The following is a 115,343-nucleotide window of genomic DNA, read 5'->3' as shown; positions in this document are numbered from 1 at the left end:
TGTTAATTCTATTGATTACTCCTCCAAGTATAGCACTATCACCTACATGTTCTCCACCATAAGCTCCAATAATTGTAGCGTATTCATAAGCTTCGGAAACGCTGATATTTTTATCTCTAAAAAAATATTTTAATTCAGACCAGAGATAAGATGAGGTTAAACCGAATAGTTTTTTTATTTTTTTTGTGTTTTGGAAGACTCTAGGGACTTTATGCTCTAAGATTTCGAGGGCAAGCTTGAATGGTGACCAAGCTCCGGATTGGTCATGCAAGCACTTTGGACAAGTATTTTGTAGTAGGCTTTGTCTAATACTTTTGCTCTTCTCGCTAAAGTATAATTTATGAGCGTCCTCGCTTAAAGCATTTCCAATTGAATTTTCGCTTATACTACAATGATACAATTCACCTGTTGCAGTAACCACTAAACCTTCGTTTTGGTAATAACAAGGAGCTTTTCTAGAGCTACCACGAGAAAGTCTTTTTGCTAAGTCTTTATAAAATAACCTCCTGGCGGGATTGGCTGTTAGAGACAATAATTTTGAGTTTAGAATAAAATCTGAGAATACTGAATTTAACCTATCGTAAGCACCCAATTCTTTGATTGTATTTTTGTTGTCCAATCTAGCAACCTCTACTGAACGTCTTAAAACGAAATCATTTGAAAGACCTTTAATTGACTTTAATGAACTATTTAGGCCATTAAAGTTTACTGGAGTAACCGTGTGTTGAATCTGAGCTTGAATCCCATTTTGTTTTAAAGTTTCAATAGTTTTTGTAGCTTTTTTGAAAGCACTTTTAGTTCCACGATTAATATTATGTAATGTTTTATCACCATCAATTGAAACATTTATTTTCAATTCTACAGAGTGCTGGTTTGTTAGGGATTTTAATTTACCAATTATTGAATTCCATATTTCGTTATGGTAACCATGCGAAGTAATACTTATTGTTTTTAGCTTAGGTAAGGTTTCTAGGAGAATATCTACTATTTCAACTAAGTCCTTTCTGAGAGTCGGTTCGCCTCCGCTTAAGCCTATATGTTTAACTTTTTTGAAAAGCTTGTTGTCAAAAATAGTTCTTATTTGAATAGGTGAAATGTCCTTGTCGGACTTCTCTTTCCAAACATCGCACATGACGCATTTGGAATTGCAGTTATCAGTTATTGGGAAATTAATGTTTACTGGATACCGTAGATCGTTTAGAAGTTTATTTCTAACGTATTTATTTGTATAGGAAATGATTTTGAGCATGTTAATTATTTTAAAAGTTTTCTTTTAAAGTTTGATATTCTTTCTTGCAGATATTTATTTGACATTAGTTTGTCAAACTTGCTCCCTGATTCTTCAATCAAATGAATTGGTTGAGTTAATTTTCCAAAAGGAACGGATTCGTTATTAGCACTATCTTTCGAATAGTTTGTTCCACCCTCCATTCCAATATTAGTTATTAAATTTGCTTCAGGTTGAATACACAATCCATTCCTAAATACGATGTTTAAGTGCCACTGATACCCCCAAGACCTTGCTTGAATTCCATTAGCTAAGCTTGTATAATACTTTTGCCAAATGATATACCGAATTATAGCCTCGATGAATCCAAATCTCTTTATAAGAGCAAGGGGTTTTTTCCTTAGGTCTTTCCAATTGTTCATTTGAAAATCATTAGTTATCCAAGAGCTTCTCCATGTGGCCCAGCCCCATACTCTTGGGTATTTTGTAAAGAAGTAGTCTCCAGACTCTTTGTGACCGCCAAACTGGTTGAAACCATTTATTTGAAAGACATCATCATTAAATTCATACTTTTCTAGACAAAATTTACAGAATAAGAAAAAATCCTCTGTTGGGTAACAATCATCTTCTAAAATTATTCCTGATGGAACACTAGAAAAAAACCAATCAATTGAACTGCTAACGGCTTTTCCGCATCCTAAATTCTCATCTCGAAAAAGAAGGGATAGCTCACAGTCCCAGTCAATTAGTTTTGCGATTGTTCTAGTTTCATCACACAATATTTTTTCGTTAGAATTTCTTGGACCATCCGCTGCTATAAATAATGTTTTAGGTTTTAGTTCTCGTATTTTATTGAAAACTTTAAAAGTATGCTCTGGTCTATTAAAAATGAGGAGGAGTATTGGTACATCAAAATTATTCATGGACTATGTTTTATAGGTTATAATCTGAATCTATGCTTTTATGGGAGGATTAAAACTGAAAGTGTTTCTAGACGTTCTATCTCGAATCTTTCAAAAGATTCGAGATACTGAAGGTATTTTTTAGTTTAAATAGCCAGTTTTAAAAGTTACGATTTTGTCATTTTATTGATAAAGTGACAAGATTTTGGAGTATAAATCTACATACCTTTGAGATATAGACTCAGAACTATATTTATCTAATACTTCATTCCTAAGTTTTGAAGCACTATAAATTTCTATATTTATAATTATATTTTTCATTGCGTTTGCTAGTTCTTCAACGGTTCTGTTAACAAGTGTACCTGTTACTTTATTAACAATATCTTCAGGACCTCCAGATCTAGTAGCAATTACAGGTATTCCGCAAGACAACGCTTCTATTAATACCACTCCAAATGTTTCAATATCACTAGATAATACAAAGCAATCCGATTCCTGCATTAAATTCCTTACATCTTCTCTTGAAGCTTGACCATGAAATAATATTTTATTCTCAAGTCGCAATTGACAAACACGGTTTCTTAAAGAATCAAATTGATCACCCATTCCCGCTATTTTTAATTCAATTTGCGGGAACTCATCAATGAGTTTGGAAAAGGCATCTATAACCCTGTCAACTCTCTTTTTTGAGACTAAATGGCATACAATGAGGAATTTAAAAGAACTTCTCTTCTTTTTGTAACTTGGTATAAAAAAGTCAGTATCAATAAAGTTAGGAATAACTTTAATGGTCTTTGGGGGTAGGTCTAGTTGTACTTCCAGAAGTTTTTTGAATGGTGAGCTAACAGCAATTGCTTGATCTGCATTTAAGAATATATTTCTTATGTTGTTTTTTAATTCTTTTTTGTAAATTCCTTTAGCGTAGCCAGTAGAATGCTCCGTTAGAACATATGGAATGTTATATTTTTCTTTTATTTTCATAGCTGCAGCCCCAGCTCCTAGTGCACAGTGAGCATGTATTAAATCGGGCTTGCCGTGTGATTTAATATAATTAACACACATTTGATAACATGCTTCTATCCAAAGTCTTTGACCTAACCCTAAATCGAATTTTGTTTTGAAAAAGTTAATCCTATGCTTTCTATACGTAATAATTCCCTCATCCTCACTAGAAGTATATTGAAACCGATAATCTAAAATATTCGACAAAGTAATATCTCTAATACTTCTCAATTCTGGAAATATAATGGATAGGGAGTTTACTCTTTTAGAAATTGCAATACTTTGTTCTCTAAAAAAACTTCCTCGCAAAGGATGGAGATCTGTTGGGTAGAATGATGGTAAGACAATTATCTTCACATTTTTACTATTTACTGTTTTCGGATTTTGCGATTCCTATACTAGAATTTAAGAATAAAAGAGATTCTTTTCTTAACTCATTTAATTTCAAATGAACTTTATTATAGTCTATTTCTTCTTTCCAATGTTCATCTAAATAAATGTCATTGATGCTGTTGTAATACCTGTTATCGAGATTCAAAATTTTTAAAATTGATCGCATCCTACTTATTCTTTTGGGGTTAGCTGGTAATGCTATAAACTGCTTTTTAAGAATAATTGAAAATAGCATACAATGATAAGAGTCTGTAATAATAAATGAAGCCTTATTTAGATGAGAGAGCCAATTCTTTACACTTGGCATTCTTACAGATTGAATTCCATTTATTTTTTTATTTTCATTTAATGAAAGAGCCTTAACTCCATATTGAGATGCTACATATTTAATACAATCATACCATTCTTTTCCTTTCTCAAACTTAAATCCCACAACTGCATCTTTGACACCTGTATTACTCTTTAGCAAATTAGTATAGTCGTTTAATAATAGTGTTGGGTCTAAAACCAGGTGGGAGTTGGAATTTAATTGTTCCTTTAAGATTTTTCCGCCCTCAATTTCTCGAACGCCTATCGATATAAATTTTTTAAGATATGATTGTATTTCTTCTCTCTTTGAGCCTACTTCCCATTTTTCTAATCCAAAGCTTGCTGCGTAGGCCATCCGTGGTGTTTCATTTCTTAAAAAATTAAAAAAAAATATTTCACTATGTTTACTTGTTATGTCATAGTTCCAAACTTGATCGCTGCCAACTATAAATAAATCGGCTTTAGGAGGTTTTTCAAGAAGGTCATTTAAACTAGAATATTTGATAGTAACCGCAGGAAGTTCCTCTTTTCTGAAATTATTTAATCTTCTTATGAATATTACTCTTTTAATAATAGACTTAATACTAGCCCCCGCAGCTTTTTTTGAAGGAATAAAGTTTAATAATTCGACGGTATGACCTTTTTCTTTTAATACTTTACTTAAAGCGTAGCATTGGAGAAGAGCTCCATAGTTATTTGCGTTATGGAAAGTTAAGATTGAAATTTTCATAGTGTATTTTATGAGATTTTAGTTCTGCTTATTAGGAAGAGCCCAAGTGCCTGTATTCCGAAAATTCCTGCTCTGTAAAGTTCGGCTGTAGTAAAGCAAGCAATAAAAATATAAAGGAAATATGCACTGAGGTAATAATACTCTCGGTCAGTTTTTATTCGAATAGCTTTTATAAGTATTAAGAGGAAGAATAATGTTGCGATTAAGCCATAAATAATGGCAAAACCAACGATTCCCAGGTCTGCGAAAATATAACCATACAGTTTTGAACCGCTATGAGTTATTTTACCATATTTACTATTTTCTTGAGGGAAACCATTTCCAAAAAGTAAACTTATCTCATCAATGTTTACTTTCTCCATGTAGAATTTGAAAGTTCTTTTTCTGATATAATCGTCACCAGAGTTTATTTGTTTTTCACTAATCTCTGTCATCTCAGTAATGTATGAGTTGACCTCGTCTACAAGTAATAAAGGGGAACTAAGAGCAATTGAAATAATTGTATTTCGAACTATCAGCGAAGGTTTTTTTGAGAGTTTAATAATGAGATAAAAAGAAGAGATTATTCCGGCTACAAGTAGTGTTCGGAATCCTAGCATAAAAAGAAAAACCATTCCGATTGTGTAAAAAATAAGAAACTTTATACTTCGTTTTTCTATAAATCTATTCAGTGCCAAAAATGTAGCTAGCATTAGAAATCCTGCACCTTCTATTCGAAAACGTAAAAGCCCTCTTTCCATTTCTGTTATACTACCATAATCCAAAATCTTAAATGGAAATAATATGTATTGAAGAGTAAAAGCAGACATATATAAAATTGCACCAATTATTATTCCCTTTTCAATCCAATCAATTGTGAGATGTACTTTCTGAAGTTGGAAGTATATCAAGAGGTAGATAAAGTACCTCATAGCGATTGTTGTTGAGATTATGTCTTGGTCATGATAAAAAAAGCATGAAACAGCACTTAACCCAATAGCTACAAAAAGGCCTATAAATAGAAATTTAAAAGGATCTTTATTGTGGTATTTTCTTTTTTTAGATATTAAATCTGCAAAAATCAAAGAAAAACCTAATGCGTCTAAAATAAAATAAAATGAGGGACCAAAGTTGTGGTGTAAGCCAAAAAGATGGATAGAGCAAATAAGGCTAATGAATATGAGATGTCTAGATTTCAATAATGATTTTATTTTTTAATGGAAGTGATAAGTTCGTTCAATTTTGACATTGCATTTATATTCATATATTTTTTGAAATAATAATTCATCCAGAGTAAGAGAGCTATCAGGGTTAGGACGCCGGCGAATAAATGCGGAAGACCAGTCAGTAAGAAGGAAATTATAAAGGACAGAACTAAGAAGCATGAGGAGATTGTGAAAATCTTAATAAGTAGCTTTGAAGGTTTAAAATTAACTAGTTTATAAGTTACGGTTCCTGCAAGTAACAAGTAAATAATATATGAGAAGAAATAGTTTAGACCTAAAAATTTAAAGCCGAGGGTATTAGATATTAGAACGAGTAGTAGGTAGTCACTTACCCAGAAAATAATTTGAACTGCTATATAGTGGTATGATTTTTTTTTGGCCATAATTGCGTAACTCAAAGGGAAACCGATTACTCTAAAGAATACGCCGAAAGCTTGCCATCGAATTATTTCTGTGGCTTCCTGAAATGCATCACTGTATAAAAGTGTTATTATTGTTTTAGAGAAAATTAGAATAAATGCGATACCAAAACTTGCCAGTAATGTACCAAACTCCATCTGTTCATTAATAAGTGACGATGCTTTATCTTTTTGAGTTATAGATTTGGTTAATCTTGGCATAAAATCAACGCCCATCGCTGATAAGATTATTCCGATGTATAAATTGGAGATATTCCAGCTTGCTTGGTAAATACCAAGACTTTCTAAGTTATACTCTTTTAATAAGAATGTTCTTGCTAGATAAGTTGATGCTGCAGCAACAATAGCAGCAATAAAAAAACCAAAACCCACTTTGAAGAATATTTGGTATTTTTTTTTGAAAACATCAAAAGGAATGTTTGGAGATATTTTATAATTTTTTCTTAAGAAGTAATAGGAAGTTAACCATTCAGAGATAGCAATCAGTAATAGAAAATATGGTATACCTGATAGTCCAACAGAATAAACAAGAGTAATTACTGAACAAGTGCCTATTGCAGCTCCTAATATCTGGCTGCTAGCTAATGGTTTTAATAATTGTAAACCATTTAATATTGTGGAGTTACACGTAGCGGCTCCTTTGAATAGAAAAACAACAGAAACAATCATGATACCTGAGCTATATTTATCACTTTGAAACAGTGATTGACTAATTGTCTTGGAAAAAAAAAGACAAGTAGCAAAAGTGACGATTGATAAAATCCAAATTAAAATTTGGAGGACTTGAGTAGTTTCATTTATTTCTTTTTTGTTTTTTGATTCAATTATTGCTATTTCACGAACCCCACTTTTATCTACACCTAATAGGCTGAAATTGTATATTATTTCGATTAAAGTTTGATATAGACCCCAAATTCCAAAGCCAAAAGTTCCTAGAGCAATGGCGATGACTTTATTACGAACCATTGAGAATGCCATCTTAAGGATTTGGGCTGAAGCAATAAGCCCACTAGATTTTGCTATTTTTTTATAGGAATTCAAGATTGATTGTTTTGGTAAAAGGGTATCAGTTTTTTTATAGAGTTTGCTTGACCTTTAATTTCAATCTCAATTAAAAGAGTATTTTCGGACAGATTGTATAATAAATTGAGATATTCTAGGAATATAGCCTCGGGCGTTTCTTTATCCCAACAGAATCGGTTAAGTGTGTCACAATGGGGGGCAAACTTTGACATTCCTAAGAAATAGAATTCTAGAGTTTTATTGGCTCTTTTTTTGTCTTTATAGTTTTTATGAAGAATGCTATAAAATTTGTAAAGTATTTTCTTAACAATGAGTCGAATAGCATGTTTTTTTCGGAAGTGTTTATAGGAGTCTGATATGAATATACTACCTAAACTATGCTTATCGCTGTCAATACTTGTTCGTCGTTTAAGGACAATGCTATCGGCAATAGTACGTAACTCGTTTAAATCTGCTTTTTTTGAAGTGTCAAAGGTTACTGATAGTATTATACTAGTATCTTTTTTAGTCTTAAAGATGCTATTCCGATGGCTGAATTCTAATTCAGAATTTGATAAAGTATGAATACCTTTTAAAGGAGTATAAACTGAAACGCTTTTTACGACTTTTTCCATAACTGACGTATATGCTCCGCTGTTATTTACAGTGGCTCCACCAACAGTGCCAGGAATTCCAAGGAAGCCTTCATAGCCTGAGATACCATTATTTACACAATATCTACTTAGTTTGTTGAGATTGTACCCACATGAACAGGTTACAGAGTCGTTAGTAATTTCTATTTGTTTTACACCTTTGGTAGAAATAATTACCTCAAAAAGGGAATTATCTAAAAGATAGACATTTGAACAATCACCTAGTATTAAGAACTTAGTGTTGGTAGAATCTAATAAACAAATGAGATGTTTAAGTTCCTCCTCGGTTTCTGGTTTAAAAAAGAACCTGCAAGAACCAGCTCTGTTTCGTTTCGTTATTTGTCTTAAGGAGACATTTGTTCTATAAGTAAAGTTGAAACTTTTAAGGCTTTCTTCAAAATTTGTTTTTTTTCTATCCATTTTGTGAAAAAATATGAATTAGTAATTCAAGTTTAAACACCTCATAGTCTATATTGAGGGTGGCCTGAAAGTGATATTGAGTGATATTGGCAATAATTTTTGAAGAAATTGTTAGAGTAGGATACTTTCTTTTTTATTAGAAATTCTGCTTGACGTTTATCCCAGATAATTTATTTAAGGCTAGGAAAATTGGACTAGCGGACTTTGATTCTACCTAATAATTGATTTAGACTTGGAAAATAGTTGACTAAAATTAGGTATGTGAAAACCTTTTTTCTTCTCTGTACTATTGCCATATCCATATCCATATCCGTACCCGTACCCATATTCTGAAGAGTTTTTGTAATTAACTGCATTGAAGATTAGGTTAAGCGACTTAAATGCTTTCTTTTCTTTGAGGTTTTTGATATGTGTTAAAAACACTTTTGGCGTTTTTTCATGCCTTATTATATAGAAACAAGCATCTGCGAGCGGTGCCATAAGTTCGGCATCGGTGACCATGGTAGTAGGTGGTGTATCTATCAGTATATAATCAAAAGAAGGTTTTAAAACTTCTATTAATTCTTCTAATCGGCCATTGGCTATTAGCTCTGATGGGTTAGGAGGAATAGGCCCTGACGGTATTATGTATACGTTCTCCATTTTCGTGGGTAGAATCAAATCCGCTTCATCAGCCTTTGAAATTAAGAAAGTAGATATTCCTTTGGCATTGGTGACTTCTAGGTATTCATTAATCTTAGGTTTTCTTAAGTCTAGACCTAGTATAACTATTTTCTTATTGAGTAAACCTAAGGAGGCAGCTACATTTGCTGTGACAAAGCTTTTACCTTCACCTCCAGTAGAAGAGGTGATTAGTATGGTTTTGCATTTTTCTGCTTCAGAGCCCGCAAAAAGGTATTGCATGTTGGAGCGTATCATGCGTACCTGTTCTGATACAAAAGAGCGGCTATGTACATCTAGTATTTCCCCTTTTTCATCAGCTGGTTTTTGACCTATCTCGCCAAAAATGGTGAGTCCTACCTTGTCTTCTATTTCCTTTTTACTCTGTACAGTATTGGTCAGGAGTTCTTTAATGTTTATGATACCTGCTGGAATTATTAAACCCAAGAGTAAACCTAAGAGGGCCACTATTTTCTTTTTAGGTTTTATAGGTTTGTTAGAAGTATAAGGGAAATCTACCACGCGGCTATCTGTCACGGTACTGGCATAGGAGAGTGCCGTTTCCTCTCTTTTCTTTAAAAGTAGTAGGTATAGATTTTCTTTAATGCTCGCCTGTCTTTTTATTTCTACATACTCCCTTTCTTTTCTTGGAATGCTGCTGATGGCTCCTTCTAGTCTAGCATTTAAAGCTTCTAAACTGCTTTGCGTTACTTGCAAGCCAGATTTTTGGTTGCGTAGGTTTTCTTTAATGGCCTGTTTTATATTGCTCATCTGGGTGTTTACCGTTTCCAAAAAGGGATTGGAGGCGGTGGTACTTCTAGCTAATTTTTCACGCTCTAATTCCAAACTAGATAGTTGGCTTATATAGCCCGTAAGCACAGGGTCGCTCACCATTAAGGTAGAAGGAGATATGTTTCCTATCTGGTTAGAGGCTAAGTATCTTTCTACACCTTCCATAACTCTTAACTGTATGTTTACCTCATTAAGCTTGGTGTCATTGTCTTTTACTTTTTCTAAGAAAAGATTGGCCTCCGTACTCAGGTCGGTAATGCCTGCTGAGCGGCGGTACTGCTCCACGTCTTGTTCTACATCACCCAGTTCGGAGGTGATTAGCTTAAGTCGATCCTCTATAAAGTTTAGCGTGCTGGTGGCTTCTCTATTTTTGTCTTCTAAAGAGGCGAAGGCATATTCATCTAGTAATTTATGCATGATCACCTTCCCTTTTTCTGGCAAGGCATTTTCGGCACTTAGTTTAATCACCGTGCTTTTCTGATTAATGAGCTCTATGCCTAAGCCAGTAATCATATTACTCACCAAGGCATCTTTATTAGCAAATTGCACTTTGATAAGTTCTTGCTTAAAGTCGATACTTGTTTGGGCTCTAGCATTAGAGTCTGCCTGAAATACGCGTAGAGAACCATAAGGACTATCTACCCTGTCGGAATATAAAAACTCACCCATATTCGCCTTGCTTTCATCCAGCATGGCATACCTAGAGCTGTCTAATAATTTAATATAGAGTGCGTTGCCATAAGCAAATGGTGTTAATTCCGTGGCGTTAATTTTAATAGGAGCGTTGCTGTGAAGTTCCACATCTCTTACGCTGCCCTCATGCCAATAGCTAACGGTAAGGTTAAGGTCATCCACCACTTTTTCAATGAGGGAGCGAGAACGTAAAATTTCTATTTCGTTTTCTACCAGTTTGCTGCCGCTCATGATGTCTAATTCCGCCATCATTTCCATGCCGGAGCTCATGCCTTTGTCTTCGTCTTTTACCAAAAGCGTAGCAGAAACCTCATATATGGGTGTGCTGTACCTTAAATAAAGGTAGGCAGCAGATAAACAAATGATTAATGATAATACAAACCAAAGCCAGTGGCGTAAGTATTTAAAGAGGAAGTTACGCAGGTCAAAATCGTCTTCTTGATCTTGCCAAATGTTAGTGTCGCTGTTCATGCTTTAAAATGTGGTTTTGTTGTGGTTTATTTAAGGAAGATGTTTAGCAATACGGCTATGGTGGTGGCTATACCCGTAAAAATAGGTACCAGCTGCACACGCTGCTCCGTACTGGTTACCTTTCCTTTAATAGGTTGTACGTATATCACGTCACCATTCTTAACATAAAAGTAGGGGCTATTGAAAATCTCTCTGTTAAGCAAATTTACCGTACCCACTTCTCTAATCCCATGCAAATCTCTAATGATGGTAATGCTGTCTCTTTTTCCGTAAATGGAGAGGTCTCCTGCCATGGCAAGGGCTTCAGGGAGGGTGGTTTTGTCGTCCAATAAGTTGTAAGTACCTACTTTGTTCACCTCACCCAAAACAGAAAATTTATGATTTAAAAACCTGACATTTACAGCGGGTTCTTTTAAGTAGACTTCTACCGCAGTTTTTATTTTGTCACTTGCCTGCATAAGCGTAAGGTCTTTTACAAATTGCTTCCCTATAAAGGGGATCACCACATTTCCTGTGGAGTCTACCCGATACCCTAAAGGCTGTCTAGCCCCCATGGCACCACCACTTTGGCCCGGGAAGGTTGACATTTGCAATGTATTAATGTTTTGAAAGTTCAAAATTTGGTTTGATTCCTCATTTAAGCTACTAACGGTAATGGCCAAAATGTCGCCCTGTGTTATTTTGGCTACAGGTGCGGGTGGTGTTTCCAAATAAGAAGGATTGGAAGCGGTATTGCCTCCTTGAAAATAAACGAACTCTTTGGTATTGACACAGCCGCTAATACAGGCTACTGCAATTAAAAGTAGGGGTAATATTTTTTTTCTATGGTACATGTTGTCTATCCGGTAAAATGGGGTCTATACTTTTATTGCGTAATGGTTTTTAGTTTGTTTTGACTCGTGTCTACGTAAATTTTCATTTGTAGGTCTTTTAAAAATACCTCACATTTTTTACCAGAGGTAGCGAGTACCTTCCCTTCGGCATGTATGAAAGGCCCAGACTCAAAAACCACGGTGGCATTCAAATCATAGTTTTGCATCTTTATCTTACTGTGGTCAAAATCATTAAGCATGTTTTTGATGCAGGTTATTTCTTCGTCTTTTACCACGGCTGGCCTCTTTAGCCAGTAGAGGTAGCGTACCACCCCTGGGCTTTTAAAGACGTCATGCATTCGTTTTTCTTCAATGTTCACAAACAGGTAAGACTTAAAAAGTGGCTCCAAAACTATTTTTTTTCTGTCGGACCATTGTTTCTCTTTTTTTAAAACTGGGCAGTACGCTTCTATGCCCCTTTCATTTAATCTTTCAGCCGTGATCTTTTCGTTTCGTGATTTCGTATAAAGTACATACCAAGGCATAGTTTCTAAGTTTTTTTGTTTTTCAAATCTTACGGCTTCGCCCTTTCAGTCCCATGTCTGGACCTAGCGAGCTTTTTTTTTAAAATGAGCTAAGGGGGAGCTCCTGTCTATTTTAAATTGTTGAGAAGTGAAATTAAAGTTTGTGTGCTTTTATTTGGTTTCTATTTCATGGCTATAAAATATCTTAATACATTTCTATTGGGTCACCCGTTCGCTTTTCATTAAAAAGCTTTACGTCTGCCCATACCATGTCTTTCACAAGAGCGGCTAGGTCATACTTAGGTTTCCAGTTTAGTTTTTCTTTACATTTTGTAGGGTCGCCTATTAAAAGGTCTACCTCGGTAGGTCTAAAGTATTTTGGGTCTATCGCTATTACTTTTTTTCCTAATTCTAATTGATAATCAGGATTAGCACAGCTTTCTACTAAGCCCACTTCGTTTATGCCTTCACCTTCAAACCTTAAGGTAATGCCAAGTTCTGCAAATGCCATGCGAATAAACTCTCTAATGGTGGTGGTAACGCCGGTGGCAATTACAAAATCTTCAGGTTTGTCTTGCTGAAGAATAAGCCACATAGCTTCAATATAGTCTTTGGCATGTCCCCAGTCTCTTTTAGAGTCTAGATTTCCCATGTAAAGGCAGTCAGAATATCCCAGTACCATTTGTGCCAGACCTCTTGTTATTTTTCTAGTCACAAAAGTTTCTCCTCTTAATGGAGATTCGTGATTAAAAAGTATACCATTACAGGCAAACATTTTATAGGCTTCGCGGTAGTTTACGGTAATCCAATAAGCATACATTTTGGCTACAGCATACGGCGAACGAGGGTAGAAAGGAGTGGTTTCAGACTGCGGTACTTGCTGTACCAGTCCATAAAGCTCAGAGGTAGAGGCTTGGTAGATTTTGGTTTTTTCAATTAAGCCCAATATTCTAACAGCCTCGAGTATACGTAAGGTGCCTATGCCATCTACGTTGGCTACATATTCTGGTTGGTCAAAACTCACTTTTACATGAGACATAGCCCCCAAGTTATAAATCTCATCGGGCTGTACTTCCTGTATGATTCGAATAAGATTGGTAGAGTCACTCAAGTCGCCATAATGAAGCTTAAATCTTACTTGAGCCTCATGTAAATCTTGGTAAAGATGGTCTATTCTTGCAGTGTTAAAAAGAGACGATCTTCTTTTAATACCATGTACTTCATAACCCTTATCTAAAAGGAACTCAGCTAGATACGCTCCATCTTGCCCCGTTATTCCGGTAATTAATGCTTTTTTCATTTGGCTTATTCTGAGAGATATTAAGTTTTTAGTTTTCATTGGTACCACTTCTGATACGCTTAGCAAAGATGTGTTTTTGATATGGTTTTCAAAAAAAAGAAAGCGTCTATTTATTATGCGGTCAATGATTCATTCAATAATTAAACTTAATATTAGATAAGTGTAATTAGACCTCTCGGCAAAATATTATTTGGTACGGGTTGTCACTTCCAAATTAACGGTTGGTTATTTAATGATTTGATAATCTTTATTTGTTAGTTCATGCTAGTATGAATTGCTTCTTTAAGCGTGCTAAAGCTCTTAGGTGACATATGAAAATGAGTAAATCTAAAGGCTGTAGAGGCTTAAGCTTTGAGCGTCAGTTTCTTAGGTGTTACCGTTGGTGCCTTTTTAGGGTATAGGTTTGTAGAATAGCTGTAAAATGGTACTGTATTACATTGTTTAACGGTTTTCAGTTTAGTCGCTTTTTTGCTATTTCTTGGTGTTTTTGGTTAAGCCTTATAGCGTGGGAATATTAGAAAAGTACAAAAAATAAATATGCTTCAGAGGCTAAAGATGGAGGTGTGATTTTTCAGTAAATTTTCGCGAACAAAAATATAGCAGACATAGCGGATTAATGAGCAGAACGAACTCCTTCAGGCTTATCAAAACTGCTATTATAAGATGGTTTGAAAAATGTAGTCTAACCTAGTAAAACAATAGTGTTCCATAAGTAAGACCGACTATACATTTGGATTGTATAGCTGAAAAATGGGATGCTGGAATTTCACCCTTTTAATGGGTGAAATAATGCTTAGACCTAAGTTTGTAGAAGGAGCTACTTAGTTTTCAAATTCAGAGGTTAACTTAATCAGTTCTGTGACTTTGTTTATCCTAAGTTTTTTGTAAATATTTTTCCTATGTGCTTCTATGGTGTGAAAGCTTAAACCCAACTGATCGGCAATAGACTTGGTGGTGTTGGCATCAGTTATAAGGGTTATGATTTCCATTTCTCTCCCGCTTAGTTTGTATCTTTTTTCTAAGCTTAGTTCGGTTTTGTTATTGCTTGAAGTAAAGTCTCTTGTGTCAAAGAAGTGACTTCCGTTTTGAATAATCTTAATGGCTGCTAGAAGTAACTCTAATGGCGATGACTTCAGAATAAAGCCAGAAGCTCCATTCTTTTTAGCAAACTCAATATAAATAGATTCGTTGCTATTTGCCAACATGATGATCTTAACATTTGGAAGCTTTTTGTGAATCTTGTTTAATGTCTCCCAGATGTCTTTTCCCATCCCATTTGCATCCATTAGGATAAGTTCAGGACTGAAGTTTCCTATGCTATTACAAAGGTCAGTGTTTGATGTTGGTATTCCATCTGCACTGAAAGTGTCTTGAGAGTTAAGTAAGCTTTTAAGGGCTTCAATATAGAGTAACTGGTTACTAAGCACCAGTATTTTAGTGGATAGGGCTGTTGTCATTATGTTTTCTTTTTTGGCTAGGGTTGGATAGTTAATTGTGTCTTTCGTATACAAGAAACTTATATTCATCCTCTTAGTCAAATTTCTACGCTCATATTTATTATTCGGTAGTTATAAGGGGCTTTTTGGAAGTTTACTTTAACTAAATGTTTGATGCATAGATAGGTGTATACCAATATTCAGGTACTACATACCGTCTTTACGATTCTAGATTACCCCTTAAAGGGAATTGCCCCATTTCGGTCTTTAGAGCACCTTTGTTTTCCGCATTTTCTACTAAAAACAAACGGAACCATGAACTACTATTTAAAGCGTAACGACTCTATTCAAACCGAAAAGGTAATGCTCTTAGAAGCTCTTGAAAATTACACACTATTTCATTTGAATGATGGTCGTAAAATTATCTCTTCACTTACTTTAAAAAGACATCAGGAGAAACTTGAAATCGAATTCTTCGTAAGGGTGAATCGGTCTACCATTATCAATAAGAATTTTGTTAAAAAAATATTACTTAAAGACCGCACCAATTTTATCCGCTTAAAAAACGGAAAGGAGATTAAAGTCTCCAGAAGAAGGCAAGACACCTTAAGTCAACTAGCCTCCTAAAATCATTAATCTATTCTACAATTATATAGCATTCTTCTAAACCTAACCTGTCAAATATGAATTTAACATTTACCTCAACCCGTTTATTTGGACCCTTTAATAGGGCCGCTAAGATTTATTCATCAGTCTTAAATTGTGTTGCCTATTTAGGCTTGGTAACACTTTTATTTATCTCAAATTCCTTAAAAGCTCAAGTGCCTTTAGTTAGTTGGGATGTAAATGGTATTGAAAATTATGGCGAAAGCCCTTTGGCTCCAGTTGCTAATGGAAATATTGAAAATATTGTAGGTTTTACACGAGGAACAGGCGTAAATGCTGGTTCTGGTGGTGTTACTGGTGGCTGGGGAGGAACCAATTGGGAAAGCACTTATGCAGGAGCTATAGCCGATGAGAGTGTAATCAATTTTGGTTTTAAACCTAAACCTGGCTTTGCAGTTTCACTTTTAAGTTTGGAGCCATTTTCTTATCGACGTTCGGGCACAGGTCCACAAGATGGAAGATTAGAGTATACTATAAATGGAGGTACAAGTTTCTCAGGGATTACGCAAGGTCCTTTTTTCTTTGGGAGTTCATCTGTTGGCGGTGCTGCTGTATCTCCTACACGTACTCTTACAGGGGATCTAGATTTACAAGAAACATCTGAAGAAATAGGCTTCAAGCTTATTCCTTATAATTCTACGAGTGCTAGTGGCTCATTCTATATATATGATGTGGCTTCAGGTTCAGATTTTTCCATAAATGGAAGGGTACTCGGAACTACTGAGACTGCATTAGCCTTAGATGCTTGTTTAGATTTTGATGGAACGGCTAAAACTTTTGAGGTTAAAGGAGATGGTCTTACAGTGGCCGATGTTACAATTACAGCTCCAGCTTCTTTTGAAATATCTCTTGACGGAATTACTTATGCTGCTAGTTTGACATTGTCTCCGGTAGGAGGGAGTGTATCGGAAACATATTTTGTACGATTAAAAAGTGGTTTAGCTCCTGGTACATATAATGAAAAAGTAACTGTAGCTGGTGGAGGTTTTAGTTTAGGAGCGAATTTAGGTGTTGATGTAAACGGAACGGTACATGCATTACCAACAGCTTTTGTGAATGCGGTATCCCCTATATGTATAGGTGATGATTTTCCAACAGTATCAATAGATTTAACAGGTAATGCCCCTTTTAATTTAACTTATTCTGATGGTACTAGTTCCACAGGTCCCATCACAACATCCGATAACCCTTATGAGGTTTTAAGTACAGCAGATGGTGAATCTTTTACAGCTACAGGTCTCACAGATGCAAAGGGATGTGTGGCTTTAGAAGCTGGGCTTACAGGAAGTGCTACGGTGGTAGTCAATAGTTTGCCAGAAGTTTCGGTAGTAGCTAGCACTGGTTCCACATCTGGTTTATCCGGAGTATATAACGAAGGAGAAAGTATAGTTTTAAATGCAACAATAGATGTAGGCTCTGGAGCATATAGCTGGGAAGGTCCTGATGGTTTCACCGCTGGCGATAATAATAGTCAAACTATTTTAAGCTCAAACTCTAGTAAGGCAGGCGTATATACTGTAACGGTAACAAATGGAAACTCATGTGAAGGAACAGCTACGGCTAATGTAATAGTTTATGATAATATATTATTTGTAGATGATTCAGGTGATAACAGTAATACAGGAAGTGGAAGTAGTCCTCTTGCAACTATTCAGAAGGCTGTGGATGTTTCAATTTCAGGAGGAATCATTCAAGTAGGGGCAGGTACTTATGCAGAAAATATAGTAGTTGATAAAGAACTGGATATTAGAGGCCCAAATTACGGAATATCTCCAAATACGGGGATTAGAGATGCTGAGGCTATCATTGTTCCTGCTACTTCGGGCTCTGACGCTTTGTTTACTATTAAAGCCAGCGATATCACTATTGATGGTTTTAAATTAGATGGAGACAATGTTAACCTTAGTTCTGGTTGGGCTGGTACTAACGGTGCAGATATAGATGTTTATGAAGGAATTGTATATTATGATGCAGGGAATTCTTTAGTTGTGAACGGTTTAAAGGTGGAAAATAATATTCTTCAAAATATTCAATATTTTGGTATTGACCTTTTTGGCTGGAAAAATTATAATAACCCGTCAACAACTGGTCATCTTATAAGCAATAACTTATTTAATGATTTAGGTACTTACAATGCTGGAAACGGTTATGATAAATGGGGTGGAGCAATTTTACTTTACAATGATAACTATGCTCATGTCACAGACAATGTGATGAACAATGTAAGAATGGGAGTTCAGACTGGTAATTTCCATGATGCAAATCCAGGAGATGTTATTTATCAGACGATTGAAAACAACAATATCCAAACACGAAGACTTGGCGTTTTCTTCAATTTACACACAGGACCAAATGTGGCTCCAATGACAGTTTCGAATAATACAATTACTGCGATAGCTAACAGTGGAGAACTTAAATGGAATGGTATGTTGCTTTCAAGTTTGAGTGATGCTGCCGGAACTGTTAGTGGTAACGTCATAGACGGAACAGGGACTGACGCGGCCACTGCTACCGTAAACGGAATTGAAGTTTGGAATGTAAAAAATGACGCTCCAGTGGCTATATCCGAAGGAACTATTTCAAATGTTAATACGGGTATTTTTCTTAACAATTTTGATGGTTATAGTACAGACGCTAGTAATGGTGCCCATGCTTCAATTTCAGATATTACTATTTCACCTAATACATCTGGTACAGGAATTCGATTATTAGATAGTCCTAAGAGTTCTCATGTGGCGGTTGAGGCCACTTTAGGTGCTGATATAATCATTAACGGCGGTGCTATTGGAATTGAGGTAGACAGTGCATCAGCTAAAGTTAATTCGCCGCTTGGTAATGTGAGTTTTACAGGACAAACTGGAGATTATATTAAAACAAGAGTTAACACTAATAATATGGATGCCACTGCGGCCTCTTTCGATGGTAAAACTGGTGCTACGGCATCAAAAGCTGAGAATTTTGCTATTGAAGATAAAATCACTCATAAGATTGACAATGCAGCACTTGGTTTAGTACGAGTGAAAGCTGCAGAATTATTTGTAACAACTAACTCTGGTAATATTCAAAGAGCGGTCGATGCCGCTTCGGTTTCCGATATTGTCAATGTTAATGAAGGAACATTTAATGAGCAGGTGATTGTGAACAAGTCGCTTACTATTTTGGGACCTAATGATGGAGTTTCGCCAAATACAGGTGATAGGGGTGATGAGGCGGTTTTAGTGAACAGTGCAGCAGGTAGAGCATTCTCTATATCAAACGGAAATACGGATGTAACCATTAGCGGATTTAAGTTTGACGGAGGGTCGCCTATTCACGACGGGAATGCTACCGGTAATCCAAACACGTCGGATGTAACATTCAGTAAAAATTTGATAGTAAATGGCAATGCCATATATGCAGCAAATGGTACATCATGGGCAGATCTCATAATTACTGATAATAAATTTGAAGATATTAATGCTACCGCAACATCAAGTGGAATGCAGGTATCTCATACGCTGACTACTACCATAACAGATAATACATTTATAAATATTAACTATGCGGCAATGGTTATTGATGCCACACCAACTGTTAATATTTCGGGTAATACAGTCGATGGTACGGGGTATCAGGGGATTCAGATTGCAGGTGCTGTAGGAGATGTAACTATTGAAAACAACAAAATAAGTAATGCCAATAATGTAGCTCAAGCTGTAGATAGAGGAGCTATTCGTTTATACGGTTCCGATTTTGTAGGTACCGTGTTGATTGCCAATAACGAAATCACAGGAGGATATAACGGTATAGCCATAAAGGATGGCCAAAACATAAGTGGTAAAAATATTACTATTTCGGAGAATAGCATAACTAACCTTACTGCCGGTAATGCTATTTATCACGGTGGTATAGGTGCGTTAAACGCTACTTGTAACTGGTTTGGTAGTACAGAAGCAGCAACTGTCAATATTCAAGTTACTGGTGATGTTAATTTCTTACCTTTTGGAACTAACGGGACAGATGATGATGTGAATACACTTGGTTTTCAGCCAGTATCTGGAAGCTGTGATGGCTATGGTCCAGTTATAGTTTACGAAGGTTCTACTACTAATGTAAGAAGTAGCCACATGACTATTCAAGGGGCGATTGATGCTGCTACAGCTAATGATGTTGTTGAAATAGGCGTAGCATCACATACGGAAGGTCAAATTATTGTAAACAAATCATTGACAATCCAAGGTAAAGGAAGTGCCAACACAACAGTTCATTCTAACTATAACACACTTACTTCAAATCATGCTAATGATGCTTCAGCATGGATTAGGACTACAGCAGGAACTACAGTTAATATAAAGAATTTAACCTTAGACGCTTTAGGAATGACTAGCCATGTAGCTGTTCGTTTTCAATCAGATGGTTCTGTTGAAGGTGTTGCATTTAACGAGATTAAAAGTGCCCCAGTAAATGGAACAGCTATTCAAATAGTAAATGGTAATGTTGATATCGAAAATTCGGTCTTTACCAATATTGGTCGAATTGGAGCACATTTTAGAAGTGGAGTGATTCCGGCAGCAATTATATCTGGTTCATTTAAGAATAATACTTACACAGGTAAAGGAGCAGGTAATTGGTTAGATTACGCCTTAGATATTTCCGGGGGAGTTGATCCTTTATTGGTTGAAGGAAATACTATAACAAACAATTTAGGTATTGCCGAATCTGATGGTTCTACATCAGCTGGTATTTTGGTAACTTCATATTTCCCGTTGCCGGCTAATAGTGTCGCTAATAATGTTACCATTCAAGGTAACACATTAAGCGGTAACTATGCAGGAGTTACGGCTGGTTATCTTGCAGGAGATATAAGCGTTCTGAAAATTGAAGGTAATGATATTGTTGGTAATACACATGGGGTTACTACAAATGGTCCCCTTGTAAATGCTGCTAAAAACTACTGGGGCTCTCCAGATGGTCCTTCCGGAAGTGGAAGCGGATCTGGTAACTCTATTGCTGATGGCATAGATGCTTGTCCTTTTTATAATGGTCCTGTAGCAACAGGAACTTTGGTTGATTGCCCAGTATTGAATACAAATACTTCCGAATCCTTTGTTTCCATTCAAGCAGCCTTAGATGACTCTGATACAGACAATGGCCATGTGATTACTGTGGCAGCAGGTACTTATAATGAGAATATAGTTGTAAACAAAGAGGTAGTAATTCTAGGAGCCAACGCCGACACAGACTGTAGCGGAACCAGAAACTTAGAGTCTATTATTTCGGTGTCATCAGGACTACCATTTAATATTACTGCAGATAATGTAGTTATTAATGGTTTTGAAATTACTGCACCATCGAGTTCTAATGCTATTAGAGTTGGAGATGCATCACATGTAGATGTTGTTTTTAATAATATACATGAAATAGGAACCACTTATACAGGAGGGAACATTCATTCAATTATTTATACAGTTCCAAGTACTAATAATAGCGATATTAATATCTCAGACAATTGCATAAATGATATAAGTAGTACAAACCTTACAGGTTATAGTTCTAGTGCCATTGGTATTTTACAATCTACCTCAACGGGTGTTTTAACGGGATTAAATATTGAGAGAAACATCATCAGCAATGTTACGGTTAATGATGGAGACTGGCCAACAGGAAAGATAGCCTACGGTATTCAAATAAATGTTGGTGGGAATTCTAATTATCTCAGCAATACTGGAAAAGTAGTGAACGCTTCAATAAGCAATAATGAAATATCTAATATTTCTGGTTTTGTAGCGACTGGTATTGGTTTGGAAGGAAACACAGAAGACGCGATTGTAACTGGAAATAAAGTTTCAAACCTTACTAGTTCAAAAAGCTCAGATAAAGCTGGTGGAGGTTATGATTTGAATGGCTTGAAGTTTGAAAACAATGCATTTGTATCAACAGTTACGGTAGAAAATAACAGTTTTGAAACAACTTCATTTACTAATAATGGTACTTCAAATCGTGGATACGGTGTTGTGAACTATGTTCCGGGTGCTACAGCCACATTGGGATGTAACTGGTTTGGAACTGCGGTTTATAATGAGATAGAGGATAATGGGATATCAGGAAAAGTCTTAAGCAAAGCTACCGCAAACATAGACTTTAGTCCTTACTTGACTGACGGTGGGGATGGAGCAGGAATAGGCTTCCAGCCAACAGGAGATTGCTCAGGTTCACCTCTAGTAATTACTAGTGCTATATCAAGCCCCGAATTATGTGAATCTAAAGGTTCAATTGAATTTACCTTCACCGGTGGGACTGCACCATTTGCCTTCTCATGGACAGGTGGTGGTTCTGCTAGTGAAGTAACCAGCCCTTATTTTATTACAGGATTAGATGCAGGTGCTTATACCGTTACTGTTTCAGATGATAATGGTTCTAGTGTAACAGCAACTGCAGAGGTCGTATTCTTACCAGTTTACAATAGCACGTCAAGTCAAGGATATGCCAATATTCAGGATGCTATTGATGCTGCTACTGCTGGCGATGTAATTGAAGTTTGTGAGGGAACATATAATGAAAGTTTAATTGTTCCGATTGCTGTTAGCCTAATAGGTCCAAATGCAGGAACATCTGGCTGTGATTCACGAGGAACCGAGGCTACAATTGATGGTTATATAAAAGTAACTTCTTCAGATGTCTCGATAAACGGTTTTAGATTACTAGATGGAGCTCAAGCACCAGCTGGGGAATTAGCGGCTGTGCATATTGTCAGTGCTTTAAGTAACGTTTCAATAACGAATAATTACGTAGAAAGGACCGGGGTGCTGGACTTTGATGTATCTAGAGGTATAGTAAATGAAATAGGCGGCACCACTAACTTAACGGTAAGTAATAACTATTTCACAGGCTGGCATACAGGTACTTATTTACAAAATGCAGACGCTGATGTTACCAATAACTGCTATGTTTTAAACCAAGTAGGGATTTCCTCAGATACGCCAATTGACGTTTTAGTTGATGGTAATGATATACATAATAATGCTTTTGAAGGTATAGGAATAGGAGGAACAGTAGGTCAAATGATAATTAGTAACAATAATATTACTGGTAATCTTGACGGCGTTCATAATTATTCCTCAACGGAGATAAATGCAGGATCAAATTGGTGGGGAGATGCATCAGGGCCTTCTGATTTTGGTCCTGGTACAGGAGATAAAGTGAGTGCTAATATTACCTTTTGCCCATTATTAAATGATGAAGTAGGAGTAGGGACTGCTGTGGATTGTAGAGTGTTGAATATATCAAATGGAGAATCATTTGTTAGCATTCAAGCGGCAATTAATGATGCGGAAACTTCAGCTGGAGATACATTAGTAGCAGAGGCAGGTACTTATAATGAGAATATAGTTGTTAACAAAGAAGTAGTAATTCTAGGAGCCAATGCCGACACCGACTGTGGGGGAACAAGAAACTTAGAGTCTATTATTTCGGTGTCATCAGGACTACCATTTAATATTACTGCAGATAATGTAGTTATTAATGGTTTTGAAATTACTGCACCATCGAGTTCTAATGCTATTAGAGTTGGAGATGCATCACATGTAGATGTTGTTTTTAATAATATACATGAAATAGGAACCACTTATACAGGAGGGAACATTCATTCAATTATTTATACAGTTCCAAGTACTAATAATAGCGATATTAATATCTCAGACAATTGCATAAATGATATAAGTAGTACAAACCTTACAGGTTATAGTTCTAGTGCCATTGGTATTTTACAATCTACCTCAACGGGTGTTTTAACGGGATTAAATATTGAGAGAAACATCATCAGCAATGTTACGGTTAATGATGGAGACTGGCCAACAGGAAAGATAGCCTACGGTATTCAAATAAATGTTGGTGGGAATTCTAATTATCTCAGCAATACTGGAAAAGTAGTGAACGCTTCAATAAGCAATAATGAAATATCTAATATTTCTGGTTTTGTAGCGACTGGTATTGGTTTGGAAGGAAACACAGAAGACGCGATTGTAACTGGAAATAAAGTTTCAAACCTTACTAGTTCAAAAAGCTCAGATAAAGCTGGTGGAGGTTATGATTTGAATGGCTTGAAGTTTGAAAACAATGCATTTGTATCAACAGTTACGGTAGAAAATAACAGTTTTGAAACAACTTCATTTACTAATAATGGTACTTCAAATCGTGGATACGGTGTTGTGAACTATGTTCCGGGTGCTACAGCCACATTGGGATGTAACTGGTTTGGAACTGCGGTTTATAATGAGATAGAGGATAATGGGATATCAGGAAAAGTCTTAAGCAAAGCTACCGCAAACATAGACTTTAGTCCTTACTTGACTGACGGTGGGGATGGAGCAGGAATAGGCTTCCAGCCAACAGGAGATTGCTCAGGTTCGCCCTTGGTAATTACTAGTGCTACTGCTGGGCCAACGGTATGTGCAACAAAGGGTTTAATAAATGTTACATTCTCGGGAGGGACTGCACCATTTGACTTCTCATGGACAGGTGATGGGTCTGCAAGTGATGTAACTAGTCCGTATTCAATTACAGAATTAGATGCAGGTGTATACACTGTTACTATTACTGATATCAATGGTTCCTCTGCCACTGCAACAGTAGAAGTGATACTATATCCAATTCCTGAAGTACCAACTATTGAAACAGATAATAGTGAACTATGTAAAGGAGAATCGGCAGTGTTAACAGGTACATGTTCTTCAAGTTCAGATATTTTCAGATGGACTACTCCTGGAGTTAACGAAGGAGATGGAGTGTCTGCATTGTCAAATACAGGAACATTGACTGTGCAAAAAGCAGGTACTTATAGCGGTTATTGTGAAACTCAAAACGGTTGTACAAGTGATATGACAAGTATGGTGATTAATGAGAAGAGTAACTGTGGAAGTAGTGCTTTCATAACTATTACTCCAGAGTTACCAGCAATTTGTCCAGGTGCGTCTATTGACCTAACCGCTACTGGGTGTACAGGTACAATAACTTGGTATGCTGATGGAGCAAGCCCAGTGACGGGTTATACTGCCACATTAAGTCCAGCAGTAACTACTTCTTATTTTGTAAGCTGTAGCTCGGGCGGTTCTAATACAGTGGATGTGAAAGTAGCAGAGCAAAACCTTATGGAAACTGGAAAAGTGACTACCGGTATGTTAAGAGTGAAGGCTTCTGAAACAATAGAGTCTACCAAGAAAATTGGAGATGCTAATTTTACGCCAGCTCCTAATGTGACTTATGAAGCAGGTAATGCTATAGTATTAATGCCAGGTTTTAGTACTGAGCATTCTACGGTGTTCAAAGCTGAAATAAAAGTCTGTGACTAAATGCTGGATTAGCTAATAATGCTTTTAAGGAAGGACTTGGGCCGCGAACTACTAATTTGGCCCAAGTCCTTTTTTGCATCTATACACAACAGAGTGGCGTAATGTTTAGATTAGTTTAAAAAGACTCTAAAGCTAAAGAATAACTTTTCCAGCTATTTCAAATGTCTTTTCAGTGCCAATGAAGAGCTCCTGATTCCCATTTATGTCGTAAGTAGAAAGGTGGCCATTTAAGAATTCTACCAAAACGTTTTTGGTAGATTTGTACAGGTAATTGTCTGTGGTATGTACCGAATTTATTTTTAATAGGTTTCCATTTTCATCTTTGAAAATTTCAAGAGATGAAACCGGTAACTTCTCACCTGCTTTTAGTTTGTAGGATATTTGGTTTAAACTATCCGTTTCATCATAACTTAGTTTATAGGCAGCCTTATTAAGGTCAGACTGAATAATTATTTCTAACTCCTTTTTCCAATCAATATCATTGGTGTTAAGTTCTTCGCTTTCATCATTTATACGTACCGATTTATGAACCGTTGGTTTATTTTCGGTAAGCCAGTCTATTTCATTCTGAATGACTGTTTCTAAATCGTAGAAGGTTTTTTCTTTGACACTGCTTTCTTCGGGGTTACAAGAAATAAGGCCGAGAATTAAAAGAAAGGAAAAGTTTTTCAAAATAGCTTTAGTCATATTACAAATATAAACCTAAAGTGGGGTTTAAATAGTTCACACAAAGGATAGCATACAAACGATAAAATAATAAATAACTTGTTTGCTTTAGATTCTATACCTTATATTGGAATTTAAGAGAAAGAGCTTGCAACTATGGGAAAAGAATCATCAAAGAAAATATTTGTACTAGATACTTCGGTACTATTATTTGACCACAACGCCATTCAAAATTTTGAAGATAACGATGTAGCCATACCTATTACGGTTTTGGAAGAGTTAGATAATTTCAAAATTGGTAACGATACCAATAATTTTGAAGCTAGAGCTGTTATTCGCTTTTTAGACAAGCTCCCTATGGCATCTGGTTTTGATAACTGGGTAGAGCTGGGCGAAGGCAAAGGAAAGCTTAAGATATTGATGAAATCTGAAAAACTAAAGGTAGATGCCTCTCAGGTTTTTGGAAGTGATAAAAACGACCATAGAATTATTAATGCCGCTCTGTCACTAAAGGTTAATACGGCAGAAGCAAAGGTTATTTTAGTGACCAAAGACATCAATCTTAGAATAAAGGCTAAAGCCATAGGTTTACTTTCTGAGGATTATTTGACAGGTAAGGTCAAAAATATGGCTACCATTTCTGAAGGTTATCAGGCATTTGATAAGTTAGATTCAGAGTTTATACATAATCTATATGTTAAAGGTGTAGTTAAAGAAAGTGGTGTATTGGGCAAATCAAAAATTGCCAATAGCTATTATACCTTAAAAAACGGTACGGAGTCGGCACTGGCCAGGTATGATGTAGACACAGATATGTTTCATAGGGTGGAGTCTAATTATGCCTATGGCATCAAACCTCGAAACACGGAGCAGGCTTTTGCTTTAGATTCGCTCTTAAACGACCAAATAAAGCTGGTGGCTATTCAAGGGGTGGCAGGGACCGGAAAAACGCTTTTGGCTTTAGCAGCAGCATTAGAGCAACGAAATAAATATCATCAGATAATTCTGGCAAGGCCTATTATACCGCTGAGCAATAGAGATATTGGATTTTTGCCAGGAGGGGCGGAAGAAAAAGTTTCGCCTTATATGCAGCCACTTTTTGATAACCTTAAGTTTATTAAAGCTCAATTCAAGGAAACGGAAAAGAAGAGCAAGATACTGGACGAAATGCAGCAAAACGGGAAGCTTTCTATTACTGCTTTAGCTTTTATAAGAGGCAGAAGCCTTTCTAATGTCATGTTTATAGTAGACGAGGCTCAAAACCTAACACCGCATGAGGTCAAAACCATTATTACTAGGGCAGGGGAAGGTACCAAAATAGTTTTTACTGGAGACATAGCTCAAATAGATACACCTTATATGGATGAGCAGTCAAACGGGCTGGCCTATTTGATAGATAAACTGAAAGGGAATCACCTCTTTTCTCATATTAAATTAGCCAAAGGCGAGCGTTCGGAACTGGCAAACCTTGCTAATGAGCTTTTGTAAGTTTAAGAAAGTATTCCATTTTTCTTCATCAAGGCAGCCACCTCTTTGGCAGATTTGATAGCGTCATTGTTAAAAAAACGCCTAGCCTTGGTTAAGATATTTTTATTATAACTGTGAACGGTAGTTATACTAAGGTTCTCTTTTTTAGCAATTTCTTTGGCTGTAAATGGTTTCTCTAGGTTCTGAGCATATAGATTTAGTAAAACTATTTCTCTGTGTGTAAATGGGTTTTCGTGAGCCGGAAGATGGTTGAAAACCTTGTTTACCATTCCATTAAATATTTCTTTTATTTTAGGGTCAACATCATAAAAACGCGGTAGTGCAGCCTCATTTTCAAACTTTTTAATGATGACAAATTCTGATAAATAAGAGAGAATCTGTCCTTCTTCAGACATTTGCCAAACAGAGATGGTTCTTTTGCATAATAAGGTTTCTCCATCACTATTTGTAAGTGGTACTAGGGCCACAAATTTGGGTTTTAAGAAACCTATAAAAGTTCTTTCGGCCATTTTAAAAGTTTGTTTTCCCAGTAAAAAGAGTAGCTGTCTCATGGCTCCTTCGGGCATAAGACTGATATAATCTTTAAAAGTAAAGTGTGCTTCCTGAAAGCCAATTTCATCTAGGCCATTTGCTTCCGTTATTTCCAGATTCATAAAGTCTACCACGAAGTAAAAGGTTTCTCTTCGTCGGCCAATTTTGAGTTTTTTTAACTCGTCTTCGTGAAGCTTTTTTGGAATGATAGGTAAATGATTTTTAAAGTCTCCATAGAGCTCTTTTACAAAATCTTGAATTCCCGCTAGTTCTTCTTCTGTATTATTTTTTGTCATGTGATTTAGTTTTCACCCTAGGGTAGGGTATTTGTTAGTCGACCTTTTTGTCCACCTTTGATTAATTATTCATTTGCAGAGGAATTAGGGGCTTTTTAGGTGTTTTTATTAGAAAAGTTATGTTTTGTTTACAAATGTCTATAGTAGTACGGCCTTCCCGTTTTACTAATAATCCACAAAGTAAAAGAAAGAAAAAGGAGGCTTGAATTAAAAATTTAAGCCTCGTTTTCATTTAAGCAGTAGCACTTTCTACCACAGCTTTCATCTTAGAAATTCCCATTTTACAAGCTTCAAAGGCGTCCATTTTCCAAACGTCTTCATTGAAAATTTCTAACGAAAGGGAAATAGGTACCCCTTTCGCATTTAAGGTTCCTAAAATGTCATCCATAGGAGCATCGCCATCTCCTGGCATTACTCGCATAGCATCAGTCAGTTTTGATTTTTCAATATTTCCAGGGTAGTCATTTATATGGAACATCTGAATTTTACTTCCATTAATCATTTCTAAAGCTTCAAACGGAGAGCCGCCTCGTCTTAAATGATAAACATCAGGAAGAATTACCGCATCAGAATGACCAGATTCGGCAGCTACAAAAAGCGTTTCGCCAAACAAATGTAAGTTTTGAGAAAAACCCCAAAGTTCTAACTGTGGCAGTACACCCATTTCTTTTCCAAGGTCGCACACTACGCCGAATCTTTCTGCTGCTTTTCTTAGGTCTAAGCAGGGCTCATTAGTAGCACCAAAAGGCGGTGCAGCTATTCGCTTGCAGCCTATTTGAGCTAGCATGTCCATTTCTCTTTTGGTTTGTTCTATGGCTTTGTTTCTGACCTCGTCATTGTCTACTACCCACTGAGCAAAACCTATGGAGTCCTCTATCACTATACCCAAGTCGTCTGCTTTCTTTTTTACATCAGCTAGCTTTCCGCCGTCTTTAACAAAGGCTTCCAGTGTTCTCATCCAAATTTCAATACCATCAAAACCGGCTTTTGCAGCAAGCTCGATTTCGGTCATGAGGCCTACATTTTGCTTCATGATGGTGCTTGTATTAAGGCAAAACGTGAAATTGTGTTTTGTTTTTTTTACTGGAGCAGCCATCAATTTTGATGAACTGCCTACGGCAAGTGCCGCTGTGGTGGCAAGACCAGATTTTATAATATCTCTTCTATTCATATCTTATTTATATAGGCAGGTTTTGTAAATTTTAAAAGTCGGTATCGGCAGCTTCAAAGTCCATTTCTTTAATCCAGACATTTCTGTAAAGTACGTCATGCCCTTCGGCTTGAAGTTTTAGTCCGCCTGGTCTGTCAGTAATACCCTTACCGCCATCGTTTCCACCGTCTAGTCCTGATTTTTCTCCACCCCAAACTTGCTGAATTTCTACATTGGTATGAGCTTTTTCGCCATTAAAGTATAAGGTGACCATAGGTTTTTCACTTAGGTTTCCTTCGTCATCAAACCTTGCCGCACGAAACTGAATATCATATGCATTCCATTTCCCTATACCGTTATAAAGATGATATGGTGATTCGGATTCATTTATAACCGCAGCCATTCCATGTGTGGTGGTGTCGCCATCTAATACCTGAATTTCGTATCTGTTTTGTAAGTAAACACCAGAGTTCCCGCCTTCTGTGGCAATGAAAAATTCTACATGAGCTCTAAAGTCTTTGAATTTGTTTTTAGTGACAATGTCCACAGAGCCATATTTGCCGCCTTTTCCGCCAGGGTCATTGCTGCTAATAGCATATTGACCAGTTTCTTGGTCTTCCACTGCCATCCATTTTATAGGGTATTCGCCAGAAAAGCCTGGTCCTTCCCAATATTCCCATTTGTCGTGAAGAATTTCTTTGGTGCCATCCATGTACATTTCGGCACCATCTATGGCGGCTGCACCTACGCCTATTTCAGGTATTTCTTCTATTATTGTAGATTCTGCATTTTCAGTATTACTGGAGCAGCTAGAAATTAAAATGCTGCATGGTATAGCGAGTACTAGATTTTTGATGCTAGATTTTCTTAACATTGATTGGTTCATTTTTATAATGGTTTAGGGTTATTTTGCTCCTTCTACATTCATTTCTATGGAGTAAAAAGATTTTGAGGCAGTAATGAATAGGGTTTTGTTTTTCTTACCACCAAAAGTGATATTGGCTGTCCAACCTTCGGGTACGTCAATTTTCTCTAAGACTTCACCTTTTGGGCTGTAAATGGTAACGCCTTTTCCTACTAGATATACATTGCCGAGTTCGTCTAGCGTCATACCGTCTGAGCCTTGTTCACAGAATAGTTTCCTATTACTAAGTGTACCATTGGCAGCCATGTTATAAACATAAGTTTTTTTATCGCCAATGTCGGTGATGTACATTTTGTTTCTGGCTTTGTCTCCAATCAGTCCATTTGGACGAACGAAACTATCCGCCGCTATACTCACTTTTCCTAATGGGTTTCTATAATAAACGCGTTGTTCGTCTTGCTCGCTTTCAGTATGTTTCCAGTAATCTCTTTTGTAAAATGGGTCAGAATAATAAATACCGCCTTGGGAGTCAATCCAAAGGTCGTTTGGGCCATTTAAGCGTTTATTGTCCCAGTTTTTGACCAACACTTCTACGTTTTTGTTTTTGTCAATTTTCCATAGCTCATTGTCATTATCGGAACAGGACATAAGGTTGCCATTTTTGTCAAAAAAGAGACCGTTTGCTCTGCCAGAGCCATCCATATAAAGGCTTAACACACCCTTGGTAGTGTATTTCCAGATTTTGTCGTTTGGCTGGTCTGTGAAATATACGTTTCCTTTTTTATCGGCAGCGGGGCCTTCGGTAAAGGAAAATTGGTCTGAAATTAAAGTCAGTTTTGCTCCTTCTTTAACTAGGTTTTGGGCTGAAGCGTTTAAGGCTATTAAGCTTAGACCTAGCATTAGGGTTTTGATAAATTTGAAGTACATTTTTGATAGCGTAGGGTTGATTAAATTTTATTTACTGCGGAGGTGTAATCATAATATGTGCACGGTAGGTACCAGGAAACATAATCCAAGGAGCACCAGCACTCATTGGTCTAATAGGTAAGCCGGAGCTTTCGGCAGTAGCCCAAGGAATATAAACCACCCATCTTAGCTTAGCATCTTCTTTGGTCTCTCCACTAAGTACATATAAGGTAGATGCTTTCTCTGGCATTATTAATTTACCAGCTTTAGCTTCCTCTTCTCTAATTTTTTCTATTTCACCTCTGCTCTTTCCTTCGGCTTTAAGTGCTCGCCCTCTTGCCATAAAAGGGTCTAGGTTTTTGTGATAACAAGCCACCGAAAAACCTTCTTGCTTAGGATTGTCTGCAAGGCAGATAAGGTTGTTTGTGCCAGTTTTAATTACTTTGAAAACATCATTTTTATCATAGCCCATTACAGTGGCGTCATTTCTGTCGCCTTCATCCAAGGCTAAAATGGCATCGGCTATCTGCTGTTTTTGACTAAGGTTTTGACCCATAGCAGCGTAGGTACAAAAAGACATTAAAATCAGTAGAACTTTCATAGGCTTGTTTTATTTATTAGGTACAATTTAAGGTGATTGTTATTTAAAACATATCAATTTAGAAATATTTCGTGGTAGAATAGCCGATAGTCGACTTTCTAGGGGAATTCGGAGTTAAGGAAGACTTACTTAGTAATATTGAATTATATTCGTCCTAAAATTTACTTAACCAAAGAAATATGATAAATATTAAAAAGCAGTTAATTCTGGTGGCATCGTTTTGTTTTATGCTGGCGTTTCAGGCTCAAGCTCAAAAAGCTAAAGCAACACCATTATTTAATGGAAAAGATTTGACAGGTTGGACTATTTACGGAACCGAAAAGTGGTTTGTAGAAGATGGTCTTTTAGTATGTGAAAGTGGTCCTGATAAAGGTTATGGCTATTTAGCTACTGACGAGAGCTTTAAAGATTTTGAGGTAGAGGTTGATTTCCGTCAGCAAGCAAATGGTAACAGTGGAATTTTTATTCGTTCTTCTATAGAGGGGACCAAAATTACTGGATGGCAGGCAGAAGTAGCTCCTCCGGGACATGATACTGGTGGCGTGTATGAGTCTTACGGAAGAGGCTGGTTAATTAAACCAGACCCAGAAAAAGACAAATACCTTAAAATGGGAAAATGGAATACCATGAAAGTAAGAGTGGTAGGTCCTACCATTACTACATGGCTGAATGGTCATGAAATGATTACCCTTACAGATGATAAAATAGGTGAGGCAGAAGGTTCAATAGCCCTTCAGATTCACGACGGTGGCGGAATCAAAGTGGAGTGGAAAAATCTTAAGGTGACTAGACTTTAATTTTGACTATAGAATTTATTTTAAAGCCGCTGAGAAATATTTCTTGGCGGCTTTTTTTGTGTAAAGGGTGCTTTGATTCTAAGTTATTTTTTGAGTTGTTATCATCCGATTAAAATATTGAATTGATTTAGAAGTAACTATTGAAAGCTTTAAAAGGTGTTTCCCTTTTCTAAACAACGAACAACAAAAAAAAAAGCAGCGGCAGATACCACAGTTTTAGAGGCTGAAATAGACCAGATGGTTTATGAATTATATGATTTAACGCCAGAAGAAATAGCCATAGTAGAGGCAGGTGTGTAGCGATATGCCATGGGCTATGTAGGTTTTTGTTTCGTCAAATCACTATATTTGAAAAATTACGCTGCAAGCATACTAATTTATGGAAACTTACGCCGGAATTTTACTCATAGCCTCACCACTGTTTTTTCTCTTTGTTTTGGCAGAGAAAATTTACGGATACTTCGTAAAAGGTGACTCCTTTAAATCAATGGATGTTATTTCCAGTTTAAGCTCTGGTTATACTAATACCCTCAAAGATGTTTTAGGCATTGGTGTTTCGCTTTTGACCTATACATGGATGGTGGAGCACTGGGCTTTTATCAAAATTGAATACACTTGGTTAAATGTTTTGATAGCTTTTATGGCACTAGATTTAGCGGGGTATATAGGTCATAGGATAAACCATTCAGTCAATTTTTTCTGGAATCAGCATTTGATTCATCACTCTTCGGAGGAGTTTAATTTGGCCTGTGCTTTACGTCAAAGTATATCGGGTTTGGTAGGCTTCTTTACTATTTTTCTTGTGCCTGCTGCTTTATTAGGAGTCGATTTTAAGATAATTGCCATAGTGGCACCGCTTCATCTTTTTGCTCAGTTTTGGTATCATACCGAGTATATAGGCAAGCTAGGCTTTTTAGAGAAAATTATAGTAACGCCCTCGCATCATAGAGTGCATCATGCCATTAATCCGGAATATTTGGATAAAAACATGGGGCAAATTTTCATATTTTGGGATATGTGGTTTGGTACATTTCAGGAAGAGTTAGATGACGTGCCGCCAGTTTATGGCATTACCAGACCCGTAAGTACATGGAATCCTATAAAGATTAATTTTCAGCACTTTTGGCTCATGGTGAAAGATGCTGTTAGGGCTGATAGTTGGTGGGATAGTGTTAGAATTTGGTTAATGCCTACAGGTTGGCGGCCAGCCGATGTAGAAGCGAAATACCCTGAACCTAAAATAGAAGACCCCTATAATTTTGAAAAGTATTATCCTGAAGTTTCTCAAGGTGTTTTAATCTGGTCTTGGATTCAGTTTTTTACCACTTTTGGATTTCTGATGTATTTCTTCACGGCTTTAGGCCGTATGGACGCTGGAGGCATGGCTGCATATGGTTTGTTCTTGTTTTTATCTGTGTATGCTTACACAGAGTTTATGGGTAAGAATCCTTTAGCTATTTGGCAGGAATTAGCTAAAAACGGACTTGGTCTATTTTTGTTTGTCAATCATGATGGCTGGTTTGGCTTGGAGAGCCTGAATGCCGGACTTAACTTCGTGGTGGTGGCGTATTTTATTGTGGCCACTTTAGTTACTGGCTATTTTGTGCTTACAGAATTTCGGGAAAAGCCTCATGCTGTGCCGCTAAAATGAAAAAAACCTTCCGAGGTCATCGGAAGGAGTAAGTTTTACTTTTTCATGGCTATAACTAATTCAAAGGTACTTTTTCCATGAGTGATATTAAAGGCAAATCATACGTTTTTCTTTAAGTATTTATACGCTATTCTTCTAAATAGTCTAGTTCCTTATCGTGCGTTTCTGGAATGGTAAGCGTAGAATAAAAACCAATGGCGTAGGCAAATATGGCAGTTATAGCTCCTGCCCAAATAATACCACTAGAAGGTTTGAAGAATATGAAAATAGCAATCATAGCAGGTAAGGCACCTCTTACCATGTTTGGAATAGTGGTGGCTGCCGTAGCTCTTAAATTAGTGCCAAACTGCTCTGCACCAACTGTTACAAACATGGCCCAGTATCCAGTCCCGAGTCCTAATAAACAACAGATGGCGTATAGTTCATTGGCTGAGCTTACTCCCGCAAAAAGAAAGAGTATAACCGCTACTGCCGAAAAAGACATCATATAAAAAATAGCTTTCTTTCTTGATTGTAATTGCTGGCTAATAAAGCCGCTTAAGAAGTCTCCTGCCGAAATTCCTATATAAGCCCACATTATAGCCATTCCGGGCTCCACAGGCTCTGCTATTCCAAGGGCTTCTCCAAACTCATTACTGAAATAAGCCAAAATACCAATGCAAAACCATGTAGGTATGCCTATGCCTATACATTTTAAATATTTCACAAAACGCTCCCAATTATTAAAAAACATAAAGAAGTTACCCTTAGAAACGCTTTTGTCTTTCGTGAGGTTGGTGTAAATGCCAGATTCTATCACACCTACCCTCAGGAGTAAAAGGGCAAAACCCATAGCACCTCCTATAAAGTAAGCGATGGTCCAGTCGCCAGAAAGGCGAACCGTAAAATTACCAACCACAGCACCCATCAGGCCTATACCTGCTACCAGCGAGGTTCCAATGGCTCTGAGCCTGGTAGGTAAACTTTCTGATACCAATGTGATTCCTGCTCCTAATTCGCCTGCTAGACCTATTCCGGCAATAAACCTTAGCCATTTATAGGCCTCTACTTGGTCCATGAAGGCTATTTGCGGTATTAAACCACAGGCAACATTCGCAATGGAATAGGTAATAATAGAGCCGAAAAGTACAGATAGCCTTCCTTTTTTATCTCCCAGTGTACCCCAAAATATGCCACCCACTAGCAAACCATAACTTTGATAGCTTAGAATGGAGTTTCCGGCGGTAGCTACTTCTTCTTCAGAAAGGCCTAAAGCTCTTAAACTAGGCACTCTTACAATACCGAAAAGCTGCATATCATAGATATCGACAAAATACCCGAGGGCGGCTACAATTACTGGTAGACTGAAAAGTTTTTTCCAGTCGGCAGCAGAGAGTTTTAGAGACATATAATAGTGGTTATGATTAATTAGGGTTTAAAAATAGCTATTTGTTATTAAATCTTATCGCCGAAGGCCAAATCTCCAGCATCTCCCAAACCTGGAATTATGTAAGACTTACTGTTAAGGTCTTTGTCCAAATCTCCCAAGTATAACCTGCACTCTGGCATTCTTGCTTGTACAAATCTTGCTCCTCTAGCTGAGGCTATGGCGGCTACTATATAAGTTCTTTTAGGAATGCCATAGCGTAACATGGCGTGGTAGGCTTTTTCTATAGACTTTCCGGTGGCTATCATGGGGTCACAAATTATCAAAGTACGGCCTTGTATATCGGGACTGGTGATATAATCCATTTCAATATCAAAATCATCTTTGGCATTATGAGAGCCCCTGTAGGCTCCAATAAAAGCATTGTCTGCCTCATCAAAATAGTTTAGCATGCCATTGTGGAGGGGTAATCCCGCCCTCAATATGGTTACTAAAACGGGTTGGTCTTTTAAGGTTTTGGATTCTTTTACCCCTAATGGCGTGGTTATTTTATCGTTTTCAAAATGTAGATTCTTTGAAATTTCATAGGCCAATATTTCTCCTATGCGTTCTATGTTTCGTCTGAATTTCTGTCTGTCTTTCTGAATATTGACATCTCTAATTTGGGCAAGAAAATTATTGGCAATGGAGCTACTTTCGGCAAGAATATACATGAGTGTTTTTTGAAAAGGTTAAGATGAACCCAATATACGACGCTTAGCTCGAATATTAAATGGATTAGTATTATGAGATAATAAAATGCCATTGATATTCTACCAAGTATTGAATTGACATTAAAAAAGTTTTCAAAACCTAAAAGAAGACATTTTTACTTAGGCTGGCCTTCCGGCCGGGACTTCATTTTATGCGGGTCGCCGCACCGATTGAAAAAAAAACGAACGGCAGCGGCCAACCGTCAAAAAAAGCAACACGGCAGCGGCCGACCGCCTGTAAACTCGTACACTCAAAATTCTTATTGTTAATGAAATTTGATTAAGGAATTTGAACTGAATTTTGACCGTACTCACATAGTACAGGGCGATATAAGGAAGTCATAATAATTATGCTTTTAATCGGATGAAAATAGTAGATATTATGATTCTGAACTTACATCTTAAGAGAGTATGGTATTGTTAGAGTGAAGTCAAGCTATGATTTGATATAACAGTTGTCGATAATTTTTCTTTGTCTTAAGCTATTTTAACATAGATAGAGCAGTTTTCTTAGCTCGATTTAGATTTATTTGTATATGCATAGAATCTGTTTTTTGCTTTTACTTTCTTTCTCTTGCCTCGGGCAAAAGGCTGTTAGCTATAGAGTGCCGGCTAATGGTCAAATAACACTTAGCGACGGCATTGAAATCCCCCAAGTGGATGCTGGATACACAATTTTTTTGACTGAAAATAAGGCCATAGGGGCAGTGGTGTTTTTTCATACAGAGCTTGATACTGCCATATCAAATAGTATTATAAACTTAGCTAGACAGCGAGATTTAGCAACGCTTTTTGTCAATACCGAAAACAGTTTTGAGTTTCTTTTTGAAGTAAAAAAGATGCAAGAACTGGAAAGTTATATTTACCAAGCCTGTGTTAATTATGATGTACCCATTGATAATTTACTATTTTCTGGAATGTCTTTGGAAGGTACTCGGGCTTTGAAAATGGCTATTTTTTCTAAAAGCGATGATTCTCAAAATCATATTTTGCCAAAAGCCGTGGCCATTTGTGACGCCCCCTTAGACATGGTGCGTTTTTGGGCTGAAACAGATAAGGCCTGGCGTATGAACCTTAATGAAGTGGCTGCCAATGAAGGGCAGTGGGTGAGCCACTACCTCACAAAAAACTTGGGCGGAAAACCAGCCGAGGTTATCACCAATTATATTAATTATTCTCCTTTTTGTTATACCGCCGAGTATGGCGGAAACGCCCGTTTTTTAAAGGATATAGCTATAAGGGCCTATACCGAGCCAGACGTTATGTGGTGGATAGAAAACCGTGGCAAAGATTATTATTCTATGAATAGCATTGATGCCGCAGCACTCATTAACCAAATAAAGATAGACGGAAATGAGCATGCCGAGCTAATATTGACCGAAGGTAAAGGCATCAGACCAGACGGCAGCAGGCATCCTCATTCTTGGAGTATTGTAAACGAACCCGAGCTTTTAAATTGGTTTCTTGGGCTGTAATATGAGCTTACTCCCCATAATAAACTATCAGTTTTGCTTTAAAGGAAGCATTGTCAAAGTTTCCTAAGTATACACCGCCAAATGTTCCGTTCACGGTTCCGTCATCTCCAGGAATTACTTTGAATCCCTTATTTTGTACGCCCTGGAAAAGAATGTTTTTGAAGTATTGCGTCAGGTCAAAAGTGTAATAACTGGTAAAAACTAGGTCTTCTGGGTTATAAACATAGGTGCCCGTTATCTGGTTGCCATAAGCATCCGCCATGGCTGCCTCTATTTCGTTATTAAGATTTATGGTGTATAAAGCCAAAGAAGCAGGTGGCGTAGGCGTTTCCGTTAAACTTTTTCTAGTAGAATAAAGCACCATTTGAACCTGATGAATGCCTGCGAGGTCGGTAATTTCCTTTAACTGACTTATTCCCGGTATTTCAATTTTACCTGATAATCCAAGTCCTGCATTTAAAACAAATTCATTGTTCATTAAAGAGGCATTCACTTGTTCGCCTGGGCTTAGGCTATTTAAAGCATCAAAATCGGAAAGGTAGGTGTAATGGTTAAACTGAGCATTATTTACTATAAGTGGGAAGTCAAAAGTGTATTGAATATACGTGTTTTGTGTATGTGTATAAAGACGTATATCTGCATTAGTGGCATTAAAAACACTGAGCGAGGTATTATTTTGCCCCCCTTTTAATACCAATCCTTTTATGATTTTCAAAAGACTAGGATTGTCTTCTCTGTAGCTGGTTTGGTAATAATCCCATATTTTTGAAGCCGTGGCTGCATTTAAAGTAAGCTCTACCAAGGTGTCTTTAGAAGGTCTAAGCTTCCATATTTTTTCGGCTATGTGGTTTGTTTCCGCGGGGTAAGAAAAATTGCTCAATTGTGCATCACTTGTTGGTATTTCAGAAATAAGTTCGTGAAGCCTAATGGTTTGAAAAGCCGTGGTGTCTCCTATGTTTCCGTTTAACCTCAGCTGAATTTTGGCAGAGTCTAAAACCATACTTTCAGTAATGTTATATGCTCCGTAGTTGGTACCCGGTAAGCTCACTTGAAAATATGCCTCGGAGCTTATCGCTAGCCTACTGTTCATGGTGTAGCTACCTACTTGAAGCTGTCCCGATGCTGATGTGTAAGTACTGTCCTCTTTCACCGTGAAGCCTTCCACACGCATGGTGTCTACCATGACGGTGTTTTGATTTATCTGCGAATCTACATCGAGGGTTACGTCTAAACTACCTGAGGTACAAGACATAGCAATACCTCCGATCGCCAGAATTATGGCAATTATATATTTCATTTTCTAAAGCTTTATTTGATTTGGAGCGAGTCTATTTCTGACAATTTTATGGTGGGAGGGAACACCCCATTTTCTAATTTTAGTAGCATTAGTGATGCTACTTTTTTAGCATCTTCTTCACTAGAAAACGGCGTGTTTCCTGCTTTCCCCGGAATATATTTTTGAGTAATAAATGACTTATTACTTTTTATTATTTCATAGCCAAACTGGTCTTGGCCTAGCTCCAGTACTTTATAAGAGTAGCTGGAGCTAGGTTTACAGGCTATAAGACCGAGTGTAATTAATATGGAAAGTCCAATGTTTTTATTCATCGTCTTGAACTATGTCTGGCGTAAATTTCCAAAGGTCGTCGTATCGTGAAAGGCCGTTTGAACCTGTGGCCACGTAGCCTTCATTATTAATAGTCCATGCTACTGGGTAGTTTCTGGCACTGCCTTCAAAACTGGTTACTTCATTCCACTCACCTAGGTCATCTTCGCCTCCGGTGGTGTATTCCCAAACGGTGTTGCTAGAAGAACCTCCGGCTATAAAACCCTTATTGTTCAAAGAAAAACCAAAGCCGTATGACCTTGCCACGGTAGTTTCATCAAAGTCCAGCATTTCTATCCATGTTTCTGTAGCGGGGTCATACTGCCATAAGTCAGAAAGGTTGATGCCGTTGTTATTTCCAGTACCTACATAAGCTTTACCGTCAATCACAAAGGAAGCGGCACCCACTCTTTTAGAGCCACCAATGCTCGTTATTTTGGTCCAAGTATCTGTAGCTGGTTCGTAAGAGTAAAAGTCTTTGGTGTAGTTTCCGTCATGGCCGGTGCCTACATAACCTTTGTTAAGAAGCGTAAAGCTAACGGCGTTTCTTCTGGCAGAGCCAGGGAAATCTGATTTTTGCTCCCAAGTGTTGCTAGTAGGGTCGTATGCCCAAAAATCATTTAGTTTATTGTCTTCAATATCTAAACCGGTGCCTACGTAGCCTTTGTTTTCAATATTTAAACCTACGGCAGCTGTTCTGGCTGTTCCAGGGAAATCTGCTATTTGAGTCCAAGTGTTTTTTGATGGGTCAAACTTCCAGAAGTCACTTAGTTTGTAATTGTCTTCATCGGCTCCCATTCCTAAATATCCAAAATCGCCAATAGAAAAACCTACGGCGGCATACCTCGCTAAACCGTCTAAATCAGATAGTTTAAACCAGTCGCCATCTGCTGGGTCTACGTCGGAGGTGTCGCAGCTTTGAAGCCCAAAAATAGTGAGAAATAGTAGAGGTAAGATTAAGCGTTTTTTTTGCATTGTAAAGTTTATATGTTTCTTATTCTTGTCTACGATAGGTGCGATGCAAACGCGGCTTTAATAATCTCGGTTTTAACATTAATTAAGGACTGATTAGGTATTCAATTTTTCTAGATACCCCAGTGGGGTACATTTTTAATAGAAAAATGCCTTTTCGTTAGAAATGATTGTTTGATTTGGCGGGATTTGGCTTAAATGAAAGTCGAAATTGTGACAAATATGTTGATGAAGGCTTCTAGCAGGTGAGCTATAAAATGGCATATCAAATATTTGACTTTTTACAAAAAAAGAACCTCTCTGAAATTACAGAGAGGTCTCGAATTTATAGTTAAACCACTAACCATTGCAGTTCTTGTAAATCAACTGCGTTTATCTTTTAGGCCTGATAGGTATATGATTTTATCATAGAGCAGAAGGAATAAATTAGCGGCCCGTCTGCTGTAAAAAGGCTTTTTTTAAAATGCTCCTGAGTCGCTATCTCCACCACCTTTTTGGTCAGTGTTGTTAACAGATCTCGTTTTCTTTTTCTCTACAAATCTCATGTTTCCAAGTTTATATGAGAATGTAAGTTTTACGTTTTGGTTGTGTATGTAGTTTACACTTTTTTGACTAAAAAGGTCTGAGCTCGAAGTGGAAGTTCTAGTCATTCCGTTTACAAAATTGTCAAACGCAATACCGATACTTCCTTTTTTCTCATTGATGTCTTTTTTCACTCCTAGTGAGTAAAAAGCCATTCCGGACTCTTCTCCTTGAAGAGAAACTTTATTGCCTCTGAAGCCACTAAATGCTTGTAAACCCCAGCCTTTATTAAGGGATAATTGTGACATCATTCTACCACCCAATACTATACCATTATTGCTTGCTAATTCAAAGCCATCAATTGTTTGAACTTGACCTTCTAAGTAATTGTAATAAACGTCAAACCCTCCATTTATGCTCCATTTTTGTGTTAAGAAAACATTACCAAAGAAGTTTAGTCCTGCAACTTTCTGCTTCCCTATGTTTTCATAGGTAGTTATTAAGGCTCCTGCTACGGTGTCAGAAGGAGAAGTTAACTGCAGAATAGAGTTGTTGGTTTGTCTTCCGAAGAACGAAAGGTTGATATAACTTCTCTTTATAGACTTGCTAAAACTAAGCTCCAAGTTGTTTGATACCTCTGGTGTTAAGCTAGGATTTCCTATGGTAATAGATTGAGGATTAGACGCATTATAGTTAGGGTTTAACTGCTGAAGCCCTGGTCTTTGAATACGGTTATTATACGCGGCTTTTACCGTTAGTCCGTTCTTTAATATTTTGGAGATATTTATGCTAGGAACAAAGTTTTGGTAGCTAGATATATCCAATGGGAGTGCGTTGTCAATAGCATCAATATTAGTATGCTCATACCTTATACCTGTTTTAAACGACCATTTGTTTTTGGTAGATAGCGTATATGAAACATACCCAGCTGCTATATTTTGATTATAATTTAAATAACCAGAAGGCTGAGAAGCACTTTCTTGTAGGTTACCCAATGTCCCAAAAAGGTATTGGTAATCACTATTTACTTCTCTGAAAATTCCTTTAACACCTACTTCAAAGAGTTGTTTGGTGCCTATTGGCATCATATAATCAGTCTGAACTGTGATTTCTTTGTTTACATTCCCATTAATGTTTTGCTGGCCACTCATGAGCTCACTATTCATAGAGAATATTTCGGCATCAAAATCATTCGTTAGGTTGTTTTGACTGTACTGTGTAGAGATAGACCACTCATGACTTGGCTTGAATATTTTGATATAATCAAGGTTTACATCCACATTGTTTGACTTATTAACTGTCTCTACTAATCTATTTTGTTCTGATGTTAGAACACCATTATTAAAAGAGGAAATAATCATGTCTTGGTCTTGGTTGAAATTTCTAGTACCAAAAGAGACAGAGGCATTAAGGTATTCTGTTTTACTTAACTCCACATCCATTCCAAGATTATACCTTCCAAACATTCCAAAATCCTTAGAGTCTCCGTCTTGGATTGTTCCAAATGTATTTGCACCAGAAATGGTCGTTTGCTCTAATGTATTGGAGGCTTTATTATAAAATGACCTACCAAAACCACCTAAAGAGAAACCTACTTTACCTATTCTTAGGTTTCCATTTAAGCCGAGGTTAGAACCACGAACTCCAACACCAGAATTTAGGCTTAAGTTGAAGCCCTGGATGGTAGATTTCTTTGTGTTAATATTTATGATACCGGAAGTACCTTCGGCGTCATATTTGGCAGATGGTGAGGTGATTACCTCTACACTCTTTATTAAGTCGGCTGGAATCATCTTTAGAGCATCGGCTACAGAACTCGCCACTATGGTAGAAGGTCTGTTGTTTATCAAAACCTTGATGTTAGAACTTCCTCTTAATGATACGTTTCCGTCAAGGTCGACAGATAGCATTGGCACTTTTCTTAATACATCTGCTCCGTCTCCGCCTTTTGACGTAAGGTCATTCTCTGCATTATATATAAGCCTGTCTACCTTTTCTTCAATGATTGATTTTAGACCAGTTACGGTGACTTCGTCCAATACCTTTGATGAGATAGCAAGTTTTATAGTTCCTAAGTCAATATCGTCACCTTTTTTGATTTTGATGCTTTCTATGACTTGGTCTGTATATCCAATAAAACTGGCTTTCAATGAATATGTGCCAGGGGCAATTTTCGTAAACTCAAATTTTCCGTTTTCATCGGCCATTGCTCCATCCACTACTTTACTGTTGATTTCGTTTATAAGAGCTACATTGGCATATTCTACCGCAATTGTCACTGCTGAATCTATTACAAAACCTTTGATTTTAGCATTACCTTTAGGGGAATCCTCATTATCAAAGTCAAAAGTTTTAGTTTGTTCTGTGGAACGACTTGGTCTTCCGTTGCCATCTCCACTTGGAGGCCCTCCGCCTCTTTGTGCATAAGTAGTACTAAAAGAAAATAGAGTTATAAAACTCCAAAAGAAAAATAGCTTTTTCATAGATATATTGTTTTTGACTTTACAAATGAAATCTACTTTTAGGGCTTAATTTTTCATATTATATGCTATACCCTAAAAAGTCGACAATTGGGCTTTTTGAGAGATAAATGGACTAGTCGGGAAAAAAGGGGGAAATATCGAACTTTAATATACAAGGGTAGATATTTTGCTGATGGATTTTAAAACAAGCTTACATTGCGGCACAATATGTTTATATTATGATAGCTCAATTTTTTAGAAAGAATAGATTATTCCTTTTGCACCTAGTATTCTGGTGTGTTTACTTTTCTTTCTTTTTCTTCATAGTTTCTTGGCCTAAAAGGGGTATGGAACCTAATTATTTAAGGTCGTTTTTAGATGCCATCATGCAGGTTTCTACCATGGCTACTATTAGCTATTTTAACTATTTCGTCTTACTGCCCATTGTATTAAAGGAGAAAAAAAATGGAAAGTATGTATTGGGCTTAATTGCCAGTTTAGCTTTTATAGTAAGTGTTCAGATTTGGCTGAAGCGGATGATTTACATGGAGGCTTCTGAAAGAGCTTTTTCTTTTTTATACTCTTCTAAGTTTATTATTCAGCATGCTTTTAGTACAGTGGTAATAGTCACTTTTGTCTCTTTGTTACGTTTTTTGAAAGATTGGTTCGAATTGGACGCAAAACGTAAGGAGATTGAGAATGAGAAATTGGCTACAGAACTAAGGTTTTTGAAAGATCAGATAAACCCACATTTTCTTTTCAATACACTGAACAATTTATATTATTTAGCTCATACCAACTCCCCAAATACGAAGGAGGTTATTTCCAAACTATCGCAAATGATGCGATACATGATTTATGAGGCAAATAATGAGCTAGTTCCAGTTTCTAAAGAAATAGAGTATATCCAAAATTATATTGATTTAGAAAAGCTCCGCTTAGAAGATGACTTTCCTTTAGAGTTGAGTATTGAGGGTGAGTATATAGGCTTAAGTATTGCGCCTTTAATTTTCATTACCTTTTTAGAAAATGCCTTTAAGCACGGAACCACGCATTCCAATGAAGGTTCATGGGTAAAAGTTAAATTCAAGTTTGAAGGGGAACACTGCTATTACGAGGTCACGAATAGTAAAAATGAGAATGTATCGGAAGGTGAAAAGTCTGGAATAGGCTTGAAAAATACCATGCGAAGACTTAATCTTAGTTATGAAAACCAGCATAGATTAGATATATTGGAAGACGATAAAACTTACCAAGTTAAACTCGATATCGATTTATGAAAATCAGGTGTATAATAGTGGAAGATGAGCCTTTGGCAAGAAAGCTCATGGAGGAATATGTAAGAACTACGCCTTCATTAGAACTTTTGAAATCATTCGGGAATCCGCTGCAGGCTTTAGAGTTTTTGAGAGAAGAGGAGGTTGATTTGCTTTTTTCTGATATTCAGATGAAAGAGATTACCGGCCTTACGCTTTTGAAACTCTTACAAAAGAAACCTATGGTGGTACTTACTACGGCTTACTCGGAGTATGCTATTGAAGGTTTTGATTTAGATGTGACAGATTATCTTTTAAAACCTATCACTTTTGAGCGTTTTCTGAAAGCCGTGGAAAAGGTATCACAACGTTTTAAGGAAAAACAACCGGTCATAAAAGTGGTGGAGAGTCAGGAAAGCGTTCCTTCCAATGAATTTATCTTTATTAAAGACGGTACTAAGTTGCTTAAAATTAGACTGAAGGATATTTTATATATCCAGTCTTTAAAAGATTACGTCAAAGTCAAAACAGCCAATAAGCAGATAGTAAGTTTGCAAACAATGAAGTCCTTAGAGGAGTCTTTGCCATCTAATATGTTTATCAGGATTCATAACTCTACCATTATAGCTTTTGAGGCTATAGAAGAGATAGAACGAGATAAGGTGAAGATTCTTGACCAATTTTTCCCAATAAGCGACTCTTATAAGAAAGCATTTAAGGAATTTATCGATTCCAAAAAGGTATAAAAAAAGCCTTTCAGATTTCTCTAAAAGGCTTCTTAATATTCTTAAGAATTAAAGTTATACTTTAATCTCAACATCAACACCAGAAGGAAGCTCTAATTTCATTAGGGCGTCTACAGTTTTAGGACTTGCAGAGAAGATATCTATCAATCTCTTGTAAGTACATAATTGGAACTGCTCTCTAGACTTCTTAGATACGTGTGGAGAACGAAGTACTGTGAATTTCTCTTTACGTGTTGGTAAAGGAATAGGACCGCTAACAACTGCTCCAGTTGATTTAACTGCCTTAACAATCTTCTCTGCCGATCCGTCCAATAAATTGTGGTCGAATGACTTAAGTTTAATTCTGATTTTCTGTGCCATCAGGTTCTGCTTTTTTATTTGTTACAAATGCCGCCGCCGAAAGAACCATTCACTCCAGCTCGGTATAATGGGCTGCAAAAGTAGTGGTAATATTATAATTAAACAAAGTAAGTCTGTGAAGTTTTAAGATTTTGAAGATGAAAAGCAACCATACCTATGGTATAACCAACAATTTTAAGGTTCTTTCGACATAATTTAATATCAGAAAGATGATTTTCCTAGAAAACGACTCGCTCAAAGTTTGGATAAAACCTAAAGGAGCTGAGCTACGAAGCCTTGTTAATAAAAAAACAGGCATAGAGCATATTTGGGACGCCGACCCTGTTTTTTGGGGGAAAAGCTCACCTGTTCTTTTTCCGATTGTCGGAGGTTTGAAAGACAGTAGCTATGTATATGAGGGCAAATCTTACACTTTACCGCGTCATGGTTTTGCTAGAGATAATATGTTTGAGCAGGTCAGCAGAGATAAAAATCATGCTACCTTCAAGTTTTCTTCATCTGATGAGACTTTAAAGGTATATCCCTTTCACTTTGATTTCTATATAACCTATCAGCTAGAAGGAGCTTCCTTAAGTGTGCTATATAAGGTTGTGAATATAGGTAAGGAGAAAATGCTGTTTTCTTTAGGGGCTCACCCAGCATTTGCTGTTCCGTTTGAAAAGGGAGAAGCCGCTTATGATGATTATTCTTTGGCTTTTGACGAGGATGAAAATTTAAAGCGTTGGCCATTGAGTGCTGAAGGTCTGATAAAAACGCAACCTTCTGACTTATCGCTGGAAGAAGGGAAGCTAAACTTGACCAAAGAGTTATTTGAAGAAGACGCTTTGGTGTTTAAGAGTCTAAAGTCGGAGTCTATTTTGTTAAAGTCTGACAAGTCTGAAAACTATCTTAAGTTCACTTTTAAAGATTTTCCTTTCTTCGGGATTTGGGCAGCTAAAAACGCGAATTTTGTTTGTTTGGAGCCTTGGTGCGGTATTGCAGATTCTGTTGACCATAATCAAGACCTATCTCAAAAAGAAGGTATAAATGAATTAGCCGCTGGCCAAAGTTTTGAAAGAAGCTGGGCTGTGGAAGTCGGTTGAGTAAGATTATTTGATTGTCTTTAAAGGTATTTCATGCTCAATCATTTCAAAGTCTTTGTTTTTAAATAGAGTAAAGTGATTTGATTATGGACGGCATACCAACATTTTAGTCATTTTTTGGACTTCTCCATAATTTTAAGTCTCCCTTCCAAGATACTTTTCCTTTCATTTCAAAAAGAGCAAGTTTAGACATCTTTGCAATGTAGGCTTCTAAAGCTTGGTCCACAATATCTTTTTCGGTTTTTAGCCCAGTCAATTGCCTTAGGACTTCAATCTTTTTCTGATCTATTTCTATATTGGTTCTCATTTGTTGAAAATTCTATACACCAAAGATGCTTATTTTCATACGCTTTGAAAAATCTACTTCCTAAGCAATCCAAATTCCCTAATTTTGCGGCTTCATTTAATGGTCCTTTAAAAAGGCCTTTTTTAATAAGCAGACGGAATGGAAATTTCAAAGACGTATAATCCCAAAGAAATAGAGGATAAATGGTATGAGTATTGGATTGAAAACAAGTTTTTCGCTTCAAAACCAAACCCAGACAAAGAGCCATATAGTATTGTCATTCCTCCGCCTAACGTCACAGGAGTGCTTCATATGGGGCATATGCTCAATAATACCATCCAAGATGTGCTTATTCGTAAGGCTAGAATGGAAGGTAAAGAAGCTTGCTGGGTTCCTGGAACAGACCACGCCTCTATAGCCACAGAAGCCAAAGTGGTGGCCATGCTTAAAGAGAAAGGTATAAATAAGGACGACCTCACCAGAGAAGAGTTTATAGGGTATTGCTGGGAGTGGACAGAGAAATATGGAGGAATAATTCTTAGTCAATTAAGAAAACTAGGTGCATCGTGCGATTGGGACAGAACTCGCTTCACCATGGAAGACGCCCTCTATGAGTCTGTGATGGATGTTTTTGTAGACTTATATAATAAAGGCGATATATACCGAGGGTACCGCATGGTAAACTGGGACCCACAAGCTAAAACTACGGTTTCTGATGAAGAGGTGAATACAATAGAAAGACCTCAGAAACTTGTTTATATAAGGTATGAAGGAGCGGATGGTGATGTGGTAATAGCCACCACCAGGCCAGAAACCATCATGGCAGATGCTGCTATATGTGTAAATCCTGAAGATGAGCGTTTCCAAAAGTTGATTGGTAAAACGGTCAAAATTCCGCTTATCAATAGAGAGATAAAGATAATAGCCGACGAATACGTGGATGTGGAGTTTGGTACGGGTTGCTTAAAAGTAACGCCAGCTCATGACCAAAACGACTTTGAATTAGGCAAAAAGCATGATTTGGAAGTAATTGATTTACTTACAGACGATGCTAAGCTTAATGAGAAAGCTCAAATTTTAGTAGGTGAAGATAGGTTTGTAGCTCGTAAGAAAATTATCAAAATGCTGGACGAAGCAGGGCATTTGGTAAAAGTGGAAGACTACACTTCTAATGTGGGTACTTCAGAGAGAACTGGTGCGGTGATTGAGCCTAAAATCTCTTTGCAGTGGTTCCTTAAAATGGAAAGATTGAGCGAGCCAGCTCTGAAAAACGTAATGGATGATACCATTAAGTTAATTCCAGGTAAGTTTAAGAATACTTACAGCCACTGGATGGAAAATGTTCGTGACTGGTGTATCAGCCGTCAGCTTTGGTGGGGACATAGAATTCCAGCCTTTTATATGGAAGATGGAACATGTATAGTAGCCAAAACCAAAACAGAAGCTTTACGCATAGCAAGAGATAAATATCAATTATTTGCTCTTAGTGAAAAAGATTTGACCCAAGATGAGGACGTTCTTGATACTTGGTTTAGTTCTTGGCTCTGGCCAATGTCTGTTTTTGATGGCGTAAGAAATCCTGAAAATGAGGATATCAATTATTATTACCCAACCAATGATTTAGTAACCGCTCCCGAGATTTTATTCTTCTGGGTAGCCAGAATGATTATTGCGGGTTATGAATATAAGGGAGATAAGCCTTTTGAAAATGTTTATCTGACAGGAATTGTAAGAGATAAACAAGGCCGTAAAATGTCAAAATCTTTAGGGAATTCTCCTGACCCTATTGAGTTAATGGAAAAGTATGGTGCAGATGGTGTAAGAACAGGAATGCTTTTCAGCTCTCCTGCTGGAAACGACTTGCCATTTGACGAGAAACTATGTGAGCAAGGCCGAAACTTCTCTAACAAAATGTGGAATGCATTTAGGTTGGTGAAAGGCTGGGAAGTAGCGGATTCTGCTACTGCGGTTGAGAATCCAGCTATAAAATGGTTTAGGTCAAAACTGAATCAAACCATAGCTGAAGTAAAAGACCATTACGATAAATATCGTATGTCTGATGCTCTTTTGAGTACTTATAACCTTATCTGGAACGACTTCTGTTCTCAGTATCTTGAGATGGTAAAACCTGCTTATGTAGATGGGAAAGGATTGCCAATTGACAAAACAACCTATGAGGCAACTGTAACTTTCTTTGAAGAGTTAATGCGTTTGGTGCATCCATGGACGCCATTTATTTCGGAAGAAATTTGGCAAAATTTACAAGAAAGAGACGAGAAAGAATCTATTTGTTTGGCTCCATTTCCAGTAGGAGGAGAAGTAGACCAGACTTTAATAGGTCACTTTGATGAGCTTTTCGAAGTGGTTTCTTGGATAAGAAACACGCGTCAATCGAAACAGATTTCTCCAAAAGAGGTTTTAGACCTGAATGTTAAAACTTCAGATTCTTCTAAGTTTGAGGTATTGTCTTCTCTTTTAATTAAGTTAGGAAACCTTTCAGGGATTTCCTTTGTGGATGAGGCTTCTGGCCTTACCATGGTTCTAAAATCTGATGAGTATGGTCTAGACTTAGGCGATAATCTTGATGAAGAAGCTGAAAAGGAAAACATGTTGAAAGAGCTTCAATATGCTAAAGGCTTTAAAGTTTCTGTAGAAAAGAAATTAAGCAACGAGCGTTTTGTGAATAATGCAAAACCAGAAGTTGTGCAGCGTGAAAGAGATAAATTGGCTGATGCGGAATCTAAAATAAAAGCCTTAGAAGAGGCTTTGGCTAAGATGGGCTAATTGCCCAAAGTTTTAGCTTTTATTGTGCATTGTCTTTAGGTGATTTATATTTGAAAACGGACCTTTTAATTTTCAAGTTTGATAGGAGTTTTTGATTCTGGAATTGGTGGATTAACCTTACTTCATGAGCTTACCAAAAAGCTCCCAAAGGAAAACTTTGCGTACTATGCGGATGTTGCCAATGTTCCTTATTCTTATAAAACGCCTGAGCAAATTCTAGGTTTTGTTGAGAATGCAGTACTTTTTTTAAGAAAAAAAGGGGCTAAGATGATAGTATTGGCTTGTAATACTGCCACTAATGTAGCCATTGAGTATTTAAGAGAGAAATACAGTTTTCCTATTGTAGCTATTCAGCCTGCGGTCAAAGTAGCGGCAGACTTTGACGATTCTAAAAGGATTTTGGCGGCAGCTACCCCAGTAACATTGGCAGCTAATCGTTATAAAAACCTAGTGGCTTCTCTTGCTATAGAAGATAGAATAAGCAATGTAGCTTTACCTAAGTTGGTCGAATTTGCTGAAAAAGGTGTTTTTGATGGAGAAGAGGTGGAGGGCTATCTAAAAGAACAAATTGAAACTTATAATACCCAAGATTACCATTATATGGTTTTGGGCTGCACTCATTTTACGTTTTATGAAGATTTGATTGAAAAACTTTTCGAAAACCTGAAAACGGTTGACGGAAATGAAGGCACAGCAAATCAGGTCAAAAGGATCTTAGAAAAGGAAGGACTGCTAAAAACGGAGGGTTCTGGTTTAGTTTCTTTTTACGAGTCTGGCGAGGTGGTAACTAACCTTGGCAAATATGTTAAATTAATGCTTCGCCTTCGTGCTAATTAACCAATTGTCTTAAAACTTGAAGAGACTTTAATTCTCCAAATTCCTCTTGATGTATTCTGTAAAAGGCAAGCATAACATCTAGAAGGTGGTTTCTGAAGTTTTTGTTGACAAGAATTTGGTCAGTAAAATCTGATTGAAATAATAGATTAAGGTATTTCTTAGTCTCTGTTTCCACAGGAATATGAATTTCAAACTCGGTAAATTGTGTTTCAATTTCGTCAGAGCTTTGCGGAGCAAAACCTAAATGGTGAGAGTATTTGGCGAGAAAAGTTAAGTGAAAAGTATCAATATTTTCCTTTTGAGCATCAAGTGTCAATATAGCTTGGTATAGAAAGAAAAAGAGTTGCTCATTGTCAATATGCTCTTTTAGCGTTTTATTAAGTACTTCGTTTAAGAATATAGCAATACTAGACTTTTTGATATCATAGGGGATGCTGAGGAGGGGAGTAGTGCATTTAATCTCTGATATTCTGTGCAGGTCTTTTTTGTCATTATGGTAAACCACCAAGTCAAGAAGGGTCATGGGTTGAAAAAGAGCAATTTTATTTTTCCCTTTAGCCGTTCTTACGCCATTCTCAATATAACTCTGGATGCCAAAGTTTTCTGTATACACTTTGACAATAATGGACGTTTCCCTATAAGGAATGTAGCCAATCACTATGCCTTTGGTTTTGTGTAGCATTACAGCATTTGGCCTTGCCAAGTGGTTAAGCCTTCAAAATGTTTTTTGGTGTCAATCGTTTTATCAAAAATACCATAAACAGTAGAGCCGCTGCCTGTCATAGAGGCATAGCAGGCACCTAGTTGATATAGCTGTTCTTTGACCTCTTGAATTTTAGGGTATTTTTTTGCCAAAGGTTCCTCGAAATCATTTGTGATTAATCCTGCCCACCCTGTCATAGGTGATTTAATAGCATCTAATAAGTCTGATTTAGGAAGAATTGGTGTGATAGCCCCATAAGCTTCTGCCGTGCTGATGTGAATGTTTGGGTTAACTACAATGATTTTGTAATCTGAAAGGTCTAAATCTATTTCTTTAAACTTAATGCCTCTGTCGTAACAAAAAACAGGCTTGTTCTTAATAAAAAACGGGCAGTCGCTGCCTAGTTCAGCAGCCATACTTTCGAGCACGTCGTCGTTTAAATTTAATTTGAACAGCTCGTTGAGCAACTTTAAAGCAAAAGCTCCATCTGCAGACCCTCCACCAAGGCCAGCTCCCATTGGTATAACCTTATGAAGGTGTATTTTGACACTCTCTTCTTTAGGAATGAGATTCTTTATGAGATTATACGCTTTAATGATGAGGTTATTTTTGGTATCTCCAGGAATGTCCAAACCGGAAGAGTTAAACGCAAAACTATCAGATTTGCAGGTTTCCAAAGCATCTTGCCATGCTATTGGGTAAAAGATGGATTCGATATTATGAAAGCCGTCTTCTCGTTTATTCAGAATGTTAAGGCCGATATTGATTTTGGCGTTTGGGAAACTTATCATTGAAATTAGCTAGCTTGTAGAGCAAAGGTAAGTATTGTAAAGCTAAGTGTATGATATGGTACTTAGGATTGTATGAAGTTTTCTGGCTTAAGATTCTTTCTTGTAGACGTTTGAAATTAATTAAAAATAAATTACCTTTGCGGTCTGTTTTTAGATACGCTACATCGATTCCTGAACCGTAGCCTCTTTCTTTAGATGTTTATACTATATAATAAAGAATAAAATGAGCGATTTAATCAAAATGGTAGAGCAAGAGCTCGCCGGAGAACAAACTGAGCATCCAAAATTTAAAGCTGGAGATACAGTAAATGTTCACGTACGTATCAAAGAAGGAAACAAAGAGCGTATTCAGGTATTTCAAGGTGCTGTAATTCAAAGAAAAAATTACGGAACTAATGGTGAAACTTTCACAGTAAGAAAAATCTCTAATGGCATTGGTGTTGAGAGAATTTTCCCTATCTTGTCTCCTAGTATCGAAAAAGTAGAGGTACTTAGAAAGGGACGAGTGAGAAGAGCTAAACTTTACTACTTGAGAAACAAGCACGGTAAAGCAGCTAAAATTAGAGAGCAGAAATAAAATATTTAAGAATATAAGTAATAGCTTTTTCATAATTTGTGTTGGAAAATGCCGCCTTGATAAGGCGGCTTTTTTTATTTATAATTTTTGAAATCTATTTACATTTGCGGCATGAATTTTTTTAAATATCAAGGCACCGGAAACGACTTTATCATGATTGATGATAGAGAGCAAACTTTCAATCTTACAAAAGATGAAATAGAAGTACTGTGTCATAGAAGGTTTGGTATAGGAGCTGATGGACTCATTCTTCTTCAAAATGCAGAAGGCTACGATTTTAGAATGGTCTATTATAATGCAGATGGAGGAGAGGGGAGCATGTGTGGTAATGGTGGTCGTTGTATTGTGAGGTTTGCTCACGATTTAGGGGTTTTTGAGCATGAGACTACTTTTATAGCGGTTGACGGTAAACATGAGGCCTCAGTAAGTACAGACTTAGTTTCTTTGAAAATGACCGACACTAATGCCGTACAGGTAAAAGATGGTCTGCATTTTTATGACACAGGTTCTCCACACGTTATAAAATACATTAATAACTTAGATGAGCTTGATGTAGTTCAAGCGGGAAGTGCTATTAGGAATAGTGAGTTCTGGTCAGTTAATGGTGGTACTAATGTGAATTTTGTGGAACCACTCGGAGAACAAAAAATCAAAGTACGTACATACGAAAGAGGAGTAGAGGCAGAAACCTTTTCATGCGGTACGGGTGTAACTGCATGTGTTTTGGATCGGTTTGTGGTTGATGCTTGCCAATCTCCTATTGCAATTGTCACTAAGGGAGGAGACTTGGAAGTCTCTTTTGAAGTAAATACAGACAGAACATTCACTAATATTTACTTGAAAGGTCCTGCTAAAAGGGTTTTTGAAGGAATATTAGCTTAAATGATAGGTTTTTGTATAAATCTTTATCGAAATGTATTGACTTCTAATTTTTTTCGTTTTAACATTGCATTGGAATCTGACTAGACCTCATAGATTCCATCTCAACAACTCTAGATTTTTGCTTTTCATAGAAAATATTCGGCACTATCTAGTATCACCAATTTAATTTGAAATCAAATTTAACTTAAGTTTTAAAGTGCGTGTTAGGGTCAATGTCTATTGATTATCCTACGCTAACTTATTTTATAAAATCATTTACATGTATCAAGAATCGGATTTAAAGTCTAAGCTTTTACCAGAGTTGAAGGCTATTGCAGGCGAATTAGGAATAGACGTTAAGGGCCTTAATAAGAAAAGTATTACTGACAAAATTCTTGAAAAAGGTAATACCAAAGCTCCACAAAAAGAGGAGTCAAAGCCTGCTGCGGATAAACCTAAAGAAGAAACTCCTTCTAAAAGGCCAAGAACCAGAAAACGAATTCAAAGAGATACTAAGGATTCAGTTCCAAATGGGGAGGAAACTGTAAAAAAGGAAGAAGAAGAGGATATAGACTTGTCTGATTTAGAAGAGGAAATTCCAGATATTACGGATGAAGATTTAGGTCTTTCTGATGAAGAGGAAGATATGGATCCTGCGGAGAAGAAAAAGAGAGATGATTATTCGAAAGGGATAAAACGTCAGTTCAATAATTTGATAAAAGAATTTGACGGCTTAATTGATAATGAAGGCGTATTAGAAATAATGTCTGAAGGAAGTTACGGCTTTTTGAGGTCTCCTGATTATGATTATTTGGCTAGTCCAGATGACATTTACGTATCTCCTTCACAAATAAAGCTTTTCGGATTAAAGACTGGAGATACCATTAATGGAACCGTAAGACCACCTAAGGATGGAGAAAAATATTTCGCTTTACTTAAGGTTATTTCTGTCAATGGAAAAACGTCGGAAGAAATAAGAGATAGAGTTCCTTTTGAGTATTTGACACCACTTTTTCCAGAAGAAAAGATAAAGTTAAGTACCAAGCCTGAATTAATGTCAACAAGAGTTTTAGATCTATTTGCACCTATCGGAAAAGGGCAGAGAGGGATGATTGTGGCACAGCCTAAAACAGGTAAAACAGTTCTTCTAAAAGAAATAGCTAATGCTATTACTAGAAATCACCCTGAAATTTATTTGATTATACTTCTTATTGACGAACGTCCTGAGGAGGTGACAGATATGGCCAGAAGTGTAAGAGCGGAGGTTATTTCATCAACTTTTGATGAAACGGCAGATAAGCACGTAAAGGTTTCTGGAATGGTGCTAGAGAAGGCTAAAAGGCTTACAGAGTCTGGTCACGACGTGGTGATTTTACTTGATTCTATTACAAGATTGGCGAGAGCTCATAATACTGTAGTACCTTCTTCAGGGAAGATATTGTCTGGTGGTGTGGATGCCAAAGCACTTCATAGACCTAAACGTTTCTTTGGAGCAGCTAGAAATATAGAAAATGGAGGTTCTTTAACCATTATTGCTACGGCTTTGATTGATACGGGGTCTAAAATGGACGAAGTTATCTTTGAAGAATTTAAAGGTACAGGTAACATGGAGCTGCAGTTAGACAGAAGATTGGCGAATAAGCGAGTTTACCCTGCTATTGATATTATGACTTCAGGTACTAGAAGAGAAGACTTACTGATGCATAAAGATGAAATGAATAAGGTTTGGTTGCTGAGGAAATATATTGCGGATATGAACTCTATGGAAGCAATGGAATTCTTGTTAGATAAAATGAAAGGAACTAGAAGTAATGAAGAATTCTTGTTGACAATGAATAGGTAATTTTCATTTCAGATAGATATAATTTTTAGGTCAGGTTCTCTTTAAGTGAGAATCTGACCTATTTTTTTTAAGAGGGTCTGTATTTTTACGATGATAATTGTATATTTATCATGCTGATAGTGAAGCTTTCACGGTTGGCATTGTTTTTTAATAACTCAAACCTTTTTTAAACCCCTAAACAATCATGAACAGAATCTTGATTCCACTACTTATTGTGTTGTGGTCTCTTCTGTATAGTTGGTTTTGGAATTGCGAGCGGAAACCTCACTGTTCTACTGGAGAATATGATGGCGACAATATGGCCGTAATAGCACCAGCAGAACCAGAAGTAGAAGTTGTAGAACCAGCACCAATATTAGAAGATGCAGCAGCAGAAGAATTACTCTTCGAGCCTTTGGATGTTTATTTTGAATCTGCAAAGTCTAGTATTACACGAACTGAGGAGTTAGATAATTTTTTAGCTACCGCCAAAAAGTATTTAGCAGCACATCCCGATAGGAAACTGAATATTGTCGGTCATTCGGACAGTGACGGTACTGATGTTACTAATGATAGACTCTCTTTGGAAAGGGCCAATCTTTTGAAGAATCTCCTAATTCAGGATGGTTTTACAGCAGGACAATTAATTACTTCTGGTATGGGAGAGAAAGCCCCTATAGCCTCAAATGATACTCCTGAAGGAAAAGCAAAAAATAGAAGGGCCACAGTAAGACTGGCTGATTAATTAAGATAAACTTTAAAATTAAAACGATGGAAAATATAAAATGTCTAATCACTAATTTCCCTTGGGATATATTTTTACTCTGGTTGCTGCCTTTGTTATTGTTATGGTGGTGGCTTCAGAAACAAATCAATCGATATAAAACACATGCTTCAGAGTTACAAGATAGAATCAACTTCTTAGAAGGTGAATTAGAAGCATGCAGAAATAGCAAAGTTTCTAAAGCCGCTCCAGTAGATGTAAGTGGGTATAAAGCCACAATCAGCAAATTGGAGTCAGATTTGGCTGCTTGTAAGAAAGCAGGAATAGCTGCGGCGGCGGCGGGAGCGGCAGCAGGTGCGGTGGCCGCAACTGCTGGAGTTTCTACACCGGTAGCTTCTATGGCTCCTAAACCTACTAAAAAGGATGACCTGAAAGTAGTGGAAGGAATCGGACCTAAAATAGAAGGACTATGTCATAATGCGGGTATTTATACTTTTGGAGACTTAGCAAACGCTTCCTTTGATACTTTAAAGGGTATTCTAACGGCAGCTGGTTCAAGGTATCAAATGCATGACCCAACTACCTGGCCTGAGCAGTCGGCATTAGCTAGAGACGGAAAGTGGGACGAATTAAAGAAACTACAAGACGAGCTTAATAAAGGTCGTAAGTAATTAATTTAATAGGATAGTAAAAGAGCCGACTCAAATAATTGAGTCGGCTCTTTTTGCTGTTTTGTATCTGTATAAAGAAGTCAAACTTTTCTAGGAAACTGAGCTTCCAGAATCCAAAGAATTGTGCTAGCGTCCGTATCTCCTTCAATAATGATAGATGCAGTACGGTAGATGTCTATTCTTTTATTATAGGTATTTGTCAACGTTTCTAGAAGGTTTTCGTTTTCTAGTTTAAACATTGGTCTATTGTTTCTTCTAGAAGTCCGCATTCGCTCTTCGAGCTTGTCAGGAGAAACGTCTAAGAAAATGCTAATTCCATTTTCTTTAATGTAGTCCATGTTGTCAAAGAAACATGGTGTTCCTCCACCTAGAGCTATCACTAGCTTATCATTGACCGGGATTTTCTTGAGTTGTTCAGATTCTTTTTTTCTAAAATACTCCTCGCCCTCTAGCCTGAAAATTTCGTTGATTTTTTTTCCTTCACTCACTTCTATTTTACGATCCAAATCTATGAAATCGTAATCGAGCTCTTTTGCTAAGTTTCTTCCTAATGTGCTTTTACCTGACGAAGGCATTCCTAACATAAAAATATTAGTGGTCATTCTTTAAATCTTTGTCTTTGTTCTTGATTAATGGTTTAATAATTCTAAAACCTTTTTTTCGCTTGGAATATTGTGACTACTCCATTTTCCTTTTACAACGCCATCTTTCAACAAAATAAGAACTGAATTTGTTCTTGCCATTGCTTTTAAAACTTTTTCATCTGTATTGTAAAGTTCGGCTGGAAGAAGGTTAGCTTGATAATTAGTATTGATATTTGACAGTATTGCCGAAGTTAGCAGCAAGCTTTCTATGTTATCATTTTTGAGTTTATCCGCTAAATTTTTAAGGTCGATTAGCTCATCGTTTGATATTTTTTCAAACTTCTTAACAATTATAAAAAGTTTCTCGCCTGAGAAAGATTCTTGGGTTATGTCATTTCCTTCAATATCGCTAACGCCAAAGTCAGTAATTTTAGGGCTCAGTAAACTTTCATTTAAAACTTCAGAAGAGAGGTATTTGTATTTCGTAGTATCCATTAAATACTCCATCGAACTAATTTCTTCGTTATTAGTTTTGTCAAGAAATGTGTACTCTATTTCAGGTTTTATACCAGTAGGCTTCATTTGCTCAGGTAAGCTAAGGCCTTCAGCATACGGTAAGAAGTCAAGAAGAGGTAAGTACCTTTTAGCGTAAATACCAATACCAAAAGCTAAAAGCGTTGCAATAATGGTTGCAGTCTTAGCAAAGTCAGTTTCTTTGAAATTTTTTCTATTTATAAATATGATAAGGATAACAGCCAGACTTATGATGTCTTTATAGAAGGAATGCCATGGTTTCAATTTTAAGAAATCACCAAAGCACCCACAGTCTGTCACTTTATTAAAGTAAGCCGAATAGAAAGTAAGGAACGTGAAAAAAGCCATTAGTAGAAGTACAACCCAAGATGTCTTTTTCATTTTGAAAGAGAAGAGTAGAGCGACCCCTAATATTAGCTCAGAAGCACAAAATATTAGCGATAATAATTGACTTTGGTGAGCAAAGAATTCAAACAAGCCAGAAAAGGCAGGTAAGTCAACAGCAAAAACTTCAAAGTATTCTTGAAGTTTTAAACCTGTACCGTATGGGTCAACCACTTTAACAAAGCCAGAAAATATAAATTCTAGCCCAACAAGAACTCTAGCAATATTTGCAATTAATTTCATTCTTCAATTTTTTGATTCTGTAAGTGTATTAAACAGAAAACCGCATAATTAATTATGTCCTGATATCCAGCCTCAATGCCTTCTGAAATAAGTGTTTTACCCTGATTATCTTCAATTTGCTTTATTCTTAAAAGTTTCATCAAGATAATATCGGTCATGCTGCTTACTCGCATATGTCGCCAGGCCTCTCCATAGTCATGGTTTTTGTTGAATAACAATTCCATTACTTTATCTATTTCGTCTTGATAGGCCGCAGGCAGGTCAGTTTTGGTTTCCTCCTTTTCATCTATCAAAATTAAGGCCATTACACAGTAATTAATGATGCCTATAAACTCAGAAACTTGCCCTTCATCTACTTTCGAGAAGCCATTCTCTTGTAATGTTCTAATTCTTTGTGCTTTGATGAATATTTGGTCAGTAATGGAGGGTAATCTCAGTATTCTCCAAGATGTTCCATAATCAATGTTTTTCTTAGTGAAAATGTCTCGGCAGTTAGTGATAATGCTTTTGTATTGGTCTTGAGTTTCTTGCATTGCAGCTTTTTTTGTTGCTTTGCAAAGCTATAAAATAAAGGTAAATAAATGTCTTAAATTTACTAGCTATGGTACATTCTTTAGGCAAATGAGAAACTGGATAAACATTGAGGGGAAATTAGTAAACATGGAACAACCCAAAATAATGGGAATTCTAAACGCTACCCCAGATTCCTTTTATCAAAAAAGTAAAATTTCTCTATCAGGTAGTCTCGAGCAAAAAGTAGTGGGAATGATTGCTGAAGGAGTTGATATCTTAGATATAGGTGGTTACTCTACCAGGCCAGGAGCGGATGAGGTAGGGACTAATGAAGAATTGGATAGGGTTTTACCTATTATAGAGTTTATTCATGCTCGATGGCCAGAGATAATGGTGTCAATTGATACTTTTAGGTCAGATGTTGCAAAAGCTGCTGTTGGGCTGGGGGCTAATATTATTAATGATGTGTCTGGAGGAGTCTTAGACTCAAAAATGTATCAAACAGTTGCGGAGCTAAGTGTCCCTTATATTTTAATGCATATGAGAGGCACACCAAAAACTATGAAAAGTTTAGCCATCTATGACAATGTAGCATTGGAAGTTTTAAAGGAGTTACAATCTAAGGTTTTTGAATTGGATATACTTGGAGTAAAAGACATTATAATAGACCCTGGTTTTGGCTTCTCTAAGTCATTAAAACAAAATTATGAGTTACTAGAGCATTTAGATATTTTCAAAAGTTTAGAATTACCATTATTGGTGGGTCTTTCGAGGAAAAGGATGATTTGGGAATATTTAAATATTTCTCCTGAGGACTCTCTAAATAGTACTACTGCCTTAAACGTAAAGGCAATTATCAAGGGTGCCTCTATCCTAAGAGTTCATGATGTAAAACAGGCTGTGGAGCTTAAAAAAGTGATTTTTGAAAAGGCATGGTCTTTGTAATAAAGAGCCGTAAAATAATTTTCTTCATTTTTACTATTAAAAGCTTTTACCACACCATATAAAACCTATATCTTTACCATATCCATAAAATAAAAAAAGCTCTTAAATGAAAAATTATACTTACGTGTTGGCCAAGAATACTGTTCTGGCTTTCTTGGTCATGTTTGCATGGTCAGGTGCAGTAGCTAAAACTGTAAATTTAGCTCCATTGTTACCAGCCGATGCCCCAACTCAGGTTGCCTTTCAGACAAATGGAAATGGTATTGATGGTAGGATTCAATGGGTTTACCCTTCTACGTCTTTACTTGATGATCCTGCTTCTGCGGAGTTTGTTGTAGAACAAAGTGTTAATGCAGGTGCTTGGGTATCTGCAGGTGCTAATGTGCCATTTAATTCTGGTACAGATTACACTTTGCCACTTACTGGGATGGTAGATGGTTCTACCTATAAATTTAGAGTTAAAGTTATATCATCTACTGAAGAGTCTCCATGGGCAGAAAGTGTTGATTATCCTTACAGTGAACTTACAGGTTCTACTACTATTTCAGAGCTGAATAAAACACCAAACGCTATAGTTATCGGAATTGTAGATGGGGTTTCTGGTGAAGATGGTTATAGAATTTACATTAAGAAAGCAGGTGATGCTGCTTATCAGTTAAATAGAACATTATCTCTAGGAAGTCCAGAACAGAGTGTTACTATCTCGGGTTTAGACCCCAACACTTTTTACAAAATCTATGTAACTGCTTACAAGGGGGATAATTCTAAAATAAGTAATAATATTACCGTTAAGACTAATAGAGCACTGCCTCCAACGCCTAACTCTTTTACTTTTAGTAATTTATGTCCTGAAAAAGTGACAATTAATTTTTCTTTCGACGATATTAGTCAATTTGACGAGTGGGAATTGAGGATGAATGGAAATATAGTTGGTTTTGGAACTCCAGACGCTACATCATATCCAATCGCAGGTTTAAGTCCGGGTGTTAATTATAATTTTGTAATTACAACAAAAAATGAAACAGGAATTAGAAACTCTAGTGTTTTAGCTGTTCGTACTCCAGCATATATGGCTCCAGACGGACCTATGAACATTACGGACCCTTATGATATTACCACGAATTCAATGACTGTGGCATGGCTTAATGGTCAAGAAGATCTTGCTTGTTTAAATAAGATTCGTGATGAGATAAATTTATTTGTACACATAGAGAAACGCGATGGTACCGTTGAAGATAGAATTTATTTCACGTTTAAAGATGCTACATCTTTCACAATACCTGATTTGCCTATGAAAGCAAAGGTTACGATTACGCTTTCTGCCTTAAATAATACGCACAATTTAAGAGGTTATGGTGAAAGACAGGTGATTGGGACAACATTAGGACCTCCTATTACTCCAGTAGATTTAGGAGCTACTCCTCAAACAAACCATTTAGGTGATGAGGAAATTTTAGTAACTTGGAATGAGTATGCTGATGATGAAGAAGGAAGTATTGTTGAGGTGAAAGTTGGAGATGGTGAATATAAAGTGATTGGCAAAATCAACGCTAATATTGCAATCTTTACTTACAAGCCAGTTCAGGAGGGTGTTACTTATACTTTCAGAGTTAAAGCTTTTAACGAATATGGTGAATCTAATTACTCTGAAGAAGCAACAGCTACTCCGGAGTATTCTACTGAACCAAATGCTCCGTACAACCTTAATGTAGTATTGAATGGCACTACGGCCGTTTTAACTTGGTTAGATGACGCAAATAACGAAAGTGGTTTTGAAGTGTGGAGATCTGAAACTTTAGGTACTGCTGGAGATAAGATAGGAGAGGTTGGAAGAAATGTTACTACTTTCTCTGATGATGCTATTTCTATGGGTATGACCTATTATTACTCTGTGAAATCTGTTAACAGTGTAGGTAGTTCTGATGCCGTAACTACTAAATTTACTTATGGTACAGATGCAGGTACTGTTGGAATAGTTAATGTTTATCCTAACCCTACTGTTGATTTATTAAACTTGAGAGTGGATAATGCTAAAGCTGCTACAGTTTCTATTGTCAATCAAAGCAATAGAAGAGTACTTAGCAAAAGTGTAGACTTCGAAAATGGAGAAGTTAGTTTAGATATATCTAATTTTACTCCAGGTGCTTACCAAGTGGTAATCATGACTGGTGATAAGAAAATTTCAAGAAAGATATTCAAATACTAATAGTATAATGTCTATAAATTAAAAGGTCGACCAAACGGTCGACCTTTTTTTATGCCCTATTTTTGTGTTACTTATGAAAAATGAGGTGTTTATTTATGATTGTTTGAGAGTTCCTTCTGGGAAAAAGGGTGGGATTTATAAAAATGTTTTGAGTGAAACGCTCAGCAGTTTTCTTATAAATAAACTCTTAGAAAGAAACTATAAAGCCAAATCAGTTGTAAGTGAACTTTTGCTAGCTAATAGTATTGGTACTATGGGGAATATGGCAAGATATGCTGCTCTAAGTAGTAGTTTAGGAGAGTCTGTACTTAGTTCTACTATAGACCTTCAATGTGGTGGAGCTTATCAAGCAATAAAACAAGGGGATGCTTTAATTTCAGCAGAAAGAAGTAATGCTCTCATAGTGGGAGGCATGGAAAGCAATTCTCTAATGCCAACAAGGGTTTATAATAAAAATGACCCTAGATATCAAGATGGAGAGCATATTAAGGTGGCTAGCTTTTCACCGCATAATGAGATTGATTTAAAAAAGGCAGCGGAGAATTTAGCTTTGAGATATGACTTGTCTAAGCAAGAAATGTTTAGATGGACATTAAGGAGCCATGAAAAGGCACGTGGGTATATCGATAGTGATTTATATTCAAAACATGTGTTGTCATTTAATAATTCTGGCGAACAACTGTTTAGAAAAGATTTGACTATCGAAAAGTTGGAGCGTTTGCAAACTGAACATCTCATAGATAGAACTAACTCTGCAGACTATCATGATGGTGCTGGACTTATTTTATTGGGTAATGAGGGTGCATTTGATAGTAAACCTTTGGCAAGACTTGTTGATGTACAGATTATAGGAGTTAAACCTAATTTGGCTCCAGAAGGCTGTATTTCTGGAGTAGAGGTGTTGTTAAAAAAGAATAAACTTAAGATTAATGATATTGACCTTTTTGAGGTCAATGAATCTTTTGCTTGTAAGCCACTGGCCTTTATGAAACATTTTACAATCCATGAAGGTTTGATAAATATTCTAGGAGGAAATTTAGCCTTTGGTCACCCTTTTGCCGCTTCGGGTGTTTTAAATCTTATTAATTTATTGTGTGCTTTGAAACTTAGGAGAAAAAAGTATGGTTTAGTTTCTGCTGGAGTAGCAGGAGGTTTTGGATGTGCTATTTTAATTGAAAACATCGATTGATAACAAAGAGAATACTTAGTAACGCGAAATTGTTTCCAAATAAAGACGCCGTGGTCTTTGATGGGACCACTTTGTCCTATGCGGATTTAGCAAGAAGTATTCACACAAGTATTTCGGAAGAGAAAAATGTTACTGCGAAAAGCTTTGTTTTTAATCGAAATCCTATTGAAACATTGTGTAGCGTTTTAGCTTCAAATGCTTTAAATAGAGCTGTTGTAGTAGTTCCTGCTGATTATCCAGAGAAAAATCTTGAGATTGAGCAAGAGGAACCAGTTCCTTCAGGTGCATTTATTGGTATTCTTACTTCAGGAAGTTCAGGCAAACCTAAGACCGTTTGGAAAAGTAACGACAATTGGGAGTTAGCTTTTAAACATCAAAGTGAAATTTTTGGGATAAGTAAGTCTGAAAAACTTTTTGTTTTAGATGCATTGTCTTATTCAGCCAATTTAAACGCAGCTTTACACATTCTTTGGGAGGGGGGAACCTTGGTTCTAGGTCAACTAAAAAAGGCTAGAAGGTGGAAGGAAATGTTTGAAGAAGCTAAGGTGAGCTCATGTTTCTTGGTTCCTTCACATTGTCAGTTGTTGTTAAACAATGGTATTGTAAATGATAATATAAAGTCTTTAGTGACTGCTGGTGAAAAACTCTCAGCTAAAATGGCTAAAGAACTTTTAGAGCGTTTTCCTGCAAGTAAGTTGACGGAGTATTATGGTGCTGCAGAATTAGGGCATATTACCTATCATCAAAACGCTGATATTTATAATTTTCCTCACTCAGTGGGGAAACCTTTTCCTCAAGTTAAGGTAGTAGTGAAAGACAATAAGGTTACGGTATCTAGCCCTTTTGTTTCATCGGAATATAAAGAGAATGGTACTGTAGATGATTTAGGTTACTTTGACAAGGGTGATAGGCTTGTTTTGAAAGGTAGATCAGGCAGAATGTTTAATAGACGTGCCCTGAATATTTATGCTCAAGAAATAGAGAATATTGCTTTGACGTTTGATTCAGTCCAAAAGGCTGTTTTAGTAGAAAGTGAAATCAACAAACGTTTAAATCTTTATTTTACGACCAATAGTAAAGCTTTGGGTAATGATGAAGAGGAGTTGGCAGCCTTTTTGAAACAGTGTTTGCCAAAGGCTAAGATGCCAAGTTTTGTAAAAGAGCTTGAGGAAATTCCACACTCAGAAACTGGAAAGGTAGATTTTCGTGCATTAAGTAAAATGTCTGGTGAAGGTGAAATCTTGAACATCGCTTCATAGGTTTCTAATTTACTAAACAAATATTTTATGCTTCGTAATGTACTTATAATGACTCTAATGAGTCTATATTCTTTTGGGCAAGATAGCCTACAACTTGATTTATCAGAGATAAAAGTATCCGCCAATATTAACAGGTCGGAAATTATCAAAACGGCTAGAAACGTGTCGGTGATTTCTGCTGAAGAAATAGCTAAATCTCCAACAAAAACGATTGATGGAATTTTACAGTATGCTCTTAATGTGGATGTAAGGTCACGTTCTCCATTTGGTGTTCAGGCTGATATAAGTATTAGAGGAGGGCACTTTGACCAGACCTTGATAATGATAGATGGAGTTAAGATGAATGACCCACAAACAGGACACCATACGCTTAATTTACCTATTCCAGTAGAACTGATAGACAGAATAGAGGTTTTACAAGGTGGAGCTTCTAGGGTCTATGGTCCAAATGCATTTTCCGGTTTAATAAATATTATAACCAAAACTTCTGCAAAAGGTGCTTCGAGTGTCGGTATTGCAGGAGGAGAGAATGGATTATATAAATTGGACGGTAATTTGGCTATACATGGTGCTAGGTCTAATAGTTTTGTAGCCTTATCAAAAATACATTCCGATGGTTATGCTTATAACACGGCCTTTGATAGGACTTCTATTTACGCTAAAACAAGTATTGAGGGTAAAAAGGGTTATTTAACACTTCAAGGTGGAGTTATGGACAATGGTTTCGGAGCATCTAACTTTTATCACCCTAAATTTTATGACCAATATGAAGAGACTGGAAGTAGATTTTTAGCTTTGTCAAAAACACATAACTTTTCAAATAACCTATCGGGTACGCTTATAGCCTCAGTTAGAAATCATAAAGACCTTTACGATTTTAATAATTATATCGATAGCCCTCAAACTTATAGTAGTGTCAATTTTCATAAATCGAATGTGATTGATATTGAATGGAAAATGAGGTATTTGTCTGATTTTGGAGCAAGTTCTATTGGTGCGGAATGGCGACAAGAAGGAATTGTGAGTAACAGGCTTGGTGATGAGCTTGCAGAGCCAAAAGAAGTGAAAGGTTACTCCGGTATTTTTTATGACAAATCTAAAACACGACAAAACTTTAGTGCTTATCTGGAACAACAGAAATCTTTTGGGAAATTAATGCTTTCAGGGGGAGCCTTACTAAATTTTAATTCTCAGTTTGGAACTAAACTATATCCAGGTTTAGACGTTTCTTATGCTGTGTCTAATGGCATGTCACTGTATGGTACGGTCAATAAATCCTTGCGATTTCCCACTTTTACGGAGATGTATTTGAATACCTCAACGGTAAAGGCTGACCCAAACTTGTTGCCAGAAAAAGCTATTAATTACGAACTTGGACTTAAGAAGTTTACCTCTTGGACTAATTTTACAGCTTCAGTGTTTTACAAACAAACCACCGATGCCATAGATAAAATCAAAAGACCAGATTTAGAAGTGCCTACCATGGAGAATATTGATAATATTAACATGGCAGGCTTAGAGCTGGTTGGTCAATTTGACCTATCTAAGAAATTAAACAATTCTAATTTTTGGTTTCAGAAGATTCAGTTTAACTATGCATATTTAGTGGCGGATAGGAAAGAAATAGACTTCCAATCCTTCTACACACTTAACTTTTTAAAGCATAAAGCTGGTTTAGGTACATTCTACAGGATAACTAAGGATATTTCAGCTTCTGCTTTTTACACATATAAAATGCGTGAAGGTAATTTTAGATGGGATGCTGAATCTCCTTTACAAAACTATATACCAGTTCATTTGGTTGATGTTAGAGTAGATTATTCTCGAAGTTGGTTTAAGGTTTTTGTGGATGTAAACAATCTGCTGAACTACGAGTATTTTGAGTTTGGTTTTGTGGAACAACCAAGAAGGTGGATGAGCGGGGGAATTAAATTGACTTTTTGACCGAGTAGAAAGAAAAAGGTTATAATAAAATAGTGCTACTTTTGCAGAAATTTAGGTGAAAATGATTCGAATAACTAGACGAGAGAACTTTAACGCAGCACATAGGCTTTTCAATCCTAAGTGGTCTGAAGAAAAGAACTATGAGGTTTTTGGTCCTTGTAGTAGGCTTCATGGGCATAATTGGACTCTTTATGTTACCGTTACTGGCGAAATAAATGAGGAAACTGGCTTTGTGATGGATCTTAAAAAATTGAAAGATTTAGTTCGTGAGGTGATTATCGACAAAGTAGATCACACTTATTTGAATGAAGATGTGGATTTTTTAAAAGGGAAATTGCCAAGTACCGAAATATTTTCAAGAGAAATATGGCGACTGCTATGCCCTATTTTAAAAGATAGGTATGGAGTAGAGTTATTCGAAATCAAACTGCACGAAACAGAAAATCATTACGCCCAATATTTCGGCGAATAGTATTATGAAGTATTTCATAATTGCTGGCGAAAAATCTGGTGATTTACATGGTGGAAATTTAGCCAAGGAGCTGAAAACCCAAGACGCATCTGCTGTTATGCAAGGATGGGGTGGTTCTGAGATGCAGTCTGCAGGTGTAAACTTACTTCAAGACTATTCAGAGTTGGCTTTCATGGGTTTGGACTTTCTGAAGAGCTTTGGAAGAATTAGACGTCTCTTCATAGATTGTAAAAAGCAAATTTTAAGCCTTGAGCCGGATGTTCTTATACTTATTGATTACAGTGGCTTTAATTTAAGAATTGCCAAATGGGCAAAGAATAATAATATTAAAGTGGTGTATTACATAGCCCCCAAAACGTGGGCATGGAATGCTTCCAGAAATAAATCGATAAAGAAGTTTGTAGATAGGCTATTAGTTATTCTTCCTTTTGAAGAAGCTTATTTTAACGAACATGGTATTAAGGCACTTTATGTGGGGAATCCGCTTGTAGAGCGAATTAATGCTTTTGTGCCAGACACCGCCTTTAAATCTACAATTCCGGAGGGTTATAATTCTATAGTCGCTCTTTTGCCAGGTAGTAGAAAAAAGGAGATAGAACGTGTTTCAGAGGAACTTAAAAAAGTAGCAAGGCAGTTTAAGCATACACTTTTTATAGTGGCTGCTATTTCGGAGGTAAATCAAGCACTCTATAATTGTTTTGAATGTATTCCAAATGCTATTTTGGTCTTTGACAAAACGTATGATATTCTTAGTGTGGCTGATGCGGCTATTGTGACGTCAGGAACTGCAACATTAGAAACTGCTCTTTTTAATGTGCCTCAAATAGTAGTATATAAGGCAGATAAATTGACCTACTTTATAGGAAGCAGGATGGTTAAGATTAAGCATATTTCTCTTGTTAATTTGATTCTTGACGATTTTGCAGTTCCAGAACTTATTCAGCATGAGTTTAACTCAGGTATGATAAAAAGTCATCTTAAAGAGTTGCTTTTTGATACTAAAAAGAAAGAAAAACAGTTGGATAATTATAATAAACTAAAGCTTATTTTAGGAGAACAAAAGGCTTCAAAATCGGCAGCGGTGAGTGTATTAGAATTTCTTAAATCAGAACAATGAAAAAAGTAATAATTGCATTTTTATCAGTAAGTTTTTTAATGACTTCTTGTAAAAAAGATGAAGAAGTAGATGTAGAACAAAAGGCAAGAATAGAGTTACTGACGAATAATAGCTCTAAGTCATGGAAAGTAAAAGATGGAATAGCCAAGCAAAATGGACTTGAGGTTAATTTATTAGCTTCGCAAAGCCCCTGTGTTACAGATAATATTATAACGCTGGTTAGTGATTTTACTTATGACTTTCTTGAGGGCGATATAAAATGTGAACCTTCGGACCCTGATTTAATACTTTCTGCCAATTGGAGTCTTTCTCAAGATGAGTCTATTATAACTATTGATAAATTTATTTTTCTAGGAAGAACAGTGGATAACCCAGCTTTTGCTTTGTCAGAAGTAACCGAAACTACCTTTTCAGGTACTACAAATCTGACTTTTGAAGGAGAAACATTCGATGTGGATGTCACCTTTGAGGTGGTTAATTGAGGAAGTTCCACTTAATAATTAGAATAATTCTAATTTTGAGAACATATTATGTCTAACCTATGTTAGGCTACTGAGTGATATCATTAAGAAAGAGAGCATGAGAAAAGATTTAGAGCTGCTAGAAGAAGTTACTGGCACCGAATATAAATATGGTTTTTACACAGATATTGAAGCTGATGAAGCTCCTCCAGGCTTGGATGAGAGTATAGTTCGTTTTATTTCTGCTAAAAAGAATGAGCCAGAATGGATGCTTGAGTGGCGACTTAAGGCCTTTAAAGTTTGGCAAGAAATGACTGAACCTGAATGGGCAAATGTTACTTATACTAAACCTGACTTTCAGGCTATAAAGTATTATTCCGCTCCAAAGCAAAAGAAAACGCTTGAAAGCATGGACGAAGTGGATCCAGAACTAAGAAAGACCTTTGAAAGGTTGGGGATCTCTTTAAATGAGCAAAAAAGACTTTCTGGAGTAGCAGTTGACGCAGTTATTGATTCGGTTTCTGTAGCTACTACTTTCAAAAAGGAATTAGGTGAGAAAGGAATCATTTTCTGTTCAATGTCTGAGGCTATTGAAAATCACCCAGATTTAGTGAAGAAGTACATGGGTTCGGTAGTACCTGTAAAAGATAATTTTTATGCTGCTTTAAATGCAGCGGTATTCTCAGATGGCTCTTTCTGTTATATCCCGAAAGGGGTAAGATGCCCAATGGAGCTTTCTACTTATTTCAGAATTAATGCGGCAGGTACAGGCCAGTTTGAACGTACTTTGATAGTAGCAGACGACGATTCTTACGTAAGTTACTTAGAAGGTTGCACTGCTCCTCAAAGAGACGAAAATCAATTACACGCCGCTGTGGTTGAAATTTATACGGGTGAAAACGCAGAGGTTAAATACTCCACCGTTCAAAACTGGTACCCAGGAGATAAGAATGGAAAAGGAGGCGTTTTCAATTTTGTTACGAAAAGAGGTTTATGCTTTGGTAACAACTCTAAGATTTCTTGGACGCAGGTAGAGACAGGTTCTGCCATTACTTGGAAATATCCTTCAGTTGTTTTGAAAGGAGATAATTCTATTGGTGAGTTTTATTCTGTAGCAGTTACTAATAATTATCAGCAGGCAGATACAGGAACCAAGATGATTCACTTAGGGAAGAATACTAAAAGTAGAATTGTTTCTAAAGGTATCTCGGCAGGTAAAAGTCAAAACTCTTACAGAGGTTTGGTTGATATTTCTAAAAGAGCGGTTAATTCGAGAAACTATTCTCAGTGTGATTCTATGCTTTTAGGAGACCAATGCGGGGCTCATACTTTTCCATATATTGAAGTAAACAACTCTACGGCTTCTGTGGAGCATGAGGCTACTACTTCTAAAATTGGTGAAGACCAGTTGTTTTATTGTAACCAGCGTGGAATAGATACAGAATCGGCGGTTGCTTTAATAGTTAATGGCTATGCCAAAGAAGTTTTAAAACAATTACCAATGGAGTTTGCAGTAGAAGCTCAAAAACTTCTAGAGATTTCTTTAGAAGGCTCAGTGGGTTAATGTTTACATTGAAAACTTATTAATATTTAAAAAAGCTGTCGTAAAGACGGCTTTTTTACTTTAATTCGAAGCTATGATTAAAGTGCTTACATTTTGTTTAATACTTTTTCCTTGCTTTGCCATTGGGCAAGGTCATAATAAAATTGAGGCTTTAGTTCTTGGTACTTTTCATTTTGGAGAAACACCAGATTTTCGTTCAAGTAACTACGATGATGTTTTAAAGCCTAAAAGACAAAGAGAAGTCATGCAAGTGGTGAAGAAACTTGCAGCTTATAAACCAGATAAAATCTTTGTAGAAAATACGCCTGAGGCACAGGCTTTTTGGGACAATGTTTACAGAGAATATCAGCAAAGAGTACTTCCTAGAAGTGTCACAGTTCTTCAAAACGAGATTTTTCAAATTGGGATCCGAACAGCCAGCCTTTTGAAGCTACCTTCAGGAGTTATTTGTATAAATTACATGAACGACGCTCAGAAAAAAGCGAATAGTTCGGTAGAAAAAAAATGGCTAGACTTTACGGAAGAGGTTAATGCTAAGAAACCAGACTTTAATTCTTTCTTTAAATCGAACTCATTGGCTTCAGCTAATTTTAAGGATTATCTGGAAGAGCATGAAAGCTGGAAAAACTTGCGTTTGAAAGACCATTTGGTGAAAATGAATGAAGAGGAAAGTCTAAGAAATCTTCAATATTTCAATGTGTTAGCATGGATGGATAATAATACCAATGGGGTAGGAGCTGAGCTTACATCTATGGAATATTTCAGGAATCTTAAAATTGTACAGAACCTTTACACAAAACTTGAGAACGGCGATAATAGAATATTAATAATCTTTGGAGCAGCCCATGCCCAAATTCTATCCGACGTTTTAAAGAGTCATCCGGTTTTTACTTTAGTACCCGTTTCAGAGGTTTTGAGATAATTAGTTAACTTAAGAGCTTATCATATACGAATTTGATCTCTTCCACTTTAGCGGTTTCCGAATTTTTCTTAAACGATACCATCAAATTAAGAAGTGACCTGCGTACAATTTCTAAGTTGGAACAGGGCTCGTAAAACATTTCTTCCTCTTCTATTTTCATTTGCTTTAAGTAAGAACCAATGTCTTTCCTGCTGAAAATGAGCCCTTTGTTGAAAACATTGATATAAAACTGAATCTGAGTAGATTTGAAAGTTAATATAAAAAGGCTTGGAAGGTTTACTCCAAAAATTGGTAAACCAAGTCGCTGTGCTACTAAAAGGTAAATAACGCAGAGAGAAATAGGATTACCTTTTTTAGTTTCTAAAACCTGATTTATTAATGAGTTGGCAGGCGAATGAAAGTTCTTCGTGTTAGCGGCAAATTTATATTTGTCGAAGAAAATATTATTTAAAATTTTTATGGCGTCTTTAGGGTGTATCTCATCCCTGAGCTGAAGCCAAGCTTCAAAGTAAATCTGATTAATTTCCATTTTTAAAGTTTCAAACTCTAAATCTGGATATTGATACCTAGCCACTAACCACATTCCTTCTAAAAGGTCGTGTTGCCTTTCATCTTTCCATTCAATAAGCCTAGAAGAGAAATTGTCATATTGAAGATCATGAATTAAGTCTTCAATTTTTTTCTGCATGTGAGAATCTAGGGCGTTTCTTTCCCAGTGATTTTCTAGAAAGGGAATGATGTCATCACCTAAATTTCTAATTTCCTGCTCTACATGAGATAAAACTTCTTCGTCAGTGTCATCGAGTAGAGAAACAAGTGCCTTGATTTCATTTTCGGACATAAGCTCGTAATTATATATTGAAATTTAGGAAGTCTTTGGAAAACAACAAACTTAAATTCAAAACTTTCCTATTTTTGCCAAAACGTTTTATATGAATATACTTGTTACTGGTGGGGCGGGATTTATTGGTTCACATACTGTGGTAGAATTAGTAGTCGCAGGTCATAAACCTATAATTATTGATAATTTCAGTAATTCGGATAAGTCGGTTTTGACAGGTTTGAGAAATATTCTCGGATATGATGTTGATTTTGTTGAAGGAGACTGCAATGATGAACATTTTTTAAATAAAGTATTCACAGACTTTAATATTGACGGAGTAATTCACTTTGCCGCCGCCAAAGCAGTGGGCGAGTCTGTAAAACTACCGCTCAAATACTATGAAATGAATGTGGGTTCTTTGATTACTTTAATCAAAGTGATGGAGCTTCAGAAAGTTTCCAAGCTTGTTTTTTCATCTTCTTGTACCGTTTATGGTGAGCCAGATGTGGTTCCTGTTACAGAAGAAACACCAAGAAAACCAGCTAATTCACCTTATGGTAATACAAAGACTATTGGAGAGGATATTTTAAGAGACTCAGTTATTTCTGGAGGGAACTTCCAATTTGTGGCATTAAGATATTTTAATCCTGTTGGAGCACACGAGTCTGCTGAAATAGGAGAGCTACCTAATGGAGTTCCAAGCAACTTGGTTCCTTACATAACACAGGCTGCGATAGGTCTGAGAGAAAGTTTAACCATTTTTGGTGACGATTATGACACTGCTGACGGGACTAATGTTAGAGATTTTATTCACGTGGTAGATTTGGCTAAAGCTCATGTAACGGCATTTGAGTATCTTAATAGTGCTCCTGATAACTTTTATGATGTTTTTAATGTAGGTTCAGGTCAAGGAAACTCTGTTTTGGAATTAGTCAAAACCTTTGAAAAGGTAAATGATTTAAAACTAAACTATAGTATAGGGAATAGAAGAGACGGTGATACCGTTAAAATTTATGGCGATGTAACTAAAGCCAATAATATATTAAATTGGAAAACTGAAAAAACACTGGAAGATGCATTAAGAGATGCATGGAGGTGGGAGTGCAAACTAGCAAAACAAAAATGAGCAAAAGTATTTTAATAACAGGCGGTGCCGGTTTTATTGGTAGCCATGTAGTAAGACTTTTCGTAAATAAATATCCAGACTACACCATTGTCAATCTAGATAAATTGACCTACGCAGGTAATCTAGAAAACCTGACAGACCTTAAGGATGCTTCTAATTATATTTTTGAAAAAGGAGATATAGTAAATGCTGAAGAAATGGAAGCCCTCTTTTCAAAATACAATTTTGATGGAGTAATTCATTTAGCTGCAGAATCTCACGTAGATAGATCAATTACAGACCCAATGGCTTTTGTAATGACTAACGTTATAGGAACGGTCAATCTCCTAAATGCAGCAAAGAAAAGCTGGGCAGGTAATTTTGATAATAAGCTATTCTACCATGTATCTACCGATGAGGTTTATGGAGAACTACATGAGCCAGGAACCTTCTTTTATGAAGATACAAGTTATGACCCTAGGTCACCTTATTCTTCGTCAAAAGCCAGTTCAGACCATTTTGTGAGAGCTTATAATAGTACTTATGGTTTGCCAATAGTTATTTCAAACTGTTCTAATAATTACGGTCCTAATCATTTTCCTGAGAAACTAATTCCTTTGGTGATTAATAACATCAAAAATAAGAAGCCTTTGCCTGTCTATGGAAAAGGAGAGAATGTGAGAGACTGGCTTTATGTCTTAGATCATGCCAGAGCTATTGACATGATTTTCCATAGTGGTAAAATAGGAGAGACCTTTAATATAGGTGGAAATAATGAGTGGACTAACCTAGATTTGGTTCATCTTTTGTGTGATACCATGGATAAGAAATTAGGTCATGAAATAGGTACATCTAGAGAGTTAATCACTTTTGTGACTGATAGAGCTGGCCACGATTTAAGATATGCTATTGATGCCACTAAACTAATGGAAACTTTAGACTGGGAGCCTTCTGTGACGTTTGAAGAAGGTCTTGATAAAACAGTAGATTGGTATTTAAATAATTGGGATTGGATTTCTAATATAACTTCTGGCGACTATCAGAAGTATTACGAAAAAATGTATAATTGATTCGTCAATAAAAAATAATTGAAATAATGAAGGGAATAATATTAGCAGGTGGGTCAGGAACTCGCTTACACCCGTTGACTTTGGCAGTTAGTAAACAATTAATGCCGGTTTATGATAAACCAATGATTTACTATCCCTTGTCTATTTTAATGTTATCGGGCATTAAGGAAATTCTGATTATCTCTACGCCGCATGATTTACCTCATTTTGAAAAGTTATTAGGAGATGGCTCTCAAATTGGCTGTGAAATTTCTTATGCCGAACAGCCAAGCCCAGATGGACTGGCTCAGGCCTTTATTATTGGAGAAGACTTTATAGGTTCTGACAGTGTAGCACTTATTCTTGGTGATAATATTTTCTACGGCTCAGGCTTGAGTAAGTTACTACAATCTTGTGCAGAACCTGACGGAGGAACCGTTTTTGCCTATAAGGTAAACGACCCAGAAAGATATGGTGTAGTAGAATTTGATGATGATTTTAAAGCTGTATCAATAGAAGAGAAACCTGAGAAACCTAAAAGTAATTATGCCGTTCCGGGTTTATACTTTTATGATAATAGTGTGGTAGAAGTTGCCAAGAATATAGAACCTTCACCTCGTGGCGAATTAGAAATTACGGATGTCAATAGAGTTTACTTAGAAAAAGGTAAGCTGAATGTTGGCGTAATGAATAGAGGAACTGCATGGTTAGATACAGGTACGTTTAACTCTCTTATGCAAGCTGGACAGTTTGTTCAGGTTATAGAAGAGCGTCAAGGTGTTAAAATTGGTGGTATTGAAGAAGTCGCTTATAGAATGGGCTTTATCTCAAAGAAACAATTAGAAGATATTGCTAAACCTCTGGTAAAATCAGGTTATGGTCAATACCTTCTAAATATTCTCAAGTAATTTTTTTACCAACCATCATCTACTACAGCCTCTACTTTCTTTTTAGGGGCTGTTTTTGTTTTTGGAGCAGAAGGAACACTAACATTACCTCCTTGGCTGGAAGAGCTTAGTGATTCGTCAGAATCAATTCTGGAGTAAACACGACTGACTATTCTCCATTCTCCATTTATCTTCAAAAGGTTTAAGAGGTCAATAATTTTAGAGGATGGGTAAACCGTCTCTGTAATAGCTGTTGCCGCTATTCCTGCATAGCTCCATGATAAGATACTGGTTTCTCTTGACATTGTTTTGCCAGGAGTTATTTTAGATGCTAAACTTTCAACAGACATGCCTATAATTGTTCCGTTTCTACCAATAGAACGCTGAATGGCATCTGGTACAAATGCATTTTTAAATTGATTTACATCACCATTAGTTCCACCATCTAGGTAGTCATTCACCGCCGAAAGGATTCCTACCTCATCAGATTGTGCATATGAAAAGGTGGTACAAAGAAGAAGTAAAAGAGATAAACTTAGATTTTTCATATTATTTAATATTGTAAACTTTATAACGCTTTGTTAAACTTCGATATTTCATTTGAGATTATAGTGACCAATCTTTTTTTTCTAGTCTAAAAGTTTATATTTGTAATAGTTCAAACAAAAAAACATAAAAGAAATACTATGGGATTAATGTCATTTTTTAAGGGTGTTGGTGAAAAGATTTTTCCTTCTGCAGCTAAAGAACCAGAAGTGAAAGCAGCAGCCTTATTGGCCCACGTTCAGGGATTAGCCCTACCATTTAAAAAATTAAGTATTAAAGTAGCAGAAGATATAGTTACTATCGAAGGTTCAGTGGCTGAGCAAGTTGATGCAGAGAAAATCGCTATTGCGGTTGGAAACGTTGAAGGTGTTGCTTCGGTTAATAATCTTTTAGAAGTAGAGGTGCCTAAAGAAGAAGCTAAGTTTCATACAGTAGTGAGTGGTGATACTTTAGGTAAAATTGCCAAAACATTTTATGGTAATGCTATGAAGTACCCAGTAATTTTTGAAGCTAATAAGCCAATGCTTTCTGACCCAGATAAAATTTATCCTGGTCAAATGTTGAGAATTCCTGCTTTGGAAGATTAATAACATTTTAATCAGATTAAGACCGCTTCCATTTTGGAGCGGTCTTTTTTTTGTCTATTTACTAATGAAATGATGTTTAATATTCAGCAATTAAAACCCCATATTTGTACTTATGGATATAAAATTAAGAAGTAAGCTTTCGAAGATTAAAACCTTTGTTTTTGATGTGGATGGTGTTTTTACTGATGCCCGATTAATAGTGACAGACGCCGGTGTGGATAGAGTTTTTAATGTGAGAGACGGCTATGCCGTTCAAATGGCTATAAAAGCCGGCTATAAAACGGCTGTTATCTCGGGAGGTAAGCAAGAAAGTATTCGAACTAGACTGGGCGGACTGGGTATTAGTAAAATTCATTTATCAGTGAGTACAGACGGGAAACCTGCTGTTTTTGAGAGTCTTTTAAAAGAATGGAATATTTCTGCTGATGAGGTAGTTTATATAGGAGATGATATTCCAGATTTGCTTCTTATGAAAAATAGTGAGGTCTTAAAGGCCTGCCCGGCAGATGCGGAACCGGAAGTGATAGAAGTGGCAGATTATGTTTCACCAGTAAATGGTGGTGCGGGAGTAGTGAGAGATGTGATAAAGCTAGTGATGAAAGAGCAGGATAAATGGATGAAAGTATTTTAAAACAAAAAGACGGTTTGAGGCCGTCTTTTTGTTTTTTTTATGAACACAGAGGACTGCTATAAATTCTCAATAGCACCATGAAATTTTCTAGTTACACCTATTGGATGTGTACATTTGGCCACATGTACCAAGTAGCCGGCAGCATTTCCTTCTGCTTTATATAATGCTTGAGCATTGACAAAATGGTTTTTATTCAGTTCAATGAATTGTTCATATTCATTTATTTCTTTTATAACATCTGAGGCCGAAATATCAAGGCTCTTGTTTACTGTACCTAAAATGTTTTGGTAAACAAATTCAGACTTATATTTATCAATATTGACAGAAATTAGTTGGTTTGGCACGATACTAACTTTGTCATTCGAGCCTGAAAAAACTAAAACAGGGAATGGATTACTGTTCGGCACAGGTGCAGAATAATTCTGGATTCTCTGATTTGCTGTTTCTGCTTTATCTTCAAATCTCTTTCTTAAGATCCCTTCTTTGATAAAAGCCAGGAAGATTCCCGAAAAAGTAGCGGCTGCTGTAAACTGCAAAAGGAAGATAGGTAAGTTAAAATTTGTTAAACCCGTTTGGTTTCCAAAGACCATAACCATAAGTCCTAAGAAGAAAGAACGCATGGCATAAAGAGAAATTTCTTTCATTACAGTCCAGCTAGAATTTTCGAAATAGCTCTTGAACAGACTTGGGAGTAGGAAATCGGAAATAATTAAACCAATAAAACCAGAAATTGCTGATAGAGCTATTAGGATAGTTTTGTTTTGGTTGGAGTAGTTATTGATGCCAAATGGCTCCAAGAAGAGATATAGGCCATAAATAAGACACGCAACTATTCCAGCGTTAATTAAACTCTTATAATTAAGAACGTTTAATTGAAGAGGATTTTTACTTTGAGATATGATTCGGTTAATGGTATTACTTACAAATTGTATAACCTGTACCGGAAAACTTAAAATTAACTTTAGCATAAATATGTGATTGATTAGTAAGTAATTTTCAAAAACTATACCAACTACGTAAAATGGGAGGTAAAAGTATTTTTAGTAGAGCGTAATTTTTTAGGCAATTATTGTGTTAATTAGAAGGAATCGCATAGATTCAAAAAAATAAAATAAACCAAGTTAAAAGTAAAATGAGTAAACGTCTTTCATTTATTATAACCGCCATACTTCTTTTTAATACGGCCATTTCTAAAGGTCAAGTAAGTTTAAATTCAGAATTAGATTCTTTGAGCTATGCGATAGGAGTAAATATAGGAGAGAGCTTAAAAGCTCAAAATGTTCAGCCAAACACAGAGGTATTGATAAAAGCTATTAGAGATATTTTAGGAGACCAAGAATTGTCGATTTCTTCGGCTAATTCTGGTATGTTTATTCAGCATTACTTTCAAAAAGCTGCCGCCAAAGTGGGGAATGCAAACCTAGCAGCCGGAAATGCCTTTCTTGAAAAAAATAAAGCTCGCGAAGGTGTAATGACTACGGCGAGTGGTTTGCAATATGAGGTTTTAACAGCTGGTACTGGAGAAAAGCCGCTAAGTACGCAAAAAGTCAAAGTGCATTATCATGGAACGCTTATTGACGGTACAGTCTTTGATAGTTCCGTGGAGCGAGGCTCGCCAAGTACTTTTGGTGTAACTCAAGTAATCAAAGGATGGGTGGAAGGTCTTCAGTTGATGCCAGTTGGGTCTAAATGGAAATTCTTTATTCCTTCAGATTTGGCTTACGGGCCTAGAGGTCAAGGGAAAATAGGGCCTAATTCTGCCCTGATTTTTGAAGTAGAATTGATAGAAATACTATAAATAAGAAAGTCCATGCTTCTTATTCAACCAGATAAATAATATTATGAAAAGAATACTTATAGTTTGTACAGTTTTGTTCTACAGTGTTTTGGGTTATGCCCAAAGTGATTCTGGGAAGTACAGTTACGATGACCTAGAGCCTTCAGAAACACAGCATAGAGTTGAGCAGTTTGTTACTCAATTTTTGAATAATTACCATTATCAAAAATTTAGAGTGGATGATGAGCTTTCAACCAAGGTCTTTAATAACATGATTGAAAGCATTGACGGTGGTCATTCGTATTTTACAAAATCTGATGTAGCGGAATTTGAAAAATACAGGTACTTGATTGACGATGCTTTGTTGTCGGGAGACCTAGATATTCCTTTTGAAATTTTTAATAAGTATAGAAAAGTTTATAAAAAGCGTTTTGATTACGTCATGAACTTTCTTGATCAACCTTTAGATTTTACTTCTAATGAAATGTATAGTGTTGATGATGAAGAAAAGGACTGGGCTCTGACAGAAGAGGAATTAGATAGAGAATGGGATAAAATTATTACAAGTCAAGCTTTAAGTTTAAAACTAAGTGGAAGCTCAGATAGTGCTATAGTAAGTACGTTGAAAAGGCGTTTTGATAGATATGAGTCAAGAGTGGCAAAATGGCATTCGGAAGATATTTTTCAAACTTATATGAATGCTTTTACAAGGGCTATTGACCCTCATACTAGCTATATGATTCCTAGTACAGCTGCACAGTTTAATATTGATATGAGTCAGTCTTTAGAGGGAATAGGAGCAAGGCTTCAAAATAATGATGACCATGTGATGATTATGGATATCATTCCTGGAGGGCCTTTGTTTAAAACACAGCTAGCTAATAAGGAAGATTATATATTGGCTGTAGCACAGGGAGATGATGGCGACTTCCAAGATATTGTGGGATGGCTTACTGATGATGCTGTAAACCTTATAAGAGGAAAAAAAGGCACCGTAGTTAGGCTTCTTTTAAAAGCAAAAGAAGCTCCAATAAACTCTGAGGCACGAGAGGTAAGAATAGTTCGTGATAAAATAAAATTAGAAGAAGCAGTAGCATCAGCAGAAATTCTAGAAATGAAAGATGCCGATAAAGTTTATAAAATTGGGCTTATTGATATCCCTATGTTTTATCGAGATTTTGATGGAGCTAGAAAAGGTGTCGATTTTCAGAGTACTACCAAAGATGTGGATGTTTTTCTGAAGGATTTCAATAATAAAGGTTTGGACGGGGTCATTATTGATTTAAGAAATAATGGAGGAGGCTCTTTAACCGAAGCTATTAATTTAACAGGCCTTTTTATTCCTAACGGTCCAGTGGTGCAGCGAAGAACAGGAAAAGGTAGAATAGATGTGGAAGAAGATAATAATACTTCAGTGTCTTATTCCGGTCCTCTTTTGGTTTTGCAAAACAGACATTCGGCTTCGGCTTCAGAAATTTTTGCAGGAGCTATTCAAGACTATAATAGAGGCTTAATAGTAGGGGAACAGTCTTTTGGGAAAGGAACTGTACAGCAGTTGGTTAATCTTGACCAATTTTTACTTTCGCCAAGAGTGGCTTCTAGAAAAGGTGCAGCTTCTAAAGGTATGGAAGAAGAAGAAAGGTATGGCCAGCTAAAGCTTACAACGGAGAAGTTTTATAGAATTACCGGAAATAGTACCCAGAATAAAGGTGTGGTGCCTGATATAGCCTTACCTACGCCTTGGGACTCTGAAGAAAGCGGTGAAAGTAGCATGGAGAGTGCTTTGCCTTATGACCAAATTTCAAGCTCAAACTTTACAAAACAGAATGTAATTACTAACGAGGTGTTAGCTAACATTATGGATAAGTATAATGAGCGATTGACTACTGACGAGCAAATGAAAGTACTTCTTAAAGACATAGAGATCTATAAGAAACAACGAGAGATAAAAGAATATTCTCTTAACTATGAAGTAAGGTTAAAAGAAAAGAACGATAACGAAGAAGTAATTTCTACTATCAAGAAGCTAAGAAAAACAAAAGAAGGAGATGATAGGGAAGAAGACGTCTATTTGATGGAGGCTCAGAAAATCCTTAAAGATTTAATAGCTTATCAAGAGTAATGCTTTCTCAAAATTGACATAAAAAAAGACTTCCATATGGAAGTCTTTTTTTATGTGCTATTTGCTGTTTTCTTGAGGTTTTGGGAAAACAAAATTAATTGGGTTTTCTACCTTGGTTTTTAGTAAAGCTACTTCGAGCACCTCGGGAACCAAGTCTACATAATGAAATTTCAAACCTTTGGTGTATTCTTCACCTATTTCTTCTACATCCTTTTGGTTTTTATAACAAAGGATAATTTCCTTAATATTCGCTCTTTTGGCAGCTAGTATTTTTTCTTTAATTCCGCCTACAGGTAAAACCTTACCTCTTAGGGTAATCTCACCAGTCATAGCCAAGTTGTTCTTTATTTTACGTTGTGTAAAAATAGAAGCCATGGATGTTAGCATGGTGATACCAGCAGAAGGACCATCTTTAGGTACAGCACCTTGAGGTACATGAATATGAAGGTCGTAATTTTGGAAAGTTCTATAATCAATGTTAAGACTCTCAGAGTTAGATTTAAGGTAAGACAATGCCGTCATGGCAGATTCTTTCATAACATCACCTAACTGCCCAGAGAGTGTTAATACGCCCTTACCACGGCTCAAATTAGATTCGATAAAGAGAATGTCTCCACCCACTGGAGTCCAAGCTAAGCCCGTCACTACCCCTGCCATTTCATTGCCCTCATAAAGGTCTTTGTCAAAAATTGGCTGTCCTAGTAGTCTTTCAATATCTTCGGCCTTTAGAGAGCCATTGTACTCTTCCTCCATAGCTATTGATTTAGCTATTTTCCTTACCACAGTTCCCACTTTTTGTTCTAAAGCTCTTACACCAGACTCCCTAGTATAACCTTCTACCAATTTGGTTAAAGCATCTTTATTTAATTTTAAGTCTTTAGAACTCATTCCGTGCTCTTTAAGCTGTTTTGGAAGTAAGTGCCTTTTAGCAATCTCCACTTTTTCGGCTACAGTGTAACCTGTAAGTTCAATAATTTCCATTCTGTCTCTAAGGGCAGATTGAATACTGTCTAGCGAATTTGCGGTAGCTATGAAAAGAACCTTTGAAAGGTCATAGTCAACCTCAAGGTAATTATCTTTAAAAGCACTGTTTTGTTCTGGATCCAAAACCTCTAATAATGCACTAGAAGGGTCACCTCTTTGGTCTCTAGATATTTTGTCAATTTCATCTAAAACAAATACCGGATTTGATTTCTTTGCCTTGTTAAGGTTTTGAATAATCTTTCCGGGCATAGCCCCAATATAGGTTTTTCTATGACCTCTAATTTCAGATTCGTCATGAACACCGCCTAAAGCCATTCTTACATATTCTCTTCCTAAAGCTTTGGCAATAGATTTCCCTAAAGATGTTTTACCAACACCCGGAGGGCCGTAAAAACAAAGAATGGGAGCCTTCATGTCATTTCTAAGCTTCAATACAGCCAAGTATTCTATAATACGCTCTTTGACTTTTGTTAAACCATAATGGTCGTCGTCAAGAATCTTTTTAGCTCTTTTTAAATTGAAGCTATCATCACTGGAATCATTCCAAGGCAAGTCAGAGAGTAATTCTGCATAACTCACAGCCACACCGTATTCTGGAGCCATAGAGTTTAAGCGTTGAATTTTATTCAGTTCTTTATTAAAATGCTCATTTACATCTGATGGCCACTTTTTCTTGGCACCCTTCATGCGTAATTTTTCTATCTCTTGGTCAGGAGACTCTGAGCCTAATTCCTCTTGAAGTACTTTTATTTGCTGACGTAAATAGTATTCACGCTGCTGCTGGTCAATATCTGAACTAGCTTTTGATTGAATATCTTTCTTTATTTCTAATACTTCAACCTCTTTCAGCATATGCTCCAAAAGCTTATGAGCTTGCTCTCCGCCATCATAAGTTTCTAGAAGTAATTGTTTCTCAGCAATGCCTATATTGAGGTTTGAAGAAAGGAAATGCGTCAAAAATATAGGAGACTCAATGTTATTGATGGCCAACTGGGCATCTCTAGGGATTTCAGGGTTTAGGTTTAATATATTGGCCGCAGTGTCCTTTAGAGTTGATATTAAAGCTTTTGTTTCCTTTTTCTTAGCATTAGGAAATGAGTCGGTAATGTATTCTACAGCAGCTGTTAAGTACGGGTTTGTCTTTAAAATATTAGTAATCTTAAATCTTCTTCTCCCTTGTACTATAATAGTTACGTTCCCATCAGGAAGTACTATCATTTTCAAAATGTTACCTACCGTTCCTATTTTAAATAAGTCGTCTTCTTTAGGTTCATCTTTGGTTTGTTTTACCTGAGAAATAATGCCTAAAGTTCTATCGCCACGATAAGCCTTTTTTACTAATCGAATAGCTTTAGTACGTGTTACTGTAACAGGAATTACTATTCCTGGAAAAAGTACGGTATTTCTTAATGGCAGAAGCGGTAAGCTCTCTGGAAGGTTTTCATCATTTTCCATAACCTCATCTGGTGAGGCTATTTCAATCATTTCTACGTTTTCCAAATTTGTACTGGGGTTTGCAAATTTTTCCAGTAGTTCAAAATCTTTATTCATCTAAATAGTATAGTCTTATCGTGGTATGCCAGTCTGTCATATTGAATGTACAAAAGCCACTTGATATATCAAATCTCTAATTATAGGTATAAAACGACAAGCTTAATGCCAAGTCAGGGGTATCGGCTATTTTGTCATATTATAACCTCATTGATACACCTTTGTCTTTTAAAAATGTCTTTAAATCAGGAATTCCAATCTCTTTAAAATGGAATATTGAAGCAGCTAATCCAGCATCGGCATAGCCTGTGGTGAAAACATCAAAAAAGTGTTCCATGTTACCTGCTCCTCCAGAAGCAATAATAGGAATACCTGCGTTTCTAGAAATAGTAGAGGTGAGTTCTAAAGAGAAGCCATCTTTGGTGCCATCAGCATCCATAGAGGTTAATAGTATTTCTCCGGCTCCTCTTTCTTCCACTTCTTTGGCCCAAGAAATGGTTTCTTTATCGGTAGGTGTTCTACCACCTCGAACATGAACTACATGCTTTTTACCATCTACATATCTAGTATCAATAGCGACTACAATACATTGGCTACCAAATTCTTGAGCGAGTTCAGTTATCAATTTAGGATTTTTGACAGCAGAAGAGTTAATAGAAATTTTATCTGCACCTGCATTTAATAAAGCGGAAACGTCGGCCACAGAACTAATTCCTCCACCTACAGTAAATGGTATATTTATGGTGTGAGCCACTTTATTGACTAACTCTAGTAAGGTTTTTCTTCCGTCAACTGTAGCTGTAATGTCAAGGAAAACTAGTTCATCAGCTCCGCTTTTGGCATATAAATCTGCTAATTCTACGGCATCACCTGCATCTCTTAAATTTACAAAGTTTGTTCCTTTTACAGTTCTACCTTCTTTTATGTCTAGGCAGGGAATAATTCTTTTGGTCAGCATAAGCTAGTTTTGTTTTTTGTAAACCTCTTTGTTCACTATTTCCATGAATAAGTTCGGGTTTTCTAATTTCTCCCATCCCGTTTTGTTGTAAAGAGTATGAGCATCTTTTGTTGCTAATAACCATCTCCTTAGACCTTTTAACGCAGGAATTTCTTTGAGATTGTTAATCATCCATTCGGCATAACCATGGCCTCTTTGGTCTTCAATAATAAATACGTCTGCTAGGTAAGCGAATGATGCTTGGTCAGTAATTAATCTGCAGAAACCTATTTGCTGTTCATTTTTGTATAAGCCTAAACTTAATGAGTTCTGAATTCCTTTGACTACCGTTTCTTTTGGAATTGCTTCAGACCAATAACTTTTACTTAGAAATGAATGAATTAAATCAATATTTAAAAGGTTTTTATCAGAGCTTAATAATAAGTCATCAATTCTTATCTCAAACTTTTCCATTATTTCTGAGAATGAAAGATTTTACCTGTGCCAATGATATTTTGTTCTCATAAATAGCTTTACCTACTATTACACCGTGCAGGTTTTGAGTTGCTAGTTTTTCAATATCACTCATCTGAGAAACACCGCCGCTGGCAATAATGTTTATTTCAGGGAATTGCTTTTTCAGTTTGGCATATAGTTCATAAGAAGGACCTTCTAAAAGACCATCTTTATCCACATCGGTGCTAATGATATATTTGACACCTTCTGCCACGTACTTTTCAACAAACTGGTAGATATCTTCTTTTGAGTCTTCTTCCCAACCGCTTATAGCTATTTTTTCATTTTTTGCATCAGCACCTAGGATAATTTTATCACCTCCAAAATCACTCAGCCAAGACATGAATTTATCTGGATTTTTGACAGCTATACTTCCACCGGTAACTTGTTTAGCACCAAAGTCAAAAACCTTTCTTAGGTCTTCATCAGATTGAACTCCACCGCCGAAGTCGATGGTAAGTCCAGTTTGTGAAGCTATTTTTTCAAGTACCTTATAATTGACTACTTTCTTTGCTTTTGCTCCATCTAAATCAACTAAATGCAGGCGAGTAATACCACTATCTTCAAACTCCTTAGCTACTTCTTCGGGTCTTTCGTTGTATATTTTTTTTGTGCCGTAATCACCTTTAGTCAATCTTACGCATTTGCCGTCTATTACATCAATGGCAGGAATAATTTGAAACATTCTAATCTTACTTTTTTAAAAAATTACGGAAAATTTGCTCTCCTACGTCGCCACTGATTTCAGAATGAAACTGACAGGCATAAAAATTGTCTTTTTGCAAAATGGCTGAATAAGGTACTATGTAGTCGGTTTTTGCTACAGTATGTTTGCAAATTGGAGCATAGAAAGAGTGATTATAATAGACATACTGATTTTCATCAATGCCTTTAAGTAAGTCCGATTTATAATCGTAAATATTGTTCCAGCCAGTTTGAGGGATTTTATGATGCTCTTTTTTAGGGAATTTTATAATATCGACATCAAAAACCCCTAAACAATTAGCATCGCCTTCTTCTGAATGATTGCACAGCAATTGCATGCCTATACAGGTAGCTAAAAAAGGTTGTTTAAGTGTTGGAATTAGTTTATCCAACCCATTTTCTTTTAAACTTCGCATGGCAGTAGAGGCTTCTCCAACACCTGGAAATATTATTTTTTCGGCAGAAGATAGTTCTTCAGGGTTGTCTGTTAACTTATAGGAAACACCAATTCGGTCAAGTGCATACATGACGGACATGACATTACCAGCGTTATATTTTATGATGCTTACTTCTGACATATTTTTCTCTGTGAGGTTCAAAATTAGATTAAACTAATTTAATAGAAAACAGGATGCTAGGTCTTGGTGATATTGTCCTACGAAAACTTGAAAAAACAAAATAAAACCCGACAAGTTGTCGGGCCTATTTGTTCGCTAAATTTGTCAGGAAAAAAATCTTATATAATCGGATAGTTATATTCTTGTATTTTCCAACGAAATTAAACGATTCAAATGGTAATCGCAATCTTCTTGGTAGATTTTGAAGCTTGTTTTTACGTATATGAATTAATGTTTTGATTTCTTAAAGCCTGTCTTTCAGTTTGTAGTACCGTTTAATAAGATTTTGACCAAAAAAATAAAGTACTGAATGATACAGTACTTTATTGTTCGTAACCCAAAAAGTAAAAATTATTGTCTTATTTCTATTCAGCTTTAAGCTGTTTTCATTCTTGTTTTCATCCTAATTGTAGAACCTACGTTTTGACCATTAGCGGTTAAGAATTTGCGATAGCTTTTTCTAAAGTCCGCTGCTTTTCTTCGTGATATTTCAATTACCTCGTCTTTCAGATAAATTTCACCTCCACGACAGTTAAATCGAAGGTCTTTAACATGGTCAAAATTTACCATGAAAGAGCGATGTGGCCTTACAAAATTCACCACGTCTTCTAATTCTTCTTCGAAAATTCTTAGCGTTTTACTGCTGATGACGTTTTTCCCATCTTTAAGTTTAAAAACGGTATAGTTTTTTGCACTTTGCAAATAAATTACATCATTCAGATTAATAATTTTTTTGCTTCCTGCTACTCTTAATTCCATGTCTCCTAAAGAAGATAATGTAGCCCCCTCTAGCGTAAACATTCTTTGAGTATCTATTTGTTCGGGGTGATAATTCTTGATTTGTAATAATTTGCTCATAACGGCCGCTTTTTCTTTGTTGATGTTGTAGTGTGAGTTTCTTCTCCTGCAGAAGAACAACTACGGCAACGTTCCCGAAGATTTGGCAGCAAATCAAGCTATACTCTATAACTGGTAGTGTATTTAAGATAAGTGGAGGGGTTAATTTCCTTTTTTACGATAATTGAGGAATAAAGTGCTCGAAATTAAGAATTGAGCCAATTTAAGAACTCAGGCTTTTTTCTACGAGAAACAGGTATTTCCTTTCCTGATTCTGTCACTACGTAGCCGCCTTCTCCCTTTACATACTTTTTGATGAATTCTTTATTGACAAGGTAAGAATGGTGTGTTCTATAGAAGTTATAATCGTTAAGAAGTTCTTCAAAATATTTGATGCTTCTTGATACTAACATAGTCTTACCATTTAGTAGAGTAACAATAGTATAATCTTGAGAAGCTTCACAATGAACTATCTGACCTACTTGCACCATTTCTAAGCCATTCATGACAGGCAAAGGAATTTTGTTAGTGGAGTCTTTTGGGGACTTTATGTTTTTAAGTAGGTTTTGAATTTGGTGGTCACTTGTTTTAGAGTTTAATCGCTCAATGGCTTTTTTTACAGCTTGCTGTAGCTCGCCAATATTGATTGGTTTTAAAAGATAGTCTAAGGCACTAAATTTAATGGCCGTAATGGCGTATTGGTCAAAGCCTGTGGTAAATATTACCTCAAAATCAATTTTGTTAAACCTTTCCAGCATATCAAAGCCAGTTTGATGTGGCATTTCAATGTCTAAAAAAACTATTTGAGGTTTAGTTTTAATTATGAGATTAAAACCTTCTTGAGCAGAATTTGCTGTGCCCAGTATTTTCAAATCATCATCTAAGAAGTTTTCTATGATAGTTTTTATGGTATCAATGCTTCTAATTTCATCGTCAATAAGTACGCAGGTATTCATTATTCCATGTTTTTTGGGAATCTTATTATCACCACAGTGCCAACATCGGCTGAATCATTTTCAGAAAGAACATTGTCTATAGAAAATTGAATATTACTGTTATTTATCTTGTTGTAAGTTTTCAATCTTTCTTGGGTGATTTTTAATCCTTGTGATTTGTAGCCTTTTATGGATTTTACCTGAATTCCCTTTGACTTAATCCTACCAACGCCGTCGTCTATTACAGTACAGGTAATAAAATTGGCATCATCAGTGAAGTTAATTTCTAAAAAGCCTTTATTCTCTTTATAACGTAAACCGTGATTAATAGAGTTTTCTATAAAAGGCTGAAGTACCATAGTGGGTATTTCTATCATCTTGTCTACGTTTGGGTCAACGTTGATTTGGTAGTCAAATTTGTTTTCAAATCGCAGGTTTTCCATTTCTACATAAAGTTGAAGAAGTGTTATTTCTTCATCAATAGAGATATACTTGTTTCTAGAGGAGTCAAGAAACATACGTATTAAATGAGCAAACTTAGTCAGGTAATCGTTTGCCTTAACAGTATCTTGAGACATTACATAGCTTTGAATGGAGTTCAAAGCGTTAAAGATGAAATGTGGGTTCATCTGTAATTGGAGTGTTCTTAACTCAAGGTCAACAATCTTCTTTTGTTGTTCTTTTTCTTCTTCCTCTTGACTCTTTAAGAATTTTTCTCTTCCGTATAGCAAGGTGAAAAGGCATACAAAACCTAATGCCCAAAACCACCAAGTACTATACCAAGGCCTATTGACTATTAGTATGAAGGCAGTTTTAGTTGTTTTTGTTTTACTTACCACGTCCATGAATTGAAATTCATAAGTTCCCGCTGGAAGGTTATAAATATTGATTTCAGGGGAATCTACGGTGTTCCAAATAGAGTATTTGGAACTAGCCACATCAGGGTTAAAAAGCCTGTAACGACCGGTATTTGGGAAAGTAAACTGATTGCCAAAAAATACTTTTAAGTTATTATGATAATAGTCTGTTTGAAGAATAGAATCCATAGGTACTGCACGACCAGAGATTTCTACTTTTTCAATATAAACATTAGACTCCCTAATTTGTGTATTCTCTTGAGCCATTGAAACGGTCAATAAGCCAAAGAAAAAAAGTGTCAAATTAGAGAGTCTATATTCCATCTTAACTTAGAGCAAGTTCATCTTTAATAGAGCTTACTTTGTTTTTCAGCGACTCTAAGGTCTCTTTAAAAAGAGTTTTATCTTTTAATTCCCCTTTAACACCTACATAAAATTTGATTTTTGGCTCGGTTCCAGATGGTCTACATGTAAACTTAGTGCCATCTTTAGTGAAAAACTGAAGCACATTTGAGCTTTCAATGCCTAAGCCAGTTGGGATATCCTCAGCTTCACCAGACTCTAAATTAGTTCGTGTTAAGGCTTTGTAGTCATCCATTCTGATAACAGTGCTTCCTGCTAATTCCTTAGGAGGGTTTGCTCTAAAGTCTGCCATCATTTGCTGTATTTCTTCAGCACCAGATTTACCTTTTTTAGTAACAGAGATAAGTCCTTCATAGAAGAAGCCATATTCTTTATACATATCTGCAAGGAAGTCAAACAGACTAATGCCATTATGCCTTGCATAAGCAGTTAGCTCAGCTATAATAGCACATGCCGCTACAGCATCTTTATCTCTTACTTTATCTCCAATAAGGTATCCGTAACTCTCTTCACCACCACCTATAAACGTTTCTTTTCCTTCGGTTTCTCTTATAACCTGTGCTATGTATTTGAACCCAGTAAGTGTATTATAACATTTAACACCTGCTTTAGCAGCCATGGCATCAATTAGCTCTGTGGTAACAATAGTTTTGGCCACATATTCTTTACCAGTCAGTTTCTTGGCTTTTTTCCAAGCTTTTAATAAATAGAAAACGATAAGGCTGGCGGCCTGATTACCGTTAAGAAGTTGCCATTCGCCCGAAGGGTCTTTAACGGCCATTCCTACTCTATCGGCATCTGGGTCTGTTGCCATTACCAAGTCTGCATCTATTTCTTTAGCTAATTTCAATGAAAGACTCATAGCTTCTTGCTCCTCAGGGTTAGGATAAACCACTGTAGGGAAATTGCCGTCAGGTTTAGCTTGCTCTTCTACTATATGTACATTCTCAAAACCCAATTGTTTTAAAGCATCAGGTACCATAGTGATACCGGTTCCGTGAATAGAGGAGAATACTATTTTTAAATCAGACTGCTTTCTATTTATTCTTGGAGATACGCTTATACTTTTAACTGCTTTTAAATATTTTTTATCCAAAGCAGGTCTTATAGTTTTAAGTCGTTTTTTTATACCTCTAAACTTAATTTTACTAATAGTAGTGATAGCATTTACTTCATCCACAATGTTTTTATCATGCGGAGCTACCACCTGAGAACCGTCATTCCAATAAACCTTATAACCATTATATTCTCTAGGATTATGAGATGCCGTAATTACTAAACCAGCCTGACAACCCAATTCTCTTACTGTAAAAGATAGCTGTGGTGTAGGTCTGAGTTCTGGAAAAACATAGGCCGTAATTCCATTTGCAGAGAAAATGTCTGCAGCAATTTGAGCAAACTCAGGAGAGAAGTTTCTGCTATCATAGGCAATAGCTGCTTTTAGATCTTCACCTTCTGGATAGCATTTGTTTATGTAATTAGCTAAGCCTTGTGTGGCAGCACCAACCGTGTATTTGTTCATTCTGTTAGAACCTACGCCTATTTCTCCACGCATACCACCAGTTCCGAATTCTAAATTTTTATAAAACGAATCGGTCAGTTGACTAATGTTTTTCTCTTCTATCCATTTATTGATAGTAGCTTTAGTTTCGTCATCATATTTTCCCTTGAGCCACTTCTTTATATTCTTTTCTGCCGTTTTGTCTAAATTTAGTTCTTCTAGCATCGCTTTGTATTAACGTTTATTGAAATAATTGAGACAAGATATAGAAGCCATTTTGCTATTCAAAAACATTTAGAATTTATTGAGAACTTTGATATTAAATAGAGTAGTTTTGCGGCAGTTTTTGGTGCTTTTGGATTCAATATCCAATTTGCCTAAGAGGGAATCATGTTTAAAGCATGAGCTGTCGCCGCAACTGTTCGGTGTCTATACTTGAAACCGCTGTCCACTGTCATGATAAATGATGGGAAGGAAAAATCAAGTGACACTAAGCCAGGAGACCTGCCAAAAAATATTCTTTTCAACTAGTTACGGTGAATGACTATTGATGAGCGGAAGTCTAATTTTTTATTTCAGCTAGTTCGCTGAACAAATTATTTTTTAATGTTTACATTTTTTAGAAGGAGCCTATTATTATGCGTATGCCTAATTAGTGCCTCCGTAATGGCTCAAACTGAGTTAGCAGAAGTTAACGTAACTACCACCAAATTACCGCAGAAGTCGTCACAGTTGGGCAAGTCCATGATTGTTCTTGGAGATTCTTTAATTAGAGCTCACGCCGGTTGGTCGGTTTCTGATTTGCTACAAAAGCAAGTTGGTATTAATGTAGTAGGTTCTGGACAGCCATTAGGCAGTAACCAAAGTTTATTTCTAAGGGGAGCTAGCTCTGGCAAAACATTGATACTTCTTGATGGAGTTCCGCTTTATGATCCTTCTTCTACGGAGGGTAATTATGACCTTAACCTTATCAATCTTCAATTTATTGAGCGTATTGAAATTCTTAAAGGAGGTCAGTCTACACTTTATGGCTCTGACGCCGTGGCAGGAGTAATAAACTTTATTAGTAAAAAAGGTGCTAAAAAACCATTTACACCTTACGGAAAATTTTCTTATGGTAGCTTTAATACACTTGATTTAGGGCTTGGTGTGAATGGAGAGATAAGCGGCTTTAATTATAATCTTGGTTATAATAAAGTTAAAAGTGATGGATTTTCTTCGGCTACGGTTTCTGACTCACTATCAGCAGAAAAAGACGGATTTGACCGTAATAGCCTTAATGCACAGTTGTCAAAAAAGTTTGGCGAAGTTACCGTGAGAGCTTTCGGAAGAAAAACTGATTATATGGCCGACTTAGATGCTGGTGCTTTGATAGATGAAAAAGACTATGTTTTTAACTCTGAAAACTTTCAAGTAGGAGTAGGAGCTGACTGGGTAAAAGAAAAGTTTCAGTTGCATTTTAATGCTCATACTTCTCAAGTAGACAGAACCTTTGAAGATGATTCTAGTTTTGTGGCGGAAAGTGCTTTTGCAAAATACTCGTATTCTACCTTCGGAAGTAAGTCAAATTTCTACGACTTATATGCTCAGTTTTTTGTGAGCGAAGATGTTAAAGTTCTTCTTGGCACTGACCTGAGAAATCAGAGCATTGCTCAAACATACTACTCTGTAAGTGCTTTTGGACCGTTTGAAGATGTGCCTCTTCTTTATGATGACACCAAGATTGATAACTTTAGTGTTTACTCGGCTGTTGATATTTCTGCCAATCAAAAAGTGGGCATAGAGCTTGGTGGAAGATTAAATTCACACTCTGAATATGGAGCAAATTTCTCTTATTCGCTAAATCCATATTTCAGAGCCAATCAAATGATTACGGTCTTTGGGGTTTTAGCTACGAGTTATAAAAACCCAACGCTTTATCAATTATACTCTCCTTACGGGAATTTAGACTTAGTACCTGAGGCCTCTAGAAACCTAGAGTTAGGGTTTAAATACAATAATGCTGAAAAAGGAAGTTCAGCTTCGGTAGCTTATTTTAACAGAAGAAATCAGGATAAAGTGACATTCTTGTCTCTTGATACGCCACCTTACGGTCAATATGTTAATATTGATGAACAGCAAACTAGTGGTGTAGAATTGTCAGCTAGTCAGCAAGTTGGTCCAGTTTCATTACATGGTAATTATACTTTTTTAGATGGGTATAACAGCCTTTTAGACAAAGAAGACCAAGAGTATAATTTGATAAGAATACCTAAACATGCTCTTAATTTAGGTGCTGCTTTAAGTCTGTGTAAAAAAATGACAGTGGCTCTTGATTATCAGTTTGTGGGAAAAAGAACAGATGGTTTCTATGATTCTAATTTGTTCCAAACAGTTGCGGTTGATTTGCATTCATATTCTTTAATTGACTTGAGCGTAAGCTATTCCATTAAGGCAAACCTTAAGGTTTTTGCAGCTGGGTCAAATATCTTTAATGTAAATTATTCTGAAGTTTATGGGTATAACGCTCGCCCGTCAAACTTTAAAATAGGTTTAGCATATAACTAGATTTATAAAAAAAGAGGCTGTCTCATCTATAAAATGAGACAGCCTTAATATTGAACTTTTATTCAATACTTTTTGATAAGCGGATTTAGCTCTTAGCCAAATCCTTAAAAAGAGGTAAGATTAAATCTTTCTCAGAGACGTTTGGCTTTTCCGCTCCCCAGTCAATGTTTAATTCAGGGTCATTCCAGATGATTCCTCCTTCGCTTTCTTTATCATAAAGGTTTGTACACTTGTACGAGAAAATAGCGGGCTCTATGGTATAAAAACCATGGGCAAATCCAGCAGGAACGTAGAACATATTGTTCAATTTAGCGTCTAAAACCACCGTTTTATGTTGACCGTAGGTAGGAGATTCAGGTCTGATGTCTACCGCTACGTCTAATACTTTGCCACTGATTACTCTTACTAATTTTCCTTGAGCAAAAGGTTCTCTTTGGAAATGTAAGCCTCTTAAGACACCCGTATCGGAATAAGACTGATTGTCTTGAACAAATACTTCCGGAATACCATTCTTTTTGAATAAATCGTATTGATACGATTCAAAGAAATAACCTCGAGCGTCTTCAAAAATACGTGGCTGAATCTCTACTAAACCTTCTATCTCTGACCTTTTAAATTCCATTTATATGCTTTATTGAAAAGATGCCGCAAAAATAGCCAATTACTCATAACTTTGAGGATTCAAAAACTGTAAGAATGACAAAAGAAGAACTTTTTAAAGAAATTAAAGGCAAGGAATCTTTTTTGTGTGTGGGCTTAGACACCGACATCAAGAAAATTCCGTCACATTTGATGAAAGAAAAAGACCCTGTTTTTGAATTCAATAAACAGATTATAGACGCTACTGAAAAGTTTGCCGTTTCTTATAAACCCAACATCGCTTTTTATGAGGCCATGGGTCCTAAGGGTTGGGAGAGTTTACAAAAGACATTGGAGTACATTCCTAAAAACTGTTTTACCATTGCCGATGCCAAAAGAGGAGATATAGGAAATACCTCTTCGCTTTATGCAAGAGCTTTCTTTGACCAGTCGGCCTCTGGGATGTCATTTGACTCCATTACAGTAGCACCTTACATGGGAGAAGACTCTGTAAAGCCTTTTTTAGACTTTGATGGAAAGTGGGTTATCTTGTTGGCTTTGACATCTAACCCAGGAAGTAAGGATTTTCAACAGCTATCTGTAGGAGACGAGAAGCTTTATGAGAAAGTACTAAGAACAAGCTCTCAATGGGCAGACTCTGAAAGACTGATGTACGTGGTGGGTGCTACCAAAGCCAGTTTATTAAAGGAGATAAGAGAAATTATCCCTAATCATTTCTTACTGGTTCCGGGAGTAGGAGCACAGGGTGGAAGCTTGGAAGAAGTAGCTAAAAACGGTATGAATGCGGAATGCGGCCTATTAGTCAATTCATCCAGAGGTATTATATATGCATCAAATGGAGAGGATTTTAGTCAATCAGCCGCCAAAGAAGCTGAGAAACTTCAGGTTCAAATGGCAGGTTTGTTAGATGAGTATCTTTAGAGAATAATTGATTAAGCTCCAGAGGAGCGATATATTAGTAGCGAGGGGTGAAACCCCTCGTGCATTTAAATAAGTGTGAATTTGTTTGGCGTTATTTTGGTCAGCCTACCAAAATCATGACAAATATTTACCTTCAGTGGCTATTTAAGTTTTAGAGCATTTTCTCGGTTGCCAGCCCGGCAAGGGCAAAGGTTTTCAAAAGCCGTTTGTTTGACTAGTGTTATCAAGTTTTTGGCTGTAGCAGATACAGCAAAGAATTAATGATAGCTTTATAAGGAATTTATTATATTTTTATAAAGCTATTAATCAAAAATCACTCAATGAAAGAAGATTTCCTTCACTACCTCTGGCAATATCAGAAGTTTGAAAAAACTATATTACAAACTGAGAATGGGGAAGAAATCACTGTACTAAAAACGGGCTTTCACAATACCGACTCTGGTCCAGATTTTAAAGAGGCACGTGTAAGAATAGCGGAGGTGGAGTGGGCTGGAAGCGTAGAAATTCATTTAAAAGCCTCCGACTGGAATCTTCATAAACACCAATATGATGCAGCTTATGAAAATGTGATATTACACGTTGTTTGGGAGCATGATGTTGATATTCGGAATGTAGCTGACAAGCCAATTCCTACTTTAGTTTTGAAGCCAAATACTAATCTGGCTCTATTACATCAATACCAAAATTTGATAGACGGGCAAGACGAAATTCCATGTTTCCATCAATTTGAAAAAGTGCCTGACATTAAGAAGTTTTCTATGCTAGAGAAAGCTTTGATGCAGCGTATGCAGAGAAAAGGAGAAGAAATAACTCAAAGGTTTGAGGATTTAGGAAACGACTGGGAGGAGGTTACGTATCAAATTTTACTTAGAAACTTTGGTTTCAAACTCAATAATGAGGCGTTTCTGAGTTTAGCCGAAAAACTACCTTTTAAAGTGCTTCGGAAATATGCCAATTCTATTTTTAAAACAGAAGCTTTGCTTTTTGGTATGGCCGGTTTTCTAGTGGTTGACTTAGATGAATATGGAGAAAAGTTAAAAACTGAATTTGAGTTTTTAGCAAGAAAGCACGGATTGGTAGATGAAAAAATGAAGGCCGCCTCATGGAAATTTATGCGAACAAGACCTGCTAATTTCCCTACAGTGCGGCTAAGTCAAATCGCTTCTTTATTGACACAGTCCAAAAGCCTTTTTTCTACTTTGATAGAAAGTCATGACTTTAAGATTTTAGTGAAATTCTTTCAGGCCAAGCCTTCTGAATATTGGCGAAAACATTATCATTTTGGTAAAGAGAGCAGTCGAGACTTTAAGGGAATTGGACTTTCTTCTATTCATAATTTGATTATAAATACTGCAGTGCCTGTTTTGGTGGCTTATGCCAAACAAATTGATAATCATGAACTGGTAGAAAAAGCTTTGGGACTTTTAGAAGAAATACCTGCTGAGAAAAACAGAATCACCAAGTTTTGGAACAGCATAGATTTGGAAACTAAAACGATGTTTGACAGCCAAGGAAGCATAGAACTTTATAATGAATTTTGCCAAAAGAGGAAATGTCTTTCCTGCGGGGTAGGTATTGGGATTTTGAGGTAGGGTTAAAATAAACGGCCTTTAGTAAGGCTAAATTAATATATAAAGGAAACACTATGAAAGAAAAACTAATCACGATAAAAACCTTTTACTACGACTCTGAAACCATGCTTTATGAGCCACGGTTTAAGGATGCTGGTATTTATTATTTATTAAAAGACCAGAAAACAGTTTCTGCCGACCCAGTGGTTTCTAATGCTATTGGTGGTATTAAGCTTCAGGTAAGGGAAGAAGATTTAGATGCCGCCAAGGCTATACTGAAAGAAATAGATGACGGTAGAGTCCAAAGCAACTTTGGTAAGGAAGTAAAAATCAAAGGGAAAGATTATAAGGGCACACTAAAAGAATGCTCAAACTGCGGCAATGAGGACACTTACATAGAAAAACTAGGCTTTTGGAAATCAATATCTAGCAAGCCTAAGCATTATTGTAAGGTTTGTGAGAGGGAGTTTTAGGTTTTATACAAACATTTTGGCCTGATTCGACCTTAACCTAGCCGCACTATTTCAAGTTATTTTATGGATAAGGAATAGATAATTTACAATGTAAGCCAGAGGCTTAAGAACACCCTGACGAAGTTATAAGCTTCGCCTAGCGGGAACACCTGCAGAGCAGCATGGATTTAAAACAGACGAAAAAAAGATGTTACTAGTTGAATTTAAGTTAAAGGAGTTTTGAGGTAAACTTATTTCCAGCTTAGACTGGTTATGATTTTAGTAATAGTCTTTAAGAGTTTGTAAGTTTAAAACTAAATCATTCTTTCATTAAGTATCCAGCAAATTTAAGAAGGCCCTAGATGTTCAAAAATACCATAGCTTTTATTTTTTGTTTGGTGATTTCCTTTCAAGTATCTTATTCCCAAGAGACTAGCTTCGCGTCTTTTATTGATTCCGATTCTCTTTTTGTTAAAAGACTTAGTAATAGTTATTTCTTTGTAGTAAATGGAGATAAAAAGCTTTTGACTCTCAAGGAATCTAAGAAAGAAGAGTCTGAAATTTACTTTGGAACTAAGTTGAGAATTAAAATAGGAAGGTGTGATTTTGGAGAAAGCTCCTTTTTTATTCTTGATAGTCTTAATAATAAGTTAGGCTTTATTTCTTATTTCGAACCCAGTTTTTATTTGTCCTACTTAGATAAGTATTATGAGATTAAAAAGGTTAAAGGAGGCTGGGAAGTAGAAGAGGTATTGGAAATTATTGAACAGTTTGATTTAAGAGAGAAGGGTATGTTAGGTTCAGAAGAGGACCATAGTATAAATGTTGAGTTTGATAAGCAACAGATTAAATTTTTGAGTCCTGATATTCCGATTGAAATAATTCCAATTGTTTTAAAAGTTCATGTAGTTTACTACAGGATGGTTAGAAAAGAAATGTTCATTAACTCACTTATTAGCGGTTTTGGTGCGACTTTATGGATGCCTTGAGAATTTTATTTGTACTCTTCTTAATTAGTATAGAAGCTATTGCTCAGAAAGACAATAGCTTAATGTTCAAGATAACTGGGAATGGATTGTCAAGCCCCTCTTACCTTTATGGGACTATTCATTTCGCATGTGAAAGGGATATCGATTTACGAATATTAAAGGAGATTTTACCATCTTGTTCACGGACTGTTCTAGAAATCACTAACACCGAAAAACTTATTCAGTTTAAAAATTTAGAGAAGTTTGTAAACCCTAGTAATAAGGCTATCTCAGAATACCTGAGTCCTGCGGAAATTTTGAAACTGGAAGACGCCTATAATGAATATGCCTATGAGAGTGTAGATTTTTCTCAAGTTAAAAACCTTGGCCCTGATTTTTTTGTCAAAGCTATTTATTACTATCCAAAGACTAAATGCATAACGTCAAGTGTCGAACAAATGATAAAAAACTTGTCTATTGGAGCGAGGCTTCCGGTGTTTGGCATTGAAAGTTTTTCTGAACACTTTGAAATAGATAGTTTTCATTACGATGATGAGGCAGTTAGAGGAAGATTTGTAGCTTTAATAAAGAGTTTGGATAAGATAGATTCTTTAAAGGAAGCGGGAAAGATTTTGTATGATGAAACCTCAAAATTATACTCAAATGGAGATATCGAAAAGCTATATGAGCTTGTGGTTTCAGAAATGGATAGTGTAGAAGTTTATAATACACTTGTAAAGAGAAATAAAACATGGCTGCCAAGGATGGTGAAAATAATGAGTAAAAAAACTACTCTTTTCGCTTTTGGAGCGGCTCATTTTGGGGGTGAGACAGGCATAATTAATCTACTTAGAAGCGAAGGTTTTAAAGTAGAAGCCTATTATGGTAAAAAAAGGAATAGGAACTAAGGGCATACTGAAGATTCTCGTTTATTTTGGATGTGATATTGTAACAGGGTTTATCTCAGATTTAATTTAAGCAAAGAACTTACTTTCTACCCCACCGCTTTATAAAACCTAAAATCATCAAAAGGTATTCCCAAAAGAGCGGCATGATACGTTTTAAACTCCTCCAGTGCTTTTACGCCTGATTTGGCTATGTATTTCCCTTCTTTTCTAGTTGCTGCATGAACGGGATTTCCTTTCTCAAAAGAAACGACCACAATCGCTTCTGATTCTGCACATTCTTCGTATTCATCAGCCAAAATTTGACTAGGGTCGGTAATACGATATAGTGCATTGGCAAAACAGAAACCAAAGCAATTGTAGTGCGGGATGAATTCGGAGTGAGGTATTTTTAAGTGGTCTAGGACCTGAGTAGGAGGGTGTACGCCAAAGACTAATTTAGGCTTGTCGTCTTTTGTCACAAGTTCTAAATCATAGGCACCTTCAATTATTTGCATGGTGCTAACTTCATTTCCTTTGTCGGTATATAGGTTTCCTATTCTGAAATGGGAAATATGCCTTAGCTCTTGATTTTTAGGTAATTTGATGTTGATAGAAAAAGGCTCACAAAGTATATTAACTAAAGAACTAGGGGTAAAGTCTAATGTATTTCCTATGAATTTCATGCTTTATTTTTCGCTGATTGACTCTTTTCTTCACGGTTTTCGTGAAATAAAACCCTATTCTTTTAGACTTGATTTGTGTGTTAGGTATATACCTCTTGCCTAAAGGTGGTGCTAATCTTCCTGCACTTTCGCCACAAAGGCCAAAACCTCCTCCAACGTCTTATCTAGCTGAAAGCCCATTTTTTCGCCTTCCTTTCTAATAAATTCAAAGCCTTCTTCTAGTTCGTTTGGTACTTCGCCTTCTAGTACCGCTTCTCTTACAGCCACTTTTAAAACGCCTACCTCTTTGGACGGTGGCAAACCAAAAGCCGCCATGATTATTTCGCCTGTGATAACGGGTTGGAAGTTTCTTAGTTTGTCTTTCTCTTCTAATTCGATTAGTAGTTCTTCTACGCGGTCGAAGTTCTTTAAATAGCGTTTTACTCGGTTGGCATCTTTAGAGGTGATGTCGGCTCTGCAAAGCTTCATGAGGTCTTCTAAATCATCACCAGCATCAAAAAGAATCCTTCTTAAAGCAGAGTCAGTAACTCCTTCTTTGGCTAAAGCTATAGGTCTTAAATGAAGTCTTACCAAATTTCTTACTGACCGCATTTTACCGTCTAGCGGTAGTCGCATTCGTTTAAAAATTCCTTTGACCCAGCGGGCTCCCAAATCTTCATGACCATGAAAAGTCCAACCTATTTTTTGATTGAAACGTTTAGTTGGCGGTTTAGCTATATCATGCAAAATAGCCGCCCAACGCACCCATAGGTTATCAGAAGACTTGCAAATGTTATCAAGTACTTGTAGCGTATGGTAAAAATTGTCTTTATGCCTTTTACCATCTATCACATCCACACCTTGCAGAGCTTCCATTTCTGGAAAAATGATTTTCAAAAGACCCGTATTGTAGAGCAACTTGAAACCGTAAGACGGCACGGGCGTCATTATAATTTTATTCAGCTCGTCGGTGATTCTTTCTTGCGAAACAATACTAATACGGTCTTTCATGGCGGCTATCGCCTCAAAAGTCTCAGTTTCAATGTCAAAGTTTAATTGCGTAGCAAACCTAATGGCACGCATCATACGCAGTGGGTCATCAGAAAAAGTAATGCCGGGCTCTAGCGGCGTTTTTAAGGTTTTTCTTTCTATATCTCCCAAACCATCAAAAGGGTCAATCAGCTCACCAAAGTTTTTTTGGTTCAGCGAAATACCCATGGCGTTGATAGTGAAATCTCTACGGTTTTGGTCGTCTTCCAAAGTACCATCTTCCACACTTGGTTTTCTGGAATCACTTCGGTATGACTCTTTTCTAGCTCCCACAAACTCCAAATCGAAATCGCCAAAAGGAATCTGAGCTGTACCAAAATTCCTAAAAACATTAAGCGGTGTATCAGTTCCTAAAGCTTCTGCCACTTTAGTAGCTAAAGCAATGCCGCTTCCAATACAAACCACATCAATATCTTTGTTTGGCCTATTTAGTATGAGGTCTCTAGCATATCCGCCAATCACGTAGGTCTCTAAACCCAAGTCGTCGGCTGCTTTTCCAAGCGTAGTGAAAATAGGAAATTGTAGAAGATGTTCTTTGAAGTTCAATTTTTTTTGCTTGTTGTCCGTTGTTTGATGCACGATGATAGATGTTTGATGTCCTTCATCGCCTACTCTCGCAAATTTACGGCTTTTTGGGTTTTGGCGGTGAGCTATTGGCTGTTTGCTTTTAGCTTTTCATTCGTTTTAGGCAAATACATTTATATTTTAAGGCTTACATCATGCATCTCAACAAAAAACATCAAACACCTAGCAACAGACACCCGACATCCGCACCCAGCATCAGGCACCCGACACTTAAACCCTCACAATCTCCAAAGGATTCAAATAAATCAATAACAATTCAACATCGCTGTAGCCCATTTGATGGTATAGTTCGCCGTAATGCTTTATCTGTGTTTTATGTGAGTTTTGTTTTTTACCTGTTTTATAATCTATAATGGTGACTTTGTCATTTTGATAAACCACACGGTCTGGGCGACTTATATCGGCGTCTTTTACCAAAATATCTCGCTCGTTTTCCACCAAAATATTTCCTGAGTAAAGGTGTTTTAGGTCAGGGCTTTGCAGTATTTTTTCGGCTTCGACTTTTAATTCGGCTTTTTCTATTTCCAGAATAAGTCCGTCAAACTGTAGTTTCTGAATAGCTTGGTCAAGGTCGGTCGCCATGCCTATTTCAGAAAAGAGCGTGTGAATTAAATTCCCTTGGTCACGCTGATTTTGCTCATTGAAAACCTTATCCAAGTTCGATTTGAGCTTTAGCTTACCTAAATTTTCTCGGCTATATATTTTGTTTAGAATATGGCTTTCATGCTCGTTTTCTTCAGTTTTTTTACTGGTATTAGTTTCTCCTTCAGAGATTATGTATTTATTATCAACAGCTTCAATTCCATTTCCAACCACAAAATTCTTTAAAAAATGATAGGTGCTGTTGTCAGAACTTCTTGGAGCTAAAGCTAAAACATATAGCCTGTCGACAGGTCTGGTAAAAGCCACATAAAGAATGTTTAAGGCCTCCAGTTTACTAAACTCTAGCTCTCTTTGATATTGGTCTTTAACTAAGGTAAGGTCTAAGGTTTTTTTGTAAGGAAGCGGTGCCGCTTTTAAAATACTAGTTCCTGTATTTAACTCATCATAACCTGTTTGCTCTAAATCTGCCCAAAAAGTGGATTGATTTATAGGTACCGTACTCCAGCCTGCAAAAGGCACTATCACCACAGGATACTCGAGTCCCTTTGATTTATGAATGGTTGACACCGTTATGGCGTTTTGTTTTGACACACTTACCGCATAAGAATCTTTCGATTGCTCCCAAGCTTGCAAGAAATCAGAAAGACTATTTCCATCGTTTTTGATGTGATTTTGAACAATGTCAAAAAACGCAAACAAATACGGAAGCAAAGCATGGTCCTCAAACATGCCCAGTTTATTCACAAAAGATTCGGTAAGTTGATAAATACCAAATGCCCCAAGAATTTTCTGGTCAATCGTTATTCCTTGCGATTGTAAAAAATCCCAACAGTTAAGTTCATTACTTCTGAAGTCAATATCGGTCGGAAATTCTAATTCTTTATATCGGTGATACAGCAAAATAGCATCTGCATGTTTTGCTTTGTTTTTAGGGTCTTGGTAAGCCATTAAAAGACTTATCAAAAACGAAATGCCGAGACTATTTTTTAGTAAAAGTGAATCTGCCGAGATTACATTAATGCCATTAGCGATTAAATGCTCTGCAATGGCTGCTGCATGCGGTTTTTTCCTGCAAAGAATGGCCATGTCTTCATAATGATAGCCTGCCTCTAGCGTCTCTTTTATTTTCTGGTCAATCTGTGCTAAAGTCCATTCTACTTCGTCAATGGGCTCTTGACCTTTCTCATTTTCTATCAAAGACATTTCCACATGCCCTCCAGATTTAGTGCCGTCGTGCGTTTCTTGGGTTTTATTTTCAAAAGCCAGTTTTATGATTTCTTCTGACGATTGGTCTGCCATTTTGGTGAAAAAGTCATTGTTGAAAGCTATAATTTCCTTTTTACTTCTGAAGTTTTTCTGAAGGTTCTCTTTCTGCACCATGGCGGTGGTGTAGTCAATAGAAAAACGCTGATTATCAGAGAGTAGCTCGTTGCTTTTTAAAGCATCTGTATTTTGATTTAACACATAAATCATGAGCTCCACTTTTCCGCCTCGCCACCTATAAATAGACTGTTTGGGGTCACCCACCAGCATATTGAAATGGTTTTTAGAAAGAGCATTTTCTATCAATGGGAGGAGGTTAAAATACTGAATGTCAGAGGTGTCTTGGAATTCGTCAATTAAGATGTGATTATACTTTTCTCCAAGTTTTTCAAAAATATATGGAACTGGCTCTTCTGCTACTATTTTATTTATTCGGCGATTAAAATCAGTGATGTACGCCATATTGTTTTCCATCAAAAGTTTGCCAAATTCTTCTCTAACTTCTCCTAGTAAGGCCAGGTTATCAAGGTGGTTTCTTACTTCTTTTAAAAGAAGGTATTTTGGTTTTTCTTTTTTTAGAAAAGCTATCAAACGATTATACCAGCTAATTAAAGCTGCCGAGGTAGCATCTATTGTGGCTTTTTTGTCAGTCCCTAATTTTGCAGCGTACCATTTATCATTTTCAACTGCATCAATTATTCTTATACCCGGCTCCCAAACATCGTTAAGAATATCAGAATTGGGATTGGCAACCTTAATAAAAATAGAAGCAAAACCATTTTTACCATAAGCAAAATCGTCAATGCTTAGCCCATTTTTTTCTAAAAGGTCAAGCCCATGTCTGCCTATAAGCAGGAAAGTGTTTTGAGTAACTTTTATGTGTTTATTGATTTGTTGTTTGACCTTCAGGTAATCTGAATATTTCAGATTTTGATTCTTTTGAATCAAGCTATAAAACTGGTCGTCAAAGAGGTTATTGGCAAAGCCCGCTAAATTGGGCAGAAGCATTTGCCAGTTTTTCCCTTCATCTGCTTTTTCCAAAGCAAACTTCTCAATCAAGTCTGTAAGGTGTTCTTGTCCTACTAAGCCTATTTTGTCAAAAACACGTTCTGTGGCCTTTAAAAGCAAAGGTCTTTTATCTAAAACCACCTCATAATTATAAGGCAAGCCCAAATCTAGGGCAAAAGAACTTACCAATTGATTGACAAAACTGTCAATAGTTTTGACATTGAAATCAGCATAATCTTGCAGTATTTGTTCAAAAGCCGCTTTTGCTCTTGCCTGTAATTGCTGTGGATGCAGGTCTGGCAAATCTTCTTTGAGTACTTCTAATGTAACCTTTGTTTTAGATGACATCCCTTCCTCGGGCCCTCCTAATTCTTTCAGGGTTTCAATAATCCTGCTTTTCATTTCTGAGGCAGCATCATTGGTAAATGTTATGGCCAATATTTGTTTGAAATAATGGGGACTGGCAGACGATAAAACGAGCTGCAAATAGGTTTTGGTCAGTGTAAATGTTTTACCCGAACCAGCTGAAGAACCGTAGATTTTATATAACGACATATTAGTGCTAAATATCTCCATAAAACTGGCGTATAAAAAATGTATGACCGCTTTTCTACGGAATAGGATAGCTGTTTTTTGCGAATGGTGTACCTTTGCCTTGATAGTTAATAATTGATTCAAAGACATATCATTTTGAAAAAGTATATTTTAATTTTTATAGGCGTTTTAGCTTCGCAAATTGCTTTTGCTCAGCAAACCAACAGCATTAGAGGAAAGGTGAAAGCTGAGTTAACAGAAACTCCATTAGAGAAGGCCACGGTGCGTATTATTGGTTCTGATTTAAACACCAAAACAGACGAAGACGGGACGTTTATTTTTCAAAAAGTGCCAACAGGACGTTTGGAGCTTGAAATCTCCATGGTGGGTTATTCTAAACAGGTGGTGAAAGAACTCGTTTTAACAGCGAATAAAGAATTGGTATTGACTATTCTTTTGGAGGAGTCTACCAGAGATTTGGAAGGTGTGACGGTGACGGCCGCCAGTCCAAATTTATCTGGAGCTAAAACTAGTTTACAAAGTATTACCGTAGAGCAGGTCATGCGTTTTCCTGCTACTTTCTTTGACCCAGCTCGTTTGGCTCTGTCTTTTCCTGGGGTGGCAAATGCCAACGACCAAGCCAATGGCATGAGTATAAGAGGGAATAATCCTACAGGTTTGCAGTGGCGATTAGAAGGAATGGAAATAGTGAATCCCAATCATACTGCAAATGCAGGTACTTTTTCTGACCAAGCTACTTCAAATGCTGGTGGCGTAATTATGGTCTCGGCTCAGATGATGGGGAACACTAATTTCTTGACAGGTGCTTTCCCTGCCGAATACGGTAATGCACTTTCTGGCATAATGGATATGCGACTTAGAAAAGGAAATAGTCAGGAATATGAGCATACCGCACAGGTAGGTTTAATAGGTATAGATTTGGCCTCTGAAGGGCCTATCAATAAGAAAAATGGAAGTAGCTATTTGGTCAATTATCGTTATTCTTTTACAGGGCTTTTAGCTTTGGGCGGATTGACCTTTGGTGGTGAAACTATTAAATTTCAAGATTTGGCTATTAACCTAAGCTTTCCAAATGAAAAACTAGGTGATTTTACGGTTTTCGGAATGGGCGGTGTGAATTCCAATGATTTCGCTTTTGATGATGAAGAAGGCCTTGGCCCAGAGTTAGAAAAGGATCAATATGTGATTAATTATAAAGGGAAAATGGCTGCTGTAGGAGCCACACATACTAAACATTTTAAGGGCACTTATTTATGGAAAAATGCTTTGGTTTATTCAGGTCTTAGAAACGAGAGAGTTCAAGATGCTGGAGAAGTTGCCACTATTAATGTGACACCTTTAGAAGACATTTTGCAGTCTAGTAAGCTGTCTTTCTCTAGTATTTTAAGTCATAGAGTAAATGGTGCTAGTAACTTAAAAGGTGGTGTTTATGTCACTTATTCACAAGATTCATTGCTGTCGCGTCAGAATGGTTTGGCGGGCTTGTACACTTCATGGGTTTTAGAGCCATTTGTGCAGTGGAATACCAACATTGGTAAAGCAGGAAACTTGGTCTTAGGTTTACATAATTTGAATTATACCGCAACTAAAACAAGTACGCTGGAGCCAAGAGCAGCCTTTGGGTATCAAATAGATGCTAAAAATGACATAAACCTGGCCTACGGTTTCCATTCACAACTGAACTCACCTTGGCTAAATGACCAAGTAGCAGACATCAAACCAATCTTGGCTCATCATGTGGTACTGAGTGAAGAAACTAAACTGAATAGATCATCTTCTATTAAAACGGAAGTGTATTATCAGGCCCTCTCAAATGCATTAAGCCCAAGATTTGATAGCAAAAACAAGTTTTTCTCAGGTTTAAACATGAGCGACTTTATTTTTCCATTTGATGTAAGCCAAAACGGAAAAGGTAGAAACTATGGTTTGGAAGTCGGCTATCAAAAGTATCTTGACAAAGGGCTTTTTGCTTTGATAAATGCCACGCTTTATAAGTCTGAATTTCAAGCCGCCGATGGCGAATTTTATGAGACCAGATTCAGCGGAAATCATATTGTCAATTTGACCTTAGGGAAGGAGTGGGCTTTGAAAAAAGAGCGTGTTTTTGGAGCTAATCTCCGTATGGTTTGGATGGGTGGTTTTAGAAACTATGCCATAGACGAAGCAGCATCGGAGGCGGAAGGAAAAACGGTTTTTGACTACACAAACGAACTAACAGAACGCCTTCCTGATTATTTTAGACCCGATATTAGAGTTTATCTTAAAAAGTCAAAGAAGAAGTATAACACCATGCTTTCTATCGATATTCAGAATGTGGCTAACTATCAAAACGTGGCTTTTGATTACTATGACGTTTTTCAAAAGAAAGTGGTTAGAAAAAATCAATTAGGTATGATACCAATGCTGAATTATCGTTGGGAGTTTTAAGAATTTTTCGTTCCATAAATTCTAGAGGGTTTAGTTTTACATACCCCGTAGGGGTTTAACGTTGGTAGCGACGGGTGAAACCCGTCGTAGATAATTCCGCACGGTCGTCCTTTCATTTGGCGGAATTTTGGCCGTTAAAAGCCAAAATTGTGACAAATATGTCGTGGTGTTCTCTGCTAACAAAATATTTGGGTTTGTCTTCCGTCCAATTTGCCTTAAATTAGAAGGTACATTCATGAACACCCATGGCCTACGACGAATACCTAGCAGACAGAATCAGACAAAGTCTTAAAGAGAAGAAAACGCAATTTGAAGAAATGAAAATGATGGGTGGACTCTGCTTTAAAGTCGATAATAAAATGTTATGCGGCATTCACCTCGACAAAAAATTTGGAGACAGCCTTTTGATGGCAAGAATAGGGGAGGAAGCCTATGACACCGAGATTAAAAAGGAACACACACTACCCATGGATTTTACGGGAAGACCTATGAAGGGATATGTTTTCGTAACGCCTTTAGGGTTTGATTCTGATGATGACATGTCCTACTGGATTGACCGTATGCTTGAATTTAATCCACTAGCTAAGGCGTCTAAAAAGAAGAAACCGAAGGTTTAGAATTTGCCATGATTTTGGCTTCTGAATGCCAAAATCTCGCCTAACGAATATTCATTCAAATATACGAGGTTCTCTATTCAATTTATGCCCTTTCAGGGCATTCCTCGACTGCACAAATTTTCATTAAATTGAGTGCGTATTATTCACTAAAGGAATTACCTCTTTCCCAATCAATTCTATGGCAGACATCAACTGCTGATGATTCATGCCAGCATCCATCTGGAAAGTGAATCTTGAAATGCCACCGAGGGCTTCGCTATGTCTTATTATTTTTTCTGCTACATCGGCGGGATTTCCTACTACCATGGAGCCAAAGTGACTGTTCTGTGCATCAAATCTATCTTTGGTAACCGGTGGCCAGCCACGTTCTTTTCCTATTTCGGTAAACATTTTGGCGTAGCCTGGGTAGTAAGTATCAATGGCTATATCCTCTGTTTTGCCTACATAGCCCAAGGAATGAATACCCACTTTAAGCGTTTCAGGAGAATGTCCAGCTTCTGCCCCTGCTTTTCTATAGGCGTCTATCAATGGACGAAAACGGTGTGTTTCTCCACCAAATAATGGCAACCATTAGCGGTAAACCTAAGTGACCCGCTCTTACAAAAGAAGCCGGTGTACCGCCAACTCCTAACCAGATAGGCAGTTTCTTTTGCATAGGTCTTGGGTAAACCGATTGCTTATGAAGTTGAGCTCTAAATTGCCCTTTCCAAGTCACTGTTTCGCTGTCACGAATTTGAAGAAGTAGTTCTAATTTCTCAGCAAAAAGCTCGTCGTAATCATCTAAACGAAAACCAAATAAGGGGAAAGACTCTATAAAAGAACCTCTGCCTACCACCATTTCTGCTCTTCCCTGAGATATCAAGTCCAATGTAGCGTAATTCTGAAATTCTCTAACAGGGTCGGCAGAACTCAGAACCGTTACCGCCGAAGTAAGAATGATATTCTCTGTTCTGGCTGCTGCCGCTGCCAGTATCATACTAGGGGCAGAATCCAGGAAATCTTTTCGATAATGTTGACCTATGCCAAAAACGTTAAGTCCCATTTCGTCAGCAAAGGCTATTCTGTCAATAAGTTCGTCCATCGCTTGTGCCGATGATACGTTTTTATCTGCTGGTGCTGCCGCAAAACTGTCTATTCCTATTTCCATGACTTTTAAACAGTTTTTGGTTTTGAAAGATTCGTGAATTTTACTTTATCTATTAGATGTTCCGCAGCCTATTATCCTTCTATCAAAGCTCCAGAGGAGCGATATATTAGTAGTGAGGGGTAAAAGCCCTCGTAAAATAGTAAAGTTGCTTTTTTGTTTGTCATGATTTTGGCATTAAAAGCCAAAATCATGACAAACGTTTCTTAGTTGATAACGTTTGTAGTTCTCTATGGCCAAAGGAAACCGCCAGATTCAAATGAAGAATACTTCGATTAATAAGTCCTTTCGTTGTCTTGTCAGACGGACCCTCATTTTGGTTTCGGCCAAAACGAGCCGGGGAGGCGTACCTCAAAAACCATTTTCCAAAATAAACTTGAACACTCGAAATTTAAGTTTAGTAAATGTATTTAGCTGTGTATGTTGAAATTTCGACCATTCTTCAGACAGTATTTTGGATATAAGGATTTATTTAATTTAGCATGAATTAGATATGAAATTAATTCCTACATACCCCAGGGGGGTATAATGTTAATAGAGACGGGTGTAACCCGTCTTGATTTTAGATACCACAACAACGCATTTGGCAGAATTTTGGCGACTAAAAGCCAAAATTGTGACAAATGACTTTCTTGCGGATAAAAAATCATCTCTTCTACGAACTACAAGAAAGCATAGAGCAGCCAACCTTATTCCTTGCCCATTCTGGTCTTTTGGCGAACCATTTTTCATTTTCTGGTTGATTGTCGTAGGGCTTTTTTAATAGCTCGTGAAGTTCACTAATCAGGCTGTAATCTCCATCATCTGCCTTATCTATGGCCAGCTGAGCCATGTAGTTTCTTAAAACATATTTTGGGTTAACGGCATTCATCTTTGCCTTTCTGGTTTCATCATCATTGATTTCCAAATGCAGCCTTTCTTGATATGCTTTTAACCAATTTATCCAGCCCTGCAAAGTCTCTTCTTTCAATTCTTCTGGAGCATAGAAGGCCTCTTTGATAAAGTCCAGAGCATTTAAATCTTCTGGAAGTGTTTCATCTTTCTTTAGATTTGCCAAATTCCTGTAGAAGATGGTCATGTCTGTTTCTGTTAGATGAAGTGTATTTTCTAAGTCTTGAAACAGTACTTCATCATCTTCTTTTTCTATAGCTAATCCGAGTTTGTCTCGCATCATTTTTTGATAGGCAAGCGTAAAAGTTTCTTGATAAGCATTCAAAATAGCCTCTAAAGCAGGCACATCGTCAATTATCAAGTTCAATGCACTTCCTAACTGTGCCAAATTCCATAAAGCTACATTCGGCTGCTGCCCAAATCGATACCTTCGGTGTTGCTTATCGGTGGTGTTTGGTGTCCAGTTTCTGTCATAACCTTCTAGCCAACCATACGGACCAAAATCTATGGTCAAACCAAGAATAGACATATTATCGGTATTCATAACACCGTGTACAAAACCTACTCGCTGCCAGTCCATGACCATTTTCAGAGTGTCATTACTAACTTTTTGAAAAAACTCGATATAACCTTCCTTTGTGTTTTCTTTAATGCCTGGGAAGAAATGACGAATGGTATAATTCATCAGTAAACGCAGGTTCTTATGGTCTTGCCTAGCGGCCAAAATCTGAAAATTCCCAAATCGTATAAAACTAGGGGCAACTCTACAAACAACCGCACCTTTTTCATAGGCAGGGTTTCCATTATACTGTACGTCTCTTAAAACTTGGTCGCCCGTTAAAGCTAATGAAAGTGAACGCGTAGTAGGCACACCTAAGTGATGCATAGCCTCGCTGCATAAATGCTCACGTACTGATGAACGCAAAACAGCAAGCCCATCTGCTGTTCTAGAATATGGCGTAAGTCCAGAACCTTTGAGCTGTAAAGCCCATCTTTTGTTGTTTTCTATTACCTCAAAAAGATTAATGGCTCTTCCGTCGCCTAATTGCCCTGCCCAATGTCCAAACTGATGTCCGCCATAGCACATGGCATAAGGTTTGGTTTCAGGAAAAACCTCAGCACCTGAAAATAATTGCGTAAAATATGCTGACTCCGCAGCCTCTTTTGAAAGACCTATGGCTTCTGCCATTTCAGATGAATAATGCAATATTTTAGGCTCGCTTGGTTCTCTAGGGTTCACAAATGAGAAACAAGCCTCCGAAACCTGACGTGGAAACACATTAAGTTCTTTATCTGCTGGAAGTTCGTTTGTGAAAGTATTATCAATATTGAGTTTCATCTATCTGCTTCGGTCTGTTCATGGAGAGAACAAAGGAAGGGCGTAAAAAGTTGATAGATTAACTGATTGACGATTACAAAATCAATCAAAAGGCTCCAAAATAGATGGACTAGGCTTTGAAAACCATTTAGGGCCATCATCACTTATAAAAACGCAATCTTCCAAACGAACACCAAATTCACCTAAAATGGCTATAGTCGGCTCTATGCTAAAACACATTCCTGCTTCTATCACAGTCTCGTTTCCTTTTACTGCATTTCCCCACTCGTGGCCGTCCATGCCTATTCCGTGACCTGTTCTGTGCGGTAAACCTGGCAATTGATAGTCTGGGCCAAAGCCTGCATCTGTGATTACTTTTCTGGCGGCAGCATCTACATCATGGAGTTTGTTGCCTATTTGAGCGGCAGCAAAACCTGCGGCCTGAGCTTTCTTTTCTAAGTCCCAAATCTCCTGTTGACGTGCCGTTGGCGAAGCACCAAAAACGATTGTGCGGCTGATGTCTGCATTATAACCTTCAACGGTGCATCCACAATCCACTAAAACAACATCTCCTTTCTTCAATATTTGAGGCCTACCAGAACCATGAGGAAATGCAGAGGCTTCGCCAAAGTTACAAGAAGCAAAAGCATGTTTAGCTCCCATCTTTGTATGAGCAGCAGCCACAGCTTCTGAAAATGTTGCTGGCGTACAACCTTCTTTCAAGGCTTTAAAGCCAACTTTTATAGCAGCCGTTGTAATCTCGGTAGCTTTTTGCATCAATAAGATTTCAGAAATTGATTTTACAATGCGGCATGGTACAGTCACAGAATCACCGCTGACATACTCTAGATGTGGAGCAGCTTCTTTGACACCATTATAAATGAAGAATCTTAGTCGCTCTTCTATGGCTACTTTGCCAGAGGATATTCCCATTTCAGTAAACGCTTTGGCCACTAACTTATAAGGGCTTTCGTCTTCTTGCCATGCGTATACTTTGGTGCTTTCTTCCACCATTTCTCTAAATCTGTTTTCCTCAAAACCGGGGCAAATAAAAGCTAAAGAACCTTTAGCCGGAATTAGACCAACCATTGGGCGTTCGCTTGGCCACCAAGAAATACCGGTGAAGTATGTTAGCGAAGTTCCGGCATCTAGGAGTAAGACAGAAATGCCTTGCTCTTGCATTAGTTTTTGAGCTTTTGACACTCTTGCAGCTCTTTCTTCTGGCGTGATAGCTTGGATATCTTCCACCAAAGACTTTAGACCATCCATAGTCGGGTCTGAACCCACTCCAGTTTCACAAGAACTAAGGAATACTACACCTGCTCCTAATGCAGAGGTGTTTAGGAAATTTCTTCTTTTCATAACTTCAAATAAAACTATATGCCCAGTAAATTAAAAGAAATTGGACTGGAAGTCTTATTAAAGTTGCTAAAACCATTTTTCCTTTTGCTCTGGCTTTTTGAAAATGATAAAAATTTGCAGGGAAAACTGCTAGGAGCAAAGCAATAATGCCTACAGCCGCGTAAGAACGCACTGGTTCAAACAGGAGTGCCAAGCCAAGAAATACCTCAATAAAACCTACCAAAAGATTGACCTTCTCGGGCTGTGGTACCCATTTGGGCGTTATTTTTAAGAAAAACTTTGGACTCCTGAAATGGCTTATGCCAGCAAAAATATAGATACCTGCCATAAGGTATAAAGAGATGGTCTTTAAGTCTAGCATGCGGCAATTACCATTTTTTTAAGTTCATATCTCTAATAGCCAGAAGTATATCTCTTCGGCTTATTTGACCAGCGAGTTTTCCTTGACTGTCCATGACCAAAAGTCTTTTATACGGGGTAGTAAGAAAAGTGTTTGCCACATCTACAATGTCGTTTTCTATGGAAATGTTTTTCATGACGTTTGACATATATTCTGAAACTGTATCTTTTTCTACAGGATGGTTATAATAGGCACTTCCTAGTAAAATATTTAGACAGTCTTTATCATCTATTAAACCCACCACATCACCCTGGTTATTTACCACTGGTGCTCCCGTAATACGTTTGTCTAACAAGGTTTTAAGTACTTCCAGTACGGGCGTATCTTCTTTTATGGTAATCAGCCTGCTGATGGGTGTCATGTATTCTGTTACTGATGGAATTTTTGCTGCTTGGCTATTTGTGCCATCATCATGTGCTCTGTTTTGGAAGTTTTTCATGTTTAGTCGTATTTAATTATTTCAAAAGGTTTACTTAACTAAATATAAGAACAAAAACTTAATTTTATTGTGTTTCACTTTGTGGAGGTTAACCCTTGCCTTTGGAATGAGTATATTCGTAATAGAAACTCGCTAAATTTGAAGCTATCATTAATACTTTTATTTTTATTTCCATTTTTTGCAATTGCTCAGCAAATTGAGGCTGGTTTTGAGTCAACAAAGGTTGTTGGAAACCTTAAAGACCCAGCGAGTTTTGCCTTTGCTCCGGATGGCAGGCTTTTTTATGGTGAACGTATTTCAGGGAAGTTACGAATTGCAGTCTGGGACGCAGGTAGCCAAAGCTATATAACAGAGGCTTCTCCCTTTTATCAATTTAATGTACCACCTGCAGTTCATCGTTCGGCTGGTTTAAGGGGTTTTGTTTTTGACCCAGACTTCGCATCAAACGGATATATTTATGCTTTTTACATGCAAGATAACCCAAGGCATAATAGAGTGGTGCGTATTCAGGCAGATGCTAGCAATCCTAATGTGGCTTTAGCAGGCGAAATAGTTTTGATGGAATTACCTTTTAATGCATCTACTTCTAGCGGAAGTCATAATGGAGGCGATTTGGTTTTTGGAACGGATGGCAAACTATATTTTACCACAGGTGATGGCTGGAATGGCGGAGATAATGTTCAGAGCTTAAGCACATATACAGGTAAGGCTTATAGATTGAATAAAGATGGCTCTATACCTACTGATAATCCTTTCTATGGCACTACAACTGGTAATTTTAGGGCTATTTATGCTCTTGGTTTGAGAAACCCCTATGCCATTTCTAATCTTTCGCCTACCGGAAAAATTTATATCAATGATGCCGTGGGAACCAATAAAGCTAATGTTATTGAATTACAAGCAGGTGCAAATTATGGCCATGATGGCTATGGCGGTATAGGAACTAACACATCAAAATGGACAGACATGTCCGTGTCAGGCCATAAGGTAATTACAGGTGGTTTATGGTATCCTAATTCTGGATATTGGCCAGCGGCCTATAAAGGAAATTACTTTGCTGCATTTTGGGGAAGTAATTCTGCTAATGCACCAGGTGCCATCACTAGAGCCATTAGTGAGGACAATCCTACTAAGAGCATGTTTTTTGATGATATACTGGTAGGTGGCGAGCTAAAACCGGTGATGCTGGAATACGGTCTGGATGAGAATATGTATTATATGATGACGGACTATCAAACTGGTGTTGGGGAGATTTACCGCATCAGTTATGTGGGTACCAATATCGTTACTTCACCTTCTTTTACACCTTTGCCAGGTCAATATGACGACCCCATTACACTTACCTTAAGTAATGCAGACCCACTTTCTGCTATTTATTATACCACTGATGGCTCAGAACCAGATAGCACTAAAACACTTTATACGGCTGCCTTTCCAGTAAATAGTAGTGCTCAAATAAAGGCTATAGCTTATGAAGAGGGCAAAATAACCAGTCAGGTTTCTTTAGCTGATTATGTAATAGGCCCCGTGCCAAATATAAAGCCTGTGGCCAATGCCGGCCCAGACTTACAAGTAGGAGTGAATACAGAAGTGACACTCAATGGTACAGATAGTTTTGACCCAGACGGTAGTTCTGTGAGTTTACAGGAGCATTGGTATCAGATAGGAGGTGCTCCAGTGAGCATCAATGATGCGGATGAAACCGTTGCCAATTTTACGCCTTCTAATACAGGCATTTATGCCTTTAAAATAGTGGTGGAAGATATTCATGCTGCCAAAGATTCTAATATAGTTTTGGTAACAGTATATCCTAATTTAGATGATTATCTAAATAACTTAATAGCACGTTGGTCTTTTGAAGAGGGACAAGGTTTAGTGGCTGAAGATACCTCCCCTAATTCTAATACGGGAAGTCTAGAAAATGCTTTCTGGTCAAACGATACTGGCGAAGAAAGCAAACATGCTGTTCAGTTTACCAATCAAAACGACAGGGTAGACGTGGGTAAAATGGATATTACTGGAAGTGAAATGTCTATTTGTTTTTGGACAAAATTGAATAGTTATGAGCAAATGGATGCTCGATTTGTTTCAAAGGCCAGCGGAGAAAATGATGTGGACCACTTTTGGATGCTCAGCACTTTAGATGATACCAAGTTTAGGTTTCGTTTAAAAACCAATGCTGGCGGCACCACTACCTTAATTAGCAATACTGGTGTGGTACCCTTAAACCAATGGGTGTTTTTGACAGCCACTTATGATGGGACTGAAATGAGAATTTATAAGGATTCTACGCTATTGACCAGTACGCCCAAAACAGGAAGTATAGCCACAGACCCCTCTGTGGATGTAAGTTTAGGAAATCAGCCTGCTTCTGCTACAGGTGGTGTAAGACCTCTGGATGGCTTTTTAGACGAAGTTAGGATTTATTCCACGGCACTTACTTTGCCTCAAATAAAGCAAATATATAAGTCTGGTTTTCAGGAACTGTGTCTTGATAATCTAAACTTGCCTGAAATTCTTCCAGAGCTACAGTCTTACATGGTTAGTCATAAAATAACAGCAAGTTTCTCTGTTTCTAGTGGGGAGGCACTTCAGCTAAAAGCAGGAACTGTAGTTAATTTAGAGGCTCCTTTTACAGCAGAAAATGGAGCGGTGTTTATAGCAGAAATTGATGGCTGTGGAGAGTAGATTACGATTTAAGAATTAATAAACTCAATCGCTCGCTCTAGCACTTTATCATTTCCTGCCAAAATATCGGCTTCCCTATTTCTGATATAAACATCTGGAATATGACCAATGCCATCTAGGCTGCTACCGTCGGGTAGTAAAAATTGCATAATAGAGTATTGGTATTGAAAGCCATTTGGAAGAAATCTTCGCATGCTGGTATCTGAAAAATCGCCGGAGGTTTCTGTAC

At 36.8% G+C, this 115,343-nt stretch carries 97 protein-coding genes and 1 riboswitch (2 of these 98 cut by a window edge); of the genes, 43 read left to right on the top strand and 54 right to left on the bottom strand.

Annotated features, from left to right (window positions below):
* The 12 genes from AADJ06_RS08690 to AADJ06_RS08635 all read right to left on the bottom strand — a co-directional run.
* On the bottom strand, positions 1-1,249 hold the 5' portion of the coding sequence (locus AADJ06_RS08690) for a polysaccharide pyruvyl transferase family protein (protein ID WP_341226040.1). It extends 953 nt beyond the left edge of the window; only the first 1,249 of its 2,202 coding nucleotides appear in the window; the start codon lies at positions 1,247-1,249; the stop codon falls past the left edge of the window.
* Positions 1,250-1,254: 5 nt separating this feature from the next.
* The gene (locus AADJ06_RS08685; protein ID WP_341226039.1) at positions 1,255-2,151 is read right to left on the bottom strand and encodes a nucleotide-diphospho-sugar transferase; all 897 of its coding nucleotides are present in this window, start codon (positions 2,149-2,151) and stop codon (positions 1,255-1,257) included.
* A gap of 162 nt (positions 2,152-2,313) precedes the next feature.
* Positions 2,314-3,489: a glycosyltransferase gene (locus AADJ06_RS08680; protein ID WP_341226038.1), complete on the bottom strand. Its 1,176-nt coding sequence runs from the start codon at positions 3,487-3,489 to the stop codon at positions 2,314-2,316.
* 7 nt (positions 3,490-3,496) lie between these two features.
* Entirely contained in the window at positions 3,497-4,564 is a 1,068-nt protein-coding gene (locus AADJ06_RS08675) for a polysaccharide pyruvyl transferase family protein (RefSeq protein WP_341226037.1), read from the bottom strand.
* An 8-nt stretch (positions 4,565-4,572) separates the two neighbouring features.
* Positions 4,573-5,475 carry a hypothetical protein gene (locus tag AADJ06_RS08670; RefSeq protein ID WP_341226036.1) on the bottom strand — a complete coding sequence of 301 codons (903 nt, stop codon included), beginning with the start codon at positions 5,473-5,475 and terminating at the stop codon, positions 4,573-4,575.
* A 275-nt stretch (positions 5,476-5,750) separates the two neighbouring features.
* Positions 5,751-7,229, bottom strand: coding sequence for an oligosaccharide flippase family protein (locus AADJ06_RS08665; protein WP_341226035.1), 1,479 nt, complete (start codon positions 7,227-7,229; stop codon positions 5,751-5,753).
* Complete coding sequence (locus tag AADJ06_RS08660; protein ID WP_341226034.1) at positions 7,226-8,263, bottom strand: FAD-binding protein; 1,038 nt, start codon at positions 8,261-8,263, stop codon at positions 7,226-7,228. The genes AADJ06_RS08665 and AADJ06_RS08660 overlap by 4 nt, the downstream gene beginning before the upstream one ends.
* 210 nt (positions 8,264-8,473) lie before the next feature.
* On the bottom strand, positions 8,474-10,879 hold the full coding sequence (locus AADJ06_RS08655) for a polysaccharide biosynthesis tyrosine autokinase (protein WP_341226033.1): 2,406 nt from the start codon (positions 10,877-10,879) through the stop codon (positions 8,474-8,476).
* 26 nt (positions 10,880-10,905) lie between these two features.
* The gene (locus AADJ06_RS08650) at positions 10,906-11,712 is read right to left on the bottom strand and encodes a polysaccharide biosynthesis/export family protein (protein WP_341226032.1); all 807 of its coding nucleotides are present in this window, start codon (positions 11,710-11,712) and stop codon (positions 10,906-10,908) included.
* Positions 11,713-11,744: 32 nt separating this feature from the next.
* Entirely contained in the window at positions 11,745-12,236 is a 492-nt protein-coding gene (locus AADJ06_RS08645; protein ID WP_341226031.1) for a UpxY family transcription antiterminator, read from the bottom strand.
* Between the two features lie 184 nt (positions 12,237-12,420).
* On the bottom strand, positions 12,421-13,515 hold the full coding sequence (gene gmd / locus AADJ06_RS08640) for a GDP-mannose 4,6-dehydratase (RefSeq protein WP_341226030.1): 1,095 nt from the start codon (positions 13,513-13,515) through the stop codon (positions 12,421-12,423).
* Between the two features lie 821 nt (positions 13,516-14,336).
* Positions 14,337-14,972, bottom strand: coding sequence for a response regulator transcription factor (locus AADJ06_RS08635; RefSeq protein ID WP_341226029.1), 636 nt, complete (start codon positions 14,970-14,972; stop codon positions 14,337-14,339).
* 294 nt (positions 14,973-15,266) lie between these two features.
* Here AADJ06_RS08635 and AADJ06_RS08630 point away from each other — a divergent pair, with 294 nt between their 5' ends.
* Positions 15,267-15,578, top strand: coding sequence for a LytTR family DNA-binding domain-containing protein (locus tag AADJ06_RS08630; RefSeq protein ID WP_341226028.1), 312 nt, complete (start codon positions 15,267-15,269; stop codon positions 15,576-15,578).
* A 56-nt stretch (positions 15,579-15,634) separates the two neighbouring features.
* A complete protein-coding gene (locus AADJ06_RS08625) occupies positions 15,635-24,943 on the top strand; it encodes a 3-coathanger stack domain-containing protein (protein WP_341226027.1) in 9,309 nt (3,102 codons plus the stop codon).
* Positions 24,944-25,075: 132 nt separating this feature from the next.
* On the opposite strand, the gene AADJ06_RS08620 is transcribed toward AADJ06_RS08625, so the two are convergent.
* On the bottom strand, positions 25,076-25,630 hold the full coding sequence (locus tag AADJ06_RS08620; protein WP_341226026.1) for a hypothetical protein: 555 nt from the start codon (positions 25,628-25,630) through the stop codon (positions 25,076-25,078).
* Positions 25,631-25,765: 135 nt separating this feature from the next.
* Here AADJ06_RS08620 and AADJ06_RS08615 point away from each other — a divergent pair, with 135 nt between their 5' ends.
* Positions 25,766-27,097 (top strand): PhoH family protein, encoded by a 1,332-nt coding sequence (locus AADJ06_RS08615; RefSeq protein ID WP_341226025.1) that lies wholly within the window; start codon positions 25,766-25,768, stop codon positions 27,095-27,097.
* Positions 27,098-27,099: 2 nt separating this feature from the next.
* Here the strand turns inward: AADJ06_RS08615 and AADJ06_RS08610 are convergent, their stop codons facing one another.
* The 5 genes from AADJ06_RS08610 to AADJ06_RS08590 form a co-directional block, all read right to left on the bottom strand.
* The gene (locus tag AADJ06_RS08610; RefSeq protein WP_341226024.1) at positions 27,100-27,924 is read right to left on the bottom strand and encodes a hypothetical protein; all 825 of its coding nucleotides are present in this window, start codon (positions 27,922-27,924) and stop codon (positions 27,100-27,102) included.
* Positions 27,925-28,156: 232 nt separating this feature from the next.
* A complete protein-coding gene (locus tag AADJ06_RS08605) occupies positions 28,157-29,095 on the bottom strand; it encodes a sugar phosphate isomerase/epimerase family protein (protein WP_341226023.1) in 939 nt (312 codons plus the stop codon).
* 31 nt (positions 29,096-29,126) lie between these two features.
* Positions 29,127-29,792: a DUF1080 domain-containing protein gene (locus tag AADJ06_RS08600; RefSeq protein WP_341226213.1), complete on the bottom strand. Its 666-nt coding sequence runs from the start codon at positions 29,790-29,792 to the stop codon at positions 29,127-29,129.
* A gap of 186 nt (positions 29,793-29,978) precedes the next feature.
* Positions 29,979-30,866: an SMP-30/gluconolactonase/LRE family protein gene (locus AADJ06_RS08595; protein ID WP_341226022.1), complete on the bottom strand. Its 888-nt coding sequence runs from the start codon at positions 30,864-30,866 to the stop codon at positions 29,979-29,981.
* A 31-nt stretch (positions 30,867-30,897) separates the two neighbouring features.
* Positions 30,898-31,446 (bottom strand): hypothetical protein, encoded by a 549-nt coding sequence (locus AADJ06_RS08590; protein ID WP_341226021.1) that lies wholly within the window; start codon positions 31,444-31,446, stop codon positions 30,898-30,900.
* 227 nt (positions 31,447-31,673) lie between these two features.
* Here AADJ06_RS08590 and AADJ06_RS08585 point away from each other — a divergent pair, with 227 nt between their 5' ends.
* From AADJ06_RS08585 to AADJ06_RS08575, 3 genes are all read left to right on the top strand, one after another.
* Positions 31,674-32,243: a DUF1080 domain-containing protein gene (locus tag AADJ06_RS08585; RefSeq protein WP_341226212.1), complete on the top strand. Its 570-nt coding sequence runs from the start codon at positions 31,674-31,676 to the stop codon at positions 32,241-32,243.
* A 156-nt stretch (positions 32,244-32,399) separates the two neighbouring features.
* Positions 32,400-32,543, top strand: a complete 144-nt coding sequence (locus tag AADJ06_RS08580) for a hypothetical protein (RefSeq protein ID WP_341226020.1) — start codon at positions 32,400-32,402, stop codon at positions 32,541-32,543.
* Positions 32,544-32,622: 79 nt separating this feature from the next.
* A complete protein-coding gene (locus tag AADJ06_RS08575; RefSeq protein ID WP_341226019.1) occupies positions 32,623-33,894 on the top strand; it encodes a sterol desaturase family protein in 1,272 nt (423 codons plus the stop codon).
* 127 nt (positions 33,895-34,021) lie between these two features.
* Here AADJ06_RS08575 and AADJ06_RS08570 read toward each other — a convergent pair whose 3' ends face one another.
* Together AADJ06_RS08570 and upp are read right to left on the bottom strand one after the other, a co-directional pair.
* The gene (locus tag AADJ06_RS08570) at positions 34,022-35,281 is read right to left on the bottom strand and encodes an MFS transporter (protein ID WP_341226018.1); all 1,260 of its coding nucleotides are present in this window, start codon (positions 35,279-35,281) and stop codon (positions 34,022-34,024) included.
* A 47-nt stretch (positions 35,282-35,328) separates the two neighbouring features.
* The gene (gene upp, locus AADJ06_RS08565; protein WP_341226017.1) at positions 35,329-35,973 is read right to left on the bottom strand and encodes a uracil phosphoribosyltransferase; all 645 of its coding nucleotides are present in this window, start codon (positions 35,971-35,973) and stop codon (positions 35,329-35,331) included.
* A 575-nt stretch (positions 35,974-36,548) separates the two neighbouring features.
* On the opposite strand from upp, the gene AADJ06_RS08560 reads away from it, so the two are divergent.
* Entirely contained in the window at positions 36,549-37,487 is a 939-nt protein-coding gene (locus AADJ06_RS08560) for a hypothetical protein (protein WP_341226016.1), read from the top strand.
* Between the two features lie 7 nt (positions 37,488-37,494).
* Here the strand turns inward: AADJ06_RS08560 and AADJ06_RS08555 are convergent, their stop codons facing one another.
* The 4 genes from AADJ06_RS08555 to AADJ06_RS08540 form a co-directional block, all read right to left on the bottom strand.
* Complete coding sequence (locus AADJ06_RS08555; protein WP_341226015.1) at positions 37,495-38,784, bottom strand: hypothetical protein; 1,290 nt, start codon at positions 38,782-38,784, stop codon at positions 37,495-37,497.
* A gap of 11 nt (positions 38,785-38,795) precedes the next feature.
* Positions 38,796-39,095 (bottom strand): DUF4907 domain-containing protein, encoded by a 300-nt coding sequence (locus AADJ06_RS08550; RefSeq protein WP_341226014.1) that lies wholly within the window; start codon positions 39,093-39,095, stop codon positions 38,796-38,798.
* On the bottom strand, positions 39,088-40,068 hold the full coding sequence (locus AADJ06_RS08545; RefSeq protein WP_341226013.1) for a kelch repeat-containing protein: 981 nt from the start codon (positions 40,066-40,068) through the stop codon (positions 39,088-39,090). Before AADJ06_RS08545 ends, AADJ06_RS08550 begins: the two co-directional genes overlap by 8 nt.
* Before the next feature lie 455 nt (positions 40,069-40,523).
* Positions 40,524-43,070 carry an outer membrane beta-barrel family protein gene (locus AADJ06_RS08540; RefSeq protein ID WP_341226012.1) on the bottom strand — a complete coding sequence of 849 codons (2,547 nt, stop codon included), beginning with the start codon at positions 43,068-43,070 and terminating at the stop codon, positions 40,524-40,526.
* Between the two features lie 326 nt (positions 43,071-43,396).
* On the opposite strand from AADJ06_RS08540, the gene AADJ06_RS08535 reads away from it, so the two are divergent.
* Positions 43,397-44,329 (top strand): sensor histidine kinase, encoded by a 933-nt coding sequence (locus tag AADJ06_RS08535; protein ID WP_341226011.1) that lies wholly within the window; start codon positions 43,397-43,399, stop codon positions 44,327-44,329.
* Complete coding sequence (locus AADJ06_RS08530) at positions 44,326-45,051, top strand: LytTR family DNA-binding domain-containing protein (RefSeq protein WP_341226010.1); 726 nt, start codon at positions 44,326-44,328, stop codon at positions 45,049-45,051. The genes AADJ06_RS08535 and AADJ06_RS08530 overlap by 4 nt, the downstream gene beginning before the upstream one ends.
* A 54-nt stretch (positions 45,052-45,105) precedes the next feature.
* Here AADJ06_RS08530 and rpsJ read toward each other — a convergent pair whose 3' ends face one another.
* Positions 45,106-45,411 carry a 30S ribosomal protein S10 gene (gene rpsJ, locus AADJ06_RS08525; protein WP_111371182.1) on the bottom strand — a complete coding sequence of 102 codons (306 nt, stop codon included), beginning with the start codon at positions 45,409-45,411 and terminating at the stop codon, positions 45,106-45,108.
* A 209-nt stretch (positions 45,412-45,620) separates the two neighbouring features.
* Between rpsJ and AADJ06_RS08520 the strand changes: the two genes are divergently transcribed.
* Entirely contained in the window at positions 45,621-46,493 is an 873-nt protein-coding gene (locus tag AADJ06_RS08520) for an aldose 1-epimerase family protein (RefSeq protein ID WP_341226009.1), read from the top strand.
* 106 nt (positions 46,494-46,599) lie between these two features.
* Here AADJ06_RS08520 and AADJ06_RS08515 read toward each other — a convergent pair whose 3' ends face one another.
* Positions 46,600-46,800, bottom strand: a complete 201-nt coding sequence (locus AADJ06_RS08515) for a type II toxin-antitoxin system VapB family antitoxin (RefSeq protein WP_341226008.1) — start codon at positions 46,798-46,800, stop codon at positions 46,600-46,602.
* Positions 46,801-46,938: 138 nt separating this feature from the next.
* Between AADJ06_RS08515 and AADJ06_RS08510 the strand changes: the two genes are divergently transcribed.
* Together AADJ06_RS08510 and murI are read left to right on the top strand one after the other, a co-directional pair.
* A complete protein-coding gene (locus AADJ06_RS08510; protein WP_341226007.1) occupies positions 46,939-49,563 on the top strand; it encodes a valine--tRNA ligase in 2,625 nt (874 codons plus the stop codon).
* A gap of 78 nt (positions 49,564-49,641) precedes the next feature.
* Entirely contained in the window at positions 49,642-50,400 is a 759-nt protein-coding gene (murI, locus tag AADJ06_RS08505) for a glutamate racemase (protein ID WP_341226006.1), read from the top strand.
* On the opposite strand, the gene recO is transcribed toward murI, so the two are convergent.
* The gene (recO, locus tag AADJ06_RS08500; RefSeq protein ID WP_341226005.1) at positions 50,393-51,082 is read right to left on the bottom strand and encodes a DNA repair protein RecO; all 690 of its coding nucleotides are present in this window, start codon (positions 51,080-51,082) and stop codon (positions 50,393-50,395) included. The two genes, murI and recO, sit on opposite strands and share 8 nt — an antisense overlap.
* Positions 51,082-51,894, bottom strand: coding sequence for a 4-(cytidine 5'-diphospho)-2-C-methyl-D-erythritol kinase (ispE, locus tag AADJ06_RS08495; protein ID WP_341226004.1), 813 nt, complete (start codon positions 51,892-51,894; stop codon positions 51,082-51,084). The genes recO and ispE overlap by 1 nt, the downstream gene beginning before the upstream one ends.
* 223 nt (positions 51,895-52,117) lie before the next feature.
* Here ispE and rplS point away from each other — a divergent pair, with 223 nt between their 5' ends.
* From rplS to AADJ06_RS08470, 5 genes are all read left to right on the top strand, one after another.
* A complete protein-coding gene (rplS, locus tag AADJ06_RS08490; protein ID WP_341226003.1) occupies positions 52,118-52,471 on the top strand; it encodes a 50S ribosomal protein L19 in 354 nt (117 codons plus the stop codon).
* A gap of 111 nt (positions 52,472-52,582) precedes the next feature.
* On the top strand, positions 52,583-53,353 hold the full coding sequence (gene dapF, locus AADJ06_RS08485; protein ID WP_341226002.1) for a diaminopimelate epimerase: 771 nt from the start codon (positions 52,583-52,585) through the stop codon (positions 53,351-53,353).
* Positions 53,354-53,612: 259 nt separating this feature from the next.
* Complete coding sequence (rho, locus tag AADJ06_RS08480; RefSeq protein ID WP_341226001.1) at positions 53,613-55,175, top strand: transcription termination factor Rho; 1,563 nt, start codon at positions 53,613-53,615, stop codon at positions 55,173-55,175.
* 184 nt (positions 55,176-55,359) lie between these two features.
* Positions 55,360-55,899, top strand: coding sequence for an OmpA family protein (locus tag AADJ06_RS08475; protein WP_341226000.1), 540 nt, complete (start codon positions 55,360-55,362; stop codon positions 55,897-55,899).
* A 26-nt stretch (positions 55,900-55,925) separates the two neighbouring features.
* Positions 55,926-56,549 (top strand): hypothetical protein, encoded by a 624-nt coding sequence (locus AADJ06_RS08470; RefSeq protein WP_341225999.1) that lies wholly within the window; start codon positions 55,926-55,928, stop codon positions 56,547-56,549.
* An 80-nt stretch (positions 56,550-56,629) separates the two neighbouring features.
* Here AADJ06_RS08470 and AADJ06_RS08465 read toward each other — a convergent pair whose 3' ends face one another.
* From AADJ06_RS08465 to AADJ06_RS08455, 3 genes are read right to left on the bottom strand one after another with little or no spacing between them, the layout of a single operon-like run.
* Positions 56,630-57,151 carry a shikimate kinase gene (locus AADJ06_RS08465; RefSeq protein WP_341225998.1) on the bottom strand — a complete coding sequence of 174 codons (522 nt, stop codon included), beginning with the start codon at positions 57,149-57,151 and terminating at the stop codon, positions 56,630-56,632.
* Between the two features lie 27 nt (positions 57,152-57,178).
* Positions 57,179-58,294 (bottom strand): BT_3928 family protein, encoded by a 1,116-nt coding sequence (locus AADJ06_RS08460; protein WP_341225997.1) that lies wholly within the window; start codon positions 58,292-58,294, stop codon positions 57,179-57,181.
* Positions 58,291-58,827, bottom strand: a complete 537-nt coding sequence (locus AADJ06_RS08455; RefSeq protein ID WP_341225996.1) for a DUF1599 domain-containing protein — start codon at positions 58,825-58,827, stop codon at positions 58,291-58,293. Before AADJ06_RS08455 ends, AADJ06_RS08460 begins: the two co-directional genes overlap by 4 nt.
* An 88-nt stretch (positions 58,828-58,915) precedes the next feature.
* Here AADJ06_RS08455 and folP point away from each other — a divergent pair, with 88 nt between their 5' ends.
* From folP to AADJ06_RS08405, 10 genes are all read left to right on the top strand, one after another.
* Positions 58,916-59,752 (top strand): dihydropteroate synthase, encoded by an 837-nt coding sequence (gene folP, locus AADJ06_RS08450; RefSeq protein WP_341225995.1) that lies wholly within the window; start codon positions 58,916-58,918, stop codon positions 59,750-59,752.
* A 106-nt stretch (positions 59,753-59,858) separates the two neighbouring features.
* Positions 59,859-61,958, top strand: a complete 2,100-nt coding sequence (locus tag AADJ06_RS08445) for a fibronectin type III domain-containing protein (protein WP_341225994.1) — start codon at positions 59,859-59,861, stop codon at positions 61,956-61,958.
* A 73-nt stretch (positions 61,959-62,031) separates the two neighbouring features.
* The gene (locus AADJ06_RS08440) at positions 62,032-63,147 is read left to right on the top strand and encodes an acetyl-CoA C-acyltransferase (protein ID WP_341225993.1); all 1,116 of its coding nucleotides are present in this window, start codon (positions 62,032-62,034) and stop codon (positions 63,145-63,147) included.
* A 29-nt stretch (positions 63,148-63,176) separates the two neighbouring features.
* Positions 63,177-64,406 carry an AMP-binding protein gene (locus AADJ06_RS08435; RefSeq protein WP_341225992.1) on the top strand — a complete coding sequence of 410 codons (1,230 nt, stop codon included), beginning with the start codon at positions 63,177-63,179 and terminating at the stop codon, positions 64,404-64,406.
* 27 nt (positions 64,407-64,433) lie between these two features.
* A complete protein-coding gene (locus AADJ06_RS08430) occupies positions 64,434-66,350 on the top strand; it encodes a TonB-dependent receptor (RefSeq protein ID WP_341225991.1) in 1,917 nt (638 codons plus the stop codon).
* A 61-nt stretch (positions 66,351-66,411) separates the two neighbouring features.
* Positions 66,412-66,822, top strand: a complete 411-nt coding sequence (locus AADJ06_RS08425; RefSeq protein WP_341225990.1) for a 6-carboxytetrahydropterin synthase — start codon at positions 66,412-66,414, stop codon at positions 66,820-66,822.
* Between the two features lie 4 nt (positions 66,823-66,826).
* Positions 66,827-67,939, top strand: coding sequence for a lipid-A-disaccharide synthase (gene lpxB / locus AADJ06_RS08420; RefSeq protein ID WP_341225989.1), 1,113 nt, complete (start codon positions 66,827-66,829; stop codon positions 67,937-67,939).
* Positions 67,936-68,421 carry a hypothetical protein gene (locus tag AADJ06_RS08415; RefSeq protein ID WP_341225988.1) on the top strand — a complete coding sequence of 162 codons (486 nt, stop codon included), beginning with the start codon at positions 67,936-67,938 and terminating at the stop codon, positions 68,419-68,421. The genes lpxB and AADJ06_RS08415 overlap by 4 nt, the downstream gene beginning before the upstream one ends.
* 97 nt (positions 68,422-68,518) lie before the next feature.
* Positions 68,519-69,964: a Fe-S cluster assembly protein SufB gene (sufB, locus tag AADJ06_RS08410; RefSeq protein WP_341225987.1), complete on the top strand. Its 1,446-nt coding sequence runs from the start codon at positions 68,519-68,521 to the stop codon at positions 69,962-69,964.
* Between the two features lie 73 nt (positions 69,965-70,037).
* A complete protein-coding gene (locus AADJ06_RS08405; protein WP_341225986.1) occupies positions 70,038-70,886 on the top strand; it encodes a DUF5694 domain-containing protein in 849 nt (282 codons plus the stop codon).
* A gap of 4 nt (positions 70,887-70,890) precedes the next feature.
* Here AADJ06_RS08405 and AADJ06_RS08400 read toward each other — a convergent pair whose 3' ends face one another.
* Positions 70,891-71,727, bottom strand: coding sequence for a transglutaminase-like domain-containing protein (locus AADJ06_RS08400; RefSeq protein WP_341225985.1), 837 nt, complete (start codon positions 71,725-71,727; stop codon positions 70,891-70,893).
* A gap of 91 nt (positions 71,728-71,818) precedes the next feature.
* Here AADJ06_RS08400 and galE point away from each other — a divergent pair, with 91 nt between their 5' ends.
* Genes galE through rfbA form a run of 3 tightly spaced genes read left to right on the top strand, consistent with a single transcriptional unit; the run spans position 71,819 to position 74,771 of the window.
* Positions 71,819-72,835, top strand: a complete 1,017-nt coding sequence (gene galE, locus AADJ06_RS08395) for a UDP-glucose 4-epimerase GalE (RefSeq protein WP_341225984.1) — start codon at positions 71,819-71,821, stop codon at positions 72,833-72,835.
* A complete protein-coding gene (gene rfbB, locus AADJ06_RS08390; RefSeq protein ID WP_341225983.1) occupies positions 72,832-73,884 on the top strand; it encodes a dTDP-glucose 4,6-dehydratase in 1,053 nt (350 codons plus the stop codon). The genes galE and rfbB overlap by 4 nt, the downstream gene beginning before the upstream one ends.
* Before the next feature lie 26 nt (positions 73,885-73,910).
* Complete coding sequence (gene rfbA, locus AADJ06_RS08385; protein WP_341225982.1) at positions 73,911-74,771, top strand: glucose-1-phosphate thymidylyltransferase RfbA; 861 nt, start codon at positions 73,911-73,913, stop codon at positions 74,769-74,771.
* A gap of 5 nt (positions 74,772-74,776) precedes the next feature.
* Here the strand turns inward: rfbA and AADJ06_RS08380 are convergent, their stop codons facing one another.
* Positions 74,777-75,298: a nuclear transport factor 2 family protein gene (locus AADJ06_RS08380; RefSeq protein WP_341225981.1), complete on the bottom strand. Its 522-nt coding sequence runs from the start codon at positions 75,296-75,298 to the stop codon at positions 74,777-74,779.
* A gap of 138 nt (positions 75,299-75,436) precedes the next feature.
* Between AADJ06_RS08380 and lysM the strand changes: the two genes are divergently transcribed.
* Positions 75,437-75,883 carry a peptidoglycan-binding protein LysM gene (lysM, locus tag AADJ06_RS08375; protein ID WP_341225980.1) on the top strand — a complete coding sequence of 149 codons (447 nt, stop codon included), beginning with the start codon at positions 75,437-75,439 and terminating at the stop codon, positions 75,881-75,883.
* A 112-nt stretch (positions 75,884-75,995) separates the two neighbouring features.
* Positions 75,996-76,514 (top strand): HAD family hydrolase, encoded by a 519-nt coding sequence (locus tag AADJ06_RS08370; RefSeq protein WP_341225979.1) that lies wholly within the window; start codon positions 75,996-75,998, stop codon positions 76,512-76,514.
* Between the two features lie 56 nt (positions 76,515-76,570).
* On the opposite strand, the gene AADJ06_RS08365 is transcribed toward AADJ06_RS08370, so the two are convergent.
* The gene (locus AADJ06_RS08365) at positions 76,571-77,482 is read right to left on the bottom strand and encodes a hypothetical protein (RefSeq protein ID WP_341225978.1); all 912 of its coding nucleotides are present in this window, start codon (positions 77,480-77,482) and stop codon (positions 76,571-76,573) included.
* Positions 77,483-77,646: 164 nt separating this feature from the next.
* Here AADJ06_RS08365 and AADJ06_RS08360 point away from each other — a divergent pair, with 164 nt between their 5' ends.
* Together AADJ06_RS08360 and AADJ06_RS08355 are read left to right on the top strand one after the other, a co-directional pair.
* Positions 77,647-78,312 (top strand): FKBP-type peptidyl-prolyl cis-trans isomerase, encoded by a 666-nt coding sequence (locus AADJ06_RS08360; RefSeq protein ID WP_341225977.1) that lies wholly within the window; start codon positions 77,647-77,649, stop codon positions 78,310-78,312.
* A gap of 43 nt (positions 78,313-78,355) precedes the next feature.
* The gene (locus AADJ06_RS08355) at positions 78,356-80,413 is read left to right on the top strand and encodes a carboxy terminal-processing peptidase (RefSeq protein WP_341225976.1); all 2,058 of its coding nucleotides are present in this window, start codon (positions 78,356-78,358) and stop codon (positions 80,411-80,413) included.
* A 57-nt stretch (positions 80,414-80,470) separates the two neighbouring features.
* Here AADJ06_RS08355 and lon read toward each other — a convergent pair whose 3' ends face one another.
* The 9 genes from lon to AADJ06_RS08310 form a co-directional block, all read right to left on the bottom strand.
* Positions 80,471-82,948, bottom strand: coding sequence for an endopeptidase La (gene lon, locus AADJ06_RS08350; protein WP_341225975.1), 2,478 nt, complete (start codon positions 82,946-82,948; stop codon positions 80,471-80,473).
* Positions 82,949-83,087: 139 nt separating this feature from the next.
* On the bottom strand, positions 83,088-83,846 hold the full coding sequence (hisF, locus tag AADJ06_RS08345; protein ID WP_341225974.1) for an imidazole glycerol phosphate synthase subunit HisF: 759 nt from the start codon (positions 83,844-83,846) through the stop codon (positions 83,088-83,090).
* A gap of 3 nt (positions 83,847-83,849) precedes the next feature.
* Positions 83,850-84,299, bottom strand: coding sequence for a GNAT family N-acetyltransferase (locus AADJ06_RS08340; RefSeq protein WP_341225973.1), 450 nt, complete (start codon positions 84,297-84,299; stop codon positions 83,850-83,852).
* Positions 84,286-85,026 (bottom strand): 1-(5-phosphoribosyl)-5-[(5-phosphoribosylamino)methylideneamino]imidazole-4-carboxamide isomerase, encoded by a 741-nt coding sequence (hisA, locus tag AADJ06_RS08335; protein WP_341225972.1) that lies wholly within the window; start codon positions 85,024-85,026, stop codon positions 84,286-84,288. Before hisA ends, AADJ06_RS08340 begins: the two co-directional genes overlap by 14 nt.
* 7 nt (positions 85,027-85,033) lie before the next feature.
* Positions 85,034-85,624, bottom strand: a complete 591-nt coding sequence (gene hisH / locus AADJ06_RS08330; RefSeq protein WP_341225971.1) for an imidazole glycerol phosphate synthase subunit HisH — start codon at positions 85,622-85,624, stop codon at positions 85,034-85,036.
* 414 nt (positions 85,625-86,038) lie between these two features.
* Positions 86,039-86,521, bottom strand: a complete 483-nt coding sequence (locus tag AADJ06_RS08325) for a LytTR family DNA-binding domain-containing protein (protein ID WP_341225970.1) — start codon at positions 86,519-86,521, stop codon at positions 86,039-86,041.
* A 185-nt stretch (positions 86,522-86,706) separates the two neighbouring features.
* Positions 86,707-87,456 (bottom strand): LytTR family DNA-binding domain-containing protein, encoded by a 750-nt coding sequence (locus tag AADJ06_RS08320; protein WP_341225969.1) that lies wholly within the window; start codon positions 87,454-87,456, stop codon positions 86,707-86,709.
* On the bottom strand, positions 87,456-88,616 hold the full coding sequence (locus tag AADJ06_RS08315; RefSeq protein WP_341225968.1) for a histidine kinase: 1,161 nt from the start codon (positions 88,614-88,616) through the stop codon (positions 87,456-87,458). Before AADJ06_RS08315 ends, AADJ06_RS08320 begins: the two co-directional genes overlap by 1 nt.
* Before the next feature lies 1 nt (position 88,617).
* A complete protein-coding gene (locus tag AADJ06_RS08310; protein WP_341225967.1) occupies positions 88,618-90,381 on the bottom strand; it encodes a phospho-sugar mutase in 1,764 nt (587 codons plus the stop codon).
* 105 nt (positions 90,382-90,486) lie between these two features.
* A riboswitch (cobalamin riboswitch) is annotated at positions 90,487-90,683 on the top strand.
* A 79-nt stretch (positions 90,684-90,762) separates the two neighbouring features.
* On the opposite strand from AADJ06_RS08310, the gene AADJ06_RS08305 reads away from it, so the two are divergent.
* On the top strand, positions 90,763-92,703 hold the full coding sequence (locus AADJ06_RS08305) for a TonB-dependent receptor (protein ID WP_341225966.1): 1,941 nt from the start codon (positions 90,763-90,765) through the stop codon (positions 92,701-92,703).
* 85 nt (positions 92,704-92,788) lie between these two features.
* Here the strand turns inward: AADJ06_RS08305 and rfbC are convergent, their stop codons facing one another.
* Entirely contained in the window at positions 92,789-93,325 is a 537-nt protein-coding gene (gene rfbC, locus AADJ06_RS08300) for a dTDP-4-dehydrorhamnose 3,5-epimerase (RefSeq protein ID WP_341225965.1), read from the bottom strand.
* 74 nt (positions 93,326-93,399) lie between these two features.
* On the opposite strand from rfbC, the gene pyrF reads away from it, so the two are divergent.
* The 5 genes from pyrF (at position 93,400) to AADJ06_RS08275 (ending at position 98,123) form a co-directional block, all read left to right on the top strand.
* The gene (pyrF, locus tag AADJ06_RS08295; RefSeq protein ID WP_341225964.1) at positions 93,400-94,224 is read left to right on the top strand and encodes an orotidine-5'-phosphate decarboxylase; all 825 of its coding nucleotides are present in this window, start codon (positions 93,400-93,402) and stop codon (positions 94,222-94,224) included.
* A gap of 320 nt (positions 94,225-94,544) precedes the next feature.
* The gene (locus tag AADJ06_RS08290) at positions 94,545-95,816 is read left to right on the top strand and encodes a DUF2851 family protein (RefSeq protein ID WP_341225963.1); all 1,272 of its coding nucleotides are present in this window, start codon (positions 94,545-94,547) and stop codon (positions 95,814-95,816) included.
* Between the two features lie 53 nt (positions 95,817-95,869).
* Positions 95,870-96,268 (top strand): hypothetical protein, encoded by a 399-nt coding sequence (locus AADJ06_RS08285; protein WP_341225962.1) that lies wholly within the window; start codon positions 95,870-95,872, stop codon positions 96,266-96,268.
* A gap of 341 nt (positions 96,269-96,609) precedes the next feature.
* The gene (locus AADJ06_RS08280) at positions 96,610-97,236 is read left to right on the top strand and encodes a hypothetical protein (RefSeq protein WP_341225961.1); all 627 of its coding nucleotides are present in this window, start codon (positions 96,610-96,612) and stop codon (positions 97,234-97,236) included.
* Positions 97,237-97,298: 62 nt separating this feature from the next.
* Positions 97,299-98,123 carry a TraB/GumN family protein gene (locus AADJ06_RS08275; protein ID WP_341225960.1) on the top strand — a complete coding sequence of 275 codons (825 nt, stop codon included), beginning with the start codon at positions 97,299-97,301 and terminating at the stop codon, positions 98,121-98,123.
* An 86-nt stretch (positions 98,124-98,209) separates the two neighbouring features.
* Here the strand turns inward: AADJ06_RS08275 and AADJ06_RS08270 are convergent, their stop codons facing one another.
* The 3 genes from AADJ06_RS08270 to AADJ06_RS08260 form a co-directional block, all read right to left on the bottom strand.
* Positions 98,210-98,785, bottom strand: coding sequence for a hypothetical protein (locus AADJ06_RS08270; protein WP_341225959.1), 576 nt, complete (start codon positions 98,783-98,785; stop codon positions 98,210-98,212).
* A 111-nt stretch (positions 98,786-98,896) separates the two neighbouring features.
* Positions 98,897-100,360 (bottom strand): HD domain-containing protein, encoded by a 1,464-nt coding sequence (locus AADJ06_RS08265; protein ID WP_341225958.1) that lies wholly within the window; start codon positions 100,358-100,360, stop codon positions 98,897-98,899.
* Positions 100,361-100,609: 249 nt separating this feature from the next.
* A complete protein-coding gene (locus AADJ06_RS08260; RefSeq protein ID WP_341225957.1) occupies positions 100,610-103,951 on the bottom strand; it encodes a UvrD-helicase domain-containing protein in 3,342 nt (1,113 codons plus the stop codon).
* A gap of 12 nt (positions 103,952-103,963) precedes the next feature.
* On the opposite strand from AADJ06_RS08260, the gene AADJ06_RS08255 reads away from it, so the two are divergent.
* Complete coding sequence (locus AADJ06_RS08255; RefSeq protein ID WP_341225956.1) at positions 103,964-106,255, top strand: TonB-dependent receptor; 2,292 nt, start codon at positions 103,964-103,966, stop codon at positions 106,253-106,255.
* A 245-nt stretch (positions 106,256-106,500) separates the two neighbouring features.
* Complete coding sequence (locus AADJ06_RS08250) at positions 106,501-106,872, top strand: TfoX/Sxy family protein (protein ID WP_341225955.1); 372 nt, start codon at positions 106,501-106,503, stop codon at positions 106,870-106,872.
* Positions 106,873-106,995: 123 nt separating this feature from the next.
* Here the strand turns inward: AADJ06_RS08250 and AADJ06_RS08245 are convergent, their stop codons facing one another.
* The 6 genes from AADJ06_RS08245 to AADJ06_RS08220 all read right to left on the bottom strand — a co-directional run bounded on the left by AADJ06_RS08245 (position 106,996) and on the right by AADJ06_RS08220 (position 112,426).
* Positions 106,996-107,400 (bottom strand): hypothetical protein, encoded by a 405-nt coding sequence (locus tag AADJ06_RS08245; protein ID WP_341225954.1) that lies wholly within the window; start codon positions 107,398-107,400, stop codon positions 106,996-106,998.
* Complete coding sequence (locus AADJ06_RS08240) at positions 107,384-108,019, bottom strand: LLM class flavin-dependent oxidoreductase (protein WP_341225953.1); 636 nt, start codon at positions 108,017-108,019, stop codon at positions 107,384-107,386. The genes AADJ06_RS08245 and AADJ06_RS08240 overlap by 17 nt, the downstream gene beginning before the upstream one ends.
* Positions 108,020-108,671: 652 nt before the next feature.
* Positions 108,672-110,246, bottom strand: a complete 1,575-nt coding sequence (locus tag AADJ06_RS08235; RefSeq protein WP_341225952.1) for a YdiU family protein — start codon at positions 110,244-110,246, stop codon at positions 108,672-108,674.
* 81 nt (positions 110,247-110,327) lie between these two features.
* Positions 110,328-111,587: a Xaa-Pro peptidase family protein gene (locus AADJ06_RS08230; protein WP_341225951.1), complete on the bottom strand. Its 1,260-nt coding sequence runs from the start codon at positions 111,585-111,587 to the stop codon at positions 110,328-110,330.
* A 4-nt stretch (positions 111,588-111,591) separates the two neighbouring features.
* Positions 111,592-111,948, bottom strand: a complete 357-nt coding sequence (locus tag AADJ06_RS08225) for a MauE/DoxX family redox-associated membrane protein (RefSeq protein WP_341225950.1) — start codon at positions 111,946-111,948, stop codon at positions 111,592-111,594.
* Positions 111,949-111,955: 7 nt separating this feature from the next.
* On the bottom strand, positions 111,956-112,426 hold the full coding sequence (locus tag AADJ06_RS08220; RefSeq protein ID WP_341225949.1) for a CBS domain-containing protein: 471 nt from the start codon (positions 112,424-112,426) through the stop codon (positions 111,956-111,958).
* Positions 112,427-112,564: 138 nt separating this feature from the next.
* Here AADJ06_RS08220 and AADJ06_RS08215 point away from each other — a divergent pair, with 138 nt between their 5' ends.
* Positions 112,565-115,114 (top strand): PQQ-dependent sugar dehydrogenase, encoded by a 2,550-nt coding sequence (locus AADJ06_RS08215; protein ID WP_341225948.1) that lies wholly within the window; start codon positions 112,565-112,567, stop codon positions 115,112-115,114.
* Positions 115,115-115,122: 8 nt separating this feature from the next.
* Here the strand turns inward: AADJ06_RS08215 and AADJ06_RS08210 are convergent, their stop codons facing one another.
* Positions 115,123-115,343: the end of a S41 family peptidase gene (locus tag AADJ06_RS08210; protein WP_341225947.1), read on the bottom strand. The gene runs 829 nt beyond the window's last position; 221 of the gene's 1,050 nt are visible here — the last part of the coding sequence; the start codon falls outside the window, past its right edge; the stop codon is at positions 115,123-115,125.

It is taken from the genome of uncultured Arcticibacterium sp. (assembly GCF_964021845.1).
Lineage (GTDB): Bacteria > Bacteroidota > Bacteroidia > Cytophagales > Spirosomataceae > Arcticibacterium.
This window is presented reverse-complemented; position numbering and strand designations above follow the sequence as displayed.

Excerpts from the sequence above, each read along its gene's own strand:
- AADJ06_RS08685 (WP_341226039.1), bottom strand. The coding sequence starts at position 2,151 with ATGAATAATTTTGATGTACCAATACTCCTCCTCATTTTTAATAGACCA.
- AADJ06_RS08675 (WP_341226037.1), bottom strand. The coding sequence starts at position 4,564 with ATGAAAATTTCAATCTTAACTTTCCATAACGCAAATAACTATGGAGCT.
- AADJ06_RS08670 (WP_341226036.1), bottom strand. The coding sequence starts at position 5,475 with ATGAGGTACTTTATCTACCTCTTGATATACTTCCAACTTCAGAAAGTA.
- AADJ06_RS08660 (WP_341226034.1), bottom strand. The coding sequence starts at position 8,263 with ATGGATAGAAAAAAAACAAATTTTGAAGAAAGCCTTAAAAGTTTCAAC.
- AADJ06_RS08655 (WP_341226033.1), bottom strand. The coding sequence starts at position 10,879 with ATGAACAGCGACACTAACATTTGGCAAGATCAAGAAGACGATTTTGAC.
- AADJ06_RS08650 (WP_341226032.1), bottom strand. The coding sequence starts at position 11,712 with ATGTACCATAGAAAAAAAATATTACCCCTACTTTTAATTGCAGTAGCC.
- AADJ06_RS08645 (WP_341226031.1), bottom strand. The coding sequence starts at position 12,236 with ATGCCTTGGTATGTACTTTATACGAAATCACGAAACGAAAAGATCACG.
- gmd (WP_341226030.1), bottom strand. The coding sequence starts at position 13,515 with ATGAAAAAAGCATTAATTACCGGAATAACGGGGCAAGATGGAGCGTAT.
- AADJ06_RS08635 (WP_341226029.1), bottom strand. The coding sequence starts at position 14,972 with ATGACAACAGCCCTATCCACTAAAATACTGGTGCTTAGTAACCAGTTA.
- AADJ06_RS08630 (WP_341226028.1), top strand. The coding sequence starts at position 15,267 with ATGAACTACTATTTAAAGCGTAACGACTCTATTCAAACCGAAAAGGTA.
- AADJ06_RS08625 (WP_341226027.1), top strand. The coding sequence starts at position 15,635 with ATGAATTTAACATTTACCTCAACCCGTTTATTTGGACCCTTTAATAGG.
- AADJ06_RS08620 (WP_341226026.1), bottom strand. The coding sequence starts at position 25,630 with ATGACTAAAGCTATTTTGAAAAACTTTTCCTTTCTTTTAATTCTCGGC.
- AADJ06_RS08615 (WP_341226025.1), top strand. The coding sequence starts at position 25,766 with ATGGGAAAAGAATCATCAAAGAAAATATTTGTACTAGATACTTCGGTA.
- AADJ06_RS08610 (WP_341226024.1), bottom strand. The coding sequence starts at position 27,924 with ATGACAAAAAATAATACAGAAGAAGAACTAGCGGGAATTCAAGATTTT.
- AADJ06_RS08605 (WP_341226023.1), bottom strand. The coding sequence starts at position 29,095 with ATGAATAGAAGAGATATTATAAAATCTGGTCTTGCCACCACAGCGGCA.
- AADJ06_RS08600 (WP_341226213.1), bottom strand. The coding sequence starts at position 29,792 with ATGTACATGGATGGCACCAAAGAAATTCTTCACGACAAATGGGAATAT.
- AADJ06_RS08595 (WP_341226022.1), bottom strand. The coding sequence starts at position 30,866 with ATGTACTTCAAATTTATCAAAACCCTAATGCTAGGTCTAAGCTTAATA.
- AADJ06_RS08590 (WP_341226021.1), bottom strand. The coding sequence starts at position 31,446 with ATGAAAGTTCTACTGATTTTAATGTCTTTTTGTACCTACGCTGCTATG.
- AADJ06_RS08585 (WP_341226212.1), top strand. The coding sequence starts at position 31,674 with ATGCTGGCGTTTCAGGCTCAAGCTCAAAAAGCTAAAGCAACACCATTA.
- AADJ06_RS08575 (WP_341226019.1), top strand. The coding sequence starts at position 32,623 with ATGGAAACTTACGCCGGAATTTTACTCATAGCCTCACCACTGTTTTTT.
- AADJ06_RS08570 (WP_341226018.1), bottom strand. The coding sequence starts at position 35,281 with ATGTCTCTAAAACTCTCTGCTGCCGACTGGAAAAAACTTTTCAGTCTA.
- upp (WP_341226017.1), bottom strand. The coding sequence starts at position 35,973 with ATGTATATTCTTGCCGAAAGTAGCTCCATTGCCAATAATTTTCTTGCC.
- AADJ06_RS08560 (WP_341226016.1), top strand. The coding sequence starts at position 36,549 with ATGCATAGAATCTGTTTTTTGCTTTTACTTTCTTTCTCTTGCCTCGGG.
- AADJ06_RS08555 (WP_341226015.1), bottom strand. The coding sequence starts at position 38,784 with ATGAAATATATAATTGCCATAATTCTGGCGATCGGAGGTATTGCTATG.
- AADJ06_RS08550 (WP_341226014.1), bottom strand. The coding sequence starts at position 39,095 with ATGAATAAAAACATTGGACTTTCCATATTAATTACACTCGGTCTTATA.
- AADJ06_RS08545 (WP_341226013.1), bottom strand. The coding sequence starts at position 40,068 with ATGCAAAAAAAACGCTTAATCTTACCTCTACTATTTCTCACTATTTTT.
- AADJ06_RS08540 (WP_341226012.1), bottom strand. The coding sequence starts at position 43,070 with ATGAAAAAGCTATTTTTCTTTTGGAGTTTTATAACTCTATTTTCTTTT.
- AADJ06_RS08535 (WP_341226011.1), top strand. The coding sequence starts at position 43,397 with ATGGAACCTAATTATTTAAGGTCGTTTTTAGATGCCATCATGCAGGTT.
- AADJ06_RS08530 (WP_341226010.1), top strand. The coding sequence starts at position 44,326 with ATGAAAATCAGGTGTATAATAGTGGAAGATGAGCCTTTGGCAAGAAAG.
- rpsJ (WP_111371182.1), bottom strand. The coding sequence starts at position 45,411 with ATGGCACAGAAAATCAGAATTAAACTTAAGTCATTCGACCACAATTTA.
- AADJ06_RS08520 (WP_341226009.1), top strand. The coding sequence starts at position 45,621 with ATGATTTTCCTAGAAAACGACTCGCTCAAAGTTTGGATAAAACCTAAA.
- AADJ06_RS08515 (WP_341226008.1), bottom strand. The coding sequence starts at position 46,800 with ATGAGAACCAATATAGAAATAGATCAGAAAAAGATTGAAGTCCTAAGG.
- AADJ06_RS08510 (WP_341226007.1), top strand. The coding sequence starts at position 46,939 with ATGGAAATTTCAAAGACGTATAATCCCAAAGAAATAGAGGATAAATGG.
- recO (WP_341226005.1), bottom strand. The coding sequence starts at position 51,082 with ATGCTACACAAAACCAAAGGCATAGTGATTGGCTACATTCCTTATAGG.
- ispE (WP_341226004.1), bottom strand. The coding sequence starts at position 51,894 with ATGATAAGTTTCCCAAACGCCAAAATCAATATCGGCCTTAACATTCTG.
- rplS (WP_341226003.1), top strand. The coding sequence starts at position 52,118 with ATGAGCGATTTAATCAAAATGGTAGAGCAAGAGCTCGCCGGAGAACAA.
- dapF (WP_341226002.1), top strand. The coding sequence starts at position 52,583 with ATGAATTTTTTTAAATATCAAGGCACCGGAAACGACTTTATCATGATT.
- rho (WP_341226001.1), top strand. The coding sequence starts at position 53,613 with ATGTATCAAGAATCGGATTTAAAGTCTAAGCTTTTACCAGAGTTGAAG.
- AADJ06_RS08475 (WP_341226000.1), top strand. The coding sequence starts at position 55,360 with ATGAACAGAATCTTGATTCCACTACTTATTGTGTTGTGGTCTCTTCTG.
- AADJ06_RS08470 (WP_341225999.1), top strand. The coding sequence starts at position 55,926 with ATGGAAAATATAAAATGTCTAATCACTAATTTCCCTTGGGATATATTT.
- AADJ06_RS08465 (WP_341225998.1), bottom strand. The coding sequence starts at position 57,151 with ATGACCACTAATATTTTTATGTTAGGAATGCCTTCGTCAGGTAAAAGC.
- AADJ06_RS08460 (WP_341225997.1), bottom strand. The coding sequence starts at position 58,294 with ATGAAATTAATTGCAAATATTGCTAGAGTTCTTGTTGGGCTAGAATTT.
- AADJ06_RS08455 (WP_341225996.1), bottom strand. The coding sequence starts at position 58,827 with ATGCAAGAAACTCAAGACCAATACAAAAGCATTATCACTAACTGCCGA.
- folP (WP_341225995.1), top strand. The coding sequence starts at position 58,916 with ATGAGAAACTGGATAAACATTGAGGGGAAATTAGTAAACATGGAACAA.
- AADJ06_RS08445 (WP_341225994.1), top strand. The coding sequence starts at position 59,859 with ATGAAAAATTATACTTACGTGTTGGCCAAGAATACTGTTCTGGCTTTC.
- AADJ06_RS08440 (WP_341225993.1), top strand. The coding sequence starts at position 62,032 with ATGAAAAATGAGGTGTTTATTTATGATTGTTTGAGAGTTCCTTCTGGG.
- AADJ06_RS08430 (WP_341225991.1), top strand. The coding sequence starts at position 64,434 with ATGCTTCGTAATGTACTTATAATGACTCTAATGAGTCTATATTCTTTT.
- AADJ06_RS08425 (WP_341225990.1), top strand. The coding sequence starts at position 66,412 with ATGATTCGAATAACTAGACGAGAGAACTTTAACGCAGCACATAGGCTT.
- lpxB (WP_341225989.1), top strand. The coding sequence starts at position 66,827 with ATGAAGTATTTCATAATTGCTGGCGAAAAATCTGGTGATTTACATGGT.
- AADJ06_RS08415 (WP_341225988.1), top strand. The coding sequence starts at position 67,936 with ATGAAAAAAGTAATAATTGCATTTTTATCAGTAAGTTTTTTAATGACT.
- sufB (WP_341225987.1), top strand. The coding sequence starts at position 68,519 with ATGAGAAAAGATTTAGAGCTGCTAGAAGAAGTTACTGGCACCGAATAT.
- AADJ06_RS08405 (WP_341225986.1), top strand. The coding sequence starts at position 70,038 with ATGATTAAAGTGCTTACATTTTGTTTAATACTTTTTCCTTGCTTTGCC.
- AADJ06_RS08400 (WP_341225985.1), bottom strand. The coding sequence starts at position 71,727 with ATGTCCGAAAATGAAATCAAGGCACTTGTTTCTCTACTCGATGACACT.
- galE (WP_341225984.1), top strand. The coding sequence starts at position 71,819 with ATGAATATACTTGTTACTGGTGGGGCGGGATTTATTGGTTCACATACT.
- rfbB (WP_341225983.1), top strand. The coding sequence starts at position 72,832 with ATGAGCAAAAGTATTTTAATAACAGGCGGTGCCGGTTTTATTGGTAGC.
- rfbA (WP_341225982.1), top strand. The coding sequence starts at position 73,911 with ATGAAGGGAATAATATTAGCAGGTGGGTCAGGAACTCGCTTACACCCG.
- AADJ06_RS08380 (WP_341225981.1), bottom strand. The coding sequence starts at position 75,298 with ATGAAAAATCTAAGTTTATCTCTTTTACTTCTTCTTTGTACCACCTTT.
- lysM (WP_341225980.1), top strand. The coding sequence starts at position 75,437 with ATGGGATTAATGTCATTTTTTAAGGGTGTTGGTGAAAAGATTTTTCCT.
- AADJ06_RS08370 (WP_341225979.1), top strand. The coding sequence starts at position 75,996 with ATGGATATAAAATTAAGAAGTAAGCTTTCGAAGATTAAAACCTTTGTT.
- AADJ06_RS08365 (WP_341225978.1), bottom strand. The coding sequence starts at position 77,482 with ATGCTAAAGTTAATTTTAAGTTTTCCGGTACAGGTTATACAATTTGTA.
- AADJ06_RS08360 (WP_341225977.1), top strand. The coding sequence starts at position 77,647 with ATGAGTAAACGTCTTTCATTTATTATAACCGCCATACTTCTTTTTAAT.
- AADJ06_RS08355 (WP_341225976.1), top strand. The coding sequence starts at position 78,356 with ATGAAAAGAATACTTATAGTTTGTACAGTTTTGTTCTACAGTGTTTTG.
- lon (WP_341225975.1), bottom strand. The coding sequence starts at position 82,948 with ATGAATAAAGATTTTGAACTACTGGAAAAATTTGCAAACCCCAGTACA.
- hisF (WP_341225974.1), bottom strand. The coding sequence starts at position 83,846 with ATGCTGACCAAAAGAATTATTCCCTGCCTAGACATAAAAGAAGGTAGA.
- AADJ06_RS08340 (WP_341225973.1), bottom strand. The coding sequence starts at position 84,299 with ATGGAAAAGTTTGAGATAAGAATTGATGACTTATTATTAAGCTCTGAT.
- hisA (WP_341225972.1), bottom strand. The coding sequence starts at position 85,026 with ATGTTTCAAATTATTCCTGCCATTGATGTAATAGACGGCAAATGCGTA.
- hisH (WP_341225971.1), bottom strand. The coding sequence starts at position 85,624 with ATGTCAGAAGTAAGCATCATAAAATATAACGCTGGTAATGTCATGTCC.
- AADJ06_RS08325 (WP_341225970.1), bottom strand. The coding sequence starts at position 86,521 with ATGAGCAAATTATTACAAATCAAGAATTATCACCCCGAACAAATAGAT.
- AADJ06_RS08320 (WP_341225969.1), bottom strand. The coding sequence starts at position 87,456 with ATGAATACCTGCGTACTTATTGACGATGAAATTAGAAGCATTGATACC.
- AADJ06_RS08315 (WP_341225968.1), bottom strand. The coding sequence starts at position 88,616 with ATGGAATATAGACTCTCTAATTTGACACTTTTTTTCTTTGGCTTATTG.
- AADJ06_RS08310 (WP_341225967.1), bottom strand. The coding sequence starts at position 90,381 with ATGCTAGAAGAACTAAATTTAGACAAAACGGCAGAAAAGAATATAAAG.
- AADJ06_RS08305 (WP_341225966.1), top strand. The coding sequence starts at position 90,763 with ATGTTTACATTTTTTAGAAGGAGCCTATTATTATGCGTATGCCTAATT.
- rfbC (WP_341225965.1), bottom strand. The coding sequence starts at position 93,325 with ATGGAATTTAAAAGGTCAGAGATAGAAGGTTTAGTAGAGATTCAGCCA.
- pyrF (WP_341225964.1), top strand. The coding sequence starts at position 93,400 with ATGACAAAAGAAGAACTTTTTAAAGAAATTAAAGGCAAGGAATCTTTT.
- AADJ06_RS08290 (WP_341225963.1), top strand. The coding sequence starts at position 94,545 with ATGAAAGAAGATTTCCTTCACTACCTCTGGCAATATCAGAAGTTTGAA.
- AADJ06_RS08285 (WP_341225962.1), top strand. The coding sequence starts at position 95,870 with ATGAAAGAAAAACTAATCACGATAAAAACCTTTTACTACGACTCTGAA.
- AADJ06_RS08280 (WP_341225961.1), top strand. The coding sequence starts at position 96,610 with ATGTTCAAAAATACCATAGCTTTTATTTTTTGTTTGGTGATTTCCTTT.
- AADJ06_RS08275 (WP_341225960.1), top strand. The coding sequence starts at position 97,299 with ATGTTCAAGATAACTGGGAATGGATTGTCAAGCCCCTCTTACCTTTAT.
- AADJ06_RS08270 (WP_341225959.1), bottom strand. The coding sequence starts at position 98,785 with ATGAAATTCATAGGAAATACATTAGACTTTACCCCTAGTTCTTTAGTT.
- AADJ06_RS08250 (WP_341225955.1), top strand. The coding sequence starts at position 106,501 with ATGGCCTACGACGAATACCTAGCAGACAGAATCAGACAAAGTCTTAAA.
- AADJ06_RS08240 (WP_341225953.1), bottom strand. The coding sequence starts at position 108,019 with ATGGAAATAGGAATAGACAGTTTTGCGGCAGCACCAGCAGATAAAAAC.
- AADJ06_RS08235 (WP_341225952.1), bottom strand. The coding sequence starts at position 110,246 with ATGAAACTCAATATTGATAATACTTTCACAAACGAACTTCCAGCAGAT.
- AADJ06_RS08230 (WP_341225951.1), bottom strand. The coding sequence starts at position 111,587 with ATGAAAAGAAGAAATTTCCTAAACACCTCTGCATTAGGAGCAGGTGTA.
- AADJ06_RS08225 (WP_341225950.1), bottom strand. The coding sequence starts at position 111,948 with ATGCTAGACTTAAAGACCATCTCTTTATACCTTATGGCAGGTATCTAT.
- AADJ06_RS08220 (WP_341225949.1), bottom strand. The coding sequence starts at position 112,426 with ATGAAAAACTTCCAAAACAGAGCACATGATGATGGCACAAATAGCCAA.